Source organism: Pseudoduganella sp. jia 12, assembly GCF_055502675.1.
This window is the reverse complement of record NZ_JBUXKP010000008.1, coordinates 170,600-285,942: the sequence shown is the minus strand read 5'-3', so window position 1 is coordinate 285,942 and position 115,343 is coordinate 170,600. Positions and strand designations below refer to the sequence as shown.

Here is a 115,343-nt window from a genome sequence, read left to right as displayed (position 1 = left end):
CACGCCCGGCACCGACGTCTGGCCCTTGGCATCGATCTCGATCTCGCCATGCTTCGACAGCGCCACGGTGCCCTTCAGCCACTCCGTGTTCGGCACCAGGCCGATCTGCACGAACACGCCTTCCAGGTCCACGCGGTGCAGCTCGTTCGTGTTGCGGTCCTTGTACGACAGGCCGTTCACTTTCTTGCCGTCGCCATGGATCTCGGTCGTCTGCGCCGACAGGATGATCTTCACGTTCGGCAGCGAGCGCAGCTTGCGCTGCAGGACCGCGTCCGCACGCAGTTCATTGCCGAATTCGATCAGCGTGACGTGCTGCACGATGCCGGCCAGGTCGATCGCCGCTTCCACGCCGGAGTTGCCGCCACCGATCACCGACACACGCTTGCCCTTGAACAGCGGGCCATCGCAGTGCGGGCAGTACGCCACGCCGTGGTTCCGGTATTCCTTCTCGCCCGGCACGTTGATCTCGCGCCAGCGGGCACCCGTCGACAGGATCACGGTCTTGGCTTTCAGCACCGCACCGGTCGCGGTATGCACTTCGGTCAGTTTGCCCGGCACCAGTTTCACGGCGCGCTGGGTGTTCATGATGTCGACTTCGTATTCCTTGACGTGCTGCTCCAGCGCCACGGCGAATTTCGGGCCGTCGGTTTCCTTGATCGAGATGAAGTTCTCGATCGACAGCGTATCGAGCACCTGGCCGCCGAAACGCTCGGCCAGCACGCCGGTCTGGATACCCTTGCGGGCCGCATAGATCGCCGAGGCCGCGCCGGCAGGGCCACCGCCGACGACGAGCACGTCGAACACGTCTTTCTTGTTCAGTTCAGCCGCCTGGCGGGCACCGGCATTGGTGTCCAGCTTGGCGAGGATTTCTTCCACGTTCGTGCGGCCCTGGCCGAAGTGCTGGCCGTTCAGGAACATCATCGGTACCGCCATGATCTGGCGCTCTTCGACTTCTTTCTGGAACACGCCGCCATCGATCGTGGTGACCTTGATGCGCGGGTTGATGACCGACATCGCGTTCAGCGCCTGCACCACTTCCGGGCAGTTATGGCACGACAGCGAGATGAAGGTCTCGAATTCGAAATCGCCTTCCAGGTTGCGGATCTGTTCGATCACGGCTTCGTCGAGCTTGATCGTGTGGCCGCCCACCTGCAGCAGGGCCAGCACCAGCGAGGTGAATTCATGGCCCATCGGGATGCCGGCGAAACGCACGCCAATGTCGGTGCCGGCACGGTTGATCGAGAACGACGGCTTGCGCACGTTGGCGGCGTTGTCCTCGACCAGGGTAATCTTGTCGCTCAAGCCATCGATATCGGCGAGCAGTTCCTTCATTTCCCGCGCTTTCGCGGAGTCATCCAGCGATGCGACGATCTCAATCGGCTGCACCACTTTTTCCAGATAGGCTTTCAGTTGGGTTTTGAGATTTGCATCCAGCATGACATTTTCCTTTCGATTTGCTGCCGACACACGCCGGCAGCATTTACCACTTTATTCAACCAGCTTTTCAGGACCTCGCAAAACCGTAGCGAGCGGCGGCAGTTTCGGTTGAGGAACGGAGCTGTACTTAATGTACAGCCGGTCCGCCGCTGCGGAGTACCGGAGACCGAAAATGCAACGCGCAGTAGGTTTGGCGAGGTTCCAGCCAGTTAGATCTTGCCGACCAGGTCCAGGGACGGGGTCAGGGTTGCGGCGCCTTCGGACCACTTGGCCGGGCACACTTCGCCCGGGTGGGAAGCAACGTACTGGGCAGCCTTCACTTTGCGCAGCAGTTCCGATGCGTCGCGGCCGATGCCGTTGTCATGGACTTCCAGCACCTTGATGAAGCCTTCCGGATTGATCACGAAGGTGCCGCGCAGTGCCAGGCCTTCTTCTTCGATCATGACCTGGAAGTTACGGGACAGCAGGCCGGTCGGGTCGCCGATCAGCGGGTAGTTCACTTTCTTGATGGCGTCCGACGTGTCGTGCCATGCCTTGTGCGCGAAGTGGGTGTCGGTGGAGATACCGTACACTTCCACGCCCAGCTTCGAGAATTCTGCGTAGTTGTCGGCCAGGTCTTCCAGTTCGGTCGGGCAGACGAAGGTGAAGTCGGCCGGGTAGAACACGAATACCGACCACTTGCCCTTCAGGGATTCTTCGGTCAGATCAACGAACTTGCCATTGTGGTAAGCAGTTGCCTTGAACGGTTTGACTTGGGTGTTGATCAGAGACATTTGCGTTTTCCTCGTGAGGGTTGTGAATCAATGAGATGCTAGTTTAGCGAGATCTCGTCAATATGAAAAATTGATTGTGCCAATACTTTCGATTGAGTATAGCTATCGGTACGGCTTGACGAGACCCGGTATTATCGTCGTTCCTGTCAAATCGTGAAGGCTGGAGGGGCGCAATGGCGCGGCGCAGGGTCATGCCCCTGCCTGCCAGCGGACCTTCACTGGCTCATGAAGATCCCGTCATGGCGTTTGCGATGCTGCATGGATACCGACGATATCGCGTGGCTGCGCACCTTTGTGGTGGACGCACTGCTCAAGGCCAGCCTTGCCGTGACGCCGCGCTGGAGACGGATCAGCCGGATATCACCGTCGCGGCCTTCTCGATCAGCAGCGCATCGAATTCCTCGGCCGGCAGCGGCTTGTCGAACAGGTAGCCCTGGCCATAGTCGCAGCCGGCAGCGGCCAGCAGGTCGCGCTGCTGCGCCGTTTCCACGCCCTCGGCGATCACGTGCAGGCCCAGCTTGTGGGCCATCACGATGATGGCTTCGGACAGCGCCATGTCGCTCGAATCCGGCGCCAGGTTGCGCACGAAGCTGCGGTCGATCTTCAGGTAATCGATGTCGAACTTGTTCAGGTACGACAGCGACGAATAGCCGGTGCCGAAATCGTCCAGCGCCACCTGGATGCCCGCGTCGCGCAGCTGCAGCAGCTTGTCGGTGACCATCGTGCTGGCATCGAGCAGCAGGCCTTCGGTGATCTCGACCACGATGGCCTGGCCCGGCACGTCCAGCTGGCGCAGCGCGCGCAGCCACACGTCGTAGCTGCCGCCCTCGCGCTGGAATTCGACCGGCGACTGGTTCAGGCTCACCTGGAATTCCGGATGCACGCCGCGGCGCCAGCGCTGTACCCAGCGGATCGATTCGTTGAACACCCACTGGCCGATGTCGATGATCAGGCCCGAGCTTTCCGCCAGCGGAATGAATTCCAGCGGGCTGACGAGGCCGCGCTGCGGGTGCTGCCAGCGCAGCAGCGCCTCGGCCTTGACGATGCGGCCCGTTTTCAGGTGCACGATCGGCTGGAAATACAGTTTCAGCTGGTCGCCCTTGATGGCGCTGCGCAGGTCGTTCGTCAGGCGCATGCGGTTCAGCGCCGCCACCTGCAGCGCCGGCGTGAAGTAGCTGAAGCGGTTGCGGCCGGCATCTTTCGCCGCATACATCGCCTGGTCGGCGTGCTTGAGCAGGTCTTCCACGCTGGCCGCGTCGTCCGGGTACAGCGTGATGCCGATGCTGGCGGAAATGAATGCCTGTTCCTGGCCCAGCGGGAATGGCGCCAGCAGGCAGTCGATGATGTTCTGCGCGATCGCATCGACCCGGTCGGTCAGCTGCAGCTCGGTCAGGATCACCGTGAATTCGTCGCCACCCAGGCGTGCCACCGTGTCGGATTCGCGCACGCAGCCGATGATGCGGCGCGCCGCCTCCACGAGCAGCACGTCGCCCTGGTCGTGGCCCAGCGTGTCGTTGACTTCCTTGAAGTGGTCGAGGTCGATGAACAGGATCGCGATGCGGCTGCCGTCGCGCCGGCTCTTGACCACGTCGTGGCGCAGCCGGTCGAGGAACATGCGGCGGTTCGGCAACTGCGTGAGCGGATCGAAATTGGCCTGCTGCCAGATCAGTGCCTCGCTCTTTTTCTTGTCGGTGACATCCTCGATCATGCACAGCTTGAGCTGCGCGCCGGCCTGCAGCGGCACCACGGCAGCTTCCACCCACACGATCGAGCCGTCCGAACGCACCAGGCGCAGCGTGGTGCTCAGTTCCGGCACTTCACCGGCCGCCAGGCGCGCCATTTGCAGCGACCACCCGGCCACGTCGTCGGGGTGCACGAAATCGAGCCAGCTGTGCGAGGCGAACGCATCTTCCGAGCGGCCGGCGATTTCGCGATAGCGCGGATTGACGTCGGAAAAGGCGCCGCTGACGCCATCGATCAGCGCAATGCCCATCGGCGAGGCTTCGAACATCGTGCGGAAGCGTTCCTCGCCGGCGCGGATCGCATCGGCGGAGCGGCGCCGTTCACGCGCCAGCAGGGCAAAGTGGATCGCGGCCCCCAGCAGCAGCAGCGCCGCCGCCGCACCGCCGATGCGGTACAACCAGGCCAGGTTGGTGCCCGGCTCGTCGTTGTACAGGAAACCATGGAACGTGACGTCCTTCGGCAGCAAGCCGAGATCGGTATAGACATCGGCGATGTGCTCCCAGCGCTCGGGATTCATGTAGCCGATCTCGACCAGCACCGGCTGCACGAGCGGCACCATCTGGCGCGCTTCGTAGAGCAGGTGCTGGCGGTCGTGCCGGCGCGAATACTTTGCCAGGATCAGGTCGGCGATTTCTTCCTGGTGGCTCATCGCATATTGCCAGCCGCGCAGGCTGGCGGCGCGGAACGCTTTTACGCGCTCCGGGTTGCCGTTCAGTTCATGTTCGCTGGTGAACAGGTTGTCGCCATAGAAATCCACGCCGGCGGCGCGCGGGCTGTGGATGTCATACGGGAAGCCGGCGCGGTCGAGGTAATCCGTTTCGTTGGTCGTGTGGATCGACATGGCCTCGACGCGGCCGTTGATCAGGTCACCCGGATCGTAGGTATGCTCCAGGCGCTGCAGCTGGTCCGGCAAGACCCCTTCACGCTTCAGGTAGGCGGACAGTTCATCGGCATGGTTCAGCGGTGCCGACAGCGGCCCCAGCATCACACGCTTGCCGGCCAGGCGGCGGATATCGGGCTTGGTGCCCTGCTGGCGCATCGCCAACGCATACGGCGAATGCTGGAAGATCACGCCGAGCACGACCACGGGTTTGCCGGACAGCCGCGCCAGCAGCAGGGAACTGCTGCCGGTGCCGTACTCGGCGCGCCCGGCCAGCACCTCGCGCAGCGGCGCTTCGCCATCGCTGCCTTCGACGATCTGCACGTCCAGCCCCGCATCGCGGTAATAGCCTTTTTCCACCGCCGCGTAATAGCCGGCGAACTGGAACTGGTGGGTATGCTTCAGCTGGAGCACCACCCGGTCCTCGGCCTGCACGGCGGGCGTGGCGAAACCCAGCGTGACGCCCCCCAGCGCCAGCAGCAGGCTGGCACAGGCGCGACGGGCAGGAAGGAGCAGGATGAGGGCGGAGAACACGGGCGATCGCAGTACAGGCGCACTACATTCAAGGGACGGCCCGTGGCCGCTGGACTGCCCGATTGTAACGCCGTTGACCGCGCCCTCCATGGCTGAGCAAGCGCGCGATGGCACAGGTGTGGCATCCGCGCCGCAATTGGGGCGGCCGGCTGGTCGAGCCGACAACAAGTTGTCGGAACTGCCAGCCGGCCGGGCGGGAGACTACACTCCGACTACTTTACGACGACCCTGGTGGGTGGTTCCCTAGCGGCGGCCCTTGGGTGCCGGCTTCGCGGCGGCCTTCGGCTTGACCTTGATGGTGTCGAGGATCGACGGCCGCGCCTTCGTTTCGACGGTTTCGCGCGCCGTCATCGAACCGGTGAGCGCATTCGGGCGGCCGCCACGCGGTGCGGCGGCGCGGCCGGCGCCCGGCTGGCCCGGCCGGGCGCCACGCTGCGCACCCGGTGCCAGCGTGGGCATGGCGCGCTTGCCTTCCGGTGCCGCCGTCATGTTTTCCTCGCCCGGCGTCCATGCCGGGATCAGGTGCTTCTCGCCATTGCCGATCAGGTCGCCACGGCCCATCGCCTTCAGCGTCTCGCGCAGGATCGGCCAGTTGGCCGGGTCGTAGTAGCGCAGGAATGCCTTGTGCGCCTTGCGCACCTTGGCCGTGCGCGGCGTTTCCACCACTTCCGACGTGTCGGTCACTTTCTTCAGCGGGTTGCGGCGGCTGTGGTACATGGTGGTGGCCATCGCCATCGGCGTGGGCATGAACGTCTGCACCTGGTCGAGGCGGAAGTTGTTTTTCTTCAGCCACAGCGCCAGGTTCAGCATGTCCTCGTCCGACGTGCCGGGGTGGGCGGCGATGAAATACGGGATCAGGTACTGCTTCTTGCCCGCTTCGAGCGAGAACTTCTCGAACATCGCCTTGAATTCGTCGTAGGCGCCGATGCCCGGCTTCATCATCTTCGACAGCACGTTCGTTTCCGTGTGCTCCGGCGCGATCTTCAGCAGCCCGCCCACGTGGTGCGTGACGAGTTCTTTCACGTATTCAGGCGAGCGCACGGCCAGGTCGTAGCGCAGGCCGGACCCGATCAGGATCTTCTTCACGCCGGGAATGGCACGCGCCTTGCGGTACAGCTGGATCAGCTTGCTGTGGTCGGTGCCCAGGTTGGAGCAGATCGACGGATACACGCACGACAGGCGGCGGCACGATTCCTCGATCGTCTTTTCCTTGCAGGCGAGGCGGTACATGTTCGCCGTGGGGCCGCCCAGGTCGGAAATGGTGCCCGTGAAGCCCTTGGTCTTGTCGCGGATGTGCTCGATCTCGCGCAGGATCGACGGTTCCGAGCGGCTCTGGATGATGCGGCCTTCGTGTTCCGTGATCGAGCAGAACGTGCAGCCGCCGAAGCAGCCGCGCATGATGTTCACGGAGAAGCGGATCATTTCCCAGGCGGGGATGCGGGCATTGCCGTAGGCCGGGTGCGGCGCGCGGGCATAGTGCATGTCGTACACGCCGTCCATCTCGTCCATCGCCAGCGGCAGCGGCGGCGGGTTGATCCACACGTCGCGGTCGCCGTGCTGCTGGACCAGCGCGCGGGCGTTGCCGGGATTCGACTCCAGGTGGAACACGCGCGACGCGTGCGCGTACATCACCGGGTCGGTGCTCACGGTGTCGTACGACGGCAGCCGCACCACGGTGCGGTTGTGCTTTTCCTTCGCCATGGCCTGGCGTTCTTCGCGGCTCATGATGCGGATCGGCTTGACGGTGGGTTCGGGAGCGGCATTCTCGGTCGCGCATGCTTCCTTGTCTTCCTTGGCCATCGCATACGGATCGGGATGCGCGTCGATCCTGCCGGGCACGTCCACGCGGGTCGAGTTGTGCACGCCCCACTCTTCGGACGGCAGCCAGCCCTGCGGCACCAGGAATGCGGTACCGCGCAGGTCCTTGATCGACTTGATGTCCTCGCCCTTCGCCATGCGGTGCGTGAGGTCCACCAGCGCACGCTCGGCGTTACCGAAGATCAGCAGGTCGGCTTTCGAATCGATGAGCACCGACTTGCGCACCTTGTCCGACCAGTAGTCGTAGTGGGCGATGCGGCGCAGCGAAGCCTCGATGCTGCCGATGATCACCGGCGTGCCGGGAAACGCTTCGCGGGCGCGGTGCGCATACACGCTCACCGCACGGTCAGGGCGCTTGTTTGGCTCGCCATTCGGCGTGTACGCATCGTCCGAACGGATCTTGCGGTCGGACGTGTAGCGGTTCACCATCGAATCCATGTTGCCGGCCGTGATGCCGAAATACAGGCGCGGCTTGCCCAATGCGCGGAACGCATCGGCCGATTGCCAGTCCGGCTGGCTGATGATGCCCACCCGGAACCCCTGGGCTTCCAGCAGCCGGCCAACCAGGGCCATGCCGAAGCTGGGGTGGTCGATATAGGCGTCGCCCGTGACGAGGATGATGTCGCACTCATCCCAGCCCAGCTTGTCCATTTCGGCGCGGGTCATGGGCAGGAAAGGCGCAACAGGGGCGCGGGCAGACCGCTTGGGCACGGTCGCGAAGAGGTTCATGGGGGCATTCATAAGGCGGGATTGTACCAAAAAGCGTGCCGCAGCGCGCACCACGCCATTATTTCAAGCCGAAAAAGCTTTTATTATTCAATAACTTGTGTTGCAAGAGAGGGAATTACCGGGAAAGTATCCGGGGCGCCATTGCAATGCGCCCATAGCGGCCTATAACGAAAGGAGCAGTGAGGAGGAGGAAAAATATGCGAAGACGTCTCTACTACATGCTGCCCGACATGCCATCCGCACGTGCGATGCTCGATGAACTCCTGCTGGCACGCATCGAGGAGCGGCACATCCGTTTCCTGGCCCGCGAGGGCGCCTTGCCGGACGATATGCCCGGCTGCAATTTCATGTTGAAAACCGATCTGGTCCACGGTGCGCAGGTGGGCACGCTGATCGGCGGCATCGTCGGCCTCGTGGCCGGCATCATCCTCGTGCTGATGCCCCCGGAAGGATTGACGATGCGAACGGCTACGATCCTGCTGATGGCCCTGGGCGGCGCGCTGTTCGGCGCCTGGGCTTCCGGCATGAACGGTTGCGCGATCCCGAACAAGCGCCTGGAACAGTTCACGGACCGCGTGCAGCAGGGGCAGGTGCTGATGATCGTGGACGTGCCCGTGCGGCGCGTGCGCGAAGTCGAAGCGATGATCGCCGAGCGGCACCCCGACTTCAACTTTGGCGGCGAAGAACCGCCCATGGTGGCGTTTCCCTGAAGCTGCCTGCCGGCCCATTGCGCCCCCTGCGCAATGGGCCGGGTTTATTTCGTGAAGCCGTCTATCCCATCCATCCCATCCATCCCGGCAATCCGGGCAATCCCGTCAAATTCCCATATTGCCCAGGATACGGCCGAGCTCGCGCAGCGTGGGCTCGAGCGCCGGATGCCTGGCCGCGAACTTCGCCGAAATTTCCTGGGTGCGCTCGGCCAGGCCGTACGTGATGGTGCCTTCGTCGCTGACGGCGCCGTCCGCCGCGCGCTGTTCCAGCACGCGCTCGATATCGCCGTCGAGCTGGCGCAGCAAATCCTGCAACTCCTCGTCCACCGGTGCCCCGCTCGCCAGGGCCGCATGCACTTCGCGCAGCGATGCCTTCAGGTTGTTGTCCATGCCTATCTCCTCGAATGACGCTGATGCGAACTTATACACTGTTTCGCTCTTCCGCCGCTACACCATCGGCTCAGCCGTACACACCCCCATGCACCATGCATGTCATGAGAGGGTAATGTTGCCAAATTAAGATGCGCCGTCTTTCACTTTCGGCAACGGCCATCCATGACCCAATCGAATGCACGTCGCAAGTTCATCCGCAATTTCTCCATTGCCCTGTCCGCCATCCCGCTGAGTGCCTGCGGCGGCGACGACGATCCGTCCCATGAGGGCATCACCTATGCGCATGGCGTGGCCAGCGGCGATCCGCTGGCCGACCGCGTGATCCTGTGGACGCGGATCTCGGCGGCTTCCGGCGCGGACGATGTGGACGTGGGCTGGACCGTGGCGGAAGACAGCGACTTCGCGAAGGTCGTGGCGTCCGGCACCGCGCGCACCGGCGCGGCCCGTGATTTCACGGTGAAGGTGGATGCGACGGGCCTGTCCGCCAACCGCCGCTATTATTATCGCTTCCGCTGCCAGGGCGTCGATTCGCCGGTGGGCCGCACGAAGACGTTGCCGACCGGATCGGTGACGCAGGCGCGTTTCGCCGTGTTCAGCTGCTCGAACTACCCGGCCGGCTATTTCAATGTGTACGGCGATGCGGCGAAGTTCGACGACATCGACGTGGGGCTGCACCTGGGCGACTACATCTACGAATACGCGGCCGGCGGTTACGCGTCGCAGAACGCCGCCGCGATGGGCCGCGTGTCGCAGCCGGCCACCGAGATCATCACGCTCACCGATTACCGCCGCCGCTACCAGCAATACCGCACCGATCCGGACCTGCAGGCCGTGCACGCGCAGATGCCCTTCATCACCGTGTGGGACGACCATGAGCTGACCAACGACACGTGGCGCGACGGCGCGGAAAACCACGACCCGGCCACCGAGGGCCTGTGGGCCGCGCGGCGCCAGATGGCGATCCAGGCCTACCACGAGTGGATGCCGATCCGCCAGCCGGACGCGGCAAGGCCCGAACGCATCTACCGCTCGTTCGACTTCGGCAACCTGCTGTCGCTGCACATGCTCGATACGCGCGTGATCGGCCGCGACAAGCAGCTGGCCTATGCCGGCTACGTGGGCGCCGACCGCAACTTCGACAGCGCCGCGTTCACGGCGGACGTGACGAATCCGGCGCGCCAGCTGATGGGCACCGAGCAGACCGCGTGGCTGCAGGGCCAGTTGTCGAAATCGACGGCGACCTGGCAAATCCTCGGCCAGCAGGTGCTGATGGCGCGGATGCTGCTGCCGGCACCGATGGTGCTGGGCACCGTGGGCTACGCGGCCTACTTCGCCATCGCCGCCAAGGTGCAGGCCGGCGTGGCGCTCTCCGAAACGGAACGCCAGCAGCTCGCCGCCGCGCCCGTCCCCTACAACCTTGACGCGTGGGACGGCTACGCTGCCGCGCGCGAGACGGTGCTGAACATGGCACGCACGCTGGACAAGAACCTTGTCGTGCTGGCCGGCGACACGCACAACGCCTGGGCCAGCGACCTGGCCGATGCGAACGGCCAGGCGGTCGGCGTGGAATTCGGCGTGCCATCCGTCACCTCGCCGGGCTTCGAGGGCTATTTCCCCACCGCCGCCCCGGCCACGGTGGCCGCCGGCATGGAACAGCTGATCGGCCCGTTGCAATACGCCGAAACAGCCTCGCGCGGCTTCGTGGTGCTGACGGTGACGCCTACCGAAACCCGCGCCGAGTACCGCTATGTCGACACCATCAAGTCGAAGACGTATTCGGCATCGGTCGGCAAGGTGCTGCGCATGCTGCCGGGCGCGACGAACCGGAAGATCGTGGCGGGGTAACGACATCCGAAGCAACACCACCATCATCAAAGTCAACACACGTTGCCATCCTGCTCATCAATTGTAATAATGACCATCCACAAAACTACAAGGGGTTGTCATGCGTATTGGTTCAATGTTGAAAGGGATGGCATGTGCGCTGGCGGCGCTGGTCGCGGTGCCGGGCCACGCCGCGCCGTGGTCTTCCGGCGACCTGTTTTCGTCGTTTAACTCGATGTTCTGGGATAATTCGATCCAGCACTACGATTCGAACGGGAAGTACCTGGACTCCATTTCGCTCCCGTCCGAATACGGCAGTAACGTCAAGGGGCTGGCGTTCGGCAAGGAAGGCTGGCTGTATGCGGTCACGACGACAACTGAAGGCTTCGGCGTGACGGCGCTGGACAGCAACGGCACCGTGCAGGCCACTTACTCGGGTTCGAGCTATGTCGGCGGTAACCTGTCCTACGGCAAGATCGCCTTCGGCAACGACGGCAATTTCTTCGTCGCGGGCAGCAACCAGCTGACCGCGTTCACTGCCGGCAGCAAGACCGGCACGGTCATCTACGAAAACAACCAGGTGTTCGACGTCAAATCGCTGGCGTCGGGCAACCTGCTGGTATTGTCCGCCTACGGCCTCAATGAAATCACGTCGCAAGGCGCGATCGTGCGCAGCGTCGCGCTCGATGGATTCATCGTCGACGCGCGCGGGCTCGAGTACGATGCGGTCAATGACGACATCTATGTGTCGATGCTGGGCTATAGCGACAATTTCTTCCAGCTGATGCGGTTCGACGGTGCGACCGGTGCCCTGGAAGCCAAGGCGGGCTACTGGTACGGGGACGACCTGCTGCTGACTGAAGACGGCCAGTTGATCGTGGGTAGCCGAACGCTGGCCCCCGGCATCTTCGACAAGGATCTGAACCCGCTGGGTACCCTGGGCATCGGCGAGCAGATGTTCGTGGCGCAGTATGTTTCCGCCGTGCCAGAACCGCAAGTGGCCATGCTGCTGTTAGCCGGCCTGGCCGTCGTGGGTATCGCGCGCCGGCGCGGCAAGGTTGCACGCCCGAGCTGACTGCAAGGCACGTCCGTTGCAAAAAAAAACCGCGCAATTGCGCGGTTTTTTCATGCGTCAGTCGTTCAGGCCGCGCCGTTCCAGCAGCGGCTCGACCTTGGCGTCGCGGCCGCGGAACTCGCGGAACATCTGCATCGCATCCATCGTGCCGCCTTTCGACAGCAGCTTCTGGCGGAACCAGTCGCCGTTCTTGCGCGACAGGCCGCCGTTCTCCTTGAACCAGTTCACGGTATCGGCGTCGAGCTTTTCGGCCCACAGGTAGCCGTAGTAGCCGGCCGAATAGCCGCCGGAGAACACGTGCGAGAAGTACGTGGTGCGGTAGCGCGGCGGGACCGGGGCGAAGTCGACGCCGGCATCCTTCAGGCTTTGCGCTTCGAACGCCAGCACGTCGGCGGGCACCTGGCCAGCCGGCAGCTGGTGCCATTTCTGGTCGAGGATCGCGGCGGCGAGGTACTCGGTGGTGCGGTGGCCTTCGTTGAACTTCTGCGCGGCCAGCACCTTGTCGAGCAATTCCTTCGGCATCGGCGCGCCGCTCTGGTAGTGCCGGGCGTAGTTATTCAGGATGTCCGGCCAGGTGGCCCACATCTCGTTGACCTGCGACGGGAACTCCACGAAGTCGCGCGGCACGCGGGTGCCCGAGAAGCGCGGATATTGCACGTTCGAGAACATGCCATGCAGCGCGTGGCCGAATTCATGGAATGCCGTGCGCACTTCGTCGTACGTGAGCAGCGTGGGTTCGCCGTTGGCCGGCTTGGGAATGTTCAGGTGGTTGGCCACCACCGGCTGCGTGCCGAGCAGCTTGTTCTGGCCCACGTAGGCATTCATCCATGCGCCGCCGCGCTTGTTGCCGCGGGCGTAGAAGTCGCCGATGAAGATGGCCAGCTGCTTGCCGTCGGCATCGAACACGTCCCACACACGCACGTCCGCCTGGTACACGGGCAGGTCCTTGCGTTCCTTGAACGTCAGCCCGAACACCTTGTTTGCGGCAAAGAACACGCCGTTTTCCAGCACGCTGTTCAACTCGAAATACGGTTTCAGCTCGTTCTGGTCGAAGGCATAGCGCTCCTTGCTGACCTTGTCCGCGTAGAACTGCCAGTCGTGCGCCGCCACCTGGAACCCGCCTCCGTCCTTATCTTTCTGCTCAGCGTCGATCACCTTCTGGATATCGGCCGCTTCGCGGCGCGCGTTGCGCACCGCCGGCTGGGCGAATTCGGCCAGCAGCGCATTCACGGCCGTGGTGTCCTTGGCCGTCTGGTCTTCCAGGTGGTAGGCGGCATGGCTGGCGTAGCCCAGCAGCGCGGCCCGTTCGGCGCGCAGTTTCGCCAGTTGCAGCACCAGGTCGCGGTTGTCGAAGTCGCCGCCGCGGCTGCCGCGCGCCATCGACGCGGCCAGCAGGCGCTCGCGCGTGGTGCGGTTCTTCAGCACCGACAGCGGCGCCTGGCCGGTGGTGTTCACGACCGGGATCGCGTACTTGCCTTCCAGCCCGCGCGCTTTCGCGTCATTGGCCGCCTTGGCGATGGCCGCATCGGACATGCCGTCCAGCTCTTCCTTCGTGTCGACGACCAGCGCGGAAGCGTTCATTTCCTTCAGCACGTTCTGGGCAAACGCGGTCTGCAGTCCGGCCAGTTTCGCGTTGTACGCCTTGAGCTTTTCCTTGTCCGCCGCCGACAGTTTCGCGCCGGCGCGCACGTAGTCGGTGTGGTAGCGCTCGAGCAGGTACTTCGATTCCGGATCGAGTTTCAGCTTGTCGCGCTTGTCGTACAGCGCCTTGATGCGCGCGTACATTTTCGCGTTCAGCAGCATCGCGTCGCTGTGGGCGGCCAGCTTCGGGGCCAGCGTACGGTCCAGCGCCTGCAGCGTGTCGTTCGTGTTCGCGCCGTTCAGGCTGTAGAACACGGTCGACACGCGATTGAGCAGGCGGCCGGTGCGCTCCATCGCCACGATCGTGTTCTCGAACGTGGGCGCGGCCTTGTTGTTGGCGATTCGTTCGATCTCGGCGGCCTGCTCCTTCATGCCTTCGTCGAACGCCGGCGCGTAATCGGCGTCGCCGATCTTGTCGAACGGCGGGTAATGCAGCGGCAGCGGGCTCGGTGCGGCGAACGGGTTCGCGGCAGGCAGCGCGGCCTGGGCCAGGCCGGCGACCGCGAGGCTCGCGGCCAAAAATGTGGAAGAAGCGATCAATTTCGGATATTTCAACATTATTCCTTCGAAGGCTGGACATTCAGGCCGCGGCGTTCCAGCAGCGGCTCGATGGCGGCATCGCGGCCGCGGAAGTTACGGAACAGTTCCATCGCATCGGCGGTACCGCCGCGCGACAGCAGCGTCTTGCGGAACCAGTCGCCGTTCTTGCGCAGCAGGCCGCCGTTTTCCTTGAACCACAATACGCTTTCGGCATCGAGCTTCTCGGCCCACAGGTAGGCGTAGTAGCCGGCCGAGTAACCGCCGGAGAAGCTGTGCGAGAAATAGGTGGTGCGGTAGCGCGGCGGGACCAGGGCGTAGTCGACGCCGGCGTCCTTCAGCGCGGCCGCTTCGAACGCCAGCACGTCGTCCGGCACCTGGTTGGGCTGCAACTGGTGCCATTTCTGGTCCAGCAGCGAGGCGGCCAGGTATTCGGTGGTGGCGAAGCCCTTGTTGAACTTGCGCGATGCGGTGATCTTGTCGAGCAGTTCCTTCGGCATCGGCGCGCCGGTCTGGTGGTGCTTCGCGTAGTTGGCCAGGATTTCCGGCCACACGGCCCACATCTCGTTGACCTGCGACGGGTATTCGACGAAGTCGCGCGGCACGCTGGTGCCGGAGAAGCGCGGGTACTTCACGTTCGAGAACATGCCGTGCAGCGCATGGCCGAATTCGTGGAACAGGGTCGTCACTTCATCGAACGTCAGCAGCGTGGGTTCGCCGGCCGGCGGCTTGGGAATGCTCTGGTGGTTGCCCACCACCGGCTTTTCGCCCAGCAGCGACGATTGCGACACGTACTCGTTCATCCACGCGCCGCCCTGCTTGTTCGGGCGGGCATACAGGTCGGCCAGGAAGATCGCCAGCGGCTTGCCGTCGGCATCGATCACGTCGAACACGCGCACGTCCGGGTCATACACGGGCAAGTCCTTGCGCTCCTTGAACGTGATGCCGTACAGCTTCGTGGCCGCATGAAACACGCCGTTGACCAGCACGCTGTTCAGCTCGAAATAGGGCTTGAGCTGCTTTTCGTCGAAGGCAAAGCGCTGGGCACGCACTTTATCGGTATAGAAATCCCAGTCCGCGGCGGTGATGGGCGTGCCGGCGATCGCCGCCAGGTCGGCGCCTTCGCGGCGCGCGTTGTCGACGGCCGGTTTCGCCAGCTCGGCCAGCAGCTTGTTCACGTTGGCCGTGTTCTTGGCCGTCTGGTTCGCCAGCGAATAGGCGGCAAAGTTCTCATAGCCCAGCAGGCGGGCCTGTTCGGCGCGCAGGCGGGCCAGTTTCTTGACGACTTCGCGGTTGTCGAACTCGCCGCCGCGGCTGCCGCGCGCCAGCGATGCCGCCATCAGGCGCGCACGCACCTGCGGATTCGTCAGCTCGGCCAGTTGCGCCTGGCCGGTGGTGTTCTGCAGCGCCAGCAGGTATTTACCCTTGTGGCCCTTTTCTTCGGCGGCCTTGGCGGCGGCATTGATCGCCGCCTCCGGCATGCCCGCCAGTTCCTCGCGCGTGTCGACCACGAGTGCGGAAGCGTTGATTTCCTTCAGCACGTTCTGCGTAAACGTCGTCTGCAACGTGGCGATCTCGCCGTTCAGGCGTTTCAGCTTTTCCTTGTCCTGCGCCGACAGCTTCGCGCCGGCCAGCACGAAGTCCTCATGATAGCGCTCGATCAGATATTTCGATTCGGCGTCCAGGCCCAGCTTGCCGCGCTGCGCGTACAGCGTGTCGACGCGCTTGAACAGCTGCGGGTTCAGGTGGATCGCATCGCTGTGCGCGGCCAGTTTCGGCGACATTTCGCGGTCGACGGCATCGAGCGTGTCGTTCGTGTTCGCGCCCACCAGGTTCGAGAACGTGCTGTGCACGCGGTGCAGCAGCTGGCCGCTCTTTTCCATCGCCACGATCGTGTTCTCGAATGTGGGGGCCGCCTTGTTGCCGGCGATGCGGTCGATTTCCTTCAACTGCTCGGCCATGCCCGCCTGGAACGCGGGCAGGAAGTGCTCGTTGCGGATCTGGTCGAACGCCGGATAGTGCAGCGGCAGCGGGCTGGGTTTCAGCAAGGGATTCAGCGAGGTCGCCTGGGCGGAAGCAGTGGGTGCGTCGGGTGCCGCGTGCGCCGCGGAGAGGGAGGCCAGCGCCAGGCTGGCGGCGAGAACGAGCATACGTGGTGGGGTCATATCGTCTTTCGATCAACCATCGGGAGCCGGCGAGATCGTCGCCGGCTCCCTGTCAGGGAACGCCTGCCCGGTGGCAAGCATGAATGCAAGATAATAACAGGGCTATTTCACACAGTCATCGTGGTATACCATGATGCCCATGCCCTCCTTCCATCCCCATTACGACGCGATCGTTGCCGGCAGCGGCCCCGGCGGCGCCAGCGTGGCGCGCACGCTGGCCGCGGCCGGTGCGCGCGTGCTGGTGCTCGAACGCGGCGGCGCCGCGCCGGTGGCCGGCACGCTGGCGCAGATGGCGGCGATGGCGGCCGTTCCCGGCAAGGGCGCGTTCTTCCACCGCGATGCGTCGCTGCTGGTGCGCGGCATCACGGCCGGCGGCAGTTCCACGATCAACTTCGCCACCGCCGCTTCGCCGCCCCGGTCGTTTGCCAACCTTGGCATCGACCTGGCCGGCGACGAACGGGCGCTGCGTGCCGAACTGCCGCTCGGCCCCCTGCCCGACGACCTGGTCGGCCCGATGGCGCAGCGGATCATGGCGGCGGCGCTGGGCGCCGGCCTGGGCTGGCACAAGCTGGACAAGATGATCCGCCCGGCAATCTGCCGCACCGGCTGCTGGCGCTGCGTGTATGGCTGCCCGTTCGGCGCCAAATGGACCGCGCGGGACTTCCTGGACGAAGCCTGCCGGCATGGCGCGCAGCTGGTGGCCGATGCGCGCGTGGAGAAGGTGATCGTGGAGCACGGCCGCGCAACCGGCGTGGAAGTCACGGCCGGCGGCACGGTGCACACGGTGCGCGCGCCCGTCGTCGTGCTGGCGGCCGGCGGCATCGGCAGCCCGCGGCTGCTGCACGCATCGGGCCTGGCGCCGGCCACGGTGCCATTCTTCAGCGACCCGGTGGTGGCGGTGATGGGCAGCGTTGCCGATCTCGACGGCGGCGCGGAAGTGCCGATGGCGGCCGGCCTCGCGCTGCCGGACGAGGGCATATCGTTCGCCGACCTTACACTGCCGCGGCCGATGTACAGCGCCTTTGCCGCGCAGGTGGGCCGCTTCGACCGCCTGGGAGCGCACCGCCGCACGCTGTCGATCATGGTGAAGATCGCCGACGAAGCTGGCGGCGCCACCGGCCCGCGCTGGGTGGACAAGACATTGACGGCGGCCGACAAGGCGAAGTTCCGCCGCGGCGTGGCGGTCGCGCGCGACATTCTCCTTGCCGCCGGCGCACGGCATATCTTCAGCAGCCACCATTTCGCCGCCCACCCGGGTGGCACGGCGCCGATCGGCGCGGTCGTCGATACCGACCTGCAAACGCGCACGCCAGGCTTGTTCGTCTGCGATGCCGCCGTGCTGCCGGCACCCTGGGGGCTGCCGCCCACCCTCACGTTGCTGTGCCTGGGCCGGCGGCTGGGCCGGCAGCTGTCCACGTCGTAGCGGGAGATGAACGGTCACGACATGTAGACGAACACGACATGGCCAGACGCAACCACTGCTGCGTGCCGCATGTGCCGTTCGTCACGGCCGCGGACCATGACTTATGGCACTGGCGCCGGGAGCGGCGCCAGTCAGTAGTGCGGCGGCCGTTCGTTGACCGGCGCCTGCGCCGTGTCGCGTGTGCGCATGTGCTCGATCAGCCGGGCGACCATCGCCTCGAGCTGGTCGATCTGTTTCTGCTGCTCGTAGATGCGCGCGTTCAGCGATTCGACGAGGTCTTCCTGGTGGGCCAGCTTGATTTCGATGTCGATAAAGCGCGCGTCGTTCTGTTCTTCGGTGTTCACGTGATTTCCTTTGTTTTCGGGGTGGCCAGCAATTCCTTCATGCGGGCCAGGCGTTCGCGTGGCGAGATCACTTCGCTTTCCTTCGGCGGCGCATCGCCCACGTCGAGCTGCATCTCGGCGATGAAGCGGGAAACGTCGCAATGCACCTGCTCGCCGGCGCGCTTTCTTTTCTTGCACCACGTAAGCTGCAGCGTGCGCTGCGCGCGCGTGATGCCCACGTACATCAGCCGGCGTTCTTCCTCGATGCGCTGGGCCAGCGTTTCGACCGGCGCATCGGGATCGCCCTTGTGCGGCAGGATGCCCTCTTCCACGCCGACGAGGAACACGTGCGGATATTCCAGCCCCTTCGACGCGTGCAGCGTGGACATGCGGATCGAGTCCAGGTCTTCGTCCTTCCCCTCCAGCATCGACATCAGCGCCACCATCTGCGTCAGCTCCAGCACGTTCTTTTCCTCGCCGTCGCGGTCCTTGCCGCCGCGGCCGCGGTCCTTCAGCCAGCCCATGAAATCGAGTACGTTCTGCCACCGGCTCTGCGCGGCCCGTTCCTCGAGCGTGTCGTACAGGTAGTGCTCGTAGTGGATCGCTTCCATCATGTCATCCAGCACCTGGGCGGCATTGTCGCCGCTGCCGGCCTGGCCCGGGCGGCTGGCGCGCGATTCCAGGTCGTTGATGAAATTGCAGAAGTCGCGCAGCGGCTGCAGCTGGCGGTCCGTCAGCTTCGCTTCGATACCGCCCTTGAACACGGCTTCGAACAGCGAGCATTGCCACTGGCCCGAGAACGCCCCCAGCACTTCGAGCGTGGACTGGCCGATGCCGCGGCGCGGCGTGGTCACGGCGCGGATGAAGGCCGGGTCGTCGTCCTGGTTCGCCAGCAGGCGCAGGTAGGCGATGATGTCCTTGATCTCGGCCTTGTCGAAGAAGCTCTGGCCACCCGAGATCGTGTACGGAATGCGCTGGTTGCGCAGCGCCTGTTCGATGATGCGGGCCTGGTGGTTGCCGCGGTACAGGATCGCGTAGTCGGACCATTTGTTGCGGCGCTCGAAATGGTCGGCCGAGATCATGATCGCCACCTGGTCGGCTTCCTGCTCGTCGTTGGCCATCGCGTGCACCTTGATCGGCTCGCCCAGGCCGTGCTCGGACCACAGGGCCTTCTCGAACAGCTTCGGGTTGTTCGAGATGACGGCGTTGGCCGCCTGCAGGATGCGCGTGGTGGAGCGGTAGTTCTGTTCCAGCTTGATCAGGCGGAGGTCGGGGAAATCGACCTGCAGGTTGGCCAGGTTTTCCACCGATGCGCCGCGCCACGCGTAGATCGCCTGGTCGTCGTCGCCCACCGCGGTGAACATGGGTTTCTTGCCGACCCCGGTGACCATCAGTTTCAGCAGCTCGTACTGGCAGGTGTTGGTGTCCTGGTATTCGTCGACCAGCAGGTAGCGCAGCCGGCGCTGCCACTTGTCGCGCACCGGGTCGTTGTCGCGGAACAGTTCCACCGGCAGGCGGATCAGGTCGTCGAAATCGACCGCCTGGTAGGCCGACAACGTGCTCACGTAGCTGGCGTAGATGCGCGCCGACTGCGCCTCGTCTTCATCCTTGGCGTTGCGGATCGCCAGTTCCGGCGTCACCAGGCCGTTCTTCCACAGCGAGATGTCGTTCTGGATGCGGCGGATCAATCCCTTGTCGGTGGTGAGCGCCATGTCCTGCACCAGCGAGTAGCAATCGTCGCTGTCCATGATGGAAAAGCGGTCCTTCAGGCCCAGGTGGTTCGCTTCCTGGCGCAGGATCTTCACGCCCAGCGAGTGGAACGTGGACACCGTGAGCTGCTTGGCCTGCTTGGGCTGCTTCAGCAGCTTGGCGACGCGCTCCTGCATCTCGAGCGCGGCCTTGTTGGTGAACGTGAGGGCGGCGATGGTGCGGGGATCGTAGCCCCGTTCCTCGATCATGTACGTGATCTTTTGCGTGATCACGCGCGTCTTGCCCGAGCCGGCGCCAGCCAGCACGAGGGCGGGACCGTCGAGATACAGCACGGCTTCGCTTTGCGGCCCGTTCAGGCCGAATCTGGGTGCATTGGACATGGTGGAGAGAGGATTGAAAGCAGGGATGAAAGTGCGGATCACGCAGGCACAGCCGAGCATTGTACCGCCTCGGCATTGATATTTCCCGCTTCGAAGGAATATAGTGGCATCCGGCTCACGACATTCTTGCCATGCTATGAAATTCGAACATTTGATAGAAATTAACGATCCACTGAACCCGCTGATCGACTCCCTCACCCATGAGCAGGTCTGGCGTGGCCTGGTGCTGCGCGCTGAATCGCCGAAGCTGTTCGTGCCGCACCTGGACGAGGTGCGCATCGGGGAACGCAACGACAAGGGCTTCAGGCGCACGCAGCGCTATGGCGACTTGGTGATCGAGGATACGGTGGTGCTGGACTACCCGAACAGCATCCGCTACGAAGTGGCCGCGCAGGGCGAAATCAGCAGGTCGAGCCTGACGATGACGATCGAATCGCATGGACAGGACCACCTGTTCGTGCGGTTCGAATACGAGGATGCGCACAATGCGCGCGAGGACGAGGAGAACGCCATGTTCGACGAGTTCCGCCGCTCGGCCTACCAGGAATCGGATATCGACACGATCCGCGTGCTGCGCGAGCTGGCCGGGGAAGGCCGGCTGGATGCGATGCTGAACTGACGGATCGGGTGTCTAGGGCAGCGCCGCCCTGCCCCACACCTGGTCCATGCGGATCGGGGTGTCGACCTGGTCGGCGCTGAGCACGTCGCGGATGGCCGACAGGTCGGCGCGCGTGTCGCGCTGCAGGAACACGTCGAGCGGGGCGCCACGCGGGCCGATGAACGACTGCACATACGGCGTGGTCGAATTCAGGCCACGGCGCGAGACCACGCCGACTTCGCCGTTCAGCAAGCGCACGAAGGTGCCGACGGGATAAATGCCCAGTTCTCGGATCAGCACGGCGCCCAGCTGGGCATCCAGCGCATGCCGGGCATCGAGCAGGATGTCGCGCAGCGCCGCGTTCGGCAGCATCGGCTTGCGGAACGGCCGGTCCGATACGCGGGCGCAGAACCGGTCGGCCAGCGCGAGGAGCTTGGCGGGAACCGCGATCGCATCGCCCACCAGCGCGCACGGATAACCGCTGCCATTCTCGTTTTCATGGTGCGACAGTACACAGTCGAGCCATAGCGGATCGCCGATGCCGGCCTGGCGCAGCAGCGCCACGCCCTGTTCCGGGTGATTGTGCACGAGCGCCTTTTCCTCGTCGGAGAGAGTGCCCCGCTCGTCCTGCAGGCCCAGCAATGCCACGTTCATCGTCAGCGCGGCCAGCGTCATCGACAGCATTTCGGCAGCCGGCCGCTTGACCGCGCGGGCCACGACCTGCGCCACCACGGCCGTGTCGATGCAATGCCGCACCGCATACGGCGCGGCGCGCTGGTTGTGGAGGATGCAGGCGGCAGCCACTTCGGGACTGATTTCCACGGCCTGCGCGACGAGCAGCGCAACCTGCTCCAGCTCGGCCTGCACGCCGCCGCCGCCGGCCGCGATCCGGTGCAGCAGCGGTTCCAGTTCGGCGACCGCATGGTTCAGCAGGCGCAGCACGGACGGCGGCGGGGTGGCCGCCTCCGTATCGGGCAACGTGGCGTCGTCGATGAAGCCCCGCTCGACGAGGCTGGCCGCCTGCAGTTCCGATGATGGCAGATAGCTCTTGCGCACCAGCAGTGCGCCGTTTTCGCCGAATACATCCCAGGCGAGCGGTTCGCCGGCGCGGATATCGCTCCTGGTTAGTCGCCGAATCGTCATGATGTCCCCCAAGTATTGCCTGCGCGTATGAATTTAGGCTGCATACGCCTGTTTGCTTTTGCTTTATATCAATAGTTATAGCAATAATGTAAGGCAATGGCAATTGCTTTCGGGGAAAATCAAGAAGCGTTGTTTCCAAGTCCAGTCGATTACGTGCCCGGCGTGCAGTCGGGGCATGGCTGTACCGGCTCCGGGGGCGGATGTTTCAATGCCTCGGCCAGGTCGCGCAGTGCGGTGCGCACGCCTTCTTCCACCACGGGGTGATAGAACGGCATGTCGAGCATGGCCGATACCGTCAGGCCGGCTTGCACGGCCCATGCCAGCAGGTGGCCGATGTGCTCGGCGCGCGGCCCGATCATCTCGGCCCCCAGGAAGCGGCCGCTGCCATATTCACCGTAGACGCGCAGCATCCCCTGGTTCTGCAACATGACGCGGCTGCGCCCCTGGTTGCCGAATGAGACTTCACCGACGGCAAAGCGGCCCTCGTGGCTATGGGCCAGCGCGCGCCATCCGGCGCCGGGCGTGGCGATCTGCGGTTCGGTGAAGGCGATCGCCAGCGGCGTGCGGCGCAGGCCGGGCTGCACGTCCGGGTACAGCGCGGCATTGTGGCCGGCGATCCTGCCCTGGTCGGCTGCTTCCGGCAGCAGCGGCAGTTCGTCGTTGGCATCGCCGGCGATGAAGATCGGGCTGGTGCCGCACTGCATCGTGGTGCGGTCGTACAGCGGCACGCCGCGGCGGTCGCGCTCGATGCCGGCCAGGTCCAGCTTCAGCGCCTGCACGTTCGGCGCGCGGCCGATCGCCACGAGCACATAATCGTAATGCTCCTCTTGCTCGTTGCCGGCAGCATCGCGGGTGGTCAGCGCCAGCCGCTCGCCATCCGGCTGCACCGATACAACCTGGGACTGGAAGCGAATGTCGAGTTCCCGCTTCAGCACGCTGCTTGCCTCGGCCAGCACGGCCGGGTCGCTCAGTTGCGCGACGCTGTTGCCGCGCGCGTACAGCCCCACGCGCACGCCAAGCCGGTGCAGCGCCTGGCCCAGTTCCAGGCCGATCACGCCGGTACCGATGACGGCCACCGATGCGGGCAGGTCCGTCCATTCGAACACGGCATCGCTGTGGATCACACGTGGCCCGGCCTGTGCCCATTCCTCGGGCACGATCGGCGTCGACCCGGTGGCGATGACGATCCGTTCGGCATGCACCTCGGTATGGTCGTCCACCAGCAGGCGGTTCGGTGCCGCGAAGCGCGCGTAGCCGCGGATCTTGTCCGCCGCCGGCAAGCCTTCGACATTCTCGACGACGAAGCCGGCAAAGCGGTCGCGCTCGCGGCGCACGCGATCCATCACGGCCGGGCCGTCGATGCGCACGGCGCCGGGGTGCACGCCGAAACCCGGCGCCGCATGCAGCGCATGCGCGGCCTCGGCCGCGGCAATCAGCAGCTTGCTGGGCATGCAGCCCACCCTTGCACAGGTGGTGCCGTAAGGCCCGCCTTCGATCAGCACCGCGTGCTTGCCGGCCGCGCGGGCGGCGCGGTAGGCCGACAGGCCGGCCGTACCCGTGCCGATGACGGCCACGTCGCAACGAATCGTGTTCATGATGGTCTCCAGGAAATCTGACGGCATCGTACACCAGGACAGCGCGGCCGGCGGCAAGCCGTCGCGCTGGAGTTGGTCAGATATCGATCGGATCCACTTCCAGCGACCATTTCACGCGCGACTTCATGTCGCGCAAGCGTGCCATCCACTCCTTCAGGAACGCCTGCAAGGCCGGCCGGGATGCCGACTCCACCAGCAATTGCGCGCGGTCGACGTTGTACACCCGTGTCATGCTCATCGGGATCGGGTCGTTGATCGTGATGCCTTCCGCGATGCCCTCCCCCCGCATGCAGTCGCGCGCCGCCTGCAGGAAGTCGATCGCCTTCGCCAGTTCCGGCGCCTCGGCGCGCAGCATCGCCTGGAACAGGTAGGGCGGCAGGCCGGCCTGCCCGCGCTCGGCCAGCAGTGCGCCGGCAAAGCGGTCGTAGTCGTGGTTGACCAGCGCGCCATACAGCGGGTGCTCCGGGTAGCGCGTTTGCACCAGCACCTCGCTGGCGCTGCCGCCTTCGGCCTGCGCGGTGCGGCCGGCGCGGCCGGCCACCTGCATCAGTTGTGCGAACAGCCGCTCGCTGGCGCGGTAATCCTGCGAAAACAGCGCCGTATCCGGGTTCAGGATGCCGACCAGCGTGAGCTTCTTGAAGTCATGCCCCTTGGCGACCATCTGCGTGCCGATCAGGATGTCCACGTCGCCGCGGTGCACGGTGTCGAACGCTTCCTGGGCGCTGCCCTTGCGGCGCGTGGAGTCGGCATCGATGCGCAGGATGCGCGCCTCGGGGAACCATTCGCGCAGGTTTTCCTCGATGCGCTGGGTGCCACGGCCCAGCGGCTGCAGGTCGATGTTGCCGCACGTGGGGCAATGGCGCGGAATGCGCATCTCCAGGCTGCAGTGGTGGCAGCGCAGCTTGAACTCGCCCTTGTGCAATACCATGAATGCCGTGCAGCGCTGGCAATCGCTGACCCAGCCGCAGGACTCGCAGCAGATCACCGGGGCATAGCCGCGCCGGTTCAGGAACAGCAGCGATTGTTCGCCCCGCTCGAGCCGCTGGCGCAGCGCCGCTTTCAGCTGCATCGTCACCCCGCCATCGGGCTTGTCGTGCTCCATGTTGACCAGTTTGACGGCCGGCAGCACGGCCTGCTTCACGGCCCGTTCGCGCAGTGCCAGCTTGCGGTAGCGGCCCGATTGCGCGTGGTGCCAGCTTTCCAGCGACGGCGTGGCCGATCCCAGCACGACAGGAATCTTCAGTTGCCAGGCGCGCCACACGGCCAGGTCGCGCGCCGAATAGCGCAAGCCTTCCTGCTGCTTGTACGACGGATCGTGTTCCTCGTCGATGACGATCAGCTTCAGGTGCGGCAATGACGCAAGGATCGCCAGGCGGGTGCCGAGCACGATGCGGGCTTGGCCCTGGTGGGCCGCCAGCCAGTGCAGCATGCGTTCGCCTTCGGCAAGGCTGCTGTGCAAGGTGGCCAGCATGACGCCGGGGAACCGGGCACGGATATTTCCTTCCAGCTGGGGCGTCAGGTTGATTTCGGGTACGAGCACGAGGATCTGGCCGTCCGGCTCGCGCGCCAGCACCTGGGCGCAGGCCTGCAGGTAGACCTCCGTCTTGCCGCTGCCCGTCACGCCATACAGCAGCATCGGCGCGAATCCTGCGGCGCCGCCGATCGCATCGGCCGCATCTTGCTGCTCCGGATTCAGCACCGGCATGCCGACGGGGTCCGGGTCGTGCCCGATGGCCGTCTTCGCCAGCTTCTTGATCGCCCGGTCCAGCGCCACGGTGGTCGGCAGGCGCAGGTTCTTCGGCACGCCCGGCAGTGCCACTTCGCCCAACGGGCGCTGGTAATACTCGGCCGCGAAGCCGGCCAGTGCCAGCCATTGTGCCGGCAACGGCGCCAGTTGCGTGCGCACCGCCAGCGCATCCTTGAGTTTTTCCTCGGGCACGTCCGTGTCGTCGCTGACGGCCACGATGATGCCCACCACCTCGCGTTTGCCGAACGGCACCAGTGCCAGGTGGCCCACCTGCGGCCGGTCGCCTTGCGCGCCGGGCCAGCGGTAGTCGAACACCGCATGCAGTGGCGTGTCGAGTGCGATGCGGAGTATGCAATGGGGCATCAGATTACCTGTGAACTATCCACAAATTCTGGGGATAACTTTGTGGACATTGAATCCGTAATTCCCGGAAACGTGCATTCCCAACCCAATGATGAGGCATGGAAACGCCAAATTTCACAATTTTTTCTTTTTAAAATCAAAGACTTAAAAATCGCTCCCGAGAGCGGCCAAAATGAGGGAATTTGGAATCTTGCTGTGCATAAGTCGCCTCCGCTCATGTTCCTGAGCGATCCACGAAAGAGGGATGCAGGCATGCGGAACCGGCTATTTTACCAAGCAGTCTCGACCGTAGCGAAACTATTGCTTGCTTAAAATTCATGCAATGCAGCAGAACAAAAGGTAAGTCGCGGTTTACTAAGCGCTTTTGTATTTTTTCCACAGTTTTTGTGGATAACTTTGTGGAGAATGCTGTCGCAACCTTGGCCAGACCCGGAAATAAGGTTTACTTATCGCAAAGCATCCTAACTTCCAAGATGGATTTTAATCAGTCAAATCAACCACTTGGATTTTTTGCTGCCGTTAAACTTTCCTGATTGCCTTTTACTTTGGCAACCAGAAAAATTGTGCATAAGTCGGGTTTGCCTGTGCAAACCCCGCAGGGTCAGCCGCCGATACGCAGCTTGCGGCTGTGCGAATGCACCGTATCGACCATCACGGCCACCGATTCAGGCGGCGTGAACTGGGAAATGCCGTGGCCCAGGTTGAAGACATGGCCGGTCGTGTGGGGGCCATAGGCATCGAGCACGCGGCGCACTTCGGCCTGGATCTGCTCGGCGCCGGCAAACAGGATGGCTGGGTCGAGATTGCCTTGCAGCGCGACCTTGTCGCCCACCGCGGCACGCACCTTGCCGATATCGGCCGTCCAGTCCAGCCCGATCGCATCGGCACCGATGGCGGCGATTTCTTCCGCCCAGTGCGCGCCGCCTTTCGTGAAGACGATGGCTGGGATGCGCACGCCGTCATGCTCGCGCTTGAGTTGCGCCACCACGCGCTGCATGTACTGCAGCGAAAACTGTTGATAAGCCCCGTCGGCCAGCGCACCGCCCCACGAATCGAAGATCATCACCGCCTGCGCGCCGGCGTCGATCTGCGCATTCAGGTACTCGGCCACCGCGCGCGCGTTCACATCGAGGATGTGGTGCATCAGGTCCGGCCGGCTGTACAGCATTTTCTTGATGGTATGGAACTCGCGCGAGCCCTGCCCTTCCACCATGTAGCACGCCAGCGTCCAGGGGCTGCCGGAAAAGCCGATCAGCGGCACGCGGCCGTTCAGCGTGGTGCGGATCTGTGTCACGGCCTTGAACACATAGTCGAGCGAGCCGGGCTCGGGCAGGCGCAATGCCTGCACGTCCGCCTCGGTGCGCAGCGGGCGTTCGAATTTCGGTCCTTCGCCCTCGACGAAATACAGGCCCAGGCCCATGGCGTCGGGCACCGTCAGGATGTCGGAAAACAGGATCGCCGCATCCAGCGGGTAGCGGTCGATCGGCTGCAGCGTGACTTCCGTGGCGAGATCGGGGTTCGTGGCAAGGCCCATGAAGGAGCCGGCCTTCGCCCGCGTGGCCTTGTATTCCGGCAAGTAACGGCCCGCCTGGCGCATCAGCCACACGGGCGTGTAATCGGTCGGCTGGCGCAGGAGCGCACGCAGGAAGGTGTCGTTCTGGAGCGGGGCGAATTGTGGCATGGCTGGCAATGAAATGCGGGACGAAAGCGGGTATTATCGCATCCCCCCGTTCTTTTCACTCGCCCCCGAAATGGCCGCTCAAACCTCCTTGCAAACCGCTTCCTTCGGTACCTGGCCTTCGCCAGTCAGCGCCTCGATGGTGGCCGCCGGCGCCACCCCGCTTTCATCGCTGGCGATCGCCGGCACCGATGTCCTGTGGCTGGCTGGCCGGGCCAGCGAAGCAGGCCGCACCACGCTGCTGCGCCTGCAAACGGAACGGGTGGATGAACTGACACCCCTGCCGCTGAACGTGCGCACGCGCGTGCATGAATATGGCGGCGGCGCCTATGCCGCGGAGGGCGACACCGTGTTCTTTTCCCATGCGGGCGACAACCGGCTGTACCGGAAGGATGGCGACGCGCCGGCCGTGCCGTTCACGGCCGAGGGCCGGCAGCGGTTTGCCGATTTCATCGTCGACCGCGCCCGCCACCGGCTGGTCGCCGTGCGCGAGCGGCACCCGGACGATCCCGCTTCCCACGCCCAGCCGGAAAACACCTTGTGCGCGATCGGCTTCGATGGCAGGGAAACCGTCCTCGCACAGGGCCACGACTTCTACTCGTCGCCCCGGCTGTCGCCGGATGGCCGGCAACTGGCCTGGCTGACGTGGGACCACCCGCGCATGCCATGGCAGGGCACGGAGCTGTGGCTGGCCGCCATCGGTGAGGATGGCACCCCCGCGGCGCCCACGCTGGTGGCGGGCGGGCCGGACGAATCGATCTGCCAGCCCGAATGGTCGCCGGACGGCCGGCTGTACTTCGTTTCCGACCGCAGCGGCTGGTGGAACCTGTACCGCCACGGCGACGTGATCCAGGCGATCTGCCCGCTGGAAGCGGAATTCGCCGGCCCGCACTGGACCTTCGGCAATTCGCTGTACGGTTTCCTGTCCGCCAACGAAATCGCCTGCACGTATATCGACAAGGGCGTCAGCAAGCTGGCCCGGCTGGTGATCGGCAGCGCCAGGCTCGAGGCGATTCCGAATCCGTATGACGAGATCCGCGAACTGCGCACCGGCGACGGCTTCATCGCGCTGCTGGGCGGCAGCCCGACGATACCGGCCGAGATCGCGCGCATCGATTTGGCGAACGGCGAACTGCAGGTGCTGGCCCGCTCGATCGACACGCTGCCGGACGAAGGCTATCTGTCCATTCCCGAAAGCGTCAGCTATCCGAGTGCCGATGGCCGCACCGCCCATGCGTTCTTCTACCCGCCGCACAACCGCGACATGACCGCGCCGGCCGGTGAAAAACCGCCGGTGATCGTGATCGGCCATGGCGGCCCGACCGGCATGGCCGCCAGCACGCTGAAGCTGGCCACGCAGTTCTGGACCAGCCGCGGTTTCGGCGTGCTGGACGTGAACTACGGCGGCAGCACCGGCTTCGGCCGCGCCTACCGCGATGCGCTGAAGGGGCAATGGGGCGTGGTCGACGTGGAGGATTGCGTGGCCGGCGCGCGCTGGCTCGTCGAACAGGGCCGCGCCGATGGCGAGCGCCTGATCATCCGCGGCAGCAGCGCCGGCGGTTACACCACGCTGTGCGCACTCGCCTTCCACGACGTATTCAAGCTGGGCGCAAGCTATTACGGCGTGTCCGACCTGCAGGGCCTGGACGACGATTCGCACAAGTTCGAATCGCACTACAACGAATACCTGATCGCGCCGCAGCCGCAGGCGCGGCAGGTGTACCTGGAACGCTCGCCCAGCCACCACGTGGACAAGCTGGCCTGCCCGATGATCTTCTTCCAGGGCCTGGACGACAAGGTGGTGCCGCCGCAGCAGTCGCAAACGATGGTGGCGGCGCTGCGCCAGCGCGGCGTGCCGGTCGCCTACGTGGAACTCGAAGGCGAAGGCCATGGCTTCAGGAAAGGCGAATCGACGGTGCGCACACTGGAAGCGGAGCTGTATTTCTACCAGCGCATGTTCGGGCTGCACGATGCTGCCGCTCCGGCACCGGTAGCCATCCATAATCTGGACGGCGCCGCATGAACGACCGGGTTTTGCAGGACCAGTCTTTGCAGGATCAATTCGATACGCTGCACCCGAGCGAAAAGACCGTGCTGGCCCTCCTCGCCCTGGTCGGCGAACCGATGGGCAAGTCGGCGGTACTGGACCATATCGTCAAGATGAGCCTGCGCGATGACGAAGGCCGTGCGTTCAACCAGGCCAAGAGCAACGAGATCCTCGCTCACCTGGAGCGCCTTGCCTTCACCAGTCTGGTTGTCGGCCGCGGCTATCTCTGCAATGCGAAACTGCGCTGGCCGGCCATCCGCGCGGCCATCGGCGCGCACATGCTGGACGATATCTACACGGCTTACGACACGCTCACGCCGATGCGCCGCAGCTGGGATGGCACGCCGGAACCGCGCAGCTACCGGCACGGCGTGGCGCGGCTGCGCATGGCACTGCTGCGCGGCCAGCCGCCGCAGGACGTGGCGCCATTGCTGGCCGCCTGCCTGCGCTCGTATGAAGCGGCGCAGCTGCACCCGATCGTCGACATCTTCGCGCGGCCGTTCGAGGCCGGCATGCTGCTGCTGGTGCACCCGGCGATGCAGGACGACATCCTGATGCTGCTGCTCCAGCATGCCCAGCGCGAACCTGCGCTGGCGCCGCACGTGCGCGGCGCGGCGGAGAGGCACTTCGAACGGCGCCGGCAGGACGTATCGGACGGATTGCGGCTGGTGATGGGCGAGGATGCGATCCTGTGTGGCAACCTGCCGCAGGCCGTCGCCTACCTGGAGGTGGTAAAAAGCCCATGGGCGCTTTTCTACGCCAGCACGCTGATGCTGTTGCGCGGCCATGTCACCGACGCGGTATCCGGCTTCGAAGGGGCATTGAAATCGATCCGCCGCGAGACCGGCAAGCGCAAGCAGGTATTTGCCGGGTTCGGCGGCTACCTGTACGTGCTGGCGCTGCTGCGCGCCGGTGACGCGAAAGCGCTGAAGACGGCCGAGAGCTATCTCGATGTCGCCGTGCATGCGCAGCAGAATCCGGACAGCGGCACCTATACCATGCTGTCGATGCTGCGCCAGGTGCGCGCCGGCACCTTGCAGGCGGAAGTGGTGGTGGCCCGCGCCTGGGACACGCCATTGCAGGCGCAGCTGTTCCAGGCACTCGTGTACTGGTGGCTCGGCCTGCCGCAGCTGGAACAGCGCCGCGCCGAATTGCAGGACCTGGCGCAGAACGCCGGGGCCGCGGGCTACATGCTGATCGCCGCGCAGGCGGAAAGCCTGCTGGGGCACCTGGGCGACGAAGGGGCCGAGGCGCGGGCGAACGACATGCTGGCAACGCTCGGCCTGCCCGACATGGCAACCTGGTTCGAGCGGCAGGAAGGCTGGCAGCGCCAGCTCGATGCGCTGATCAACCTGCACCAGGAAACAGCGCCCTCCGCCGGGGAGACGCGCCTGGTGTGGATGATCACCTGGAGCGACCGGTCCGGCATCAACGAGCTCGAACCGCGCGAACAGAAGCGCAGCGCCAAGGGCCAGTGGAGCAATGGCCGCCCCATCGCCTTGAAGCGGCTCTCCGAGGACGCCGCGGAACTGGATTTCCTGACACCGCAGGACATTCGCCTGAGCACCCACATCGCGCCGTCACGGCAGGCTTATTCGTCCGGCCTGCGCTACGACATCGATCCGACCGACGCCCTGCCGGCGCTCGTCGGCCACCCGCTGGTGTTCTGGATGGATGCGCCGGACACGCGCGTGGAAATCACGGGCGGCGAGCCCGAACTGCTGGTGCAGGAACGCAAGGAAAAGCTGCACCTGTCGCTGCACCCCAATCTTTCGACCGCCGACCGGACGGTCGCGTTGCGCGAGGCACCGAACCGCATCCGCGTGGTGGCCGTCAACGACGAGCACCGGCGCATCGCCGCCATCGTCGGCGATGGCCTGACGGTGCCGCTGCATGCGAAGGAACAGGTGCTGAAAGCGATCGGCACGGTCGCCACCAGCGTCACCGTGCAGTCGGACATCGGCGGCGGCACGGCCGCTGCCGGCGCGGTCGATCCGGATATCCGCCTGCATGTGCACCTGCTGCCCTACCAGCAAGGCTTGCGGATGCAGGTGCAGGTGCGCCCGTTGCCCGACGCGGGGCCCTACTATGCGCCCGGCGCGGGTGCCGAAACCGTCATCACGGATGTCGGCGGCAAGCCGGTGCAGGTGCGCCGCAACCTGGCCGGCGAGCGCGATGCCGAGCGCCAGCTGGTATTGAAATGCACGGCGCTCGAAGGGGCCGAGCAGGAACATGGCGAATGGCTGCTTGGCCAGCCCGCGCTGTGCCTGCAGCTGCTGGCCGAACTGCAGGAACTGGGACCGGATCGCGTGGTGGTCGGCTGGCCGGAGGGCGAAAAGTTCCGGGTCACGCCGCCCATCCACACGAAGCAGCTGAAGCTGTCGATCAAGAGCAAGAAGGACTGGTTCGCCGTCAGCGGCCAGCTGCAGGTGGACGAGGAGCGCGTGATGGACCTGCGCTCGCTGCTCGACCTGATCCGCGCCGGCAAGAGCCGCTTCATCGAACTGAAGGACCGGCAGTTCCTGGCGCTGTCCGAGGAACTGTACCGGCGCCTGTCCGAACTCGATGCGTATGGCGAGGGTGACGATGCCGGCGCGAAGGTCCATCAACTGGCCGCCTTCGTGCTGGAGGAACTGGCCGGCGAAGTGGGCGGGCTGGAAGCGGACAAGCTGTGGCGCGAGCATATCGCCCGCATCGCCGCGCAGGCCGAGTACCAGCCGCAGCTTCCCTCCACCTTGCAGGCCGAGCTGCGCGACTACCAGCGCGAAGGCTTCGAATGGCTGGCGCGGCTCGCGCACTGGGGCGTGGGTGCCTGCTTGGCGGACGACATGGGCCTGGGCAAGACGGTGCAGGCGCTGGCGCTGCTGCTGCTGCGCGCCCCGCAAGGGCCGGCGCTGGTCGTTGCCCCCACTTCCGTATGCCTGAACTGGGCCAGCGAAGCGGCCCGCTTCGCGCCCACGCTGAACGTGAAGCTGTTCGGCGCGGGCGACCGCGCGGAAATGATCGACAGTGCGAGCCCCTTCGACCTGGTGATCGCCAGCTACGGCCTGCTGCAGCTGGAATCGGAACGTTTTACGAAGCAGCGCTGGCATACCATCGTGCTCGACGAAGCACAGGCGATCAAGAACGCGGCCACGAAACGCTCGCAGGCCGTGATGGCCCTGTCGGGCGACTTCCGCATGGCCTGCACGGGCACGCCGCTGGAAAACCACCTGGGCGAACTGTGGAACCTGTTCCGCTTCATCAACCCGGGCCTGCTCGGATCGCTGGACCAGTTCAACCTGCGCTTTGCCGGCCCGATCGAGCGCCAGCAGGACCGCAAGGCCGAAGTGGGCGCGCGCAACCGGCTGCGCCGGCTGATCGGGCCCTTCATCCTGCGCCGCACGAAGGCGCAGGTGCTGACCGAACTGCCGGCGCGCACCGAGATCGTGCTGGAAGTGGACCTGTCGAAGGAAGAGACCGCGCTGTACGAATCGCTGCGCCGCGAGGCGCTGGACAAGCTGGCGTCCATCGATGCGCCGGCGGATAAAAAATCGATCCAGATCCTGGCCGAGATCATGAAGCTGCGGCGTGCCTGCTGCAACCCCAACCTGGTGGCGCCGGAACTGAAACTCGACAGCAGCAAGCTGGCCGCTTTCGCCGAACTGCTGGCCAGCCTGCTGGAAAACCGGCACAAGGTGCTGGTGTTCAGCCAGTTCGTCGACCACCTGGGGCTGATCCGCGACCACCTGGACCGCAACGGCATCGCCTACCAGTACCTGGATGGCGCCACGCCGCCGCCGGCCCGCAAGGCCCGCGTCGATGCCTTCCAGGCCGGCGAAGGGGACGTGTTCCTGATCAGCCTGAAAGCGGGCGGCGTGGGCATCAACCTGACGGCCGCCGATTACGTGATCCACATGGACCCGTGGTGGAACCCGGCGGTGGAAGACCAGGCATCGGACCGCGCGCACCGGATGGGCCAGCAGCGCCCCGTGACCATTTACCGCCTCGTGGCGCGGCACACGATCGAGGAAGGCATCGTCGAACTGCACGGGCACAAGCGCGAACTGGCCGACAGCCTGCTGGACGGCAGCGAGATGGCGGCGCGGATGAATGCCGCGGACATGCTGGCCATGCTGGAGGAAGGGCTGCGCCGATAAAGTTTTCCTGAGGCTAACGGGACGCTGCCGCCGGCGCGCCTTCGCTATGATGGTTGCATTCATCCATAGCCCATCAGGAGCACATCATGGCCGACACCCTCCTCCGCGTATTCGACAGCGTGGAAGTGGCGCAGCAGGCGCGCGAGGCGCTGATCGCGTCCGGCATCGCCGCTTCCGCCATTTCCATGAACGTCCACGAAGACGAAGCGGGCCCCGTCGAGGGCAACTTCGTCGTCGACCTGACCGAAAAACCCACCCCATCGTTCGACAACCCGAACCGCCAGTCCGTCAACGGCGAAGTGCGCACCCCGGTCCAGCGCAGCAACTGCCTGCTGCAGGTGGAAGTGGACAACGACCGCGACGGATCGCGCGCCGCCGGCATCCTCGACCGCTTTGCCGGCCGTGACCATGCCGAGCGGATGGACAGCAGGCAGGGGCCGGTCTAAGCCTGATGCCGTTCAGATAAGCCCGCCTCAACGGCAGACGCCGGGGTCGGACCCGGCGGGTCCGACCCCGGACGTTCGCTTTGGGGGTTTGTGGATGCGATTTCCCATGCCGGCCAAGCGCTAACTTGACGACATCAGGTTTGGGCCCGACCCGGCCCCGTCCCCTTCCCCGCAACAGCCATTCCATGCAATCATCCGGGCATGGAACGACTCAAGGAAAGCGACCTCACCGCCGCCACGCACGGCATCCCCCTGTGCCGCAAGGCCTGGACCGCCTATATCGGCTGCCTGCTGGTGGCCGTGGTGATGACATTCGTGCTGCGGCTTGCCTTCAACCACTCGCAACTGGCCGCCGCCGGGGTGCTGGCCGGCTCCACGCTGCTGATCGGCTACCGCGTGCTGCTGATCCGCAGCGTGCAACTGTATTACGACGATGCCGGCGTGTGGCTGTATTCGGGCGTGCTGCCCTGGCAGCGCGGGATCCGCGGCATCAAGTGGCGCGATCTCGACGAGGCATCCTACGCGCAGTCGTTTCGCAGCTGGCTGCTGCGGTCCTGGTCGATCCGCGTGGCGCACCGGTTCACACCGGCCAGTGAAATCAGGCTGTCCCATATGGCGCGCGGTCGCGAAGCGGTGGCGCTCATCAACGAACGCCACCAGCAGGCACTGCGGGACGACCGCCTGGCTTGAGCAAACAGGTTTGTACCTCGTGTAACATGCCGGGTTCCGGCGAGTTGATTAATGATAATCTCGCCCTCTGTACGACCCCGGTAAGAGAAAGTTACACGATGATCAAGACAAAACTCGCGCTGGCCGCCATGATGCTGGCGCTGGCGTTCAGCCCGGCCGAGGCGGCCAAGAAACCGTCGAAGGCCAAGACAAGCAAGACCGCTCCCGCCAAGAAATCCTCGAAATCGAAGTCCAAGGCCAAGAAAGCCGTTGCAGCAGCTGCCGTCGCCACCAGTGCGGCTGCAGCTTCAGCCGCCTCGGCATCGTCCGAAAGCCGCGCCGACCGCACGTTCAATTCGCAATCGAACCAGTTCCTCAATGCGCTGTGGCGCATGGATCCGGAAACCGCGATCACGGTGGGCAAATACGACACCGCCGCCACGCTCACGGTGCCCGACCTGGCCACGCGCCAGCTGCAGCTCGCCTTCATCGACCAATGGCTGGGCCGCTTCGGCAAGATCGATGGGCGCCAGCTGTCGTCGCGCCAGCGCACCGACATGGCGCTGCTCGTCAACAAGCTCAACTCGGATCGCTGGTACCTGACGACCTTCCGCGAATTCGAATGGAACCCGGCGCTGTACAACATCGCCGGCCCGATCGACTACATCCTGCACACCGAGTACGCCGCCAAGTCGCAGCGGCTGCGCACGCTGCTGCGGCGCATCGCCAACGTGCCGGCCTACTACGAAGCCGCGCGCAACAACATCACGACACCCACGCGCGAGCACACGCAGCTCGCCATCGCCCAGGCGCCCGGCGTGATCGCGCTGCTCGACGAGCTGGACAAGGAAGCGCGGGCGTCGTCGCTGGCCGCCAACGAAAAGGGCCTGTTCGGGCAGCGCATCGCCGCCGCGAAAACGGCCGTGCAAGCTTACGCGGCCTGGCTCGGCGAGACGGACAAGATGCTGGCCGTGCAAGGTGCGCGCTCGTTCCGCATCGGCCGCGACCTGTACGAACAGAAGTTCGGGTTCGACATCCAGTCGGCCAGTTCGGGCGAGCAGACTTACCACAAGGCGCTGGCGGCACGCGACGAACTGCTGGCGAACATGGACCGCATCAGCGACGAGCTGTGGCCGAAGTACCTGGCCGACGTGCAGAAACCAGCCGACCGCTACGCGAAGATCGGCATGATGATCGACAAGCTCTCGGCCAACCACGTGGCACCCGAGCGCTTCGTCGAAGAAATCAAGGCGCAGATCCCGAAGCTGCAGGAGTGGGTCACGAAAAACGACCTGCTCACGCTCGACGCGGACAAGCCGCTGGTCGTGCGCGAAACCCCGGCCTACCAGCGCGGCGTGGCCGGCGCCAGCATCGAGGCGCCCGGCCCCTACCGTCCGCAGGACCGCACCTATTACAACGTGACGCCGCTCACCGGCGCCACGCCGGAACAGGCCGAAAGCAGCCTGCGCGAGTACAACCACTGGATCCTGCAGATCCTGAACATGCACGAGGCGATCCCCGGCCACTACGCGCAGCTGGTGTATGCGAACAAGTCGCCTTCGCTGGTGAAATCGATCTTCGGCAATGGCGCCATGGTCGAAGGCTGGGCCGTGTTCAGCGAGCGCATGATGCTGGAATCGGGCTATGACAACTCGCCCGAGATGTGGCTGATGTATTCGAAGTGGAACCTGCGCAGCGTGACGAACACGATCCTCGACTACAGCGTTCACGTGCTCGACATGCAAAAAGACCAGGCACTGGACCTGCTGACCCGCCAGGCATTCCAGACGCAACAGGAAGCGGCCGAGAAATGGCGCCGCGCCACGCTCACCTCCGTGCAGCTGACGTCCTACTTCAGCGGCTACAGCGAGATCATGGAGCTGCGCGAACAGCGCCGCACTGCACTGGGCAGCAAGTTCTCGCAGAAGGCGTTCAACGAGGAATTCCTCGGCTACGGCAGCGCGCCGGTGAAGGTGATCCGCGAACTGATGCAGTAAACAAAGATTTCCCGAAAAATGGGGTACGTCCCCATTTTTCGGGAAACATTGCGCAGCCCAAACGAAATAAAAAAAGGAGCCGAGGCTCCTTTTTTTATTGCTGCTGTATTTACGTCTGGCGCTTAAGTCTGATTCTCCGGCGCCTGCGTCATCTTGACGAACATCGGCGAAACGAGCAGCCCCAGCTCGAACAGCATCCACATCGGGATGGCCAGGGCGAACTGGCTGACCACGTCCGGCGGCGTGACGATCGCGGCGATGACGAAGGCGCCCACGATCACGTAGGGCCGCCATTCCCTCAGCTTGGCCAGCGTCACGAGGTTCATCCGCACCAGGATCACCACCACGATCGGTACTTCGAACGCGGCGCCGAACGCCAGGCACATCGACATCACGAAATCGAGGTAATTCTCGATGTCGGGCGTGACGGCGATCGACGAGGGCGCGAACGTGGCGATGAAGTGGAAGACCCGTCCGAAGACAAAGAAGTAGCAGAACGCCACGCCGGCAATGAACAGCAGCGACGAGGAGATCACCAGCGGCGCCACGAGCCGCTTTTCGTGCGTGTACAGGCCCGGTGCGACGAATGCCCAGGCCTGGTACAGCACCCACGGCAACGCCAGGATGATGCCCAGCATCAGCGTGACCTTCATCGGCACGAGGAACGGGGCGGTCACGCCGGTGGCGATGATCTTGGCACCGACAGGCAGCGCATCGATCATGGGCTGGGCGAGGAAGTCGTACAGCATGGTGGGCCCCGGCCAGGCCATCAGCAGGGCCGTGACGATCAGGACGCCGATGGAAGCCTTCAGCAGCCGGTCACGCAATTCTACGAGGTGGCTGATGAAGGTTTCTTCGGCCGGTTGTTCAGTGCTCATCAGTAAAAGGAGGCGGGAGGTTTACCGTTGCGCGGACGGAAGCGCGCCACGCGCGCCGCGCCGGACACCACGTGCATGCGGCCGCCGGTGCGCTGCTTGTACCACTGCGGCACGGCCGAGGTGCGCACGAGGCGCTTGCGGCGGAATTCCTTGGCCTTGCGCGACTGGTCTTCCGTCGATGCGGAGTGGAAGTCGGGCGCGGGGCTGGCATAGGTGTCGGCAGTGTCTTCAATTTTGAAGACATCCTCGACCTCGGCCATGTTCTTCTGGATCGAATTCTCGACGTCGGCCTTGATGTTCTGCGCCTGTTCCTGCACGTTCTTTTGCAGGTTGCGCAGTTCTTCCAGCTCGATTTCGCGACTGACTTCGCTCTTCACGTCGTGCAGGTAGCGCTGCGCACGGCCGTACAGCGTGCCCGCCATGCGCGCCACCTTGGGCAGTTTTTCGGGACCGATGACGATCAGCGCCACGACGCCGATGATGGCCAGCTTGGAAAGACCGAGATCGATCATGTATCAGCGTGCGGTCAGTGCTTGTTCTTTTCCTTGGCGTCGACCTCGATCGTGCCCTTGTCGGTCACGTGCGCGGGCGGCGGTGCGGGCTGGTCGGCAGCTTCCTTCTCGTCGGTCTTCACGCCATCCTTGAAACCCTTGACGGCCTTGCCCAGGTCCGAGCCGATATTGCCCAGTTTTTTGGTGCCGAAAACCAGCATGACGACGACCAGGACGATCACCCAATGCCAGATGCTCATGGAACCCATACTATTCTCCTTGCAGGGCGGTAATGCCCGAATTCGGTAAGAACAAACAGTTTACACGACTCTTGTGCTGTCATGTTCCTGTCACAGTAACGGCCGGAAATAACTCTTCCGTCTGCTTGATCGGTATTGCTTGCAGCCGCTCAGTGCATGCCGCGCCATGGCCGCGGGCCGCCGTACAGGTGCATGTGCAGGTGGTAGATCACCTGGCCGCCGTCGGGGCCGCTGTTGATCAGTGTCTTGTAGCCACGGGTAGGGCTGCCATCCTCGCCATAGACCACCGACACGCCATGCTCCTCGGCCAGCTTCGGTGCGAGGGCCAGGATCTTGCCCAGCAAGAGCGTGTCTTCCGGCTGCGCTTCGGTCAGCGTGGAGATATGCTTTTTCGGGATCACCAGCAGGTGCACCGGCGCGGCCGGGTTGATGTCCTTGAATGCCAGCAGTTCGTCGTCTTCGTAGACGATGCTTGCAGGCACTTGTTTGGCAGCGATCTTGCAGAACAGGCAGTTATCCACGGGTCAGTCCTTTTCAATTATTCCGGGCGCGCGGCTTTTTCGGCAATGCCGGACATGCCTTCGCGGCGCGCCAGCTCGTCGAGCACCTGCTGCGGCGACAGGTCGAACTGGGCCAGCAACACGAGCGAATGGAACCACAGATCGGCCACTTCGTACAGCACCTTCGCGCCGTCGCCCGTCACGCGGGCATCCTTGGCGGCCATCACGGTCTCGGTGGCTTCCTCGCCGATCTTTTTCAGGATCGCGTCGTCGCCCTTCGAGAACAGCTTGGCCACGTACGACGTGGCGGGATCGGCGCCCTTGCGCGATTCGATCGTGGCAGCCACGCGGTCCAGGATCGTGCCGGACGCCCCGTTTGCTTCGATGCTCATTTCTTTTTATCCGTATAAATGGTTTCCGGATCCTTCAGCACCGGCTCCACGTCCCGCCAGTCGCCATCCTTCGCGTCGCCGTCGAACTGCTGGAAGAAGCACGAATGGCGCCCCGTGTGGCAGGCGATGCCGCCGGCCTGCTCCACTTTCAGCAGCACCACGTCCTCGTCGCAGTCGAGGCGGATGTCGAGCACTTTCTGTACATGGCCCGATTCCTCGCCCTTGTGCCACAGCTTCTTGCGCGAACGGCTCCAGTACACGGCCTCGCGCAGTTCCACCGTCTTGAACAGCGCATCGCGGTTCATCCAGGCGAACATCAGCACGTCGTTGCTGCCGCTTTCCTGCACGATCACGGGCACCAGGCCATGTTCGTCCCAGTGCACGCGGTTCAGCCATTTTGCCTTGGCTACGCTAGGCGTCGTCGTTGGAATACTCATGCTGTTCCCTCAGGCCTCGCGCATCGGAATGCCCTGCTGCGCCATGAAGCGCTTTGCTTCCTGGACCGTGTGCTGTCCGTAGTGGAAGATGCTGGCGGCAAGCACCGCGTCCGCATGCCCCTTCGTCACGCCATCGGCCAGGTCCTGCAGGCCGCCCACGCCGCCCGAGGCGATCACGGGAATGCCCACGGCATCGGACACCGCGCGCGTCAGCGCGAGGTCGAAGCCGCTCTTGGTACCGTCGCGGTCCATGCTGGTCAGCAGCAGCTCGCCGGCGCCCAGCGACGCCATTTTCTGCGCCCACTCGACGGCATCGAGCCCGGTGGCGTTGCGGCCGCCGTGCGTGAACACCTGCCACTTGCCGGGGGAGACCTGCTTGGCGTCGATCGCCACCACGATGCACTGCGAACCGTGCTTCTGCGCGGCGTCGAAGACCAGCTGCGGGTTGCTGACGGCCGAGGTGTTCAGGCTGATCTTGTCCGCGCCCGCGTTCAGCAGGCGCTGCACGTCTTCCACTTTGCGCACGCCGCCGCCGACCGTCAGCGGAATAAAGACCTGCGATGCGACCCGCTCGATGATGTCGAGGATCAGCCCGCGGTTGTCGGACGAGGCGGTGATGTCGAGGAACGTCAGCTCGTCGGCGCCCTGCTCGTCGTAGCGGCGGGCGATTTCGACCGGATCGCCGGCGTCGCGCAATTCGGTGAAGTTGACACCCTTGACGACGCGGCCGTCGGTCACGTCCAGGCAAGGGATGATGCGTTTGGCCAGCATATTATTTTTCGCCCGTGGTGGACGCTTCGTCCGCAACTTCGTCGAAGACTTCGCCGGTGAGTTCGTCGGCACGCAGCTGCGCCTCGTTCAGGTTGATCGTGCCTTCGTAGATCGAACGGCCGCAGATCACGCCTTCGATGCCTTCGTCCTGCACGGCGCACAGCGCTTCCACGTCGGCCAGGTTGTGCAGGCCGCCCGAGGCGATGATCGGAATGCGCACGGCCTGCGCCAGGCGCACGGTGGCTTCGATGTTCACGCCGCCCATCATGCCGTCGCGGCCGATGTCGGTGTAGACGATCGATTCCACGCCGTACTGCTCGAACTTCTGCGCCAGGTCGATCACTTCGTGGCCGGACATCTTGCTCCAGCCATCGGTGGCCACCTTGCCGTCCTTGGCGTCCAGGCCCACGATGATGTGGCCGGGGAAGGCGCCGCACGCATCGTGCAGGAAGCCGGGGCTCTTCACCGCGGCGGTGCCGATGATGATGTAGCTGATGCCGTCGTCGAGGTAGCGTTCGATCGTGTCCAGGTCGCGGATACCGCCGCCCAGCTGCACGGGGATCTCGTCGATATCGTGCTCCAGCGCGAACTCCTGCACCGTTTTCAGGATCGCCTTCACGGCGCCTTCGTTCTTCGGCTTGCCGGCGAAGGCGCCATTCAGGTCCACCAGGTGCAGGCGGCGCGCGCCCTGCTCCAGCCAGTGGCGCGCCATGGCGCCGGGGTCGTCGGAAAACACGGTGGACTGTTCCATGTCGCCTTGTTTCAGGCGAACGCAGTGACCGTCCTTGAGGTCGATGGCGGGAATGAGCAGCATGGTGTGGTAAGGGTTCGAGTAAGTGGGTGGGTAGGCTCTGTCAGGGGCGACGCGGCGAAGCTCAGGGATTCCAGTGGACGAAATTCTTGTACAGCTGCAGGCCCGTGGCCGCGCTTTTCTCCGGGTGGAACTGGGTGGCGAATATGTTGTCGCGCGCGATCACGCAGCAGAACGGCGCGCCATACACGGTTTCGCCCACGCTGTGCGCCGGGTTTTCCGGCCGCGCGTAGTAGCTGTGCACGAAATAGAAATACGCATCGTCGGGAATACCTTCCCACATCGCATGCGGCGCGGTCTGCCTGACCTTGTTCCAGCCGATCTGCGGCACCTTGAAGCGGGAGCCGTCTTCCTGCAATTGCCCGTCGAGCTGGAAGCGCACCACCGAGCCGGGGAACAGGCCCAGGCCTTCGGCATCGCGCTCCTCGCTGCGCTCGAGCAGCATCTGCTCGCCGACACACACGCCCATCAGCGGCTTCGTGGCGGCGGCGCGCATCAGCGCATCGTGCACGCCCGACTCGCGCAGGTGCGTCATGCAGTCGAGCATCGAGCCCTGGCCGGGCAGGACGATGCGGTCGGCCGCGTCGATCTCGGCCGGAACGCCGGAAATGGACACGTCGGCTTCCGGCGCGACGGCACGCAGGGCCTGCGCAACGGAGCGCACGTTACCCATGCCGTAGTCAACTACTACAATTTTTTTCATGATATGAAAGCCGGCCTTTATTTACAGGCTTCCTTTGGTGGAGGGAATCGTGCCCGCTGCGCGCTCGTCGAATTCGGCGGCCATGCGCAGCGCGCGGCCAAACGCCTTGAATACCGTTTCGCACTGGTGGTGGGCGTTGGTGCCGCGCAGGTTGTCGATGTGCAGCGAGATGCCGGCGTGGTTGACGAAGCCGCGGAAGAATTCCAGGGTCAGGTCGACATCGAACGTGCCGATCATCGCGCGGGTGAACGGAATGTGGTATTCGATGCCCGGACGGCCGGAGAAATCGATGACGACACGCGACAGCGCCTCGTCCAGCGGCACGTAGGCATGGCCGTAGCGGCGGATGCCCTTGCGGTCGCCGATGGCCTTGGCCACCGCCATGCCCAGCGTGATGCCCACGTCCTCGACAGTGTGGTGGTTGTCGATATGCGTGTCGCCGGTGGCCTTGATGTCCAGGTCGATCAGGCCGTGGCGCGCGATCTGGTCCAGCATGTGGTCCAGGAAGGGCACGCCGGTATCGAGCTTTTGCACGCCGGTGCCGTCCAGGTTCAGGGCGACGCGGATCTGCGTCTCGTTGGTGTTGCGGATGACTTCTGCAATACGGGCTGCTGGAAAATTCATGGGAAGCTCTGGGGTTAGGATCAGTCCGCCAACGAGGCGCGCAGCGCATCGAGGAAAGCGGCGTTCTCGTCCGGCGTACTGACGGTCACGCGCAGGCAATTCGTCAGCACACTGTGCATTTTACTCAAATTTTTAATCAGGATTTTACGACTTACCAGTTTGGCATGGACGCTGTCGGCATCCGGCACGCGGATCGTGATGAAATTCGCCGCCGACGGGAATACCTGCACGCCCGGTACCGCGGCCAGCGCGGCAGCCAGTTCGGTGCGCTGCTCGCGCAGCAGCCGGGCCTGCTCGTTGAGGATGTCGACATGGTCGAGCGCGAATTCGGCCGCCGCCTGCGTCATCACATTGATGTTGTAGGGCGGCCGCACTTTCTCGAACTGTTCCAGCAGCGCGGGTGCCGCCGACATGTAGCCGAGGCGGATGCCGGCCAGGCCCAGCTTGGACAGCGTGCGCATCACGATCAGGTTGCCGAATTCCGGCAGGCGCGGCATGAAGCTCTGCTGTGCGAACGGTTCATAGGCTTCGTCGACCACGACCAGGCCCCGGTCGCCCTGCGCGCGCAGGATCGCTTCGATGTCGGCCGTGTCGAACAGGTTGCCGGTCGGATTGTTCGGGTACGCCAGGAAGATCAGCGCGGGCCGGTGCTGTTCGATCGCCGCCAGCATGGCCGGCAGGTCGAGCGTCAGGTCCGCCTTCAGCGGCACGCCGACGAAATCCATGCCGGCCACCTGGGCCGAGCGCTGGAACATCACGAACGCGGGCACCGGCGCCAGCATCACGGCGCGGCGGTCCTGCCATGCGCAGGTGGCGGCCATGATGGCGATCAGCTCGTCGGAGCCGTTGCCCAGCAGGACGTCGTAGCCGGCCGGGATACCGAGCTTTGCGCGGATGCGTTCCTTCAGCGGGCCGTAGGCGGCGGCCGGGTAGCGGTTCAGCGCCACCTCGGCCAGCCGGCTGCCCAGCTCGCGGCGCAGGTCTTCCGGCAACTGGTACGGATTTTCCATTGCGTCCAGCTTCACGAAGCCGCTGGCATCCGGCACGTGGTAGCTCTTGTCGCTGCGCACGTCGGGGCGGATGGTGTTGGCGATCAGGCTGTCGAGGGACATGCTTTCTAGTACTCCAATTCGTTATTCGGGGCTGTCGACGGGTGCGACGGCGGCCGGTTTTCTTGCTATGCGCTTCCTGGCGGGTGGTTTGGGAGCGACCTTCACGGGCGGCGCTGCCAAAAAACCGGGGTCAGACCCCGGAACGGCAGACAGGTTCCTGGCTGCACGCTTCCTGGCCGGTGCCTTGGCTTCCGGCGACGGGGGCGGCAGCGCCGGAAAACCGGGGTCAGACCCCGGATCCTCGGTGCGGACGCCGGCGACGGCGCGGGCCTTGGGGTCAGACCCCTGTGGCATCAGTGCCAGGCGTTCTGCCAGGATCCTGCAATAGTCGGGATTCAGTTCGAAGCCGGTGAAGTGGCGGCCCGTGTTGCGCGCCGCGACGGCCGTGGTGCCGCTGCCCATGAACAGGTCGAGCACCACGCCGCCCGGGGGGCACGATGCCTTCACCATCCGTTCGATGATCTCGAGCGGCTTTTGCGTGGGGTGATCGACCCGCTCCGCATGTTGCCTGTGCAAGCGCGATACGCTCCACAGGTCCTTCGGGTTGTAGCCCTGTTCCAGCCATTTCGCGCCCACGAAGATGGAGCGCGACCGGGCCTTCTTGGTTTCGGCGTCGTACGGGATGCGCACGGCGTCGAGGTTGAAATAATAATCCTTGCGACGCACGAAAAAGCCGATCGTGTCGTGCACCGACGTAAAACTGCGCACGGTGCCGCCCATCGACGGCACCCGGCGGTCCCAGATGATCTCGTTGATCATCGTCATCCGCCGTTTCAGCATCACGAAGATTTCCGGCGCCGAGCGCCACGTCGTGAACACATACAGGCTGCCGTTTTCCTTCAGCTTCGGCAGCGCGGCATCGACCCATTGCTCGGTCCACGCCAGGAAATCGTCCACCGGTTGCTGGTCGGAGGTGTTGCCGTAATCCTTGCCCAGGTTGTACGGCGGGTCCGTCAGGATCAGGTCGACCGAGCCATCCGGGATGCGGTGCAAGCCGACCAAGGCATCCTCGCAGAACACCTGATCGAGCCAGGCACTCATGATTTCAGCCGCAGCTCCGCGCTGCGCGCGTGTGCCTGCAAGCCTTCGCCGTATGCCAGCTCGGCCGCGATTTTACCCAATGTCTGGGCGCCGGCTTCGCTGACCTGGATCACCGACGAACGCTTCTGGAAATCGTACACGCCCAGCGGCGACGAAAAGCGCGCCGTGCGCGACGTGGGCAGCACGTGGTTCGGCCCGCAGCAATAGTCGCCCAGCGACTCGGACGAGAAGCGGCCCAGGAACATTGCGCCGGCATGGCGGATCTTGTCGGCCCACTGCTGCGGCTCCTCGGCGGAAATCTCCAGGTGCTCGGCGGCGATGGCGTTGGCGATCTCGCATGCCTCTTCCATGCTGCGCACCTTCACCAGCGCACCGCGGTCGGTCAGCGACGTGCGGATCGTTTCCTGGCGCGGCATCGTCGGCAGCAGCTTCTGGATGGAAGCTTCGACCTGGGCGATGTAGTCCGCGTCCGGGCACAGCAGGATCGCCTGCGCCAGCTCGTCGTGCTCGGCCTGCGAAAACAGGTCCATCGCCACCCAGTCCGGGTCCGTGGTGCCATCGCATACCACCAGGATTTCCGACGGGCCGGCGATCATGTCGATGCCCACGGCGCCGAACACGCGGCGCTTGGCGGCTGCCACGTAGGCGTTGCCGGGGCCGACGATCTTGTCGACGGGCTGGATCGACTCGGTGCCATAGGCCAGTGCGGCCACGGCCTGCGCACCGCCGATGCCGATCACGCGGTCGACGCCGGCGATCGCGGCGGCGGCCAGTACCATCTGGTTCTTCACGCCATCGGGCGTCGGCACCACCATCACGATCTCGCCGACGCCGGCCACCTTGGCCGGAATCGCGTTCATCAGCACGGACGACGGGTACGCCGCTTTCCCGCCCGGCACGTAGATGCCCACGCGGTCCAGCGCCGTGATGCGCTGGCCGAGGATCGTGCCATCCGCTTCGGTATAGGTGAAGCCCTGCAGCTCCTGCTTCTGGCGCTCGTGGAAGACGCGGATGCGTTCGGCCGCGGTCTGCAGGGCCGCACGCTGCGCGTCCGGCAGCGCCGCCAGCGCGGCATCGAGTTCGGCCTGGCCGATCTCGAACGCCTGCAGGTCGGCGGCACCACCGTTGGGAATGCGGTCGAACTTGTTCGTGTACTCGACCACGGCCTCGTCGCCACGCGCGCGCACCTGCGCGATGATCCCGGTGACGGCCTGTTCGATGGCGAAATCGGTTTCCGCTTCGAACGCGAGCAGCGCGTCGAGCGTTTCCTGGAAATCGATGGCGGTGGAGTCGAGCTTGCGGATCTGGATCATGGTGGCGGCTTTGCTGTTGACTGTTTTTTACTGGTTTACTGGTTTTGTTGCGAGGCTTTCTCGAACGCTTCGAGAATCGGCTTCAGGCGGGCGCGCTTCAGTTTCAGCGCGGCCTGGTTGACGACCAGGCGGGACGAGATCTCGCAGATCTCTTCCACTTCCACCAGGTTGTTGGCGCGCAGCGTGCTGCCGGTGCTGACCAGGTCGACGATCGCATCGGACAGGCCCACCAGCGGCGCCAGCTCCATCGAGCCGTACAGCTTGATCAGGTCGACGTGCACGCCCTTCTTGGCGAAGTGCTGGCGCGCCATTTCCGTGAACTTGGTCGCCACGCGCAGGCGCGCGCCCTGGCGCACCGCGGTCTCGTAGTCGAAGCCGGCCTTCACGGCGACCGACATGCGGCAGCGCGCGATGTTCAGGTCGATCGGCTGGTACAGGCCCTCGCCGCCGTGCTCGAACAGCACATCCTTGCCGGCCACGCCGAAGTCGGCGGCGCCATGCTGCACATACGTGGGCACGTCGGTCGCGCGCACGATCAGCACGCGCACGTTCGGGTCGTTGGTCGGCAGGATCAGCTTGCGCGAGGTTTCCGGGTTTTCCGTGACGGTGATGCCGGCGGCGGCCAGCAGCGGCAGCGTGTCCTCGAAGATGCGGCCCTTCGACAGGGCGAGGATCAGCTGCGAACGGTCGGTGGCCTGGGCAGGAAGTGTGCTCATGATTTACTTGATACGGGTGATGTTGGCGCCGACGGCGGAAAGCTTCACTTCCATGCGGTCGTAGCCACGGTCCAGGTGATAGATGCGGTCGACCAGCGTTTCGCCTTTCGCGGCCAGGCCGGCAATGACGAGCGAGGCCGAAGCACGCAGGTCGGTTGCCATCACCGGCGCGCCGATCAGCTGCGGTACGCCGTCGATCCACGCGGTATTGCCGTCGATGCGGATCTGCGCGCCCAGGCGGTGCATTTCCTGCACGTGCATGAAACGGTTCTCGAAGATCGTTTCCGTTACGCTGCTATGGCCGCTGGCGATGGTGTTGACGGCCATGAACTGCGCCTGCATGTCGGTCGGGAAGCCCGGGTATTCGGTGGTGCGGAACGACACCGGCGCGGGCCGTGCATCCATCTGGGCGCGGATCCACGTATCGCCCACGGTCAGGCGCACGCCCATCTCGCGCAGCTTTTCCAGCGCCACGTCGAAGATGTCGGTGCGCGTGTTGCGGATCGTGATGTCGCCGCCCGCGGCCGCCACGGCGCACAGGAACGTGGCCGCTTCGATGCGGTCCGAGATCACCGCGTGCGACGCGCCATGCAGCGCGGGCACGCCCTGGATCACCAAGCGGTTCGTGCCGATGCCGTCGATCTTCGCGCCCATGGCCACCAGCAGGTTGGCCAGGTCCGTCACTTCCGGCTCGCATGCGGCGTTGTCCAGCACCGTCTCGCCTTCGGCCAGCGTGGCCGCCATCAGCAGGTTTTCCGTGCCGGTCACCGTGATCATGTCGGTGACGACGCGGGTGCCTTGCAGTTTTTTCGCCTTGGCGTAGATGTAGCCGGCATCGATCGAGATCTCCGCGCCCAGTGCCCGCAGGCCCTTGATGTGCTGGTCGACGGGGCGCGAACCGATCGCGCAGCCGCCCGGCAGGGAGACCTTGGCTTCGCCGAAGCGCGCCAGCAGCGGGCCGAGCACGAGGATCGACGCGCGCATCGTCTTCACCAGCTCATACGGCGCTTCGAGCTTGTTGATGCCCGCGCCGTTCAGCGTGACCTTGTCGCCGTCCTGCTCCACCGCCAGGCCGGTCTGGCGCAGCAGCTTGAGCATGGTCGACACGTCGTGCAGGTTCGGCACGTTCGCCAGTTGCAGATCGCCAGCCGTCAGCAGGCCTGCGCACAGGATCGGCAGGGCCGCGTTCTTGGCGCCGGAGATCTGGATGTCGCCGACCAGGCGCTTGCCGCCGGTGATGAGCAGTTTGTCCATGCTTGTCCCTTGTTATCTTGAATTTCCTGTTATGCCTTGGCCGCGAATTCTTCGGGGGTCAGCGTCTTCATCGACAGCGCGTGGATTTCCTCGCGCATGCGGTCGCCCAGCGCCGCGTACACGATCTGGTGGCGCTGGATCGGGCGCTTGCCGGCGAATGCCTGCGAAACGATGATGGCCGTGAAGTGCTGGCCGTCGCCCTCCACTTCGAGGTGGGTGCAGTCGAGGCCGGCGGCAATGTAGCCGTGGATTGCTTCGGGAGTCGTGGTCATGATGGGTATCTCTTCAATGTCTTTGATGTCTGCTCAGTGTCTGAGCCGGTAGCCGCTCTTGAGCAGGCGGATGGCCAGCAGCGCCAGCACCACCAGGAAGGCGGACACGATGGCCAGGCTGGTCCAGGGATTGATGTCGGACTGGCCGAAAAAGCCGTAGCGGAAGCCGTCGATCATGTAGAAGAACGGGTTCAGGTGCGATACGGTCAGCCAGAACGGCGGCAGCGAGTGGATCGAGTAGAACACGCCGGACAGGAAGGTGAGCGGCATGATCAGGAAGTTCTGGAACGCGGCGAGCTGGTCGAATTTTTCGGCCCAGACGCCGGCAATCAGGCCCATCGTGCCGAGGATCGCGGCGCCCAGCAGCGCGAACACGACGATCCACAGCGGCCAGGCAAACGACATGTGCGCGAACCAGGCGGTGGCGATGAACACGCCCAGGCCGACGACCAGGCCGCGCACCATCGCGGCGATCGTGTAGGCCGAGAAGATTTCCCAGTGCGATAAAGGTGTGAGAAGCACGAACACGAGGTTGCCGGTGATCTTCGACTGGATCAGCGACGACGAGGAATTGGCGAACGAGTTCTGCAGCACGCTCATCATGACCAGGCCGGGAACCAGGAACGACGTGTACGACACGCCTTCGTATACCTGCACGCGGCCTTCGAGCACGTGACCGAAGATCAGCAGGTACAGCATGGCGGTGAGGATCGGCGCGGCGATCGTCTGCGTGGCCACCTTGTAGAAGCGCAGCGTTTCCTTGTACACCAGGGTGCGGAAGCCCGTCGACATCATTGCGGGGCTCCCGTGCCGGTAATCTCCAGGAAGATATCCTCGAGGTCGGCCTGCTGCAGCTGCATCTCGTCGATGACGGCGCCGCTCTCGCGCAGCCGCGCCAGGATGGTTTCCACTTCCATGTATTCGTTGACCTTCAGGCTGTATTTGCGGCCAAGGGCGGACAGCTGCGAGCCGGTTTCGGCGTGCAGTACCAGATGATGCAGGTCCGGCGGCAGGTCGCCCTGCTTCAGGTGCACGATCAGCTGGGAACCGGAGATGCGGCGGATCAGCGACGACATCGTATCGAGCGCCACCACCTTGCCCAGCTTCATCATGGCGACGCGCTTGCACATCGCCTGCGCTTCTTCCAGGTAATGGGTCGTCAGCACGATGGTGTGGCCCTCGCGGTTCAGCCGCGAGATGAACTTCCACAGCGTCTGGCGCAGTTCGACGTCGACACCGGCCGTGGGCTCATCGAGCACGATCACGGGCGGCTTGTGCACCAGCGCCTGCGCCACCAGCACGCGGCGCTTCATGCCGCCGGACAGCGCACGCATATTGGTATCGGCCTTGTTGGTCAGGTCGAGGTTTTCCATCACCTCGTCGATCCACTTGTCGTTGTTCGGCAGGCCGAAATAGCCGGACTGCAGCCGCAGCGTTTCGCGCACCGTGAAGAACGGGTCGAACACCAGTTCCTGCGGCACCACGCCGAGCTTCCTGCGGGCTGCGCGGAAATCGGTCACCACGTCGTGGCCGTGGATGGAAACGCTGCCGGCATCGGCGCGGATCAGGCCCGCGATGATGGAGATCAGCGTGGTCTTGCCCGCGCCGTTCGGCCCGAGCAGCCCGAAAAATTCGCCTTCCTCGATCGAGAGCGACACGCCGCCCAGCGCCTGCAGCGACTGGTAGCGCTTCTGGACATTGCTGATGTGGATTGCTGTCATGCCTTGTTTGTATTCTGTGCAACGTCGACCGTTGCGCTGGCGGCCGGCCCCGATGGAATCCGGGCCCGTTGCCGTTCATGCGGGCGCTCGAGCCAATCTGGCAAGAGCAACGGTCAATTATATTGGAATTTCGACCCGATCACGCCCGGGCCGGCGGAAATACAGCGGAGAGGGGGAAAGGCAGGGTCAATGGTGATGCAGTTCGGCGGCCGTGCAGGCCTCCGGCGATACGAGGGAGCAGACACCATACAGCTTGGTCAGGCTTTGCAGCATCGGCGGCAGGTTCACGAGGCGCAGCGTGACGCCGGCCGCGTGCGCGGCGCGCTGCCACGCCAGCATGACGGAAACGGCGGCCGAATCGACGGCCACCACGTTGCGCATGTCGAATTCGCCCTGGCCGGCCTGCAGCGCCGCGAGGCCGTGCTCCAGCGCCGCCGTGGCGTTATCGACGGTCAGCGCAGTCAGGGACAGCATGTTGTTGGAAGAATCCGGCATGATTTTCAAAGAGTGAAGGGCCGGCGTTGCCGCCGGCCCGGAAGGTCTTACTTCTTGGCGGTTGCCAGCGGCTTGCTTGCCAGCTGCTTGTTCTTCGCGGCCAGCGTCTTGATCAGGCCATCGATGCCACCCTTGCTGATCTCGCTGTTGAAGGTGCCCTTGTAGGTTTCCACCAGCCAGGCGCCCAGCACGTTGATGTCGTAGATCTTCCAGCCGGCCGGGGTCTTGGCCACGCGATAGTTCAGCTGTACCGGTTCGCCGCGGGCCACGTTGACCTGCGAGCGCACTTCCACGTCGGTGTCGCTCGCGTCGGCACGCAGCGGCTTGAATTCGATCGTTTCGTTACGCACCTGCGACAGGGCACCGGAATACGTGTAGATCAGCAGCGTGCGGAACTCGGTCGACAGCGCGCGCTTCTGTTCCGGCGTGGCTTCACGCCAGTAACGGGCGGCGGCCAGCGCGGTCATGCGCTCGAAATCCACGTAAGGCAGGATCTTGGTTTCCACCAGGTCGATCACCTTGCGGGTGTTGCCGGCCTGGATTTCCTTGTCGTTCTTGGCGGTGTCCAGCACTTCGGAGCTGATGCGCTTGACCAGCTGGTCGGGGGCTTCGTTCGCGCTCTGGGCCGCGGCGAAGCCGGTGGTGGCGAACGCGATCGTGGCGACGGCGAGCAGTTGCTTGATCAGTTTCATGTGGTTTTACCTATGTGGGTTGTACCGATAGCGGTTGGAGGCAGTCACTAGCCGGTTCATTGCCCGGCCGGTGCGCCATTATAGCGGCCGCCGGCCGGAGCCGTTCGCGGCCGTTACCACCGCTTACTGTCATTTACCGTCCGTTACGTTGCCGGCTGCGCAGTGCCGTCGCCCGTGGGATTCACGGAAGGCTGTTCCGGCACGTTTTCTTCCGCCTTGGTTTCCGGCACGTCGCCGTCGTACACCTGGCTCTGGCGGCGCTGCAGGAAACCGTCGCGGACGAATTCGTAGCGGTCCAGCGCGGCATCTTCGAGCAGGCTCGACGCGTCGAGCAGCGCCGCGCGCTGGTCGACGACGCGGATCACGCCACCGATGGTGCGCACATGCGTGGGATCCTTGTACGACCAGGGGTCGGCAACGATGTCCAGCGGCAGGCCGACCGTGTCGCGCAAGGTGGACGGGCCCAGCAGCGGCAGCATCACGTAGGGACCGGATTGCACGCCCCAGCGGCCCAGCGTCTGGCCGAAATCTTCCTTGTGCTTGCGCAGGCCGGCTTCGGAAGCGATGTCGAACAGGCCCAGCACGCCGAACGTGGAGTTGAGCGCGAACCGGCCAATGTCGGACACGGCGTCGCCGCCCTTGCCTTGCAACAGGTTATTACCGCCGGTCCACAGGTCCTGCAGGTTGCCGAAGAAGTTGTTCACGCCGGTCTGCACGAACGAGGGCGTGACGTTCTTGTAGCCGGTCGCGACCGGCTTCAGCGCATAGGTATCGACTTTATCGTTGAAATTGAAAACCGCGCGGTTCCAGTTTTCCATCGGATCGCGCTTGTCGGGGCCGACGGCGCAGCCCGACAGGGTTGCCGCGGCGGCCAGTGCCAGTAGAACAGGGGTCGTAGTGCGGCGCATCAGTTTCAGTCCTTTCCTTCAGCGGCTTTGCTGTAGATGAATTGGTTGATCAGGTCTTCCAGCACCGCGGCGGACTGCGTACGGGCGATCTTGTCGCCTTCGGCCAGGTTGTTTTCATCGCCACCGGCCTCGATCCCCACATATTGCTCGCCCAGCAGCCCGGCTGTCAGGATCTTGGCCGAGCTGTCTTTCGGGAACTTGTACGTCGAATCCATCTCCAATGTGACGGCCGCCTTGTACGATTTGTCGTCGAACGCGATCCGCGCCACGCGCCCCACCACCACGCCCGAGGCCTTCACGGCCGCTTGCGGGCGCAGGCTGCCGATATTGTCGAACTTGGCGGTGATTTCATAGGTGTTCGCGAGCGAGAACGTGCTGTTGTTGCCGGCCTTCAGGGCCAGGAACATCAGCGCGGCCACGCCGATCACGACGAACAGGCCGACCCACACATCCAGAGATTTGCGTTGCATTTTTACTTATCCTATCTGTTTTTCTGTAACCGCGCCGGGCATTCCCACGAAGCAATTATTTATGCATCACTTGCTGACGATCACTTGCTGAACATCAGCGCCGTCAGCATGAAATCGAGCCACCAGATCATTAGCGACGACACGACCACGGTACGGGTGGTGGCGCCGGCGACGTCTTCCGGCGTTGGCCGCGTCTCGTAACCCTGGTACAGGGCGATGAAAGTGATCGCGATGCCGAACACCACGCTCTTGACGAAGCCGTTGCCCACGTCCTTCCACAGGTCGATACCGCCCTGCATCTGCGACCAGAACGCACCGGCATCGACGCCGATCAGGCCCACGCCGACCAGGTAGCCACCGAGGATGCCGACAGCGGAGAAGATCGACGCCAGCAGCGGCACGGCAATGACGCCGGCCCAGAACCGCGGCGCCAGCACGCGCTGGATCGGGTTCACGGCCATCATTTCCATCGCGGACAGTTGTTCGCCAGCCTTCATCAGGCCGATTTCGGCCGTCAGCGACGTGCCGGCGCGGCCCGCGAACAGCAGTCCGGTGATGACGGGCCCCAGTTCGCGCGTCAGGCCCAGCGCCACGAGCAGGCCCAGCGACTCGGAAGCGCCGTACTTGTTCAGCGTGTAGTACCCCTGCAGGCCCAGCACCATGCCGACGAACAGCCCGGACAGCGTGATGATCAGCAGCGAATAATTACCGATGAAGTGCAGTTGCTCGATGACGAGGTGCGGCCGGCGCATCATGCCCGGCGACAGGCCCAGCATCGTGAAGAACGTGCGCGTGGCATAGCCGACGCTTTCCACGTAATCGCGCACGGTGTTGCCAACGCCGGCAAGAAGGCGGCGGCCGATCATTTGCGCGCTCCCAGGCCCAGGTCGTCGGCCAGCGACTTGCCGGGGTAGTGGAACGGCACCGGGCCATCCGCTTCCGCATGGACGAATTGTTTAACGTACGGGTCGGTCGATACCATCATTTCAGCAGGCGTGCCGTGGGCAACGATCTTGCCCTGCGACAGGAAATAGACATAGTCCGCGATCGTGAATGATTCCTTCACGTCGTGCGACACGAGGATGCTGGTGGAACCCAGCGCATCGTTCAGGTTACGGACCAGGTTCGCGGTGACGCCCATCGAAATCGGGTCGAGTCCGGCGAACGGCTCGTCATACATGATCAGTTGCGGGTCGAGGGCGATCGAACGGGCCAGCGCCACACGGCGCGCCATGCCACCGGAAATCTCGCCCGGTTTCAATGGCGCCGCATTGCGCAGGCCGACCGCGTTCAGCTTCATCAGCACGAGGTCGCGGATCAGTTCTTCCGGCAGGTCGGTATGTTCGCGCAGCGGAAACGCCACGTTTTCAAAGACGGTGAGATCGGTGAACAGCGCGCCGTGCTGGAACAGCATGCCCATCTTGCGACGCAGCAAATACAGCTCTTTTGTCTTCAGCTTGTGGACGACCTGGCCATCCACGCTGACTTGCCCCTTGCTGGGCCGGATCTGGCCACCGATCAGGCGCAGCACCGTGGTCTTGCCGCTGCCGGAGCCGCCCATGACGGCAATGACCTTCCCCTTTGGAAAGTCCATGTTGAGCCCGGCCAGGATGGGGCGCTTCCCATACGAGAAGTGCAGGTCACGGATTTCAACGAGGTTTGCCACGGCGGAGGATCTTTATTTTTAATGCCATATTGTAGTGCAGAAAGCCCATTCTCTGCTGCGGAGGCCTCGGGAATGGCTTATATGGCAAGGATAAGTGATGAATAATACAACACTGCTAACCGCCTGGTTAGTAATTTACACTTGGCAAACGGTGTTAATTTGTGCAGCGCAGCGTCGTGCGGCACATGAGCTGTTGGCTGGCATGGCGCAACGGCCGGGGCCCTGCCAAGTGGGGTCGATTTTTCGGCAGCGGTTCGACTGGTGCGGCACGCTGCCGAGGGGGATTCGACGCCCCTACGCCGGGCTTGGTGCATGAGGATAGCGTCGCATCAGTACTGGCAGGCGCGGAATTGCCGCCGTCATGGTCCAATAAATCGCCCCCTGCTGGAACAGGCCGGCCTGGCGTATCGAAGTTGCGTCGGGCACTCATAAGAACATGCGTGCCTATCTTGCAAAGATTCTTGTATTTTTCGTTTGTAACGCATTTGTTTCACCGGACAACATACGATTCTTCATCGTGTTACCCATGAAAAGCCCCGCCAGGTGGTGGCATCGACGCTAACGCAGCGGCCAGCGGGAAACCCAAACAGAAGGGACAGTGCAGATGACGGTGATGGTTGTGACAGTGGATGAGGTGCAGGTTGCGGCAGCCGACCTGGCCGTATTGGACGTCTTCGCGGTGCACATCAGCGGCGACCTGGCCTGGGCAGAACCGTGGTCGCTGGCGTGCCACGGCGGGAATTACCCCGACGACGCGCCGTCGGCGTTCCGCATCTGGACGCCCGACATGCCGCTTGCCGCCGGCCAGGCCGTCACGGTGCGACTGGCCGAGCGGCCGCCTGCGGCAGGAGTAACACAGGGCCGGACGATCGCGGAACTGTACCCGGATGAGCCCCCGTGCGAGCGCACCGACTTTACGCCGACGGCGGAGGAGGCGCAGGCGGCACGCGACCGACCGCGTCTGCGTCAGGGATTCTCCTGGTCGCTGACGACCCATTCCGGCGAAGAGTTCACTGGGTGCAACGGTCCAGGGGACGACTCGTTCGGGTTCAGCGTGGTCTGGACCCGCGACAGGCCAGCACAGGCTCGCGTGCGAGGCTACAGCTCGAATCTCGAAGGAGTCTTGGCACATGCGCCCGGCACCCGGCTCTACGAAAGCACATTGGCCGTTGGCGAAAGCCTGACATTCAGTTGCGGCGACTGAGCGGAAAAACCAGCGATGACGATCGTCAGCATGGCGGTCGACGCCACCTGGTCGCGGTGACCGGACTGACTTCCCGAAATAGACGCGACGTTGTGGAAATTGCTGTGACTGGAACCACCGAACTGGGGCATCCGATCCCAATCTTGCTGCATTACACGGAGCCATTGCGGCCCGCTGTTTTCGGCCAGGAGCGGCCATTCACGGTGTAGCTCAAGAGGAGTTTAGCGATGGCAGGCTGGTCAATTCCAGAAAATTTCCCGTTGGGCGAGCTGGTAGCCCAAGAGCTGACGAACATTTCGATTGGTCGCCATTATGTACGTCTGCTGTTTGTATGTCTCGGGGCAGGCATCGCTTGCGTACCCAAGTACAAAGATGGAGCGACCATTGAAATTGAGGCAGGATTTCGGCTCGCTACCAACGATGGGCGGACAATCTCAGCAACGAATCTCGATCTTGCGACTGGAGCCGCTGTTCTGGTTGAGCTGTTAGGTCAAACAATTGCGGCGGTTGATCGTCGCCCCAACAATGAATTGTCTCTAACCTTTTCTGGCGGGAGCACACTACTACTTACCGTCGATGAGCAAGGCTTCGAGTCGTACCACTTACACGTTGGGGAAGATTCGGTCGACGTGACCAAAGAGTGGTGAGCGTCCGCTTCGGGGCGGGAGCTGCCTGTCGTGGCAGTCTGTAACTTTCCGGTTCGGCGACCTGGTATGCTGCGACGAACGGCCGAGTTCGGCTAGAAGCAGACATAAATCTTCTCGTTAAGCGGAGTGGAGAGTTCCGGCGCCTGAAGGCAGTCAGCATACTGGCGTACACCCTTGTCCATCGATAGGTGAACACATTACATGTGGCGCATTGAATTTACCTCGTCAGAATTTCTTCCATCCCTCCCTGAGGAATGTCAGGGTAATCCCGGAGTATATGGCTTTGAACTGGCTTTTTGGCTTGCCAAGATGCTTGCTAGTGAAGGCGTAGTCACGGGTTATCCTCTCGGGGAAGACTGGGGCTGGATAATCGAATATTCCAGTCCAGCAGAGGCGGAATTCACTATCGGGTGTTCCAGCATGGCTGAGGAAGGCGAAGGGTATCGCGGTGTGCCAATCCAATGGTCCGTCTTTATTCGGCCGCACATCTCAATCAGACAGCGGTTCAAAGGTGTTTCTCACAACGCTGAGGTGCAACGTCTTGGGCAAGCTATCGTTGCGGTGCTCATCAACGCGGGCATAACTGTCGCGTCAGTTGAGGCGGCAGAGCTAGACTGAGGTCCGTTTAGGGTCAGAAACCGCCTGTCGCGACAGACAGGAATCGGCCCAAACCGGTCGTTTGAAATTGTCGCCAAGGCATCGCGTGCAGCACTTGCTTAGGGAGGTGCTATGGCTGGAAAATTTTCGGGGCGCAGAGCGCTCGTTGATCTAATGCCTTTTAAAGCACGACGCCTGGCCAACCCAACTTCACGCAAATAAGGAAAAAGATGAACCCTAACGCTCGGATACTTCGGGCCTGGCTCGAAACCAAGGCTTGGTACGCCAATCCTGGCAAGAAGGTCGATATTCCTGAAAACGTGCTTTCGGAGTTGAAACCGTTTCTTGTAGCAAACTCCGCGACCAAGGAAGAGCAAGATGTCTACCGGCAAACTCTGTCGACGCTTTTCAACAACTATCGAAAGTCTTCCTACGAAAACAGAGAGCTACTGGGCGAAGCGTTGATAAAGCTTGGCGCCTTCTCCAAGACGGCTTTTTGGCAACCCGCTGTCGACTTCTTAAATATGGCTCCTGGAATAGGTGATACGGCCATCAGCACTTGGGTAACAACTCTTGGTTTAGATGCTGAGGAGACGCAGGCGTTGAAGACAGAGCTGTTCCACGCGTATCGCTAGCCTTTGGCTGCTTGAAGCCGGCCCCGCTGTGCTGGACGGTTGTTGAAAGTGCTTTGGGGTGACCGAAGGGAACGGCTGCTTTGGGGGCGCAAGCAGACGTACTCCAGAGTGTTCCAAGGTCGGACTAGGGAGCTTTGCAAACTCCAGCTACGCGTCGTGTTTGCGAAAGATATCCACTTATTACCCTTCCGGCTGAAGTTGATGGTGGGGCTCATCGTATAGTCCGCCACCACCATCTGGTCCTTGCCGAAGTTGCTGCCGGCACGCATTTCGCCGGAGGCGGCCAGGTCGCGCTCGGCCATCATATTGTTCATCGCGGCGCCCTGCTCGACGACGACGAAGCAGTTCGACTGCTGGATCAGCTTGCGCAGTACCAGCACGGTCGAACCCAGCTTGTATTGCGACAGCTGCATGTACCCAGCGTGAACAGCGCGCCAAGTGCCGCGCTTGGCCGGCGATCTTCGACGTTTTCCGGAAGGAGAATTGGGTTTTCATGGAATTTGGATGCCGGCGCTGGCTTGTAGGGACAATGTCGCTATCTAATACGTGGCCTTTCTGTCAATTCTCACCAATTGCCTCAATACAATTTTCCACAAATTCCGAATGAACAAAGCGCCGACATGAACTGTTGTAAAAAATTCGGGGACAGTCCCTCCAGAGGGGACAGTGCCCGATTTTTTTACAACAAAAAGCCCGCCGCGGCGGAACCGGGCGGGCTTTCGGGGGTGAAGCAGGATCAGCGTGGCAGGACGGAGTGGCCCATCAGGTACTCGTCCACCGCGCGGGCGCACTGGCGGCCTTCGCGGATGGCCCACACGACCAGCGACTGGCCGCGGCGGATGTCGCCGGCGGCGAAGATGCCGGGCTTGCTGGTGACGTAGGCATTGCTGCCTTCGGTGGCGGCACGGGCGTTGCCGCGGCCGTCTTTGTCGATGCCGAAGGCTTCCAGCACCTGTTGCACCGGCGAGACAAAGCCCATGGCCAACAGCACCAGGTCGGCTTTCATCTCGAATTCCGAATCCGCCACTTCGACCATCTTGCCGTCTTTCCACTCCACGCGGCAGGCGACCAGCTTCTCGACTTTACCGTTCTTGCCTTCCAGGCGCTTGGTGGCCACCGCCCAGTCCCGCTCGCAGCCTTCCTCGTGCGACGAGGAGGTGCGCAGCTTCGTTGGCCAGTACGGCCACACCAGCGGCTTGTTTTCCTGCTCCGGCGGCATCGGCATCAGTTCGAACTGCGTGATGGCGGTGGCGCCGTGGCGGTTCGACGTGCCCACGCAGTCGGAACCCGTGTCGCCGCCGCCGATCACGACCACGTGCTTGCCCGTGGCCTTGATCTGGTCCTTGACCTTGTCGCCGGCATTGATCTTGTTCTGCTGCGGCAGGAAGTCCATCGCGAAGTGAACGCCCTTCAGCTCGCGGCCCGGCACCGGCAGGTCGCGCGGCTGTTCCGCGCCACCGGCGATGACAACGGCGTCGAATTCCTTTTCCAGGTCTTCGGGGAAGATGGTTTCCTTGGCCCAGTTGTTCACGTTGGCCGGGAAATCCTTGCCCACCAGCGTGTTCATGCGGAATTTCACGCCTTCCGCTTCCATCTGCTCGACGCGGCGGTCGATATGGAACTTTTCCAGCTTGAAGTCGGGGATGCCGTAGCGCAGCAGGCCGCCGGCACGGTCCGATTTCTCGAACACGGTCACGTCGTGGCCGGCGCGCGCCAGCTGCTGGGCGGCTGCCAGGCCGGCGGGGCCGGAACCGATGATGGCCACTTTCTTGCCCGTCCTGTGGTCGGCCGGCTGCGGCTTGACCCAGCCGTTTTCCCAGCCTTCGTCGATGATCTTGTGCTCGATCGACTTGATGCCCACCGGGTCGTCGTTGATGCCCAGCGTGCAGGCGCTTTCGCACGGTGCCGGGCAGATGCGGCCGGTGAACTCGGGGAAGTTGTTCGTCGAGTGCAGCACGTCCAGCGCCTGGCGGTAGTGGTGGCGGTACACCAGGTCGTTCCAGTCGGGGATGATGTTGTTGACCGGGCAGCCCGTGTTACAGAACGGAATGCCGCAATCCATGCAGCGTGCGCCCTGCACCTTGGCCTGCTCGTCCGTGAGCTTCAACACGAACTCTTTGTAGTTTTTCAGGCGCGATTCCGGGGCCAGGTAGCTTTCGTCCTGGCGCTGGAATTCCATGAAACCGGTGATTTTTCCCATTTTATTTAATTCCTTACCTGACTTAAGCGGCGATGGCCTGGGTTTCAGCTTCGATCGCGGCGTTATCGGCCAGCTCGATCAGAGCGCGCTTGTATTCGTTCGGGAACACCTTCACGAACTTGCCGCGGCTTTCCGCCCAGTTGTCCAGCAACAGGCGGGCGCGGGTGCTGCCCGTGTGCTTGAAGTGACGTTCGATCAGGCGCTTCAGGATCGTTTCGTCCGCTTCCGGCGTGCCGTTGCGGTGCTGTGCGTGCCACGTGGACTTGTCGACGTGCTGCTCCGATGCCGGCAGCACCGTTTCCAGGCTGACCATCGACAGGTTGCAGCGCTTTTCGAAATCGCCGTCCGGGTCGTACACATAGGCGATACCGCCCGACATGCCCGCTGCGAAGTTACGGCCGGTGTTGCCCAGCACGACTACCGTGCCGCCGGTCATGTATTCGCAACCGTGGTCGCCCGTGCCTTCGACAACCGCCGTGGCACCGGAGTTACGCACGGCGAAACGTTCGCCTGCGACACCGTTGAAGAACGCTTCGCCGGCAATCGCCCCGTACAGCACCGTGTTGCCGATGATGATGTTGTTGACGGCCCAGCCGCGGAACTCGGTGTTCGGACGCACGATGATGCGGCCGCCCGACAGGCCCTTGCCCACGTAGTCGTTGCCCTCGCCCACCAGGTCGATCGTGATGCCGTGTGCCAGGAAGGCGCAGGCCGACTGGCCGGCGGTACCTTGCAGCTGGATGTGGATCGTGTCGTCCGGCAGGCCGGCGTGACCGTAGCGCGCCGCCACTTCGCCCGACAGCATCGTGCCCACGGTACGGTTGCGGTTCTTCACCGGCGAGATGAACGAGACGCGCTCGCCCTTCTCCAGCGCGGCCTTCGCTTGCGCGATCAGCTTGTGATCGAGCGCGTTTTCCAGGCCGTGTTCCTGCTCCTCGTTGTGGTACATGCACAGGCCTTCGTTGACGCGCGGCTGGTAGAAGATGGCGGAGAAGTCCAGCCCCGCCGCCTTCCAGTGCGTGATCGCCTTCGACTTGTCGAGCAGGTCGGAACGGCCGATCAGTTCGTCATAGGTACGGATGCCCAGCTGCGCCATCAGTTGACGCGCTTCTTCGGCCACGAAGAAGAAGTAGTTCACCACGTGTTCCGGCTTGCCCTGGAACTTGGCGCGCAGCACCGGGTCCTGGGTGGCCACGCCCACCGGGCAGGTGTTCAGGTGGCACTTGCGCATCATGATGCAGCCTTCCACCACCAGCGGTGCCGTGGCGAAGCCGATTTCGTCGGCGCCCAGCAGCGCGGCGATGACCACGTCGCGGCCGGTGCGCATCTGGCCGTCGGCCTGCACGCGGATCCGGTTGCGCAGGCCGTTCAGCACCAGGGTTTGCTGGGTCTCTGCGAGACCCAGCTCCCACGGCGTGCCGGCGTGCTTCACCGACGACAGCGGGGATGCACCGGTGCCGCCGTCATGGCCGGCCACCACCACGTGGTCGGCCTTGGCTTTCGAGACGCCTGCGGCCACGGTGCCGATACCCACTTCCGACACCAGCTTCACGGAGATCGATGCGCGCGGGTTCACGTTCTTCAGGTCGTGGATCAGCTGCGCCAGGTCTTCGATCGAATAGATGTCATGGTGCGGGGGCGGCGAGATCAGACCCACGCCCGGCACGGCGAAACGCAGCGTGGCGATGTAGCCCGACACCTTGTGGCCCGGCAGCTGGCCGCCTTCGCCCGGCTTGGCGCCCTGCGCCATCTTGATCTGGATCTGGTCCGCGGAATTCAGGTATTCCGCCGTCACGCCGAAGCGGCCGGAAGCCACCTGCTTGATGCGCGAACGCAGCGAGTCGCCATCCTGCAGCGGGATGTCGACGACGACCTGGTCCTTGCCGATGATGTCCGCCATCGTCGAGCCGGACTTGATCGGAATGCCCTTCAGTTCCATGTTGAAGCGCGCCGGATCCTCGCCGCCTTCGCCGGTGTTCGACTTGCCGCCGATGCGGTTCATCGCGATCGCCAGCGTGGCGTGCGCCTCGGTGGAGATCGAGCCCATCGACATGGCGCCGGTGGCGAAACGCTTGACGATTTCCTTGGCCGGTTCCACTTCTTCCAGCGGGATGGCTTTCGACGGATCGATCTTGAACTCGAACAGGCCACGCAGCGTCAGGTGACGGCGGCTCTGGTCGTTGATGATCTGCGCGTATTCTTTATACGTGTTGAAGTTGTTCGCACGGGTCGAGTGCTGCAGCTTGGCGATCGCGTCCGGTGTCCACAGGTGGTCTTCGCCGCGCACGCGGTAGGCGTATTCGCCGCCCGCATCGAGCTGCTCGGCCAGCACCGGGTCGTTGCCGAAGGCCAGGTTATGCAGGCGCAGCGCTTCGTCGGCGATCTCGAACAGGCCGATGCCTTCGACATTCGACGCGGTGCCCTTGAAGTACTTGTTCACCACTGCCTTGTTCAGGCCCACCGCTTCGAAGATCTGCGCGCCGCAGTAGGACATGTAGGTGGAGATGCCCATCTTGGACATCACCTTCATCAGGCCCTTGCCGACGGCCTTCGTGTAGTTGTACAGCGCCTGCTCCGGCGTCAGGTCGCCCGGCATCGCATGGGCCTGCTCGGCCAGCGTTTCCATCGCCAGGTACGGGTGCACGGCTTCGGCGCCATAGCCCGCCAGCAGGGCGAAGTGGTGCGTTTCGCGTGCCGAACCCGTCTCGACGACGAGGCCGGTCGAGGCGCGCAGGCCCTTGCTCACCAGGTGCTGGTGGATCGCGGACGTTGCCAGCAGCGCCGGGATCGCCACGCGGTCGGCGCACACGGCGCGGTCCGAGACGATCAGGATGTTGTGGCCCGACTTGATCGCATCGACGGCTTCCGCGCACAGCGACGCCAGGGAAGCTTCCACGCCTTCCTTGCCCCATGCCAGCGGGTAGCAGATCGACAGCTCGTACGACTTGAACTTGCCGCCGGTATGGCCGCTGATGTGGCGCAGGCGCGCCATGTCGTCGAACGACAGCACCGGCTGCGACACTTCGAGGCGCATCGGCGGGTTGACGTTGTTCGTGTCCAGCAGGTTCGGTTTCGGGCCGATGAACGACACCAGCGACATCACCATCGCTTCGCGGATCGGGTCGATCGGCGGGTTCGTGACCTGGGCGAACAGCTGCTTGAAGTAGTTATACAGCGGCTTGAGCTTGTTGGACATGACGGCCAGCGGCGAGTCGTTGCCCATCGAGCCGGTGGCTTCCTCGCCGGCGACAGCCATCGGCGCCAGCAGGAAGCGCAGGTCTTCCTGGGTGTAGCCGAAGGCCTGCTGGCGGTCCAGCAGCGATGCCGGCAGCTTTTCACCCGCGGCTTGAACTTTTGACCCCGCGTACTTGCCGGCATTCTGGTGCAGCTGGCTCTCGGCCAGTTTCAGGCTGTTCAGCTTGATGCGCACGGCGTTGATCCATGCCTTGTACGGCTTGGCGTTGGCGTACGTGTCCTTCAGTTCCTTGTCGTCGATGATGCGGCCCGCTTCCAGGTCGATCAGGAACATCTTGCCCGGCTGCAGGCGCCATTTCTGGATGATCTTCGATTCCGGAATCGGCAGCACGCCGGATTCGGAGGCCATCACCACCAGGTCGTCGTCCGTGACGATGTAGCGGGCCGGACGCAGGCCATTGCGGTCCAGCGTGCCGCCGATGTAGCGGCCGTCGGTGAAGGCCATGGCGGCCGGGCCGTCCCATGGTTCCATCATCGCCGCGTGGTATTCGTAGAACGCCTTGCGGTTGTCGTCCATCAGCGTGTGGTTTTCCCACGCTTCCGGGATCATCATCATCATGGCCTGCGCCAGCGGGTAGCCCGCCATCAGCAGCAGTTCCAGCGCGTTGTCGAAGCAGGCGGTGTCCGACTGGCCTTCATAGATCAGCGGGAACAGCTTCTGCAGGTCGTCGCCCAGCACGGCGGACTTCATCACGCCTTCGCGGGCGCGCATCCAGTTGAAGTTGCCCTTGACCGTGTTGATCTCGCCGTTGTGGGCGATCAGGCGGTACGGGTGGGCCAGCGGCCATTCCGGGAAGGTGTTCGTGGAGAAGCGCTGGTGCACCAGTGCCAGCGCGGAAATGCAGCGCGGATCCTGCAGGTCGCGGTAGTACACGCCCACCTGGTCGGCCAGCAGCAGGCCTTTGTAGACGACGGTACGGGCCGACATCGACGGCACGAAGAACTCGTTGCCGTGTTGCAGCTTCAGTGCCTGGATCGCGTGGCCGGACGACTTGCGGATCACATAGAGTTTGCGTTCCAGTGCATCGGTGACCATGATGTCGGCGCCGCGGCCGATGAAGATCTGGCGGATCACCGGCTCTTTCGCGCGCACCAGCGGCGACATCGGCATCTCCGTATCGACCGGCACGTTGCGCCAGCCCAGCACGACCTGGCCTTCGATGCGCACGGCGCGCTCGATTTCCTGTTCGCAGGCGATGCGCGACGCGCTTTCCTTCGGCAGGAAGACCATGCCCACGCCGTATTCACCCGGCGGCGGCAGTTCCACGCCCTGCTTGCCCATTTCGTCGCGATAGAACTGGTCCGGAACCTGGATCAGGATACCGGCGCCATCGCCCATCAGCTTGTCGGCCCCCACGGCGCCGCGGTGGTCGATGTTCTTCAGGATCTGCAGACCCTGTTCGATGATCGAATGGCTCTTCTGGCCTTTGATATGGGCGACGAAACCGACACCGCAGGCATCGTGTTCGTTGGCTGGGTCGTACAAACCTTGCGCGTTCATGGGCACTTTCTCCGAAGCAGAGAGCCGTGAACACCTACCGTGGCGGGTACGCATGGCTCCGGTTTTGCAAATTGAAAACCGAGAATAGTGCATCGCACAAGTAAACTCAACCTAATTAATTAGGGTCGGAGTCGAATTAACTGCACCATTTTTGCGCAAAAAATTTAATAGGGACAGAGTAAAGGCGGAAATTCGGCAGATGGTGCATGCAAAAAATATTAATGACCCCAGGAAAAGTTGCCAAAAACCGGGGTCAGACCCCGAATTTTGGCAACATTAATGGAATCAACGTATTAGGTGTCTCGTCGTGTTGTTGCGCTGGTCGTTAAACAACAGCTCAAGTCGGCTGAGCCTGCTTGAAGGGCCGTCCACGTTTAGCGGGCAGTACTTGGCGCTTTGCCTTTTGCTCGAGATCTTTCTTGTATTTGTCGGTGCCCAGCGGCCAGCCTTTCAGCACTGCGGCTTCCACAGTGCCGACCTCGGCAGCGGACAGGTACTGGCCCGACAGCTCGATATATGCCGCCTCCCGCTGGAATGGCGTATTGCCGAGCAACCAGTAAGCCGGGTGGTCGGTAACGATGCTGTCGGGCCGGAGACCCGCATGGTGCGCATAGCTGGACCATGCGTACTGGTCGGCTGCCTGCACCAATCCAGTGCGCACAGGAGCGGCCTCGAGATAACGGCAGCATGTCAGCAGGAAGTTTTCGCCGTCGACGACGGAAGTCTTGTAGCGGCCATGCCACAACGTGCCGGCGCGGCCGTATTTCTGGTTGTAGTACGGCACATAGCAGCGCCCCAGCCATTGCATCATCTGGCCGAGCCCGTCCTCATCGGACGGCGTCACCAGCAAGTGCAGCTGGTCCGGCAGCAGCGCGTAAGCATGGATCGCCACCTTGTAGGTGCGGGCCGCCGTGCGCAGCCAGGCGAGGAAAGTCGTGTAATCGTCCGTGTCCTGGAAGACGGCCTGGCCGTTCAGGCCACGCTGGATCACGTAATGGGGCTGGGAGGGAACGATGAGGCGGGGCAGGCGGGCCATGTGGAACAGGAAATCGGTTGAAACGGCCATGATACCCTTGCCGTCACAACCCTGTCCCTATTTGTTTCAGAGAATGAAAATTTCTCTCTGACCCTGTCCCTGATTAATTACCAGCTACGACAGATTGAAGCTGGTGGACAGGCTGTACCCTTCGCCATAGGCACTGCGCAGCGGCAGGTCCTGGCCCAGCGCGGAGCGCGCCTTCTTGCGCAGCCGGTAGACCAGCATGTCCACGCGGCGTCCGGCATCGGGATCGTCGCCGCCGATGCCCGCCACGATCACCTGCCGCGGCACGGGCCGCGTATTGATCGTCAGCAGGTGCAGGAAATTGCATTCCTTTTCCGTCAGCGTGATGGCCTGGCCTTGCAGTTCGAGCTGGCGGGCAGACAGCCGCAGGGTCCATTTGCTGGGTACCGGCGCCGTTTCCTGCGGGCCGACGCGACGGTCCAGCGCCTCGATATGGGCAGCCAGTTCGGGAAACTTGATGGGCTTTGTCAGGTAATGGTCGGCGCCCAGGCGCAGGCCGAGGATGCGGCTGTCGAAATTGACGCGTCCCGTGAGCACGAGCAGGCCGATCTGGGGATACAATTGACGCATCCTGGGTATCACATTGATACCGTCCTCGTCGGGCAGACCAAGGTCCAGCACGACGACGCCAACATTACCCTGGCTTAACGCGGACCACATCTCGCCCGCGTTGCTGGTAATGCTCACACCGTGTCCCAATTCCCCCAGGTAGTCAGCCATTTCTTCGGCGTACTCCAGGTTGTCTTCCACGATCAATATCTGCGTCATCGATGGCCATTTTGATGTTGTTTCGCTACCCAAAGAATTATCACGGGAGTAACGGGTAGGGCGCAAGGTTTATACGGCGACCGGAAGCCAAATCCGGAACTTCTTGCCGCTTTCAGGCAAGTTTTGCACGCTGAGAGTGCCGCCGTGCACTTCGATCACGGCTTTCGCCATGTACAGGCCGATTCCCGAGCCCGCTGTCCCGGCGGCGGCGCTGCCGCGAAATCCCTTGTCGAACAGGCGCCCCGTTTCGTTTTCCGGGATCGCCGGGCCACTGTCGGCGACGGTGAATTGCACCCCGCCTTCGGCGGCCTTGCCCGCCCACAACACGATCGGCGACTCGGCCGGCGTGTACTTGACGGCATTGTCGAGCAGCACGTCGAGGCACATCCGCATGCCTTCCGGGTCGGCGCGCACCCAGGCGGGCGCATCGCCGGCCTGCACGACAATCGCGGAACGCCGCGCGCGCGCCTGAGCCGCGGCCGCTTCCATCAGCGCGGCCGGTACGATGCCATTCTCGCGCTGGCGCCGCCCGATCGACGCCAGCCGGTCGGGCGACAGGTATTCCTCGACCATGGCCAGCAACCGGTCCACCGCGCCCTGGATCTTGTGGTAGCGCTTCGTGGTGCCTTCGTCGGCACCCTTGTCCGTCATGACGAGGCGCTGGATGGCGCCATCGATCGTGGCCAGCGGCGAACGGAATTCATGCGACAGCATGGAAGCGAATTTTTTCTGCTGCCGCTCGAACTCGCGGCGCGTTGTAATGTCGCGCACCACGCCGACCAGCCGCGTACTGTCGACAAGCGTGGATTCGATCTCCACGGCAATGCCTTCCAGTTCCGCCTCGCGCACCAGCGTGCGGCGGCTGTCGTCCCCTTGGCGGAAACGCTCCAGCCGTTCGGGCAGCTCCTGCAGCAAGGGACCGGCCAGGGCCAGGGCACGGTCCAGTACCTCTTCCGGCGCCCAGTCGAAGCGCCGTTCCGCGGCCGGGCTGACATACAGCAGTTGCCCCGTAGTACAGTCGAGCATCCAGTGGACGTCGGTGCCGTACTCGAGCATCATGCGGTAGCCAGCTTCGTCCATGCGTCGTGTCTCAGTCGATCAGCGGTGCAAAGATCTGTTGCAGGTCTTCCTGCGTCAGTGCCATTTTCTGCGATTCCCCCTCGGCCAGCACGGATTGCGCCAGGTCGGCCTTCTTCTGCTGCAGCACCTGGATTTTTTCTTCCAGCGTGCCCTTGGCGATCAGTTTATAGACAAACACCGGCTTGTCCTGCCCGATGCGCCATGCGCGGTCGGTGGCCTGCTGCTCCGCGGCCGGGTTCCACCATGGGTCGTAGTGGATGACGGTATCGGCCGCGGTCAGGTTCAGGCCCACGCCGCCCGCTTTCAGGCTGATCAGGAAGATCGGCACGGCGCCCTGCTGGAACGCGGCCACCTGGGCGCCGCGGTCGCGGGTTTCGCCGGTCAGCAGCGCATACGGAATGTCGCGCGAGTCGAGCTCTTCCTGGATCAGTTCCAGCATCGACGTGAATTGCGAGAACACGAGGATCTTGCGCTTTTCCTCCAGCAGGTCTTCCAGCATCTGCATCAGGTCGGCCAGCTTGGCCGATCCGGCAGCCTGCTGCTTGCGGGCGGACAGCGATTTCACCAGCCGCGGATCGCAGCAGACCTGGCGCAGCTTCAGCAGCGCCTCCAGGATCACGATCTGGCTGCGCGCCACGCCCTTGCGGTCGATTTCCTCGCGCACCTTCTGGTCCATCGCCAGGCGCACGGTTTCGTACAGGTCGCGCTGCGCACCGGTCAGTTCGACCTTGCGCACCATTTCCGTCTTCGGCGGCAATTCCTTGGCCACGCTGTCTTTCGTGCGGCGCAACAGGAACGGCTTGATCCGGCGGTTCAACAGCATCCTGCGCTGCGGATCGTCCTGCCGCTCGATCGGGTGGCGGAATTGCGAGTTGAACGATTTTTCATCGCCCAGCAAGCCCGGCAGCAGGAAGTGGAATTGCGACCACAGTTCGCCCAGGTGGTTCTCCAGCGGCGTGCCGGACAGGCACAGCCGGTGCTTCGCACGCAGCAGGCCCGCGCTCTGCGCTGCTTTCGACCGGGTGTTCTTGATGTAATGCGATTCGTCCAGGATCACCAGGTGGAAGTCGTGCTCGCGCAGTTTTTCCTCGTCGCGCGGCAGCAGCGCATACGTCGTCAGCACCAGGTCCGCTTCCGGGATCTTGTCGAACAGCTCGGCGCGATCCTTGCCTTGCAACAGCAGGGTTTTCAGGCTCGGGGCGAAGCGGGCCGCTTCATCCTGCCAGTTGCCCATCAGCGACGTCGGCGCGATGACGAGCGTTGGATGCGTCATCCGGCCCGATTCCTTTTCAACGAGGATGTGCGCGAGCGTTTGTACCGTCTTGCCCAGGCCCATATCGTCGGCCAGGATGCCGGCCAGACCGTATTCACGCAGGAATTGCATCCATGCCAGGCCTTCGCTCTGGTAATCGCGCAGCGTGGCCTGCAGACTGGCCGGCGTGGCCACGCGCTTCACGGCCGAGAACTGGTTCAGCCGGCGCCCCATCTCGCGCAGCTCCTCGCCGCCCGTCCACTGGAACTCGCCCGTGCGGGCCAGTTCGTCCAGCCGCGCCGCATCGAGCGTGCTCATGCGCACTGCGTGGCGGATCTTGTCGTTGAAATACAGCTCGCCCAGCGTTCCAAGGATCGGCCTGAGGCGCGCCCAGGGCAGCGCCACGCGGGTACCGCCGGGCAGCGTGGCCAGCATCTGGTCCGTTTCGCCGTGCGCCGACAGCGCCTTGGTACTGAAATCGTTGGGCATGTTGCGGATCATCTGCACCAGCACCGGCAACAGCGGCACGCGTTCCTCGCCCACGGTGATGCCCAGTTCCAGCTCGAACCAGGCATTGCCCGTCTCCGCGCCCTCTTCCTCGATCTCGGCATACCACTCTTCCACCGGCGCCACATCGTAGCGGTATTTCGGCGTCTTTTCGACTTGCCAGCCATCCTCCTGCAGCGCTTCGATGCCGGACTCGGCAAAACGGATCCAGTCGGCCTGGCCAGCCAGCAGCAGGCCGCCGCGCACAGACGACAGCGGCAGCGCCGTCGGCTTGCGGAAGCCCAGCTGCGTCAGCGTTTCCAGCGCTGCCGTTTCCAGCGCCTCGTTGCGCACGATGATCTCGGTGACCTCGCCACGCTGGCGCACCACGCGCTGCGATGGGTCGAACGATACACGCTCGCCATCGTAGTCATACGACAGCACTGCGTAGTCATGCCATTTCTGCACCGAACCATCGGACAGCTGGGCCGCATCGAGCACCAGGATCGGGCGCGGCTTGACGTCTTCGCGCAGGCGCTGCGGCAATGGCTGCGGCAGCGGCATCAGCTGCTGCAGGCCGTGCGCGAGCAGCAACTGCGACACGCGCATCTTATCGTTCGGCATCAGCAATGGTGCTTGGGCAACCAGTGCCTGCAGCTCGGCCAGCGCAATGTCGGCACCGCCCTGGTTCAGGTGCAGCACGCCGCACGACAGGTTGTCGATATACCACGGCGGTTCCGTCGGCAGCATGTAGTCGATCTGGTCGGCGCCGGCATGGCGGGCATTGGCCGGCACATTGGCCGGTTCTTCCACTTTCCAGCCCAGCCGCAAACCCTTGCCCTCTTCGCGCCAGGCCAGGTTGGCGGTGCGCCCCTGGCCGGCTTTCATCGGATAGACGAGGCCGTTGCCCACGTCCGCCCACGAATTTGCCCACAGCAGCTTTTCTTGCTCGGACAGCATTTGCAGCAGTGCCGCGCCGATCTTGCCGCGTGGCTCGGTCGCGCTGCCGGTCGGCGAATTCGGCCCGGTCCGCATGGCCACGAAGAAGCGCACCAGGTCCTCGTCGCCCGGTTCCAGGAACGGCGGCGGTGCCGACAGCAGCGAGAACACTTCGTTGACGGGGCTGGCGGCGGCCACGTCGCCATTCGGGCGCAGCCGCGCCTTGTACAGCGCCAGCGCCACGTGCCGGCCGCCGGACGTGGGCGCCAGCACGTAGATGAGCTTGTAACTGGTTTGCTTCGGATCGGGATCGACCGGAGTCAGTTTTGCCTTCGGGTGCGCAGCGGCATCAACCCGCTGCAACCAGATGGCGACCGCATAGGGCAACTGGGTTGCCGGCGGACTGGCGGGAGCGGGGGCGGGTGCAGCGGGAGTTGCAGGGGCTTCGTCGCGGGTCAAATCCATTGGTCGCATCGGTGTATTCAAGACGGTTCAAAAACAGCAACATGCAATATTATCCGCCAACAGCCTTCCTGTGTTCGTATATGTTCTAACTTATCGGGCTTCTCCACATGGCGCGGTGCCGTCGGGTATGATTAAAAGCTTGTCTGTCGAGAACCGAACTGAACACATGCTGCCTTCCATCGAACAACGCCTGGCCGTCGAGCTGGCCGCCAAGCCGGCCCAGGTGGCCGCCGCGATCGCCCTGCTGGACGAGGGTGCCACCGTCCCCTTCATCGCCCGCTACCGCAAGGAGGCCACCGGCGGCCTCGACGATATCCAGCTGCGCCTGCTGGAAGAGCGCCTGCGCTACCTGCGCGAGCTGGAAGACCGCCGCGCCAGCATCGTGGCGTCGATTACCGAGCAGAACAAGATGACACCGGAGCTGCTCGATGCCGTCCTGCATGCCGAGGACAAGACCCGTCTGGAAGACCTGTACCTGCCCTACAAGCAGAAGCGCCGCACGAAGGCGCAGATCGCTATCGAGGCCGGGCTGACGCCGCTGGCGGAGAACCTGCTTGCCGATCCCGCGCTGAATCCGGAAGCGGAAGCGTCGCAATTCCTGCGTGAAGCATTCACGACGCCCGATGGCAACAATGCCGGCGTGGCCGATACGAAAGCCGCGCTGGACGGCGCCCGTCAGATCCTGATGGAGCGCTTCGCCGAAGACGCGAACCTGGTCCAGTCGTTGCGCGAATACGTGCAAGACCATGGCGTGGTGGAATCAAAAGTTATCGAAGGCAAACAGGAAGCCGGGGAAAAGTTCGCCGATTATTTCGATTACGCCGAGCCGCTGTCCACCGTGCCGTCGCACCGTGCGCTGGCGCTGATGCGCGGCCGGCGTGAAGGCGTGCTGGACGTGACGCTGCGCCTCGATACCGAAGCGGAAAAACCGAAATGGGATGCGCCGCATAACCCTTGCGAAAGCCGCATCGCCGCCCGGTTCGGCATCAGGCAGGCGGGGCGCCCCGCCGACAAGTGGCTGGCCGACACCGTGCGCTGGACCTGGCGCGTGAAAAGCTTCATGTACCTGGAAACGGAACTGATGGGCGCGTTGCGCGAGAAGGCCGAGCTCGATGCCATCGGCGTGTTCGCCACCAACCTGAAGGCCCTGCTGCTGGCGGCCCCTGCCGGCCCGCACGCGACGATGGGCCTGGACCCGGGGCTGCGCACCGGCGTGAAGGTGGCCGTGGTCGATGCCACCGGCAAGGTCGTCGATACCGCCACCGTGTATCCGCACCAGCCGCGCAACGACTGGGAAGGCACCTTGCACGTGCTGGGCCAGCTGGCCGCGAAACACAACGTGTCGCTGATTTCGATCGGCAACGGCACCGCGTCGCGGGAAACGGACAAGCTGGCGCAGGACCTCATCAAGCGCAATCAAGAGCTCAAGCTCCAGAAAATCGTCGTCTCCGAAGCAGGCGCGTCGGTGTATTCGGCCTCCGAATTCGCCTCGCGCGAATTGCCGGACATGGATGTGTCGCTGCGCGGCGCCGTGTCGATCGCGCGCCGGCTGCAGGACCCGCTGGCCGAACTCGTCAAGATCGATCCGAAGTCGATCGGCGTGGGCCAGTACCAGCACGACGTGAGCCAGTCCCAGCTGGCGCGCACGCTCGATGCCGTGGTCGAGGATTGCGTGAACGCCGTGGGCGTGGACGTGAACACCGCATCGGCGCCGCTGCTGGCGCGGGTGTCGGGCCTGTCCGCCAGCGTGGCGCAGAGTATCGTCAGCTTCCGTGACCAGAAGGGCGCCTTCACGTCGCGCGCGGCGCTGAAGAAAGTGCCGCGGCTGGGCGACAAGACGTTCGAACAGGCGGCCGGTTTCCTGCGCGTCATGAATGGCGACAATCCGCTCGATGCCTCGGCGGTGCACCCGGAATCGTATCCGGTCGTCGAAAAGATCCTGGCCGACATCAGCAAGGACATCAAGTCGGTGATCGGCGCGACGTCCGTGCTGAAGACGCTGTCGCCGGCAAAGTATGCCGACGACAAGTTCGGCGTGCCCACGGTGACCGATATCCTGAAGGAACTGGAAAAGCCGGGCCGCGACCCGCGCCCCGAATTCACCACGGCCACCTTCAAGGAAGGCGTGGAGGAGATCGCCGACCTGCGGCCGGACATGATCCTGGAAGGCGTGGTCACCAACGTGGCGGCATTCGGCGCCTTCGTCGACATCGGCGTGCACCAGGATGGCCTGGTGCACATCTCGGCGCTGTCGAATACCTTCGTGAAGGATCCCCACACGGTCGTGAAGGCCGGCCAGGTGGTCAAGGTGAAGGTGCTGGAAGTGGACGTGAAGCGCAAGCGCATCGCCCTCACCATGCGCCTGTCGGACAATGCGCCGGCGGCCGGCTCGCGGCCCGAGCAAAAGGGCGACCGCAACGATCGCCGCGCCATGGGCCAGCAGCAGAAGAACACGGCGCGCGAGCCGGCGATGGGCGGTTCGATGGCGGCCGCGTTCGCCAAGCTGCGCGGCTGACGGCGGCAGGCGCTGCCGGGCGGTCAGGAGTCCTTGACGCTGAGCAGCCGGCCCGTCACGCGGGCCAGCGCATACAGCGCCAGCGACATCACGGCCGAAGACAGGATCAGCACGCTGGCCCAGGCCAGCTCGTCGTGCTGGCGCAGCGCCATCGTGCCGCTGACCAGCGGCGGTACCTGGATGCCGGCGATGATCAGCATCGCCACGGCCTGGCGGCGATAGGTGGAGACGCGCGCGGGCGCATGGGTAAAGATGTCGCGCGCCTCCCCTTTCGGCGCGCGCCACAGCATCCAGCTCATCGAGTGGCCGGCCAGCTTCCAGCCGGCGGCCTTGGGCGCCTCGGCATAGTGGGGGTCTTCGATCTCCTTCGTGGAAGCAAAGTCGATCCGGTAGTCATAAGGCTCGGGCAGGTCGGCCTGGAAGGTATAGATGCCGAAGGGCGCCACCGATTCCAGGTGCAGGCCCTGGGCCGACTGGCGTTCCAGCCAGCGCTCGATGCGCTCGGGATGCCAGGCGGCTCCCAGCCTGATCTTCCTGACCCGCCTGATGCCCCGGTTTCCTTCCATCCCGCGATCCTCCTGTCCTGTTTCAGAGAGCGCTACCAGCGGATTATGGTAGCACGGAGGCAACTATGCGCCGCGGCGCAAAAGCTACAGTGCGGTAGCACCGCCTGCCGCTGACGCAGCGGCTGCCGCAGGGGAGACTTGACGCGGGCCCGTCCTGCAACGGACAAGGGAATCCCTGTAAAATGCCGGTATTCCGAAATTTCCGATATTTTTCTTATTGAGGCAGCTATGAGCGACGTACAACAGTGGATCAAGCAAACCGTGACGGGCACCCCGGTGGTGCTGTTCATGAAAGGCACCGCGCAATTCCCGCAGTGCGGCTTTTCCGGCCGCGCGATCCAGATCCTGAAGGCTTGCGGCGTCGAGAATATCGCCACCGTCAACGTGCTGGAAGACCCCGAAGTGCGCCAGGGCATCAAGGAATATTCGAACTGGCCTACGATTCCCCAGCTGTACGTGCGCGGCGAATTCATCGGCGGTTCGGACATCATGAACGAGATGTATGAGTCGGGCGAGCTGAAGACGCTGCTGGACAACCAGGGCTGAATCTCGCATGACCGGGCGCCCGCGGCGGATCGTCGTTGCCATCACGGGCGCAACCGGCGCCGTGTATGGCGTGCGGCTGCTGCAAATGCTGGGGGCGCTCAATGCGCCCGCGACACCTTCGCTGCCCGGCGTGACGCCTCTCCAGGTCGAGATTCACCTGGTGATTTCCGACGCCGCGGTGCTCACCCTGCATGAGGAAACGGGCCTGGCCCGGCGCGAAGTGGAAGCGCTCGCGCACGTCGTGCACAAGGCCCATAACGTGGGCGCGTCGATCGCCAGCGGATCATTCCTGACCGACGCGATGGTGATCGCTCCCTGCTCGATGAAAACGCTGGCTGCCGTGGCCCATGGCCTGGCCGACAACCTGGTCGCACGCGCCGCCGACGTGATGCTGAAGGAGCGCCGCCGCCTGGTGCTGATGGTGCGCGAAACGCCTTTCAACCTGGCGCACCTGCGCAATATGACGGCCGTCACGGAAATGGGCGGCATCATTTTCCCGCCGTTGCCGGCGTTTTACCACCGGCCGCAAACGATCGCCGACATCGTGGACCACACGGTGGCCAGGGTGCTCGACCTCGTTGGCCTGGAAGCGGCCGGCGGCACGACGCCGCGCTGGAACGGCCTGGCCAGCCAGGGCTAGCCGGCCCGCGCCATTATTTCTGGTAGTTGACCCGCACCAGCATGCGGATGAATTCGCGTGCGATCTGCCGGTGATGTTCATCCAGGCGCTGCAGGTCCGCGATCAGCTTTACATCCGCCGATTCGAACCGCGACAAGCCATTGGCGCCCTCGCCGGCCGGTGCCGCCGTTTCCGCCCCGCCGAATCGCAGCCATTCCGCCGGCACGCCCAGCCATTGCGCAATCATCCGCAATTTTTCCTGCGTGGGGATTGCCTCGCCCACCAGCCATTTTCGTGCCGCGTGCACGGTGATCGGCCGCCCTTCGAACCGGATGTTGAATTCCCGTGCCAGCCTTGTGGGACTGTCAGGGGAATAGTGAGCATTTTTCAAAGCCTGCTGGAGTCGCTGGCTAAAGCTTTCGCGTTCATTCGAAGAATTCATAGTTGCACTATTTCATGTCACGACCTGAATGTCAGTCTCAAGTGTGCTCAGACCAATTGTGACAAATTGGTGGTGGATACAATTAACATTGTAACCTCCAATCAATCACCCATTCCAGCCCTAAAGCAACTTTTTCGCGCAACTTGTTGCGTGATTGCATGCAATTTGCTGGCGCCTTGCTTGTCTCGTCAGACACAATGGTTGTGATTTATGCAACTAAAGGGATGACATGAAGGGAGGAGTGGCCATGCTGGATTTCTCCTCATCGGCGTGTTCAGGCATCCCTGCGTAAGGGTTACAGATACAGGGTTTAGAAGTAGGGCTACTTTATTAGTAGCTAGTACGAAATCGTATGATGCCGCCACTATCCGTTTCACGGCGCACGATACCGTCACGCCATAATTTGTGGAGGTGGGCGAGCGCCTCGCCGAGCGCAAAGCTGAGCATGTGGGCGTCCAATGGACGGCGGAACATCAATGGGACAATGTCCGCGGCCGAGCGCGGTTCTGCGCAGGCGGCGACAACTTCTTCCAGCCGGGCGGCATGGTGGTCGCGCAATTGCGCGATGCGCGTATGCAGGCCACGGAACGGCTTGCCGTGCGCAGGCAGCACCAGCACATCGTCCGGCAGGCCGGCAAAACGTTCCAGCGAATCCAGGTATTGCTGCAGCGGATTGCCTTCCGGCTCGATCGCGAACACGGAGACATTGGTGGAAATGCGCGGCAGCACCATGTCGCCGGCGACCAGCACGTTCAGCGCCTCGCAATACAGCGAAGCATGCTCGGGCGAGTGGCCAAAACCCGTGATCACGCGCCAGGCATGGCCGCCGATGTCCACCTGCTGGCCATGCTCCAGGCGGAAATAGGAAGCCGGCACGGACGGCACGAGCGATGGATAGTAATTCTTCCGGCTCTGCATTTTTTCCAGCATGTCCGCATCGACGAGTCCATGCCGCCGGAAGTGCTCGACGGCGCCCGTGCCATCGACGCCGGGCAGCGCCGCCGCCATCATCCGCGCAAAACCGTATTCGCCGGCCGTCATCGCCAGCGGCGCATCCCAGCGCGTGCACAGCCAGTCCGCCAGCCCCACGTGGTCGGGATGGCAATGCGTGACGAGCACGCGCCCCAGCGGCTTGCCGCCGAAATGGCTGGCCATCACCGCTTCCCATCCGGCGCGGCTGGCATCGGTGGCGGCGCCGCAATCGACGACGGTCAGCGTGCCTTGCGCATCGTCGAGCAGCCACAGGTTGATATGGTCCAGCGCGAACGGCAACGGCAGGCGCAGCCAGCGGATGCCCGGGCCGATATCGATGGCGTCGCCGGGTGCGGGCACCGTGTCGCCGAACGGATAATGCAGCTGGGCTTCGAGCGGATTCATCGATTCTCCTGTGTGGCGGTGCGCTACAATGCTTGGACGCTCCGCATTGACGTAACGTAAACGGAAACACTCATTGTAAGCCATGTCCACCTACACCATTACCGAGCTGGCCCGCGAGTTCGACATCACGCCCCGCGCCATCCGCTTCTATGAAGACCAGGGCATCCTGTCGCCATCGCGCGAAGGTGCCGGCGGCCGCAACCGCGTGTACACGCCACGCGACCGCACCCGCCTGAAACTCACGCTGCGCGGCAAGCGCCTCGGCCTGTCGCTCTCCGAGATCAAGAGCCTGGTCGACATGTATGAAACGCCGAAGGATACGGCGGCGCAGATGCACCGCTTCCTCAACGTGCTGGCACAGCACCGTGAAACGCTGGAGCAGCAGCGCGAGGATATCGAGATGTCGCTGGCCGAGATCGCCGCGCACGAAGAAGAGTGCCGGCGGCTGCTGGCCGCCCAGGAACATGGCGAACGGCTGGGGACCAACGGCTGAGCTCGCGGGGGCCACAAGGCCCTTGCCTGCGCGGGACTTTACGTTTACGTTAACGTAATATCGAATTAATCGCTAATTCCCATCAAGAGAGACGAGGACGACATGCTGCATCTCCCAGGCCTGACCTTTGACCATGGCGAAGACATCGCCGCGCTGCGCGAAGCCGTGCAGCAGTTCGCCGCGGCGGAAATCGCCCCCCGGGCGGCGGAAATCGACCGCACCGACCAGTTCCCGATGGACCTGTGGCGCAAGCTGGGCGAACTGGGCCTGCTCGGCATTACCGTGGGCGAGGAATACGGCGGCTCGGGCATGGGCTACCTGGCCCATATCGTGGCGATGGAAGAGATTTCGCGCGCTTCCGCCTCCGTCGGGCTGTCGTATGGCGCCCACTCGAACCTGTGCGTCAACCAGATCAAGCGCAACGGCAACGAAGAACAGAAGCGCAAGTACCTGCCCAAGCTGATTTCCGGCGAGCACATCGGCGCGCTGGCGATGTCCGAGCCGAACGCGGGATCCGATGTCGTCAGCATGAAGCTGCGCGCCGACCGCAAAGGCGACCATTACGTGCTGAACGGCACAAAGATGTGGATCACCAACGGACCGGACGCGGACACGCTCGTCGTCTACGCGAAAACCGACCTGGCAGCGGGCCCGCGCGGCATGACCGCGTTCCTGATCGAAAAGGGCTTCAAGGGCTTTTCGATCGCGCAAAAGCTCGACAAGCTGGGCATGCGCGGCTCGCACACGGGTGAACTCGTGTTCGAGGATTGCGAGGTGCCCGTCGAGAACGTGCTCGGCGGTGAAGGCAAGGGCGTGAACGTGCTGATGTCCGGCCTCGACTTCGAACGCACCGTGCTGTCCGGCGGCCCGCTGGGCATCATGCAGGCGTGCATGGATGTCGTGGTTCCCTACGTCCACGACCGCAAGCAGTTCGGCCAGGCGATCGGCGAATTCCAGCTGATGCAGGGAAAACTGGCGGACATGTACTCGACCATGATGGCATGCAAGGCCTATGTGTATGCCGTGGGCCAGGCCTGTGACCGCGCCGCGTTACCCGAGCAGGTGCGCGCACTGCGCAAGGATGCTGCCGGCGCGATCCTGTACAGCGCCGAAAAGGCCACGTGGATGGCCGGCGAGGCGATCCAGGCGCTCGGCGGCAACGGCTACATCAACGAGTACCCCGTGGGACGGTTGTGGCGCGACGCGAAGCTCTACGAAATCGGCGCGGGCACCAGCGAAATCCGCCGCATGCTGATCGGCCGCGAACTGTTCGCGGAAACGATGTAATCCGAGCCCTTACGGCTGAGCCCCGTCCGCGAACTGAGCCGTGAAGATGACGATGACCCAGCCCGCCTTTCCCAAGCTGCTGTCCTCGCAGATCGCGTTCGATATCGCGCGCGCGATCCTCGATGGCTTCGACAAGCACTATCGCCTGTTCCGCCAGGCCAGCCGGGAGGCGCGTGGCCATTTCGAGCGGGGGGAATGGGCGGTGGCGCAGGAGGCGGCCCGCGAACGCATCGGGTTCTACGACCGCCGCGTGCAGGAGTGCGTGCACTTGCTGGAAGACGACTACGCACCGGAAGACCTGACCGACGACGTGTGGCGCGAGCTGAAGCTGCATTACATCGGCCTGCTGACGCGTCACAAGCGCCCCGAGCTGGCGGAAACGTTCTTCAATTCCGTGTGCTGCAACATCCTGCACCGCCGCTACTTCAACAACGAGTTCATCTTCGTGCGCCCGGTCGTCTCCACCGAGTACATCGATACGGCAGAACCGGCGCCGACCTACCGCGTGTATTACCCCGGCGCGGACGGCATGCGCGCCACGCTGGGCCGCATCGTCTCCGATGTCCAGTTCGCCACCGCGTTCGCCGACCTGCCGCGCGACATCGCCCGCGTCGAAGAGCGGCTCGCCCCGTTCTTCGAAGACCTGGCGCCGAATGCGCAGTTCCAGGTGCTGTCCAGCCCGTTCTTCCGCAACAAGGGCGCCTACCTCGTCGGCAAGGCCATCAACGGCGACCGCGAGCTGCCGTTCGTCGTGCCGATCCTGCACGACCATGACGGCAAGCTCCTGATCGACACGGTCCTGATGGACCAGCAATACATCGAGGCCCTGTTTTCGTTTACGCGCGCCTACTTCATGGTGGACATGGAAGTGCCGTCCGCCTGCGTGCAATTCCTGCGCACCCTGCTGCCGCGCAAGCCGCGCAGCGAACTCTATACCGTGCTGGGGCTGCAAAAGCAGGGCAAGACGGCGTTCTACCGCGACTTCCTGCAGCACCTGAAGCATTCGTCGGACCTGTTCGAGACCGCGCCCGGCATCCGCGGCCTGGTGATGCTGGTGTTCACGCTGCCATCGTTCCCGTATGTCTTCAAGGTGATCAAGGACTTCTACCCGCCGCCGAAGGACACCACGCGTGCCCAGGTCAAGGAAAAATACCTGCTCGTGAAGAACCACGACCGGGTCGGCCGCATGGCGGACACGCTGGAGTATTCGAACGTGGCCTTCCCGCGCGCCCGCTTCGCCGCAGCGCTGCTCGCGGAACTGCAACACCACGCGCCATCGCTGGTCGAAGAGGAAGGAGACCAGCTGGTGATCCGGCACCTGTACATCGAGCGCCGGATGACGCCCCTGAACATCTGGCTCATGCAGGCCGGGCAAGCCGGCAACGCGGCCGCGCTGGACCATGGGGTCGTCGAATACGGCAACGCGATCCGCGACCTGGTGGCGGCGAACATCTTCCCCGGCGACATGCTGTACAAGAACTTCGGCGTGACCCGGCACCGCCGCGTGGTGTTCTACGATTACGACGAGATCGAATACATCACCGACTGCAATTTCCGCGCAATCCCGGCCGCGCGCAACGAGGAAGAGGAAATGGCCTCCGAACCGTGGTACCCGGTCGCGAAGCACGACGTATTCCCCGAACAGTTCGGCCAGTTCCTGCTGGGTAACCCGAACATCCGCCGCAGCTTCCTGCGGCACCATGCCGAACTGCTGACACCCGAATGGTGGCAGGCGTGCAAGCAACGCATCCTCGACGGCATCGTCGACGACGTGTTCCCCTACCCGCAAGCCATCCGATTTTGCACTATCACGGCATCGACCGCGATGCCTCCAATGGAGACCATGAAATGAATGATCCTGTCGTTATCGTCGGCGCCGCTCGCACCCCGATGGGCGCCTTCCAGGGCGATTTTTCCAGCCTGTCCGCCAACGACCTCGGCGCCGTCGCGATCAAGGCCGCCGTCGAACGGGCCGGCATTGCGCCCGAGCTCGTCGAGCACGTCTATTTCGGCAACTGCCTGATGGCGGGCCAGGGCCAGGCACCGGCGCGCCAGGCGCTGCTGAAGGCCGGCCTGCCCACGTCCACCGGCGCCGTCACGCTGTCGAAGATGTGCGGCTCGGCCATGCAGGCGGCGATCTTCGCGCACGACCAGCTGGTGGCGGGCAGCGCGGAAGTCGTCATTGCCGGCGGCATGGAATCGATGACCAATGCGCCCTACCTGGTGCCGAAAGGCCGCGGCGGCTACCGCATCGGCCACGGCATGCTGTTCGACCACATGATGCTGGACGGCCTGGAAGACGCGTACAGCAAGGATGAAAAAACCGGCGGCGGCCGCTCGATGGGCACGTTTGCCGAGGAATGCGCGACGAAGTTCAGCTTTACGCGCGAGCAGCAGGATGCGTTCGCGATCGAATCCGTGAAGCGCGCACAGGCGGCGTCGACCGGTGGCAAGTTCGCCTGGGAAATCGCCCCGGTGACCGTTTCGGGCCGCGGCGGCGACACCGTCATCGACAAGGATGAAGGCCCGGCGAAGGCCAGGCTGGAAAAGATCCCTACCCTGAAACCGGCATTCAAGAAGGACGGCACGATCACGGCCGCTTCCTCGTCGTCGATCAACGACGGCGCCGCCGCGCTGGTGCTGATGCGCGAATCCACCGCGCAGAAGCTCGGTGCGCCCGTCATTGCCAGACTGGTCGGCCATGCCACGAATGCGCTGGCGCCGAACGAATTCACCACGGCCCCCGTGGGCGCCATCAAAAAGCTGCTCGACAAGAACGGCTGGAAGGTGTCGGACGTGGACCTTTTTGAAATCAACGAGGCGTTCGCGGCGGTGCCGATGGCGGCCATGCACGAGCTCGACATTCCGCATGCAAAGGTCAACGTGCATGGCGGCGCCTGTGCGCTGGGCCACCCGATCGGCGCTTCCGGCGCACGCATCATCGTCACCCTGCTGGGCGCGTTGAAGGACCGCGGCGGCAAGCGCGGCGTCGCGGCGCTGTGCATCGGCGGCGGTGAAGCCACGGCTGTCGGCGTGGAGCTCGTCTGATGCCGGTGGCCCTGATCATCGGCGCCTCGCGCGGCATCGGCCATGAACTGGCGCGCCAGTACCTGAAGGACGGCTGGCGCGTGATCGCCACGGCCCGCAAGGCGGACGATGGCGCGGAACTGGCCGCGCTGGGTGCGGAAACGCACGTGCTGGACGTGAACAACGTCGAGGCCGTTGCCGGCCTGGGCTGGAAGCTCGACGGCGAGCACGTCGACGTGGCGGTCCTGAACGCCGGCGTGTACGGCCCGCGGCACGATGGTTTCCCCGTCCAGGCGGACTTCGACAACGTGATGCACACCAACGTGCTGGCCGCGATGCGGCTGCTGCCGATCGTTGCCCCGATGGTGGCCGCGGCAGGCGGCAAGCTGGCCGTCATGTCGTCGAGGATGGGCTCGATCAGCGAGCGGCACAGTGCGACCGGCTCGTTGTACCGCGCCAGCAAGGCGGCGCTGAACTCGGTGCTGGTCGACACGGCGCTGACGTTCGGCGAACAGGGCGCCACGTGCGTGGCGCTGCACCCCGGCTGGGTGCGCACCGACATGGGCGGCACTGGCGCCGACCTCGATCCGGCGGACAGCGCCAGCGGCATCCGTGCCACGCTCGCTGCCCTGCCCGCCTCCCCGAAACCGGTCTTCGTCACCTACGACGGGCAGCCGATCGGCTGGTGATCGAACACGACAAAGAAAAGAGAATGGACGAGACATGGTACTGAGCGAAGAACACCGGATGATCCGCGATGCGCTGCGCGACTATGCGCGCGAGCGCCTGGCGCCGCAGGCGGCACGCTGGGACAAGGAACATCATTTCCCGCAGGCGGAACTGAAGGAACTGGCGGCGCTGGGCGCGTTCGGGGTGGCGGTGCCGGAAGAGCTCGGCGGCGCCGGCCTCGACTACGTGTCGCTGGCGCTGGTGCTGGAAGAAATCGCGGCCGGCGATGGCGGCACGTCGACGATCATTTCCGTCAACAATTGCCCCGTGTGCAGCATTGCGATGATGTATGCCAACGCGGCGCAGAAAGAGCAATGGCTGCGCCCGCTTGCCACCGGCGCGATGCTGGGCGCGTTCTGCCTGACGGAGCCGCACACCGGCAGCGACGCGGCCGCGCTGCGCACCACGGCCACGCGCGACGGCAACGATTACGTGATCAACGGCACCAAGCAATTCATCACGTCCGGCAAGTACGCGGACGTGGCGATCGTGCTGGCCGTGACCGACAAGGCCGCCGGCAAGAAGGGCATCAGCGCGTTCTGGGTGCCAACCTCGGCCCCCGGCTACATCGTTGCCGGGCTCGAGCAGAAGATGGGCCAGCATTCGTCCGACACCGCGCAGATCGTGTTCGACAACTGCCGCATCCCGGCGGCAAACCTGATCGGCGAGGAAGGCATGGGCTACAAGATCGCCCTGTCCGGCCTGGAAGGCGGCCGCATCGGCATTGCGTCGCAGGCGGTGGGCATGGCGCGCGCCGCCTTCGAAGCCGCGCTTGCCTACGCGAAGGAACGTGAGACATTTGGGCAACCAATCTTCCAGCACCAGTCGGTACAATTCAAACTCTCCGAGATGGCAACGCAGATCGAGGCCGCGCGCCAGCTGATCCTGCACGCGGCGTCGATGAAGGATGCCGGACTGCCCTGCCTGAAGGAAGCGGCGATGGCCAAGCTGTTCGCGTCCGAAATGGCGGAACGGGTGTGCTCGGATGCGATCCAGGTGCACGGCGGTTATGGTTATGTGTCCGACTTCCCCGTGGAACGGATCTACCGCGACGTGCGCGTCTGCCAGATCTACGAGGGCACTTCCGACATCCAGAAACTGCTGATCGCCCGGGCGCTGTAAGTTGTCACGAAACTGTATGGTTTTGTACCTCCGGCGTACCAGTTGATCTTTTTTTGCCATTGCTCTTATAAAATGGACAAATAGGAGATTTGCTATGTATCGAGTGATGCTGGTGGAAGACGACACCCGCCTGGCCGATCTGGTCACGGAATATCTTGCGGGCTATGAATTCAAGGTGGAGGTGGTGGGCCGCGGCGACGAGGCGCTGGCGCGCTTCAAGGCCAGCCCGCCCGACATCGTGGTGCTGGACCTGATGCTGCCCGGGCTCGACGGCATGCTCGTCTGCCGCCAGCTGCGCGACATCACGAAGGTGCCGATCCTCATCATGACGGCCCGCGAGGATTCCTACGACGAGGTATCGCTGCTGGAACAGGGCGCGGACGACTTCATCAACAAGCCCGTCCAGCCGCGCGTGTTGCTGGCCCGCCTGCGCGCGCTGCTGCGCCGCGCCCAGGGCAAGAGCGCCGGCGATGCGCTCACGTTCGGTGCGCTGTCGATCGCCACCAGCGACCGCACGGTTACCTGGCGCGGCGAACCCTGCGTGCTGAGCAATACCGAATACAAGCTGCTGCTCGTGCTGGCCGAATCGGCCGGCACCGTGCTGTCGCGCGACGCCTTGCTGAAGAAAATGCGCGGCATCGAATTCGACGGCCTCGACCGCAGCATCGACAACAGCATCTCGAAACTGCGCCGCAAGTTCGACGATGCCGACTCGGAAAAGATCAAGACCGTGTGGGGCGAAGGCTATTTGTTCTCCCCTTCCGCGTGGTCGCAGTAAGCATCCACGGAACTTCAGTTTCAGCGGAAAATTCTCCGCCCGAGGCTAATGCCGCTTAGATAAGCCAAACCCAGAGGCAGATTCCGGGGTCAGGGAGAAGCGCTGGCCTGCAGGCCAGCACCGCGCTGCCGGCGAGGAGCGGTGCTCCTTGAAATCCCGGCATAGCCCCGACGGGGTGCCACAGGGGGTGACGCAGGGGTTTCGTGGAGCATGCTCCGCGCCTGCGGAACGATGCGGCCCTGCATGGCCGCAGCTTCGCGGAGCATGCTCCGTGCCTGTGGCACGGTGTGAGCCTGCAGGCTCACACTCTCCCTGACCCCAGCCCTTCGCTTTCGGGGTGTCTGCATGTCGGCCAAGCACCAACTGAATGCATCAGACGCCCCAACCACGGCATGTGCAGCGGCGCACGCCACGATTGGCCGCCTGCCGCGCCAGGGCTGGCGATTGAACCGTCTCCGGCGCAACTGTACCGGATCAGGTACAGTCCCCGTCCAGCCAGGCATGGCATGCAATTAGCTTCAGGATAAGACTCAGCGATATTGCCACCCGCGAGTCCTATCTTGAAAAGTTCGAAAGCCGGCCGGCCAGCCCGGCAAACTGCCTGTTCGCCGCTACGTTCGCCGTTACGTTTGCGGTTCCGTTTGCGATTCCGTTTACTGCTATGCACACCGCTTGCCGCCGGCGCGGTGCTGCTTGCTCCCGCCGCCTACTCCGGCACGCCGGACTTCCCCCTTGGTCCGCTGCCGATCGTGGAAATCGTCGGCATCGCGCCGCAATCGGCCGCCGCCATCGAGCGCGACCGCCTGCCGTATGCCGTGCAGCGCGCCACCGACCGGGAGGTCACGCAGGCGCGCGCCGACACCCTGGCCGACTACCTGTCGCGTCATGCGGCGGGTATCCATGTCAACGATATTTCCGGCAGCCCGTTCCAGACCGACGTCACGTTCCGCGGCTACCGGGCGTCGCCCGTGCTGGGCTCGGGCCAGGGCCTGTCCGTGTACCTCGACGGCGTGCGCGTGAACGAGCCGTTCGGCGACGTGATCAACTGGGACATGGTGCCGGAAGCAGCGCTGGGCGCGATCCTGCTGGTGCCTGGCTCGAACCCGCTGTATGGCCTGAATACGCTGGGCGGCGCGCTGGCACTGACGACCAAGTCGGGCCGCAGCCATCCCGGCCTGATGGCGGAAGCCACGCTGGGCAGCGGCGCGCGCCGCCGGCTCGACATGTCCTACGGCACCGCATCGGCCGGATGGCACACGCTGCTGGCGGCAACGGCCTTCGATGAAGACGGCTGGCGCGACCATTCGGCGGGCCGGCTCGGTAACGTGTTCCTGAAAGTGGGCCGCAGCGCTGGCGGGTCGGACTGGAGCGTGTCGCTGCTGGGCGGGCGCAGCAGGCTGCTCGGCAACGGGCTGCTGCCGGGAGGCACGGCGGACGCGCCCGGCCTGTACGACCTGGACCGCCGCGCCGTCTATACCCACCCCGACCGCACGCGCAACCGGCTCGGCCAGCTGGCCTTCCACCTGGAGCAGCAGCTCGGCAGCGGGGCCGCACTGACGGCATCCGCCTACGTCCGCCACAGTCGGCGCGACACCGTCAACGGCGATGTGAACGACGACGACGGCGAAGAAGCCGATACCGCCGCCTGCGCCGAAGAGCCGGACGAACCGGGCTGCGACGCAGACGTCCAGCCCCCAGCCCATCCCGCGGTACTGAACACCACGGCTTCACGGCAGCGTGGCGAAGGCGCCAGCGTCCAGCTGGCCGTCACGCGCGGCGATCACCAGCTGAGCGCGGGTCTGTCGTTCGACCGCAACCGCGTCCGCTTTGCCCAGTTCGAGCAGGAAGGCTTTTTCAGCGCCACGCGCGAGGTGCTGGCCGATCCGGAAGAGGAACGTGAACCGTCCTCGTCGGTCACCGGCCGTGCCCGCATGGCGGGCCTCTACGCGAGCGATACGTGGCGGCTGGCGCCCGGCACCTATGCCACGCTGTCGGCGCGGTTCAACCATGCCCGGGTGGCGAATACGCTGACGAACGACGATGGCGTGCAGCCGCGCGAGGTTTTCACTTACCGCAAGCTCAACCCGTCGCTCGGCATTGCCCGGCAGGTCGATGCCGCGCTGACGCTGTTTGCCAACGTGGCCCAAAGCAACCGTGTGCCAACCGTGATCGAGCTGGGTTGTGCCGATCCGGAACAGCCTTGCCGCCTGCCGGTAGGGCTGCAGGCGGACCCCTACCTGAGCCAGGTGGTGTCGCGCACCGTTGAAATGGGCGCGCGCTGGCGCACGGCCAACGTGGACGCGACGCTGTCGCTGTACCGCACCGTGAACCGCGACGACATCCTGTTCCACAGTGCCGGCACCAGCCAGCAGGGCTATTTCGCCAATTTCCCGCGCACGCGCCACGCGGGTGTCGATGCCGGCGGCACGGCGCGGCTGGGCGACGTCACATTGCGGGCCAGCTACAGTTACCTGGCCGCCGTCTATGCCGCCGACGGCGTGCTGTTCACAGGCGCACGCAATGTGCAAGCAACCTCGGGAACGCGGCTGGCGGGCCTGCCGCGGCATACGCTGAAGCTGGGCGCCGACTGGGCTCCCGCACCTGGCTGGACCATGGGCGTGGACGTGCTGGCGGTCTCGAACCTGCTCACGCAGGGCAACGAGGACGGCCTGACGGAGGATGCCGAGGACGGCGAGCCACCACAGCGGGCCGACTGGCGCATTCGCGGCCATGCCCTGCTGCACCTGCGCGCCGGCTGGCAGCCGGCACCCGGCTGGGAAGTGTTCGTGCGGGTCAACAATGTGTTCGACCGGCGCTTTGAAACCTACGGCACCGTGGCGGAAGATGTGTTCCCGGGCGGGAGGCCGCTGGCGCCCGGCGCCGAGGCGGCACCGGCCCGCTTCGTCGCGCCCGGTGCACCGCGCACGGTGCTGGCCGGCCTGCGCTACCGTTTCTGACACGCCCCGGAAACGGAACAGCCGCGGCGCCGGGTGATCCGATCCTGCACACCCGCTCCGCACGATGCCGCGTTCAAGGCACGCTCCCCGCACGATCCTCCGTATTTGTCCTGCCAGGATCATTGGCACGCAATTTGCCATTACCTCCTTGCGGCCGCCGTGCGCCGCGCCATGGCACCGGAACGGTCCGGCGCCCCAGGAGAGACGATGAAGACAAAAGCTGCCATTGCCTGGCAGGCAGGCGCCCCGCTGACGATCGAGACCGTGGACCTTGCACCGCCGCAGGCCGGCGAGGTACTGGTGGAAATCAAGGCCACCGGCATCTGCCATACCGACTACTACACGCTGTCGGGCGCCGATCCCGAAGGCCTGTTCCCGGCGATCCTCGGCCATGAAGGCGCCGGCGTCGTGCTGGAAACGGGGCCGGGCGTGACGTCGGTGCGGGCCGGCGACCATGTGATCCCGCTGTACACGCCGGAGTGCCGGCAATGCAAGTTCTGCCTGTCCCGCAAGACCAACCTGTGCCAGTCGATCCGCGCGACGCAGGGGCGTGGCCTGATGCCGGACGGCACGAGCCGCTTCACCCTCGACGGCAAGCCCATCCTGCACTACATGGGCACGTCGACCTTCTCGAACTACATCGTGGTGCCCGAGATCGCGCTGGCGAAGATCCGCGCGGATGCGCCGTTCGACAAGGCGTGCTACATCGGCTGCGGCGTGACCACGGGCGTCGGCGCCGTCGTGTTCTCGGCGAAAGTGGAAGCGGGCGCCAACGTGGCCGTGTTCGGGCTGGGCGGGATCGGGCTGAACGTCATCCAGGGCGCGAAGATGGTCGGCGCGGACCGGATCATCGGCATCGACATCAATCCCGGCCGGGTCGACATCGCGCGCCGCTTCGGCATGACGGATTTCGTCAATCCGCGCGAGGTGGAAAACGTCGTCGACCACATCGTGCAGTTGACCGGGGGCGGCGCCGATTACTCGTTCGAGTGCGTCGGCAATACGGCGCTGATGCGGCAGGCGCTCGAATGCACGCACAAGGGCTGGGGCCAGTCGTTCATCATCGGCGTGGCGGCCGCCGGCGAGGAAATCGCCACGCGGCCGTTCCAGCTCGTCACGGGCCGCCAATGGAAAGGCTCCGCCTTCGGCGGCGCGCGCGGCCGCACCGACGTGCCGAAGATCGTCGACTGGTACATGGACGGCAAGCTCAATATCGACGACCTGATCACCCACACCCTGCCGCTCGAGCGCATCAACGAAGGCTTCGAGCTGATGAAACGGGGCGAATCGATCCGTTCCGTCGTCCTGTACTGACCCGTCACGCATCACGCATCACGCATCACGAATCACGAATCACAACGAGGAGACACAGCATGGCCATCCACATCCATCCCGCCATCGATGCGGGCATCGCCCCGGAAACGCCGGGCTTCCAGGGCGGCACGCTGACGTGCCGCTGCGCCACCGATCCCGTCACCGTGCGCATCGGCAGCCAGGTGGCGCACAACCACGCCTGCGGCTGCACCAAATGCTGGAAGCCGGAGGGCGCGCTGTTTTCGCAAGTCGCCGTGGTCGGCCGCGACAACGTCGAAGTCACCGCCAACGGCCACAAGCTGCACGTGGTGGACCCGGCCGCCACCATCCAGCGCCATGCCTGCACCGGCTGCGGCGTGCACCTGTATGGGCGCATCGACAACGACCAGCACGCGTTCTACGGCCTGGACTTCGTGCACACGGAACTGTCCCGCGAAGCCGGCTGGGCGCCGCCCACGTTCGCGGCGTTCGTCTCGTCCGTCATCGAGTCGGGCGCCGATCCGGAACAGATGGGAGCGATCCGCGCGCGCCTGGATGAACTCGGGCTGCCTGCCTACGATTGCCTGTCTCCACCGCTGATGGATGCGCTGGCCACCAACGCCGCCAAACGGGCGGGCACGCTGCACCAGGCAGGCTGAGGAGGCGCGCATGAAGCCGATTCTTGCCGCGGCACTGCTGCTCCCGCCCCTTGCGGGAGGGGCGCCCGCCGCGCCCGCGAATGACTTTCCCACCGTGGCACGGGTCGAGTACGTGCTCGAGTGCATGAACAACCATGGCGGCAAGCAGGAAACCCTGTACCAGTGCGCCTGCGTGATCGACCGGGTCGGCGCGCAACTGTCGTACGACGACTATGTGACGATGTCCGCCGCGCTGCGCTACCAGACGCTGGAAGGGCCGCGCGGCGCCGAATTCCGCGACCCGCAGAGCGTCAAGACGATGGCCGCGAAGTACAAGACGATCCAGGCCGATGCGGCCAAGGCCTGCATGCTGCGCCAGCGCGGTTAATTTTGACAGGAAGCCGATGTGAGCAAACTCTCATTTCCCCTTTGTGTACCTTATGTACGTTGGGTCCGTTGCGCGGTGCACGGCATGGCGCTGGCCATGTGCGTGGCCGCGCCGGCGGCGCTGGCCGATGCCACGCCCTACCAGGTCGTGGACGGCAACAAGGTCGATGCACGAACGATGAGCGGCTGGCGCACCTGGCGCGCGCTAGCCTGCGAGCGGTGCCACGGCGCGCAGCAGGAAGGCGCCGTCGGCCCCGCGCTGACCACGAGCCTGAAGGGGCTTTCAAAGGAAGACTTCAAGAAGACCGTGCTGCAAGGCCGGATCGACAAGGGCATGCCCAACTTCGACGGCAGCCAGCAGGTGGTCGACAATATCGACAACCTGTACGCCTACCTGAAGGGCCGCTCGGATGGCGCCATCGCACCCGGCAAGCTGCAGGAGGCCGGCAAATGACGCCCCGGATCGCGGCGCTGCTCGGCACTGCCGTGCTGTGCCTGGCCGTGCCGGTGCCGGCGGCATCGCAGCCTGCCGGGCAGGCCTTGTCCAAAGTGCAGGCCAAGGTGGAGGCCAAGGTAGAGGCTAATGAGCGCCCCGTGCTGCGGGTCTGCCAGGACCCGAACAACCTGCCGTTCTCGCGGCGCGACCTGGCCGGCTTCGAGAACCGCATCGCCGCGCTGTTCGCGCAGGAGCTCGGCTGGGACATCGCCTACACGTGGTTCCCGCAACGCATGGGCTTCATCCGCAACACGCTGCGCGCGAAGGAGCCGGGCACGGACCGCTTCAAGTGCGACCTGGTCACCGGCGTGGCGACCGGGTTCGACCTGGGCGCCGTGACGCGGCCCTATTACCGCTCCACGTATGCGATGGCCTATGTGGGCGGCAATGGGCTCGATGGCGTGCGCACGCTGGACGACCTGCTCGCGCTGCCGCCGGAACGGCGCGCGCGGCTCAAGCTGGGCGTCTTCGGCGGCTCGCCGGTGGCGGACTGGCTGCTGGCGCACGGCATGATGGGGCAGGTCGTGTCGTACCAGCCGCAATCCGGCGATGCCGAACAATACCCCGGCCAGATCGTCGAGCACGACCTGGAAGAGGGCAAGGTCGATATCGCCTTCGTTTGGGGACCGATCGCCGGCTATTTCGCCGGACGGTCGCCGCAGCACCGCATCGTGGCCGTGCCGCTCGCATCGCCACCGGGCAGCCGCTTCGACTTCGAGATCGCCATGGCGGTGCGCTTCGGCGACAAGGAACTGCAACAGCGCATCGACGGCCTGATCGACAGTAACCGGGAACGCATCGGCGCCATCCTGGCCGAGTACGGCGTGCCGTTGCTGGATGAACAGGGGCGACTGATCGAAACGGACCCGGCGCGCTGACCCATAGGGCCGGCACGTGCCATTGCGGAGGCCGCAGGTGGCAACCTTGAAAGTCTTCGCATTCGATCATGCCTGCGCCGGCGCGGCAGGCGCTACGAGGCCTTCGGCGGCGCAGCGCTTCGACGGCGCGCTGATGCTGCACGCGCTGTGCGCCGACTTGCGGCGCCTGCCCGGTGTCGAACTGCTGACGCTCGACGACGTGGCCGGGCACCCTGTCAGCGGCGCCTTCGACCAGTGCTTCACCGACTGCGTGCTGGCGGCCGATGCCGTCTGGCCGCTGGCGCCCGTGGCCAGCGGCGTGCTGGAACGGTTATCGCGGGACGTGCTGCGGCACGGGCGTATCCTGCTCGGCAGCACGCCGGCCGCGGTGCGGCTCGCCGGCAGCAAGCGGGCGGCCTGCCATGCGCTGCTGGGCGCGGGAATCCCCACCGTGGCCACGTTCGGCCCGGACGACACGCTGCCGGCGGCACCCGGCGCCTGGGTCGTGAAGCCCGACGACGGCGCCGGCTGCCTCGATACCCGGCTGTTCCACGACCGCGGCGCGGCGCAGGTGGCGGCCGCCGCGCACGTCGGGCGGGAACTCGTGCTGCAGCCATTCGTCGCCGGCCGCGTGGGCAGCCTCTCGCTGCTGTGCCGCGACGGCATGGCCAGCGTGCTGGGCTGCAACGAGCAGCGCATGGCCGTGCACGACAACCACTTCCGCTTCCTCGGCGTCACCGTCAACGGCCTGGCCGGCATGGCGCCCCAGCTCGAAGCGCTCGGGCTGGCCGTCGCCGCCGCGCTGCCGGGCCTGTGGGGCTATGCGGGTGTCGACTTCATCCTGGCCGATAGCGGGCTGCTGGTACTGGACGTGAACCCGCGGCTGACGATTTCCTATGCCGGCCTGCATGCCTCGACCGGTATCAACCCGGCCGGGGCGGTGCTGGCGCTGCTGCAGACGGGGATGCCTTTGGCGCTGCCCGGCCGCATGCCGGCCTGCATTGTGGACGTGCCGGCGTTTGCGCCGGATTAGGCGGAGCCATTGCCGGTGCCGTGCTTGGGTAAGCACTGCCGGTGTGGCTATATGGATCGTAGACTTGGCTTCTTGGAGGTCTGCAATTCAGCTGGAAGTGGACATTTGAACCGAAGAAAAAGCGCGATAAAAATTATGTTTTACAAGTTGACCTACAGTCTTTTATACATCATCATGTAATTACCATCCCTAGGGGAGGAACGGAGTCACTCTCATACACGGTTACGTGCCGTGGCATTGGGGATGCAGAGTCAACTCTGCGTCAACCTGAAAACTTACTTTTACTAGGTTGATTCCGTGGAAAGCCCAAGGCCCAGCCTTGGGCTTTTTGTCATTTTGGAGACATAATGAATCTAGAAAAACAGGTCGAGAAATATATTCGCGAAGAAGCGGAAAAGTTAATCGAGCGACACCACACTTACCACAATAGTCTTCACCGCGAACATGACCGTTTGCAAAAGAGGCTAGTAGATCCTCCAAAAAAAATAGTCATGGCCCCAGAGTATTGGGATCTGGACCCGAAATTCAATCCATTTTACGTCCGCCGAAAAGCAAAAAGCATTGCTAGATCCATAAGTAAAAAAATAAAAGATCAGTCATATGTTCCGAATGATCCTCATTTAAAAGAGATCAACAAGGCTGGTGGTGGGAAACGCACTTTAACGGTTTATCAAATACCTGATGCGGCAGTATCACAGCTTTTCTACACGCGATTATTGGCAAAAAATAAACATCGATTTAGCTCGTTTTCGTATGCTTATCGAAACGATAGAAACGTCCACTTCGCCATACAAGACATATCGGTTGACATAACGCAAGATGCTCGTACTTTTATAGCAGAGTTCGATTTCACTGACTTTTTTGGATCAATAGAGCACGAATCACTTTTTGAGCAATTCTCACGAAACGGGTTTTTTATAAGTGAAGAAGAAATTTCGGTAATTAAAGCTTTTCTATCAAAGCGGCCTCGCGGAATTCCGCAAGGCACTTCAATTTCACTATTTCTAGCGAACTTAGTGTGCTGGAGTTTAGATAATAAGCTTGAGAAAGCCGGGTTAAAGTTCGCGCGCTATGCCGATGATACGGTGATTTGGAGCCCGGATTATGCGTCGATTTGCCAAGCCCTAGAGATAATAAACACATTTTCTGTGCAAGCTGGCATTGAAATAAATTCCAGAAAGTCTGATGGCATTAGCCTCTTGGCGAAGGATGGAAATCGCGCAGAAATGGCATCTAAGTCAAATTTTAATTTCCTTGGCTACTCGATTAGTCCAGACAAAGTTTCTATAAAAAAGAAGTCGGTCCAGCGTATAAAGAAGCAGATTTCCTATTTACTATACAAAAACTTAATTAAGCCCTTGGAATCGTCGCCTTTAAAAGCTTTAATTATCCCAAACAATAATCGTGATCCTGCATTGTTGAGCGCAATGTTACAGATAAGGCGATATCTTTACGGGGGATTGCTCCATAAGGAAATTATCGAATATCTTCAAGGTCGGAAACAGGTAATATTATTTAAAGGAGCAATGAGCTTTTATCCATTATTAAACGACGAGAAGCAATTACGAGAACTAGACGGCTGGTTGCTTTCGGTTGTTCATAGAGCACTCAAAAAGCGGAGTGAGTTACTCTTATCTCACAAATTTGATGTGCGCGAAAACTTTCCATTCTCCGTTCCACGCGAAAGACTTGTAGTAGCCTGTCGAAAAAAGCTGGTAGATGGAAAACCGCTTATGGAGATACCGAGCTTTACACTTATTTTCAAGGCATTGAAAAAAGGGTTAAATGATTATGGTATTGAACGCGTAATGAATCCGAAATCGTTGTACTATGATTACTGAAAAACAATAGCTATTATCTATTTAAGACTCAGCATTAGATTGCAGGCTATTGCATAGGTCTAGTGCAAGTTCCGCATAGTAGGAAGTTTTTGTAGAACAAGCAACAATTGGCATACATCACTTCAAAAACTTGCAAAAAATTTCGCACTTCGACGTGACATAAGATGATCGATTCTAAATATAAAATCTGTGCCATAGCAGTATTTCTCAGTGCTTTATCGGTAAATGCAAAAGCGAAGTGCGACCCCGAAAGCATAACAGATGCGCGTTTATTCCAATTTTCAAGGGACTTATCTAGTTCAGCTACAGCAATGATTCAGGCCTCGCTGACTAGCCCAGTAGACGTTGATACCGTTTCCGAATTGGGAAGAATTTCAAAAATGCTACGCCGTGAGATTTCTGCTTCTCAACATGTTTGGCGTCTGCATCAGCGCATGGTGAATCCGACAGATCGCGACTTGCTAAGAGAATCTTTCACTTACCATATAGGCAACCTTAAAATAGAAGTGGATGATTCATTGAGTACGATTAACACTTCCATAGGTGCGATACGTTCTGCTGGGATAGCAGCACTAGCTGTAAGGATGTCTGACCAAGTAAAAGAGTTAAAAAATTATGTCAATGAATGCGGGCCACGAGGTTAACTCATGAATCTATATTTCCGCTTTGGGGCAAATCTACCGGTTGTGACATCCCGCTCCTAGCCGAACAACGACGAAAACCTGCTAGATCATCTGAGTCGGAACTGATAACCATCAATATCGATTTACATGACGCGGCGCTGCTCGCCGTGCACATCAGCTAGGAAACGGAACACGCACGGTTGAGTTACGGTATGAAACCTTGGGGTCCCTGCGTGTTGAAGTTCTCGACGGTTTCGCACCGGGCTCTGCCACGCAAGCAGGCTTGGGGCCTTCGACGTCGATCGATTCGTTTCCCTGAGCGGCAGCAGGCAGTACCGAATCTAACTGCAGTCTGGCGAGCTCATCGAGCTTAAGGCCCGGGAGGTCGTCCTTACCCGGTCGCATCACAGATAGCTGAGCGTTTACTGACGGGCGATAGCAGCCAAGCGCGTCGGTCTGCACAGACTCACAGACTCTCCAATTCACGTGAAGCTAGGCCCCGCCGTCCTCACCGCACCACCACCCCCCACGGCAGCTTGCCCACCGCAATATCACGCAGCTTCTCATTACGCGCCGTATCGATCACCGACACGCTCCCCGAGCGCCCATTCGCCACGTAGAGCTTGGCGCCATCGGGCGTCAGCGCCATGTTCCACGGCCGTTGGCCGACGCCGACGGTGGCCACCACCCGGTTGGTCTTCGTGTCGATGACGGACACGCTGGCGGCACCGCCGTTGGACACGTAGACCCGGCTGCCGTCCGGGTGCACGGCCACCCCGTTGGCGCGCAGGCCCGCCGGGATGCGGGCGACGATGGCATGGGTGACGGCGTCGATCACGTACACCTCGCTGGCGTTCTCCGCGGCCACATAGGCGCGGCTGCCGTCCGGCAGGAAGCCGATGCCGCGCGGCCGGGCACCCACGGCGACCTGGGCCACCTGCTTGCGCGCCGCCATGTCGATGATGTCGACCGCGTCGCCGTTCTCGGCACTGACGAACAGCTGTTTGCCGTCCGGGCTGAACACGGCGTGTTCGGGATTGCGGCCCTGTACGGGAATGACGAACGCGCGCTTGTTCGTGCGGGTGTCGGTGACGACGATCTCGTGCTTTTCCTCGACGGCGGCCACGACCCAGCGGCCATCCGGCGACAGTGCCACGCCCTCGGGCGATTCGCCCAGGTCCACGGTGCCTTCCGGCGCGCGGCGCTCCAGGCTGACGATCTGCAGCCGGTTTTTCGGCTGGTCGCTGACGTAGAGCCAGCGGGCATCGCGGCTTACCGCAAGACCCCGCGGCTTGCTGCCGCCGGGTATTTCCGCCACGACCTCGTCGGTGGCCGTATCGATCACGGAGATCGTGCCGGAACCTTCATTCGGCACATAGGCGAATGGCGCGGCGAACAGGGCGGGGACACAGGCTAGCAGGGCGGCGGGAACCAGGAGGCGGCGAAGCGGCGGCATGGGCGTTCCTTTCAAGGCAAATGGCGAATGTGGCGGTGCCGATAGCGCCCGGCACCGCGGTCGTCCGGTCAGCACGGCACGGCCTTGCCGGGATGATGGATATGCAGCCGCTGCACCTTGCGATACAGCGTGTTGCGGCTGATGTGCAGCTGTCGCGCCACCGTGGAGATGTTCCAGCCGTGCCGCTGCAGCTCGCGCAGCAAGGCATCGCGTTCGGCATGCTCCAGCGGATTCAAGGCGTGCAGAATCAAGGCATCCGGCTCGGGAGCAAGCGAATCAGGGGCATGTGCTTCGGCGGCAAGCGAATCCTCCAGCGGCAGGCTGGCGGCCAGCGGACCAGCGCCATGCAGGCCGGGATCGGACGTGTCCGGCGCGGTCTCTTCGCTGTCTCGCAGGGGGATTATCGGCGCGACAATACCCATGCGGTACTCCGGCGGCAGGTCGTGCACCGTCAGGTGATCCGATTCGCGCAGCGCGATCATCGCCCGCAGCAGGTGCCGCAACTGGCGCAGGTTGCCCGGCCAGCGCTGCCGTTCCAGCGCGGCCAGCAGCGTTTCGTCGAGCGACAGCGGCGCGCCGTCATCGCTTTCCTCGGTAACGATCAGGCTGATTAGGGCGCGCACGTCGGTGCGTTCGCGCAGCGGCGGCAGCCGCAGCGTGATCCCCTGCAGGCGGTAGAACAGGTCTTCGCGGAACCTGCCGTCGGCAATCATCTGCTGCAGGTCGCAGTGCGTGGCGCTGGTGACCTGGATATCCAGGGGCAACGGGGCACCGCCGCCCAGCGGCACGATGGTGCGCTCTTCGAGCACCCGCAGCAGGCGGGCCTGCAAGGGATAGGGCATGTCGCCGATCTCGTCGAGGAACAGCGTGCCGCCATTGGCCTGGTACAGCTTGCCCTGCTGGCCTTCCTTGCTGGCACCCGTGAAGGCGCCGGCCCGGTACCCGAACAGTTCGCTCTCGATCAGTGTTTCCGGAATGGCCGCGCAGTTGATCGCCACGAACGGCTTGGCGGCGCGCGGGCCGGACCGGTGCAGCGCCTGGGCGAAGACTTCCTTGCCCGTGCCGGTTTCACCGACCAGCATGATCGCCACGTTGCGCTCGCACACGCGGGTGGCGATGCGCACGTTGGCGGCCATGGCCGCGTCGCCGAAATGCACGCGCTCCAGCGGCGAAGGCACTTGCGTCGCCGGCACGGCCGCTTGCCGTCCGGCGGGCGATGTTACGCGCACCGGCGGCAGCATCACGCTGTAGAACCGGGCGCCATTGCGCAGGCCGAAGATCGGCACCGCGTGGAAGGCCTTGCGCACCGTGCTGTCCACCAGGCCGGGGAAGGAGCTGTTGAACAGTTCCGTGATGTCGCGGCCGACGATGTCCGCCGGCGCCGTAAAGCCCAGCTGGAACAGCGCGCAGCGGGTAGCGGCCAGCACCTTGCCCGCGGGGTCCAGCGCGATCGCTCCCTCGCTCAGCGTGCCGATGAATTCGGGCCGGTTATGGAAGCGCAGGATGTAGTCGTGCCGGAAGCGGTCGAGGAAGACGCGGTTCTCGATCATCTGCACGGACATCGTGACGAGCGCCAGCGTGTGCTGCTGCGCCAGCCGCGACTCGCCGGACGCATCGAGCGCCGCGACGATTTCGCCTTCATGGTCGAAGATGGGAGCGCCGGCACAGCTGAGGCCAATGTGGCGGACCAGGTAATGCTCGTCCTGGTGCACGGTGACGGGGCGGCGCTCGACCAGGCAGGTGCCCATGCCGTTGGTGCCCTGCGCCCGTTCGCTCCACACCGCGCCGGGCATCAGGCCCGACCGGGATGCCGCGTGGGTAAAGCCGGGGTCGCCGAAATAATTGAGCAGCACGCCAGCGGCGTCGGTCAGCACGATCGCGTAGCCCGAGCCTGCCAGCTGCTGGTACAGGTTGGCCATCTCGACCTTGGCGACGGCCTGCACGCCCGCCAGCCGCTCACGCCGCTCTTCGAGTTCGGCCGCGTCCACCACCTCCGGCTCTTCGCGCCGGCCGGGGTCGAGCTGGTAATCGTGCAGGCAACGGATCCACGAACGCGTAATCGCATTGCACGGGCCGGTCGAATCCGAGCCGTCGCGGCCCTGGACGATCGAACGCACCCGCCGGACATGGGCCAGGGCACCATCGGACATGCTGTCTCCTTCGCCGCTGGCGGTGCCGGCATCGGCATCCTGCCGCGGCTGTTCTCAACGTGTTGCGCTGTTGTTCAGGATAGTACGCTGCCGTACCAGAATAAATATGGAAATTACAAAAAAGTGGACAGCCATGCGACACCTGCACCGCATCGTTGCCACGGATGCGGCACAGTGGCGCACCCCGGCTGGTCTGATTTTGAACATTTCGTGCGGTCCGCGCCCTGCCTGCCGCTGGCACGTTCCATGCGCGTATCCCTAGGCTAGTGCTCGTCCACCACCGTGCCGGGCCATAAAACCAAGGAGACCCCCATGTTCCTGCTGAACCGTGTCACCCGTGCCACGCGGCCCGGCCGCTGGTGGCCATGCCTCGCGCTGGCCATCCTGCCCGCCTTCGCCATGGCCGACTCGGATGTCGAGAAACTGACGAAGGACCCGAAGAACTGGGCGATGCAGGCCGGCGACATGGCCAACCAGCGCTACAGCGAGCTGAAACAGATCAACGCCGGCAACGCCGGCCAGCTGACCGTGGCATGGACCTTTTCCACCGGCGTGCTGCGCGGACACGAGGGCGGACCGCTGGTCATCGGCGACATGATGTACGTGCACAGCCCGTTCCCGAACAAGGTCTTCGCGATCGCGCTGGAAGACCAGAGCATCAAGTGGAAATACGAGCCGAAGCAGGACCCGGCCGTGATTCCCGTGATGTGCTGCGACGTCGTCAACCGCGGTGTCGCGTATGCGAACGGCAAGATCTTCCTGCAGCAGGCCGACACGACCCTGGTCGCGCTCGATGCGAAGACGGGCCAGGAAATCTGGAAGGTCAAGACAGGCGACCCGAAAAAGGGTGAAACGACGACCAACACGCCGCACATCTTCAAGGACAAGGTGCTGACCGGCGTGAGCGGCGGCGAATTCGGCGTGCGCGGCCGCCTCACCGCCTACGACATGAATACGGGCAAGCTGGTGTGGCAGGCCCACAGCACCGGGCCGGACAAGGACATGCTGATCGACCCGGCGAAGACGATGACCTGGACCAACGGCAAGATGGCGCCCGTCGGCAAGGATTCGTCGTTGAAGAGCTGGAAGGGCGACCAGTGGAAGCTGGGCGGCGGCACCACGTGGGGCTGGTACAGCTACGATCCGGAACTGAACACGGTGTACTACGGCACCGGCAACCCCAGCACGTGGAATCCGCGCCAGCGCCCGGGCGACAACAAATGGTCGATGACGATTTTCGCGCGCGACCTCGATACGGGCATGGCGAAATGGGCATTCCAGATGACGCCGCACGACGAATGGGATTACGACGGTGTCAATGAAATGATCCTGGCCGACCTGAAGGTGAAGGGCAAGATGCGCAAGGCGCTCGTGCACCTGGACCGCAATGGCTTCGGCTACACGATGGACCGCGTCAGCGGCGAGCTGCTGATTGCCGAGAAATTCGACCCGACCGTCAACTGGGCCACGCACATCGACATGAAGACGGGCCGGCCGCAGGTGGTGGCCAAGTACAGCACCGACCAGAACGGCGAGGAAGTCAATTCGAAGGGCGTGTGCCCCGCGGCGCTGGGCTCGAAGGACCAGCAGCCCGCCACCTATTCGCGCAAGACCGGGCTGTTCTACGTGCCGACCAACCACGTGTGCATGGATTACGAGCCGTTCAAGGTGGAGTACGTGGCGGGCCAGCCATACGTGGGCGCGACACTGGAAATGTACCCGGCGCCGAACAGCCATGGCGGCCTGGGCAACTTCATCGCCTGGGATGCCGGTACCGGCAAGATCGTCTGGTCGAAGCCGGAGAAATTCTCCGTCTGGAGCGGCGCGCTGTCCACCGCCGGCGACGTGGTGTTCTACGGCACGCTGGAAGGCTACCTGAAGGCCGTCGACCACAACGGCAAGGAGCTCTGGAAATTCAAGACGCCGTCCGGCATCATCGGCAACATCAACACGTGGGAATACAAGGGCAAGCAGTACGTGGGCGTCCTGTCCGGCATCGGCGGCTGGGCCGGCATCGGGCTTGCAGCCGGCCTGACGAAGAGCACGGATGGACTCGGCGCCGCCGGCGGCTACAAGGACCTGGCGAAATACACCGAGCTCGGTGGCGTGCTGACCGTGTTCGCGCTGCCGGACGCCGTGGTGCCCGCCGGCGAGAGGACAGTGGCGCAGGACCGGTAATCGCCCCTGGCCTGGTAGCCGCCGCACCTCCCGTCACGGGTGCGCGAGGTGCGGCGCCATGCGGTGCTTCGGCAGCGCATGGCGCCGCAAGGACGCCATGGGCTTTCGAAGCCGCCCTGCCCGCCTCACTCGATCACCGGTGCGATCGCCACCGGTGCATTCTGGCTGATTACCTGCACCTTCTCCGGCCACTCGGCAAACCGGTACACCATGACCCTGAAGTTCGTGTTCGCATCGCCATCGAACGCGGCGCCCTGCCCGACCGGCAACGTGGATTCGCGCAGCGGATCGCGCACACGCACGGCCGCATCGCTCTTCGGCAGGAACGCAAAGCGTATGCCGGCGCAGTGGCGGTTGGCGTAGCTGGCATCGGCATGGCGCATGTATTGCAGCGCCTGGTCACAGGCGGCGCGCAGGTCGGCACTTTCATACACGCCATTCACCCGCGCGATGATCGAGATGCGCGGCCCGAACGTGTACTGGCTGATCTTGCGGTTCAGCACCAGCATCGCGTTTTCGTCGTAGGCCGCCTTCAATAGCGGGAATGTGGTGCGGCCGGTGGCATCCAGGGGCAGGTTCAGCTGCGTGGTGCGGCCGGACAGCGTCAGGCGCAGGCCATCCACGGGCTGGCTGCCATCCTTCGGCGCCACCTGGTAATGGTTCTGCAGGAAGTTCTTGGCCTTGCCATATTTTGCGAACGTCACCATCGCCCGGTAGGCATCGCGGTAGCTGACCCAGCCCGCTTCCTTGTCCTGTGCTTTGTCCTGTGCTTTTTCCTGTGCCTGCTCCTGGACCTGCGCCGCGCAGGCGCCCGCGCCGAGGCACAGGGCGGCCAGCAACGGGGCACGCGCGGCAAGGAATCGGGTCAGGTTCATCATCAGAACCGGTAGACCAGCGCCGTCGATACCGAGACATTGGTCGGCCGCACGACAAGCGGGCTCTTCCTGGCGTCGCCCACCAGGCGGCTGGCCTGCAGGCCCGTCGTCGCCATCCAGGTGGGCGACAGTGCCCAGTTCCAGCGCGCCCCGAGCCGCGCATCCTCGATGCCGCCATCCGGGTGGTATTCGGGATTGATGCCGTAACGATCGGCTTCTTCCTGCGTGACGCCGAAATACGCCATGTTGTAGGCGCGGTTGACGAACGTGACGCCGGCAGACAGCGCCAGTGTGTGGTGCGGCGCGATATCCTGCTGCAGGTGCTGCAAGGCCACGTGCATGCGCAAGCCGTTGCGGTCGTTGCCGGCACCATACAGCGCATTGGTCGTCAGCCGCAGTCGCGGCGTCAGGTAAAAATTAGCAAAACCGCCGTACAGCACGCGGCGTTTCAGCGTATGCACCCCGTCCAGCAGGTTGACGGTGTTGTCGGCCGTGATGCCGTCGCCGCCCTCGTCCGCCGCCGCCATGTCTTCCTTCACGCCTTCCTCCGTGCTGGACGGCGGCGGCAGCCAGGTGGAAGGGCCGCCCGGATTGCCGGCATTGTCGCCGACACCGCCCAGCCGGAACATCCTTGTGCCGGATGCATCGCGCCCCGGCGCCAGCGCGGCCAGCGGGCCGTACTCGACGGCAGGCGAATCCGACAGATGCATGCCCATGCTCATCCCCGATATGAACACTCCGTTGCTCCACTGCGTCTGCAGCATCGGCATGGCGGTCGTACGGCGGTCTCTCGCTCCCTCGTAGCGCGGGGCGTATTGGGCGCCGAGGCCCACGTACATGTCGCGGCTACCGTCAGGCATGGGGTTGAGGGCAGGTGTCTGCGCATGGGCCGCACCGCAGACACCTGCGAGAGCAAGTACGAAAAACTTGACCATGTGTGCATTCTGAAAGAGCAATGCCTCCCATTTTATATGTGTTGCGACGCAACGTTGAACACCGTCAAGTAACAGTGTGTGGTGACATTACCTCGACAAAACATGGTGCTTGGCGGAAGCAGCGTGGACTGTCATTGGATCTGGGCGCATCGCTAGCTCCTGGAAAACAAGTCTTGTCATCCTATCCAGCGCGGCACGGTGTGTCCGCATGCACATGTCGGCTTTTTGTCATAAATTTGTCGGCTCGGGTTTTCAATGCATTGATTCTTATACAATTGCAACATGAACCGCCTGTTCTTACGCTTCTTCATCCTGGTGATGCTGTCGATCAGCGTAGCGGCGTTCATCGTGTATTTCACCATCGACCGGCTGTTCGGCGACCCGCTGGAAAACATCGCCCGCAACCAGGCGGCGGCGCAGATTTTCCTCCTCGAGCAATACGTGGACCAGGCCCCGGCCGATGGCTGGCTCGACCGCCTGAACAAGGTACGCGAAGTGTCCGAAGTGCGCTTCGACCTGGTGCCGCTCGCTGCGGTGCGCGAGCACCTCTCCACCGCCGATCGCGCGGCATTCGACCGGGGCGAAGTGGTGATCGACCTGGCCGACCGGTCGCTGTACCGCCGTGTCGACCTCGCCGGCGACCGGTACATCGGCAGCGACGAGGAAGCGATCCACGCGCAAAACCTGCCCATCGACATCAAGGTCGCGCTGCAGATGGAAGCGGTGCGCTACCTGATCGTGGCGCTGGCGCTGCTGGTGCCGATCGGGTTCTGGTCGCGGTCGCACTGGCGCGGCTTGCAGCAGCTGATGAACGTGGCGGACGAGTTCGGCGCCGGCCACCTGAAGGCGCGCGCGGAAATGAAACCGGGCGACAGCACCTACCCGCTGGCGGAACGGATCAACCACATGGCGGGCCGCATCGAAACGCTGCTGGACTCGCAGCGCGGCCTGCTGCATTCGGTATCGCACGAGATCCGCACGCCGATCGCGCGGCTGGAATTCGCATTCGAACTGCTGCACGACACGGCCGAGGACGTGCTGCTGCAAAAGCGCATCGGCAGCATGCAGGGCGACCTGACGGAATTGAAATCGCTCGTCAACGAACTGCTGGGCATGGCCCGGCTCGACAGCGACCAGCCGCTGCGCTACGAAACCTTCGACCTGACCGAAGCGCTGCGCAGCTGCGCGAACTCGCTGCCGCCCGCCATCGTCTCGCTCGATGTGTCCGTACCCGACGGCATGGGCACTTACTACGGCGACTGTCGCCTGCTGATGCGGGCCACCGGCAACCTGCTGCGCAATGCCCAGAAATACGCGAACGGCAAGGTGGCACTCTCCGCGCTGCGCAAGCTGGGCGCCGTAACGATCACCGTCGACGACGACGGCCCCGGCATTCCGGAAGAAGAACGGGAAAAGGTGTTCGAACCGTTCTACCGGCTCGACCGTTCGCGCGACCGCAACACGGGCGGGTTCGGGCTGGGCCTGTCCATCGCCGGCAAGGCCGTGTCGCTGCATGGCGGGTCGCTGAGGATCGAAACGTCGCCGCTGGGCGGGGCGCGGTTTACGATCAATTTGCCGCCGGCTTAGGCGGGCTGGTTGGAGTCTCGTATGCCAGGATTGACAGCATCAGTATAGGGGCCATTTCCGATCGTTCGGCTTCGGGCCAGAAGCAGACCTCCGCTGACGAATGTCCCAATCACGGCAGGACCACAATGAAAGCACATAGACGATGAGCTTGTCATTTCACATTGACTACAACGGCGAATGCGAAGAGGCATTCAACTTCTATGCAGCGTGCCTCGGAGGGCGGATTGGTACGATGCTCAGGATCGCAGATTCACCGATCCCGGCATCGACGACACTTCGGGGACGTCACATTGTTCATGCAAATATCTGTATCGATGGGGTCGAGCTGGCCGGTGCCGATGTCGAAGCACATAACTACAAAAGGCCAACGGGCTTCTATGTTTTGCTCGGTGTCGATTCGGAAGAAAAGGTCGATTCTTATTTCAGTGCGCTACAGACCAATGGGCAGGTGATCCTGGCGCCGCAGCAGACTTTCTGGTCTTCCCGCTATGCCATTGTGATCGACAGGTTTGGCGTACCCTGGAAGATTAATCGCGGGACGTGACAAGGCCTGATTTGGGTCGATATCGGCCAGTCGTGACAGTCCGTGATTTTTTTCTTCAGCAGCTGCTATGCCGGGTGAATGGCCGAAATTCACCACAAGCGATCCTTCAAGGTTCAACGGAGACCTTTTACCGTTGGCCAGTCCTATAGTTAACTTCAATCATAAGCATGGGTTACACAATTTCATTAGACCAAATTGTCGACTACAGTCCGGAAAAGATGAGGAGCTTCTTTGCCTACGGGTACGAGTACATCGACAATCGTCAGTTTGCACTTTCACCGGTTACGGTCTTGGGCACGGAAGAAGCGGCAGCACCGTACGTTGCTGAGGCCAAGCGGCTGTTCCTTGATCAGGGCTGGCACGGTGATGGGGTTGTGGAACTGCTTTGGATCCCTCCATTTGCGTTTCCGCTATCACTTGGCATAGCCCCGGTCGGCGTGGCGATTTGGCACGTTAAACAGGAGGAGGACGGTATTTCGTACCTGCTTTCCCCAATTGCCTTGCCATTTGAAGAGTTTGCCTATTCGTCCACCAGCCAAGCGAGCTTGTGCAAATAGGCCATGCTTCTAAAAGATGCTTCCCAAGTCGAGAAAGAGTTTCGATCTTTTCTCCGCGCCAAGTCGCTCAAGCTTTCGTCCCTGAATTTGCCGATTGCGTTCGACATCATGGCAGAGTTCTGGACCACCAGCAGGTTCTCCAATGTACTTGCTGAGGATGGAGACGGGATCGCGTGCTACGAGGACATAACGGACCACGGGCGTGGAACTCGTCTGGAGATTGGCCTGGTCAGACTTCTCCGGCTTCCATCCGACGCCATGATGGGGCCTTCGCCAGTTCATAGACTTCGGCTGCGCATTTGCTATAAATGGGACATGGACGTCGTCAAACACGTACTTCCTGCTGGAACCTGGTCATTTGCTTGTTGGGACGTCACACAGCTCGGCGCCTTCAAACAGGCGATTTTCGATACTGCGGGATATTCCACGATGCGCGAAAAAAAGCCAGCGGAAGTAAACGCTTTGTTCGAGACAGTAAAATCAGTGCCGAACCAGCTCGAACCAGAGCCTGGAACCGGGCAAATGTGGTGGGGCGTCATGTAACTTCGCTATCCGAACGGTGCAATGGCTGCAGTGACCTCGCGCCCACGCTCAGCTTGCTTCTTGAGTAGGCGCCGTCAACTGCGTCACCACATCCGGCGCGCCGTGCACCACCTTCTCGTACTCGGCAATCACCTGCGCGCCAAACAGCAGCAAAGTGGCGCCGATCTCCAGGCTGAACATCACCACGATCGCCGTCGTCATCGAGCCGTACACCACGTTCACCTGCGACAGCGTGGAGAAATACCACACCAGCACATGCCGCGCGATTTCCCACAGCACGGTGGCCGTCACGCCGCCGATCAGCGCATGCTGCCAGCTCATGCGGCCCACCGGCATCACCATGTAGATCGATGACAGCAGCAGCACTTCGCCGGCCAGCCCCAGCAGGTACAGCAGCGCGCCGGACAGGCCCTGCAGCGACCAATCGACGCCGAACAGCCGCACGTTTTCGGCGCCGATCACCTGCAGGCTGCCTGCCACCAGGGTGACGACCAGCGCGCCGACGCCCAGGCACAGGATGTAGCAATACGGCAGGATGGCGGACGTGAGGTAATGCCGCCGCCGCGATGCCACGCGGTGGATGAAAATCACCTTCATCGCGTTTTCCAGCACGGTGAAGGCGAGCGAGCTGAAAAAGAGCATGGTCAGCAGGAGGAGCCAGCCGACCAGGTCGCGGTGTTCGAGGAAATGCGCCACTTCGGCCACGATCGCGCCGGACTGGCCCGGCACGAGCCATTCCAGGTAGTGCCCGATCGTTTCCAGCAGGTCGGCGGGGTCGATCACGTGGGACAGCGCCACCACCACCAGCATCAGCAACGGCACGATCGACAGCAGCGAATAGTAGGCCACCGCACCGGCAAGCAACAGGCCCTGGTTCGTGCGAAAACCCTTCAGGCAGCGCAACGTGAATCGCAGGGGATGGCCGAGCACGATGGCGACGGCCTGGCGGTTGAGGATAGGCATGATGCCGATTCTAACGAGGCTGTTGCCGATACGCCGCCCCGCTGAGTGGTCTGCGCCAATTACCTGCCAGCGTGTACGTTAATTCCCACGAGCAGGCGGGTTGCGTGCCGGTATCCAAGCGCACATCGAGACGCTAGTATCGTGTCAAATCCCTGTGCGCGGTCGCGCCCCTACCATGAATATTCCTACCCGAAGAGCCATCGATTCGATCGGTGACGATACCGAGCAGTCAAGGGCGAACCGGCTTTGTGCCGAGCAGGTCGAGGTCGCCCTGGTCATGCAGGAAATGCTGGGTACAGTCGCCGCGGCACACTACCTGCACGAGAAAAGCATAGCGGTCGAGATCGCAGTGCGCGTGCTGACGCGGGACTGGCAGCGCAGATGGCGTTCACCCGTCAACGTGGCCGCCTTTGAAGCCGCGCCCGCGATGGTCTAGTCGCCGGCTTACCGCACCGCCGGCTCCAGCAATGTCAGCGTCTGCCGTTCCGTATCGAGCCGTGCCCGGATCCCCATCGGCAACGTGAACTGGTGGCGGATGTGCCCGAACGACCACCCCGTCACGGCCGGGATCGTCAATGGCCGCAGGTGCTGGTCGGTGGTTTCATCGAGTGTCAGCGACGGCCCGTCATCGGCCGGTCCGCAGCCTTCGAAAATGCCCAGCATGATGCCCGCGGCGGTGCGCAAGGGCTGGTTCAGGTTCAGCTGCATCATCATCCGGTCCACGCGGTACGGTTCCTCGTTGACCTCCTCGAGGAACAGCAGCGCGTCGCGAATGTCGGCCGCATACGGCGTGCCGGCAAGCGCGCTGACGAGCGCCAGGTTACCGCCCATCAGCCGCCCCGTGCCGGTGCCGGGAACGACGGTGCGCAGCGCATAGTGCGCGTTGTCCGGCGCCTCGTAAGCCTTGCGGCTATTTTCCAGCGCCATGGGGATCACATAGTCGTCTTCCGGCCGCATCAGCACGTTCAGCAGGTGCTCCGTCGAATAATCGGACAAGGTCGACATGCCGACCGGCCCGTGGAACGTGACGAGCCCCGCTTGGCGGTGGATAGCCAGGTGCAGCGCCGTGATGTCGGAGTACCCGACGAGGATCTTCGGATGCCGCCGCATCAGGCCGTAATCCAGGTGCGGCAGCAGTTGCATGGCGCCGGAGCCACCCCGGATCGCCCAGATCGCCTTTACGTCGGGATCGCCGAACATGGCGTGCAGGTCCTCCACGCGGTGTTGCCACGGGCCGGCATAGTTGCCGTTGACTTCGTCCAGGTAGCGGCCCAGCTTTACCTTGAAGCCGAGCGCTTCCGTGTTGGCGATGGCCTTGTCGATCGCCGCGCGCGACACTTGCCCCGCGGGCGTGACCAGGCCGATGGTATCGCCGGGCAGCAGCCGCGGTGGCTTGATGAGTTGCATGATTCTCTTTGGCGAAGACGAACGCGTGGCCGCCGCCACGGGGAAAGCGGCGGCCACCGAGGCAGTCAGCATCATGCGGCCGAAGCCGCGCCGGTCGACCACCCGGTCAGAAGAACTTGTACTTCAGGTTGAACGACAGCGCGCGGCCGCGCGGATCGGCCACGCGCGGATCCCAGCCGGCGCCCACCACTTCATCCACGTTGTGCGCGGTGAACGGCGGCTCTTCGTCGAACAGGTTCTGGATACCCACCGTGAGCGTCGTGTTCTTGAACCCGGTGTACGTGGCCGACACGTCGTATTTCGTGTAGTGGTGCACGCGCGGATCGAAGCCGGCCGGGAAGCCGCTCTTGCCACCGTTCGGTACCTGGTCGTTGTAGCCGCTGGCATAGCGTTGCAGCAGCAGCGCGCTCCAGTTGCCTTTCGAGACGGTCACGCTGGCGCTGTGCTTCCAGCGCAGGTACACGTCGCGCGTGTTGAACTGGCTGACCTGCTCCTTGTACTCCTGGCCCTCGAATTCGGCGAACTTGAAGCTGTCCATGTAGGTGCCGTCCAGCACCGCCGCGTACTTGTAGCCGCCGAAGTTGGCCCCGGTATTGCCATCGTAGCGAAGCCCCACGTCCACGCCGCGCGTCTTCAGCCCGGCGGCGTTGATCCAGCCCGCCTCCACGTGGTCGATCGTGCCCGTGGCCTGGTCGCGCACGATGTACTGCTGCAGGTACTGCCAGTTCTGCAGCACGACCTGCGGTGTGCGGTTCAGGATGCGGTCCTTGATGTTGATCGCCCACCAGTCCAGCGACATCGAGAAATTCCTGAACGGTTCCGCCACGATGCCCAGCGTGCCCTGCTTGGACGTTTCCGGCCGCAGACCCGGATTGCCGCCCGTGTTGTAGTCGAGGCGGGGAATCGCGCAGAAGTCGGGGTTGCCCGGATTGCGCGCGCAGCCTTCCTGGTCGATCACGCCGTTCGGCAGCTCCTGCGACAGCCGGCCGGCATAAAGCTGCGTGAAGCTCGGTGCCAGGAAGCCCTTGCTGGCCGAACCGCGGAACAGCAGCCGCTCGGTCGGCTGGTAGCGGAACGCCACTTTCGGGTTCGTGGTGGCGCCGATCAGGCTGTAGTTGTCCTTGCGAATCGCCAGCTGCACTTCCAGGTCTTTTATCACCGGCACGAGCGCCTCGGCATACACGGCGCGGATGTAGCGCGTGGCCTGGTCCAGGTTCGCGTTGCCCGGTGCCAGCAGGATCTTCGTGGCATCCACGACCTGGGCGAACGAATAGGTTTCCTTGCGCAGATCGAAGCCGGCCGCCATCGACACGGCGCCCGCCGGCAGGTCGAACACTTCGCCGGAAATGGCGCCATCGAGCTGCGTCATCGTGGTGCGGCCATGCTGCAGGCGGCCACGGAACTTGGTCGATTCGATCAGGTCCATCGCCTGCTGCGTCTGCGACTGGCCGGCGCCCACCCAGGGGTTGATGATGCCGGTGCCCAGCGCGGCATACAGCTTGTCCGTCCACGCATAGCCGTCGACGAGGTCGACCTGCGCCTTGCTGCCAGACTTCGACAGGCCCAGCTTGTAGTCGTACTTGCCGCCCAGCGTGCCTTCCAGCGCCACCAGTGCGCGGTAGTTATCCAGCGTCACATCCTGCGTGCGGTTGCCGACCGGCGTGGCGCGCCACTTGTAGAGAATCGGTTTCGTCGCATCGAAGCTCGGGATATACGACGACAGGTTCTGGTAATGCGGACCGCCCACGGGGTAAGCATTGCCGGCGGCCAGCGTGGTGGAGATCTGCAGCGGCGTCAGTTGCGCCGTGGTTTCCGTGCGCGAGCCGAGCAGCTCCACGAACACGCGGTGATCCGCGTTGAGCTTGAACGTGCCGCGCGACACGCCGGTCGTGCGCTCGACCGGGAAGGTCATCACGTAGTCGCCGCCGTAGTCATAGGCGCAGGAAAACTTCGTGCGCGTGATGGGCGTGACGTTGGTCCACAGCTCGCTCGCATATTGCGACATGCCGGGCACGGAGTCGCAATTGCCCTGCAGGCTCAGGAGGTTGGCTTGCAGGTAGGTGGTGGCGTCGCCCGGCATACGGAAGCCGGTGCCCAGCGCGCTGCCCGCACCGGTCAGCAGGTTGGCGTACGGCGTGCCGGTGGTATCCGGCGACAGGCCGCGCCATGGCTGGTAGCCGTTGGCGAAGTCGCGCTGGCTTGACGACAGCTGGTCGTTCACGTCGCGCGTCACGCTGGCCATCACGTTCCAGCCATCCGATTCCAGGTCGCCCACGCCACCCAGCAGGGAGTAGCGGCGTTCCATGCCGCCGCCCGCCTCGGTGCCGTTCAGCGTGGTGGACGCTTCCAGGCCGCGGTAATCCGTTTTCAGGATGAAGTTGACCACGCCGCCGATCGCATCGGTGCCGTAGATCGCCGAGGCGCCATCCTTGAGGATTTCCACGCGCGCGATCGCCGCCAGCGGAATCGAGTTCAGGTCGACGGCCTTGCCGCTGCCGCCGTTGTTGCCCATGCGGCGGCCATTGAGCAGCACCAGCGTGGCGTTCGGTCCCAGGCCGCGCAGCGAGGCGAACGAGGCGCCGCCGGACGTACGGTCGGCGTCCGCCCCGAACACGTTGTTCCCCGAAGTCATGTTGTCGGCACCCGTGCCGTTCGCCGACACGAGCCGCAGCAATTGTTCGGCGTTCGTCACGCCGGCCTTTTCGATCGTGTCCAGCGTGATCGTCTGCACCGGCAGCGCGCCTTCCTTCGCCACGCGCTTGATGCTCGAACCGGTGATTTCCACGCGCTGCATCGGCTGCGCCACCTGCTGCGCGATGGCCGGACCCACGACACCCATCAGCGCAATCATGTGCGCCAGTTTTTTAACCTTCACGACCTTCTCCCGATGTTCAATGGTGTTCGCCGGCTGGCCTGGCGGGCGGCGTTGTCGTGGCAACGTCCTGTCCCGCGGGTCGAGGTTAGCGCGTTGAAAAACACGCCAGCCAATGAATATTGCTGACCCGGCCATAACTTTTTGGAATGCATGATGAAAAGCTATTCCTTCGGGGACATTCTAGCGGCGCCATCGGTGCGGGACGAACGTTGCCGTGGCTCCAGGTCCAGATATCGCCAGTTCGTGAATTCCACCGGGTGACGCTTGTAGTTTTTTAACCACGGTTGCCGGATGTCGGCCGAAATCGGATGCGTCAGCAGCACCCACGGGTTGTAGGCGTGCAGCAGGTCGGCCATCTCGTTGTACAGCCTCGTGCGCGCCGGGCTGTCGGCCATTTTCCGGGCCTGCTCGTAGCGCACGTTGTAGGCCGGCAGGTCGAAGCGGGCATAGTTGGCGCGGCCGACATTGCCGCCATACAGCAGCTGCCAGAAATTGTCGCCGTCGGGGAAATCGGCCACCCAGTTCGTCTCGAACATCATCACCTTGCCCAGCCGCGATGCCTTGATGATCTCCGTTTTCTTGTCGGTCACGAACGTCACGCGCAGCTGGACCGATTCGAACGTCTTGCGCCACAACTCGTCGCGCAGGCGGCCGACGGTCGTCGGCTCGCTGTGCATCGTCAGCACCAGCGGCCGCCCATCGGGCAACGTACGGTAGCCATCGCCGCCCTGCCGGTAGCCGTGGCGGTCCAGCAGCGCCCGCGCCAGCGGCAGGTTGTGCACGATGGGGCTGCGATACGCCGGGTCGTAACCGAGCACGTTCGGCGGCAGGGGCGACTGCGCCGGGATCGCCAGGCCCTTCTTCAGCAGCGCCACATCCTGCGCGCCGTCGTAGGCCAGCGCGATCGCGCGGCGCAGCGCCACCTTGTCCGCCGTGTAGCCGCCGATGACGGGGTGCGCCATGTTCATCCACATGTAGTACGTCTGCAGCACGGGGAAAGGTTCGAGCACCATGCCGCGGCGTGCCAGTGCCGGCTTCAGCACCGGCGTTTGCGAAGCCGGGTCGAGCACCAGGTCGCGCATCGATTCGGGCACCTGCTCGATGTAGTCGAATTCGCCGTTCAGGTAGCCGAGAACGCGCGACTGGTATTCCTCCATGATCTTCACGTCCACGCGGTCCACCAGCGGCAGCTTTTTTCCTTGCCAGCGCCCGTGGTAAGCGGGGTTGGCCAGCAGCGTGATCCGGTCGCTGCGCTTCCATGTGCCGATGCGGAACGGACCGCTGCCGACCGGGTGGTTGCCCAGCTGGCTGCCGTAGTGTTCCGCCACCTCGCGTGCCACGGCGCCGGTGGCCGGCAGCGCGAGATAGAACGGCAGCCCCGGGTCGGGTTCGCGCAGGCGCAGTTGCAGCGTGTAGCGGTCGAGGGCCTCCAGGCCGGCGATGTCGATGGCATGGCTGAAATCCGCCTTCAAGGCTTCGTCGCCCAGCAGCTTGCCTTCGAACAGGAACAGCCACGGCGACCTGACCGCCGGGTCGTACAGGCGCCGGATCGTGTACACATAGTCGGCCGCCGTCACTTCGCGCGGCTTGCCGCCGAAGACGGGATCGGGCGTGAAATGCATGCCGGGCTTGAGCCGGAAGGTCCATGTGGTGCCGGCCGCATCGACCGCGGGCATCGCCACCAGCGTGTTCGGCACCAGCTTCACGGGGCGCGCCAGGTAGTCGTAGCGCAGCATCGGGTCGAACAGGTTTTCCAGCAGCGACAGGCTGGCCAGGTCGGACGCGACGGCCGGGTCCAGCCCCGTCTCGCCGGTGGAGAGCAGCGTGCGCAGCACTTTCGGTTCCGGGCTGGCGGCGGAGGCGGATATCGCCGCGGAGGCGGTCGCCAGCAGGGCGATGGCGGCGAGTTGTCGAAAGCGAATCATGAGTCGCAGCATAGAGCAGCGCCCCCGCGCGCACCAGCCCGACACATCACGCCAACAGCGCTCCTTGTAACTTTTTCGCCTGCCCGACCCGCATTCTTTCATCGCGCACTCTATACTTTGCCTGCAGAATCGCGTTTCAACCATTTTCATTGCCTATGACTCTCAACTATATCTGGGCCGGTTTCTTCCTCGTCGGCTTCGCGGCCGCGCTGGCCCAGTGGATCTTCCTCGGCGACACGGAGATCTTCAAGAAAATCATCGACGGTACGTTCGACTCGGCGCGCAGCGCCGTGATGGATATCGCGCTGCCGCTGGCCGGCGTGATGACGCTGTGGCTCGGCATCATGAACATCGGCGAAAAGGCCGGCGCCATCGCCTGGTTCGCGAAAGTGATCTCGCCGTTCTTCTCGCGCATCTTCCCCGAGGTGCCGAAGGACCACCCGGCCACCGGCCACATGGTGATGAATTTCTCGGCCAACCTGCTGGGCCTGGACAATGCGGCCACGCCGTTCGGCCTGAAGGCGATGGAAAGCCTGCAATCGCTGAATCCGGACAAGGATACGGCCAGCAACGCCCAGATTATGTTCCTGGTGCTGCACACGTCCGGCCTCACGCTGATCCCGCTGGCGATCATGGCGCAACGCGCGATCCTCGGCGCGGCCGACCCGTCGGACATCTTCATCCCCTGCATGATCGCCACCTACGTGGCCACCGTGGCCGGCATCATCGCCGTGTCGATCCGCCAGAAGATCAACCTGTTCGATTCCGTGCTGCTGTCGTGGATGGGCGGCATCACGGTGGCGATCCTGGCGATGATCTGGTACTTCACGAATTTCCTCACCAAGACGGAAATCGAGGTGGTGTCGAAGGTGGTCAGCAACCTGATCCTGATGGGCGTGATCACCACGTTCCTCGTCGGCGCCATGCGCAAGAAGGTCAATGTCTACGAGGCGTTCATCGAAGGCGCGAAGGGCGGCATCCAGACGTCGATCACCGTGATCCCCTACCTGGTGGGCATGCTGGTGGCGATCGGCGTGTTCCGCAACGCGGGCGTGTTCGGCTTCATCGTCGCCGGCTTCGAATGGCTGTTCTCCGGGCTGGGCATGAATACCGACTTCGTGCCGGCGCTGCCGACCGCGCTGATGAAGCCCCTGTCCGGCAGCGGCTCGAAGGCGATGATGATCGACGCGATGCAGACCTACGGGCCCGATTCGTTCGTCGGCCGCCTGGCGTGCATCTTCCAGGGCTCGGCCGATACCACGTTCTACATCGTGGCGCTGTACTTCGGCTCGGTGGGCATCCGCAAGACGCGCTATGCGATCTCCTGCGGCCTGATCGCCGACCTGGCCGGCGTGATCACCGCGATCTGCGTGGCCTATGTGTTCTTCGGCTAAGGGAGTAACGATGGGAGCGACGATGGGAGTGACGATGCGGCTGCGTTATCTTGCCCTGGCCGGCCTGTTCATGTTCGGCGCCGCGCGCGCGGAGCTGCCGGAACCCGTGGCCCGCCTCGCCTACGCGGCCGGCATTCCCGAGGAAGCGATCGGTGCGATCGTGCTGCGCGGGGACACCATCCTTGTTTCCAACGAGGCCGACCAGCCGATGCTGCCGGCATCGACGATGAAGGTGGTCACCGGGATCGTCGCGCTGGACCACCTGGGCCCGGCCTTCCGCGGCCGCACCGAGTTGCGCAGCAAGGGCGACATCGTCGACGGCGTGCTGAAAGGCGACCTGCTCGTGCGCGGCGGCGCTGACCTCGACCTGGACGGGGACGCGCTGCGGTACTTGCTGGAACGCCTGCGTGCGCAGGGCGTGCGCAGGATCGCCGGCGACCTCGTGCTGGACCGCCAGCTGTTCCAGCCGCCCCGGGCGGACGTGGGCAAGCCGCGCTTCGACGAAGCGCCGGAAGCGTATTACAACGTGATCCCCGATGCGCTGCTGATCAACATGAACCTGCTGCACGTGGACATGGACTCCACCGGCAAGACCGCCCGCGTGAAGGCAGCGGCGCTGCCGGAGCTGGACCGCGTGACGGTGCGTTCCGAGCAGGCACTGGTCGATGGCGACTGCGCGAACTGGGAAGACGGCTGGAAGCCGCCCACCGTGGCCCGTGAAGGCGAGCAGCTGACCGTCGTCCTGCATGGCACGTTCCCGCGCAATTGCCGGCAGTCCTACCGCATCAACGTGCTCGATCGCGACGATTACGCGGACCGGCTGGTGCGCGCCACGTGGAAGCGCCTGGGCGGCACCATCTCCGGCAAGACCCGCACGGTGGACCTGGCCACGCACACGTCGACGCTGGCCGCCACCGCCGCGGCGCAGGGGGCGATCGGCAGCACCGACGACACTGGCGCCCCGGCCGTGGCCCCGGCGGCGCATGGGGTGGACGTGGATGGCACGCGCCTGCTCGCGTCGCACGTCTCCCGCGCGCTGCCGGAGCTGGTACGCGACATGATGAAGGTGTCCGATAACGCGTGGGCCCGCACGCTGTTCCTGTCGATCGGCAGCCTGCAAGGCGATGAAAATCTGGGCAGCCGCCCGCTGCCGGCCGGCCAGCGGCTGGCGATGCTGATGGCGGCGAACACGGGCGACACGTCGATGCCGGCCACCACGCAGGCCAGGGCCGAAGCAGTAGTTCGCGGCTGGTTCAAGCGTCACGGCATCGACGACAGCGGCATGGTGCTGGAAAACGGCTCGGGCCTGTCGCGCATCGAGCGCCTGCGGCCGGTGCAGCTAGCCGCCGTGCTGGCCGCCGCCGAGGAATCGCAGTGGGCCCCGGAATTCCAGGCCAGCCTGCCGATCGTGGCCGTGGACGGCACGATGAAGCGGCGGCTGAAAACCAGCCCCGCCGCCTCGCGCGCCCGCATCAAGACCGGCACCCTGAACCACGGCGTGGCGGTGGCCGGCTACGTGCCGGATGCGAACGGCGAGCAGTGCATCGTCGTCGCCATCATCAACCACGACAACGTGGACCACGCCGCCGGCCGCGGCATCGTCGACGCGCTGATCGACTGGACCGCCAACAGCAGCGCCGCCTCCCCGATGTAATGCGGAAAAACTGGGGACGGACCCCTGTTTCCAGGCAATTTTATTGGAACAGGTGCGCGGTCTCACACGTGCCAAGTTTTAATTTCCTCAAAACCAGGATACGTCCCCAGTTTTGTCGCCTGGAAAAACTGGGGACGGACCCCTGTTTTCAGGCAAGTAAATCGGGATGCCTAAACGCCAGGCAGCTTTCACGCAGAAAATTTCCTCTAAACAGGGGTACGTCCCCAGTTTTGGCTTTTTACAAGACGCGGGTATAGCTGGCGCGCACGGCGTCGCGGTCGCCGCAGTCGAAGTGCCACCATTCGGTATTGATGCCGACGAATCCGGCGCCGAACATCGCGTCCCGCAGCAGTTGCCGGTTGGCGGCCTGCTGCGCGGTGAGCCGGCCGGTGGCCAGCATCTCGGGTTCCAGCGCCGGATGCGACAGTGCCGTCATGTCGTCGAAGCCGGTGCCCATGTCGAGTTCCCGGCCGTGTTCGTCGACGATCGTCGCATCCACCGCCATGCCGAAGGAATGGATCGAGCCGCGCGCCGGGTC

96 protein-coding genes and 1 pseudogene (2 of these 97 running past the window's edge) are annotated in these 115,343 nt (G+C 63.8%); 41 read left to right on the top strand and 56 right to left on the bottom strand.

Going from position 1 to position 115,343, the window contains the following annotated elements:
- The 4 genes from ahpF to ACY65G_RS19435 form a co-directional block, all read right to left on the bottom strand.
- Window positions 1-1,437: the 5' portion of an alkyl hydroperoxide reductase subunit F gene (ahpF, locus tag ACY65G_RS19450; protein WP_464998944.1), read on the bottom strand. Its footprint begins 156 nt before the window's first position; 1,437 of the gene's 1,593 nt are visible here — the first part of the coding sequence; the start codon lies at window positions 1,435-1,437; the stop codon falls past the left edge of the window.
- 209 nt (window positions 1,438-1,646) lie between these two features.
- Window positions 1,647-2,210 (bottom strand): alkyl hydroperoxide reductase subunit C, encoded by a 564-nt coding sequence (gene ahpC, locus ACY65G_RS19445; RefSeq protein WP_130187113.1) that lies wholly within the window; start codon window positions 2,208-2,210, stop codon window positions 1,647-1,649.
- A gap of 349 nt (window positions 2,211-2,559) precedes the next feature.
- Window positions 2,560-5,367 carry an EAL domain-containing protein gene (locus ACY65G_RS19440; RefSeq protein ID WP_464998943.1) on the bottom strand — a complete coding sequence of 936 codons (2,808 nt, stop codon included), beginning with the start codon at window positions 5,365-5,367 and terminating at the stop codon, window positions 2,560-2,562.
- A gap of 243 nt (window positions 5,368-5,610) precedes the next feature.
- Window positions 5,611-7,926, bottom strand: coding sequence for a YgiQ family radical SAM protein (locus ACY65G_RS19435; protein ID WP_464998942.1), 2,316 nt, complete (start codon window positions 7,924-7,926; stop codon window positions 5,611-5,613).
- Between the two features lie 185 nt (window positions 7,927-8,111).
- On the opposite strand from ACY65G_RS19435, the gene ACY65G_RS19430 reads away from it, so the two are divergent.
- Window positions 8,112-8,624, top strand: a complete 513-nt coding sequence (locus ACY65G_RS19430; protein ID WP_464998941.1) for a DUF1269 domain-containing protein — start codon at window positions 8,112-8,114, stop codon at window positions 8,622-8,624.
- A 105-nt stretch (window positions 8,625-8,729) separates the two neighbouring features.
- Here ACY65G_RS19430 and ACY65G_RS19425 read toward each other — a convergent pair whose 3' ends face one another.
- Window positions 8,730-9,014 (bottom strand): DUF4404 family protein, encoded by a 285-nt coding sequence (locus tag ACY65G_RS19425; RefSeq protein WP_464998940.1) that lies wholly within the window; start codon window positions 9,012-9,014, stop codon window positions 8,730-8,732.
- Window positions 9,015-9,179: 165 nt separating this feature from the next.
- Here ACY65G_RS19425 and ACY65G_RS19420 point away from each other — a divergent pair, with 165 nt between their 5' ends.
- Window positions 9,180-10,862: an alkaline phosphatase D family protein gene (locus ACY65G_RS19420; protein ID WP_464998939.1), complete on the top strand. Its 1,683-nt coding sequence runs from the start codon at window positions 9,180-9,182 to the stop codon at window positions 10,860-10,862.
- A gap of 100 nt (window positions 10,863-10,962) precedes the next feature.
- A complete protein-coding gene (locus ACY65G_RS19415) occupies window positions 10,963-11,916 on the top strand; it encodes a PEP-CTERM sorting domain-containing protein (RefSeq protein ID WP_464998938.1) in 954 nt (317 codons plus the stop codon).
- A 57-nt stretch (window positions 11,917-11,973) separates the two neighbouring features.
- On the opposite strand, the gene ACY65G_RS19410 is transcribed toward ACY65G_RS19415, so the two are convergent.
- Both ACY65G_RS19410 and ACY65G_RS19405 read right to left on the bottom strand, forming a co-directional pair.
- Window positions 11,974-14,115 carry a M3 family metallopeptidase gene (locus tag ACY65G_RS19410; protein WP_464998937.1) on the bottom strand — a complete coding sequence of 714 codons (2,142 nt, stop codon included), beginning with the start codon at window positions 14,113-14,115 and terminating at the stop codon, window positions 11,974-11,976.
- Window positions 14,115-16,259 carry a M3 family metallopeptidase gene (locus ACY65G_RS19405; RefSeq protein ID WP_464998936.1) on the bottom strand — a complete coding sequence of 715 codons (2,145 nt, stop codon included), beginning with the start codon at window positions 16,257-16,259 and terminating at the stop codon, window positions 14,115-14,117. The genes ACY65G_RS19410 and ACY65G_RS19405 overlap by 1 nt, the downstream gene beginning before the upstream one ends.
- Before the next feature lie 130 nt (window positions 16,260-16,389).
- Between ACY65G_RS19405 and ACY65G_RS19400 the strand changes: the two genes are divergently transcribed.
- A complete protein-coding gene (locus tag ACY65G_RS19400) occupies window positions 16,390-17,682 on the top strand; it encodes a GMC family oxidoreductase N-terminal domain-containing protein (protein ID WP_464998935.1) in 1,293 nt (430 codons plus the stop codon).
- 131 nt (window positions 17,683-17,813) lie between these two features.
- Here ACY65G_RS19400 and ACY65G_RS19395 read toward each other — a convergent pair whose 3' ends face one another.
- On the bottom strand, window positions 17,814-18,026 hold the full coding sequence (locus ACY65G_RS19395; RefSeq protein WP_464998934.1) for a SlyX family protein: 213 nt from the start codon (window positions 18,024-18,026) through the stop codon (window positions 17,814-17,816).
- Window positions 18,023-20,095 carry a UvrD-helicase domain-containing protein gene (locus tag ACY65G_RS19390; protein WP_464998933.1) on the bottom strand — a complete coding sequence of 691 codons (2,073 nt, stop codon included), beginning with the start codon at window positions 20,093-20,095 and terminating at the stop codon, window positions 18,023-18,025. Before ACY65G_RS19390 ends, ACY65G_RS19395 begins: the two co-directional genes overlap by 4 nt.
- Before the next feature lie 136 nt (window positions 20,096-20,231).
- Between ACY65G_RS19390 and ACY65G_RS19385 the strand changes: the two genes are divergently transcribed.
- On the top strand, window positions 20,232-20,714 hold the full coding sequence (locus ACY65G_RS19385; RefSeq protein WP_464998932.1) for an SRPBCC family protein: 483 nt from the start codon (window positions 20,232-20,234) through the stop codon (window positions 20,712-20,714).
- A gap of 12 nt (window positions 20,715-20,726) precedes the next feature.
- Here the strand turns inward: ACY65G_RS19385 and ACY65G_RS19380 are convergent, their stop codons facing one another.
- The 4 genes from ACY65G_RS19380 to hemE form a co-directional block, all read right to left on the bottom strand.
- A complete protein-coding gene (locus ACY65G_RS19380) occupies window positions 20,727-21,836 on the bottom strand; it encodes an HD-GYP domain-containing protein (RefSeq protein ID WP_464998931.1) in 1,110 nt (369 codons plus the stop codon).
- A gap of 149 nt (window positions 21,837-21,985) precedes the next feature.
- Entirely contained in the window at window positions 21,986-23,431 is a 1,446-nt protein-coding gene (locus ACY65G_RS19375; RefSeq protein ID WP_464998930.1) for a dihydrolipoyl dehydrogenase, read from the bottom strand.
- Between the two features lie 76 nt (window positions 23,432-23,507).
- Window positions 23,508-25,541, bottom strand: coding sequence for a primosomal protein N' (locus tag ACY65G_RS19370; RefSeq protein ID WP_464998929.1), 2,034 nt, complete (start codon window positions 25,539-25,541; stop codon window positions 23,508-23,510).
- Window positions 25,542-26,142: 601 nt separating this feature from the next.
- Complete coding sequence (gene hemE, locus ACY65G_RS19365) at window positions 26,143-27,222, bottom strand: uroporphyrinogen decarboxylase (protein ID WP_464998928.1); 1,080 nt, start codon at window positions 27,220-27,222, stop codon at window positions 26,143-26,145.
- A gap of 70 nt (window positions 27,223-27,292) precedes the next feature.
- Here hemE and ACY65G_RS19360 point away from each other — a divergent pair, with 70 nt between their 5' ends.
- The 5 genes from ACY65G_RS19360 (at window position 27,293) to ACY65G_RS19340 (ending at window position 36,517) form a co-directional block, all read left to right on the top strand.
- The gene (locus ACY65G_RS19360) at window positions 27,293-29,242 is read left to right on the top strand and encodes a S9 family peptidase (RefSeq protein WP_464998927.1); all 1,950 of its coding nucleotides are present in this window, start codon (window positions 27,293-27,295) and stop codon (window positions 29,240-29,242) included.
- Window positions 29,239-33,405: a DEAD/DEAH box helicase gene (locus ACY65G_RS19355; RefSeq protein WP_464998926.1), complete on the top strand. Its 4,167-nt coding sequence runs from the start codon at window positions 29,239-29,241 to the stop codon at window positions 33,403-33,405. Before ACY65G_RS19360 ends, ACY65G_RS19355 begins: the two co-directional genes overlap by 4 nt.
- Before the next feature lie 86 nt (window positions 33,406-33,491).
- Window positions 33,492-33,851, top strand: a complete 360-nt coding sequence (locus tag ACY65G_RS19350) for a hypothetical protein (RefSeq protein WP_464998925.1) — start codon at window positions 33,492-33,494, stop codon at window positions 33,849-33,851.
- A gap of 201 nt (window positions 33,852-34,052) precedes the next feature.
- On the top strand, window positions 34,053-34,541 hold the full coding sequence (locus ACY65G_RS19345) for a hypothetical protein (protein ID WP_464998924.1): 489 nt from the start codon (window positions 34,053-34,055) through the stop codon (window positions 34,539-34,541).
- Window positions 34,542-34,639: 98 nt separating this feature from the next.
- Window positions 34,640-36,517 (top strand): DUF885 domain-containing protein, encoded by a 1,878-nt coding sequence (locus ACY65G_RS19340; protein ID WP_464998923.1) that lies wholly within the window; start codon window positions 34,640-34,642, stop codon window positions 36,515-36,517.
- Window positions 36,518-36,639: 122 nt separating this feature from the next.
- Here the strand turns inward: ACY65G_RS19340 and tatC are convergent, their stop codons facing one another.
- From tatC to ACY65G_RS19220, 24 genes and pseudogenes are all read right to left on the bottom strand, one after another.
- On the bottom strand, window positions 36,640-37,395 hold the full coding sequence (gene tatC / locus ACY65G_RS19335; protein ID WP_464998922.1) for a twin-arginine translocase subunit TatC: 756 nt from the start codon (window positions 37,393-37,395) through the stop codon (window positions 36,640-36,642).
- Window positions 37,395-37,907, bottom strand: a complete 513-nt coding sequence (gene tatB, locus ACY65G_RS19330) for a Sec-independent protein translocase protein TatB (protein ID WP_464998921.1) — start codon at window positions 37,905-37,907, stop codon at window positions 37,395-37,397. The genes tatC and tatB overlap by 1 nt, the downstream gene beginning before the upstream one ends.
- 14 nt (window positions 37,908-37,921) lie before the next feature.
- A complete protein-coding gene (gene tatA / locus ACY65G_RS19325; RefSeq protein ID WP_131148629.1) occupies window positions 37,922-38,155 on the bottom strand; it encodes a Sec-independent protein translocase subunit TatA in 234 nt (77 codons plus the stop codon).
- A gap of 140 nt (window positions 38,156-38,295) precedes the next feature.
- Window positions 38,296-38,667, bottom strand: coding sequence for a histidine triad nucleotide-binding protein (locus tag ACY65G_RS19320; RefSeq protein ID WP_464998920.1), 372 nt, complete (start codon window positions 38,665-38,667; stop codon window positions 38,296-38,298).
- 17 nt (window positions 38,668-38,684) lie between these two features.
- Window positions 38,685-39,038 (bottom strand): phosphoribosyl-ATP diphosphatase, encoded by a 354-nt coding sequence (locus tag ACY65G_RS19315; RefSeq protein WP_464998919.1) that lies wholly within the window; start codon window positions 39,036-39,038, stop codon window positions 38,685-38,687.
- Entirely contained in the window at window positions 39,035-39,475 is a 441-nt protein-coding gene (hisI, locus tag ACY65G_RS19310) for a phosphoribosyl-AMP cyclohydrolase (protein WP_464998918.1), read from the bottom strand. The genes ACY65G_RS19315 and hisI overlap by 4 nt, the downstream gene beginning before the upstream one ends.
- A gap of 9 nt (window positions 39,476-39,484) precedes the next feature.
- Window positions 39,485-40,246 carry an imidazole glycerol phosphate synthase subunit HisF gene (hisF, locus tag ACY65G_RS19305; protein WP_464998917.1) on the bottom strand — a complete coding sequence of 254 codons (762 nt, stop codon included), beginning with the start codon at window positions 40,244-40,246 and terminating at the stop codon, window positions 39,485-39,487.
- A 1-nt stretch (window position 40,247) separates the two neighbouring features.
- The gene (hisA, locus tag ACY65G_RS19300; RefSeq protein ID WP_464998916.1) at window positions 40,248-41,060 is read right to left on the bottom strand and encodes a 1-(5-phosphoribosyl)-5-[(5-phosphoribosylamino)methylideneamino]imidazole-4-carboxamide isomerase; all 813 of its coding nucleotides are present in this window, start codon (window positions 41,058-41,060) and stop codon (window positions 40,248-40,250) included.
- A 61-nt stretch (window positions 41,061-41,121) separates the two neighbouring features.
- Window positions 41,122-41,760: an imidazole glycerol phosphate synthase subunit HisH gene (gene hisH / locus ACY65G_RS19295; RefSeq protein ID WP_464998915.1), complete on the bottom strand. Its 639-nt coding sequence runs from the start codon at window positions 41,758-41,760 to the stop codon at window positions 41,122-41,124.
- Window positions 41,761-41,781: 21 nt separating this feature from the next.
- Entirely contained in the window at window positions 41,782-42,384 is a 603-nt protein-coding gene (gene hisB, locus ACY65G_RS19290; RefSeq protein ID WP_464998914.1) for an imidazoleglycerol-phosphate dehydratase HisB, read from the bottom strand.
- A gap of 20 nt (window positions 42,385-42,404) precedes the next feature.
- Window positions 42,405-43,496, bottom strand: a complete 1,092-nt coding sequence (gene hisC / locus ACY65G_RS19285) for a histidinol-phosphate transaminase (RefSeq protein ID WP_464998913.1) — start codon at window positions 43,494-43,496, stop codon at window positions 42,405-42,407.
- A 297-nt stretch (window positions 43,497-43,793) separates the two neighbouring features.
- Window positions 43,794-44,537 (bottom strand): annotated as a pseudogene (locus tag ACY65G_RS19280) (DNA-methyltransferase); the annotation flags it as partial.
- Entirely contained in the window at window positions 44,534-45,850 is a 1,317-nt protein-coding gene (hisD, locus tag ACY65G_RS19275) for a histidinol dehydrogenase (protein ID WP_464998912.1), read from the bottom strand. The gene hisD and the pseudogene ACY65G_RS19280, both read right to left, overlap by 4 nt.
- Before the next feature lie 35 nt (window positions 45,851-45,885).
- Window positions 45,886-46,566 (bottom strand): ATP phosphoribosyltransferase, encoded by a 681-nt coding sequence (hisG, locus tag ACY65G_RS19270; RefSeq protein ID WP_464998911.1) that lies wholly within the window; start codon window positions 46,564-46,566, stop codon window positions 45,886-45,888.
- A gap of 3 nt (window positions 46,567-46,569) precedes the next feature.
- Complete coding sequence (murA, locus tag ACY65G_RS19265; protein ID WP_464998910.1) at window positions 46,570-47,820, bottom strand: UDP-N-acetylglucosamine 1-carboxyvinyltransferase; 1,251 nt, start codon at window positions 47,818-47,820, stop codon at window positions 46,570-46,572.
- A gap of 29 nt (window positions 47,821-47,849) precedes the next feature.
- On the bottom strand, window positions 47,850-48,092 hold the full coding sequence (locus ACY65G_RS19260; RefSeq protein WP_464998909.1) for a BolA family protein: 243 nt from the start codon (window positions 48,090-48,092) through the stop codon (window positions 47,850-47,852).
- Window positions 48,093-48,125: 33 nt separating this feature from the next.
- On the bottom strand, window positions 48,126-48,887 hold the full coding sequence (locus tag ACY65G_RS19255) for an ABC transporter permease (RefSeq protein ID WP_130187076.1): 762 nt from the start codon (window positions 48,885-48,887) through the stop codon (window positions 48,126-48,128).
- Window positions 48,884-49,813, bottom strand: a complete 930-nt coding sequence (locus tag ACY65G_RS19250) for an ABC transporter ATP-binding protein (protein ID WP_464998908.1) — start codon at window positions 49,811-49,813, stop codon at window positions 48,884-48,886. The genes ACY65G_RS19255 and ACY65G_RS19250 overlap by 4 nt, the downstream gene beginning before the upstream one ends.
- 186 nt (window positions 49,814-49,999) lie before the next feature.
- Window positions 50,000-50,308 (bottom strand): STAS domain-containing protein, encoded by a 309-nt coding sequence (locus ACY65G_RS19245; RefSeq protein ID WP_130187074.1) that lies wholly within the window; start codon window positions 50,306-50,308, stop codon window positions 50,000-50,002.
- Window positions 50,309-50,355: 47 nt separating this feature from the next.
- Window positions 50,356-51,000 carry an MlaC/ttg2D family ABC transporter substrate-binding protein gene (locus ACY65G_RS19240; protein WP_464998907.1) on the bottom strand — a complete coding sequence of 215 codons (645 nt, stop codon included), beginning with the start codon at window positions 50,998-51,000 and terminating at the stop codon, window positions 50,356-50,358.
- 143 nt (window positions 51,001-51,143) lie between these two features.
- A complete protein-coding gene (locus ACY65G_RS19235) occupies window positions 51,144-51,908 on the bottom strand; it encodes an MlaA family lipoprotein (protein WP_464998906.1) in 765 nt (254 codons plus the stop codon).
- Between the two features lie 5 nt (window positions 51,909-51,913).
- Complete coding sequence (gene mlaD, locus ACY65G_RS19230; RefSeq protein ID WP_130187071.1) at window positions 51,914-52,378, bottom strand: outer membrane lipid asymmetry maintenance protein MlaD; 465 nt, start codon at window positions 52,376-52,378, stop codon at window positions 51,914-51,916.
- Window positions 52,379-52,458: 80 nt separating this feature from the next.
- Window positions 52,459-53,244, bottom strand: a complete 786-nt coding sequence (mlaE, locus tag ACY65G_RS19225; RefSeq protein WP_464998905.1) for a lipid asymmetry maintenance ABC transporter permease subunit MlaE — start codon at window positions 53,242-53,244, stop codon at window positions 52,459-52,461.
- Complete coding sequence (locus ACY65G_RS19220) at window positions 53,241-54,044, bottom strand: ABC transporter ATP-binding protein (RefSeq protein WP_464998904.1); 804 nt, start codon at window positions 54,042-54,044, stop codon at window positions 53,241-53,243. The genes mlaE and ACY65G_RS19220 overlap by 4 nt, the downstream gene beginning before the upstream one ends.
- Before the next feature lie 604 nt (window positions 54,045-54,648).
- Here ACY65G_RS19220 and ACY65G_RS19215 point away from each other — a divergent pair.
- From ACY65G_RS19215 to ACY65G_RS19200, 4 genes are all read left to right on the top strand, one after another.
- The gene (locus tag ACY65G_RS19215) at window positions 54,649-55,248 is read left to right on the top strand and encodes a hypothetical protein (protein WP_464998903.1); all 600 of its coding nucleotides are present in this window, start codon (window positions 54,649-54,651) and stop codon (window positions 55,246-55,248) included.
- Window positions 55,249-55,475: 227 nt separating this feature from the next.
- Window positions 55,476-55,895, top strand: a complete 420-nt coding sequence (locus tag ACY65G_RS19210; protein ID WP_464998902.1) for a hypothetical protein — start codon at window positions 55,476-55,478, stop codon at window positions 55,893-55,895.
- Window positions 55,896-56,096: 201 nt separating this feature from the next.
- Window positions 56,097-56,513: a hypothetical protein gene (locus ACY65G_RS19205; protein ID WP_464998901.1), complete on the top strand. Its 417-nt coding sequence runs from the start codon at window positions 56,097-56,099 to the stop codon at window positions 56,511-56,513.
- 209 nt (window positions 56,514-56,722) lie between these two features.
- Complete coding sequence (locus ACY65G_RS19200) at window positions 56,723-57,127, top strand: hypothetical protein (RefSeq protein WP_464998900.1); 405 nt, start codon at window positions 56,723-56,725, stop codon at window positions 57,125-57,127.
- Here the strand turns inward: ACY65G_RS19200 and ACY65G_RS19195 are convergent.
- The 7 genes from ACY65G_RS19195 to ACY65G_RS19165 form a co-directional block, all read right to left on the bottom strand.
- Entirely contained in the window at window positions 57,124-57,540 is a 417-nt protein-coding gene (locus ACY65G_RS19195; RefSeq protein ID WP_464998899.1) for a hypothetical protein, read from the bottom strand. The two genes, ACY65G_RS19200 and ACY65G_RS19195, sit on opposite strands and share 4 nt — an antisense overlap.
- A 323-nt stretch (window positions 57,541-57,863) precedes the next feature.
- Window positions 57,864-59,327 carry a glutamate synthase subunit beta gene (locus ACY65G_RS19190; protein WP_464998898.1) on the bottom strand — a complete coding sequence of 488 codons (1,464 nt, stop codon included), beginning with the start codon at window positions 59,325-59,327 and terminating at the stop codon, window positions 57,864-57,866.
- 22 nt (window positions 59,328-59,349) lie between these two features.
- Window positions 59,350-64,083 (bottom strand): glutamate synthase-related protein, encoded by a 4,734-nt coding sequence (locus ACY65G_RS19185; protein ID WP_464998897.1) that lies wholly within the window; start codon window positions 64,081-64,083, stop codon window positions 59,350-59,352.
- 337 nt (window positions 64,084-64,420) lie between these two features.
- Window positions 64,421-65,119: a transposase gene (locus ACY65G_RS19180; protein WP_464998999.1), complete on the bottom strand. Its 699-nt coding sequence runs from the start codon at window positions 65,117-65,119 to the stop codon at window positions 64,421-64,423.
- Window positions 65,120-65,233: 114 nt separating this feature from the next.
- A complete protein-coding gene (locus tag ACY65G_RS19175) occupies window positions 65,234-65,914 on the bottom strand; it encodes a response regulator transcription factor (RefSeq protein WP_464998896.1) in 681 nt (226 codons plus the stop codon).
- Between the two features lie 69 nt (window positions 65,915-65,983).
- On the bottom strand, window positions 65,984-66,994 hold the full coding sequence (locus ACY65G_RS19170) for a PAS domain-containing sensor histidine kinase (RefSeq protein ID WP_464998895.1): 1,011 nt from the start codon (window positions 66,992-66,994) through the stop codon (window positions 65,984-65,986).
- 10 nt (window positions 66,995-67,004) lie between these two features.
- Window positions 67,005-70,136 carry a DEAD/DEAH box helicase gene (locus ACY65G_RS19165; RefSeq protein WP_464998998.1) on the bottom strand — a complete coding sequence of 1,044 codons (3,132 nt, stop codon included), beginning with the start codon at window positions 70,134-70,136 and terminating at the stop codon, window positions 67,005-67,007.
- Window positions 70,137-70,302: 166 nt separating this feature from the next.
- Here ACY65G_RS19165 and ACY65G_RS19160 point away from each other — a divergent pair, with 166 nt between their 5' ends.
- The gene (locus ACY65G_RS19160; RefSeq protein WP_464998894.1) at window positions 70,303-72,651 is read left to right on the top strand and encodes a Tex family protein; all 2,349 of its coding nucleotides are present in this window, start codon (window positions 70,303-70,305) and stop codon (window positions 72,649-72,651) included.
- Between the two features lie 23 nt (window positions 72,652-72,674).
- On the opposite strand, the gene ACY65G_RS19155 is transcribed toward ACY65G_RS19160, so the two are convergent.
- On the bottom strand, window positions 72,675-73,217 hold the full coding sequence (locus tag ACY65G_RS19155) for a DUF2812 domain-containing protein (RefSeq protein WP_464998893.1): 543 nt from the start codon (window positions 73,215-73,217) through the stop codon (window positions 72,675-72,677).
- 228 nt (window positions 73,218-73,445) lie between these two features.
- Between ACY65G_RS19155 and grxD the strand changes: the two genes are divergently transcribed.
- Both grxD and ACY65G_RS19145 read left to right on the top strand, forming a co-directional pair.
- Window positions 73,446-73,763 carry a Grx4 family monothiol glutaredoxin gene (gene grxD, locus ACY65G_RS19150; RefSeq protein ID WP_464998892.1) on the top strand — a complete coding sequence of 106 codons (318 nt, stop codon included), beginning with the start codon at window positions 73,446-73,448 and terminating at the stop codon, window positions 73,761-73,763.
- A 7-nt stretch (window positions 73,764-73,770) separates the two neighbouring features.
- A complete protein-coding gene (locus ACY65G_RS19145; protein ID WP_464998891.1) occupies window positions 73,771-74,403 on the top strand; it encodes a UbiX family flavin prenyltransferase in 633 nt (210 codons plus the stop codon).
- A 13-nt stretch (window positions 74,404-74,416) separates the two neighbouring features.
- Here ACY65G_RS19145 and ACY65G_RS19140 read toward each other — a convergent pair whose 3' ends face one another.
- Both ACY65G_RS19140 and ACY65G_RS19135 read right to left on the bottom strand, forming a co-directional pair.
- Complete coding sequence (locus ACY65G_RS19140; RefSeq protein ID WP_464998890.1) at window positions 74,417-74,824, bottom strand: hypothetical protein; 408 nt, start codon at window positions 74,822-74,824, stop codon at window positions 74,417-74,419.
- Between the two features lie 330 nt (window positions 74,825-75,154).
- Window positions 75,155-76,201, bottom strand: coding sequence for an MBL fold metallo-hydrolase (locus tag ACY65G_RS19135; RefSeq protein ID WP_464998889.1), 1,047 nt, complete (start codon window positions 76,199-76,201; stop codon window positions 75,155-75,157).
- A gap of 82 nt (window positions 76,202-76,283) precedes the next feature.
- On the opposite strand from ACY65G_RS19135, the gene ACY65G_RS19130 reads away from it, so the two are divergent.
- The 16 genes from ACY65G_RS19130 (at window position 76,284) to ACY65G_RS19055 (ending at window position 93,783) form a co-directional block, all read left to right on the top strand.
- On the top strand, window positions 76,284-76,694 hold the full coding sequence (locus tag ACY65G_RS19130; protein ID WP_464998888.1) for a MerR family transcriptional regulator: 411 nt from the start codon (window positions 76,284-76,286) through the stop codon (window positions 76,692-76,694).
- A gap of 102 nt (window positions 76,695-76,796) precedes the next feature.
- The gene (locus tag ACY65G_RS19125; protein ID WP_464998887.1) at window positions 76,797-77,981 is read left to right on the top strand and encodes an isovaleryl-CoA dehydrogenase; all 1,185 of its coding nucleotides are present in this window, start codon (window positions 76,797-76,799) and stop codon (window positions 77,979-77,981) included.
- 52 nt (window positions 77,982-78,033) lie between these two features.
- Window positions 78,034-79,833 carry a bifunctional isocitrate dehydrogenase kinase/phosphatase gene (gene aceK, locus ACY65G_RS19120; protein ID WP_464998886.1) on the top strand — a complete coding sequence of 600 codons (1,800 nt, stop codon included), beginning with the start codon at window positions 78,034-78,036 and terminating at the stop codon, window positions 79,831-79,833.
- On the top strand, window positions 79,830-81,029 hold the full coding sequence (locus tag ACY65G_RS19115) for an acetyl-CoA C-acyltransferase (RefSeq protein WP_464998885.1): 1,200 nt from the start codon (window positions 79,830-79,832) through the stop codon (window positions 81,027-81,029). The genes aceK and ACY65G_RS19115 overlap by 4 nt, the downstream gene beginning before the upstream one ends.
- Window positions 81,029-81,697 (top strand): SDR family oxidoreductase, encoded by a 669-nt coding sequence (locus ACY65G_RS19110; RefSeq protein WP_464998884.1) that lies wholly within the window; start codon window positions 81,029-81,031, stop codon window positions 81,695-81,697. The genes ACY65G_RS19115 and ACY65G_RS19110 overlap by 1 nt, the downstream gene beginning before the upstream one ends.
- A 34-nt stretch (window positions 81,698-81,731) precedes the next feature.
- Complete coding sequence (locus ACY65G_RS19105) at window positions 81,732-82,859, top strand: acyl-CoA dehydrogenase family protein (RefSeq protein WP_464998883.1); 1,128 nt, start codon at window positions 81,732-81,734, stop codon at window positions 82,857-82,859.
- Window positions 82,860-82,953: 94 nt separating this feature from the next.
- The gene (locus tag ACY65G_RS19100) at window positions 82,954-83,637 is read left to right on the top strand and encodes a response regulator (protein ID WP_464998882.1); all 684 of its coding nucleotides are present in this window, start codon (window positions 82,954-82,956) and stop codon (window positions 83,635-83,637) included.
- Between the two features lie 641 nt (window positions 83,638-84,278).
- Window positions 84,279-86,594 carry a TonB-dependent receptor gene (locus ACY65G_RS19095; RefSeq protein ID WP_464998881.1) on the top strand — a complete coding sequence of 772 codons (2,316 nt, stop codon included), beginning with the start codon at window positions 84,279-84,281 and terminating at the stop codon, window positions 86,592-86,594.
- A gap of 207 nt (window positions 86,595-86,801) precedes the next feature.
- Entirely contained in the window at window positions 86,802-87,908 is a 1,107-nt protein-coding gene (locus ACY65G_RS19090) for an S-(hydroxymethyl)glutathione dehydrogenase/class III alcohol dehydrogenase (RefSeq protein ID WP_464998880.1), read from the top strand.
- A gap of 59 nt (window positions 87,909-87,967) precedes the next feature.
- Complete coding sequence (gfa, locus tag ACY65G_RS19085; RefSeq protein WP_464998879.1) at window positions 87,968-88,546, top strand: S-(hydroxymethyl)glutathione synthase; 579 nt, start codon at window positions 87,968-87,970, stop codon at window positions 88,544-88,546.
- Window positions 88,547-88,556: 10 nt separating this feature from the next.
- On the top strand, window positions 88,557-88,913 hold the full coding sequence (locus ACY65G_RS19080; protein WP_464998878.1) for a hypothetical protein: 357 nt from the start codon (window positions 88,557-88,559) through the stop codon (window positions 88,911-88,913).
- An 84-nt stretch (window positions 88,914-88,997) separates the two neighbouring features.
- Window positions 88,998-89,366 (top strand): c-type cytochrome, encoded by a 369-nt coding sequence (locus ACY65G_RS19075; protein WP_464998877.1) that lies wholly within the window; start codon window positions 88,998-89,000, stop codon window positions 89,364-89,366.
- Window positions 89,363-90,286: a quinoprotein dehydrogenase-associated putative ABC transporter substrate-binding protein gene (locus tag ACY65G_RS19070; RefSeq protein ID WP_464998876.1), complete on the top strand. Its 924-nt coding sequence runs from the start codon at window positions 89,363-89,365 to the stop codon at window positions 90,284-90,286. The genes ACY65G_RS19075 and ACY65G_RS19070 overlap by 4 nt, the downstream gene beginning before the upstream one ends.
- 46 nt (window positions 90,287-90,332) lie before the next feature.
- Window positions 90,333-91,298 (top strand): ATP-grasp domain-containing protein, encoded by a 966-nt coding sequence (locus ACY65G_RS19065; RefSeq protein ID WP_464998875.1) that lies wholly within the window; start codon window positions 90,333-90,335, stop codon window positions 91,296-91,298.
- 347 nt (window positions 91,299-91,645) lie between these two features.
- Window positions 91,646-93,139 (top strand): reverse transcriptase domain-containing protein, encoded by a 1,494-nt coding sequence (locus tag ACY65G_RS19060; RefSeq protein ID WP_464998874.1) that lies wholly within the window; start codon window positions 91,646-91,648, stop codon window positions 93,137-93,139.
- Window positions 93,140-93,303: 164 nt separating this feature from the next.
- Window positions 93,304-93,783, top strand: a complete 480-nt coding sequence (locus ACY65G_RS19055; protein WP_464998873.1) for a hypothetical protein — start codon at window positions 93,304-93,306, stop codon at window positions 93,781-93,783.
- A 487-nt stretch (window positions 93,784-94,270) separates the two neighbouring features.
- On the opposite strand, the gene ACY65G_RS19050 is transcribed toward ACY65G_RS19055, so the two are convergent.
- A complete protein-coding gene (locus ACY65G_RS19050) occupies window positions 94,271-95,218 on the bottom strand; it encodes a beta-propeller fold lactonase family protein (RefSeq protein WP_464998872.1) in 948 nt (315 codons plus the stop codon).
- Between the two features lie 68 nt (window positions 95,219-95,286).
- Window positions 95,287-97,368 (bottom strand): sigma-54-dependent Fis family transcriptional regulator, encoded by a 2,082-nt coding sequence (locus ACY65G_RS19045; protein ID WP_464998871.1) that lies wholly within the window; start codon window positions 97,366-97,368, stop codon window positions 95,287-95,289.
- 312 nt (window positions 97,369-97,680) lie between these two features.
- On the opposite strand from ACY65G_RS19045, the gene ACY65G_RS19040 reads away from it, so the two are divergent.
- The gene (locus ACY65G_RS19040) at window positions 97,681-99,546 is read left to right on the top strand and encodes a methanol/ethanol family PQQ-dependent dehydrogenase (RefSeq protein ID WP_464998870.1); all 1,866 of its coding nucleotides are present in this window, start codon (window positions 97,681-97,683) and stop codon (window positions 99,544-99,546) included.
- Window positions 99,547-99,671: 125 nt separating this feature from the next.
- Here the strand turns inward: ACY65G_RS19040 and ACY65G_RS19035 are convergent, their stop codons facing one another.
- Entirely contained in the window at window positions 99,672-100,424 is a 753-nt protein-coding gene (locus ACY65G_RS19035) for a hypothetical protein (RefSeq protein WP_464998869.1), read from the bottom strand.
- Window positions 100,424-101,281, bottom strand: coding sequence for a MipA/OmpV family protein (locus ACY65G_RS19030; protein WP_464998868.1), 858 nt, complete (start codon window positions 101,279-101,281; stop codon window positions 100,424-100,426). Before ACY65G_RS19030 ends, ACY65G_RS19035 begins: the two co-directional genes overlap by 1 nt.
- A 357-nt stretch (window positions 101,282-101,638) precedes the next feature.
- Here ACY65G_RS19030 and ACY65G_RS19025 point away from each other — a divergent pair, with 357 nt between their 5' ends.
- The 4 genes from ACY65G_RS19025 to ACY65G_RS19010 all read left to right on the top strand — a co-directional run bounded on the left by ACY65G_RS19025 (window position 101,639) and on the right by ACY65G_RS19010 (window position 104,587).
- Window positions 101,639-102,943: an ATP-binding protein gene (locus ACY65G_RS19025; RefSeq protein WP_464998867.1), complete on the top strand. Its 1,305-nt coding sequence runs from the start codon at window positions 101,639-101,641 to the stop codon at window positions 102,941-102,943.
- Window positions 102,944-103,085: 142 nt separating this feature from the next.
- Window positions 103,086-103,487, top strand: a complete 402-nt coding sequence (locus tag ACY65G_RS19020) for a VOC family protein (protein WP_464998866.1) — start codon at window positions 103,086-103,088, stop codon at window positions 103,485-103,487.
- Window positions 103,488-103,654: 167 nt separating this feature from the next.
- Window positions 103,655-104,044 carry a hypothetical protein gene (locus ACY65G_RS19015; RefSeq protein WP_464998865.1) on the top strand — a complete coding sequence of 130 codons (390 nt, stop codon included), beginning with the start codon at window positions 103,655-103,657 and terminating at the stop codon, window positions 104,042-104,044.
- 3 nt (window positions 104,045-104,047) lie between these two features.
- Window positions 104,048-104,587: a hypothetical protein gene (locus tag ACY65G_RS19010; RefSeq protein WP_464998864.1), complete on the top strand. Its 540-nt coding sequence runs from the start codon at window positions 104,048-104,050 to the stop codon at window positions 104,585-104,587.
- Between the two features lie 48 nt (window positions 104,588-104,635).
- Here the strand turns inward: ACY65G_RS19010 and ACY65G_RS19005 are convergent, their stop codons facing one another.
- Window positions 104,636-105,550, bottom strand: coding sequence for a YihY/virulence factor BrkB family protein (locus ACY65G_RS19005; RefSeq protein WP_464998863.1), 915 nt, complete (start codon window positions 105,548-105,550; stop codon window positions 104,636-104,638).
- Between the two features lie 175 nt (window positions 105,551-105,725).
- Here ACY65G_RS19005 and ACY65G_RS19000 point away from each other — a divergent pair, with 175 nt between their 5' ends.
- Window positions 105,726-105,986, top strand: coding sequence for a hypothetical protein (locus ACY65G_RS19000; RefSeq protein WP_464998862.1), 261 nt, complete (start codon window positions 105,726-105,728; stop codon window positions 105,984-105,986).
- A gap of 8 nt (window positions 105,987-105,994) precedes the next feature.
- Here ACY65G_RS19000 and ACY65G_RS18995 read toward each other — a convergent pair whose 3' ends face one another.
- The 3 genes from ACY65G_RS18995 to ACY65G_RS18985 form a co-directional block, all read right to left on the bottom strand.
- Window positions 105,995-106,957 carry a S66 peptidase family protein gene (locus ACY65G_RS18995; protein ID WP_464998861.1) on the bottom strand — a complete coding sequence of 321 codons (963 nt, stop codon included), beginning with the start codon at window positions 106,955-106,957 and terminating at the stop codon, window positions 105,995-105,997.
- A 106-nt stretch (window positions 106,958-107,063) separates the two neighbouring features.
- Window positions 107,064-109,832, bottom strand: coding sequence for a TonB-dependent receptor (locus ACY65G_RS18990; RefSeq protein WP_464998860.1), 2,769 nt, complete (start codon window positions 109,830-109,832; stop codon window positions 107,064-107,066).
- A 161-nt stretch (window positions 109,833-109,993) separates the two neighbouring features.
- Entirely contained in the window at window positions 109,994-111,757 is a 1,764-nt protein-coding gene (locus ACY65G_RS18985; RefSeq protein WP_464998859.1) for an ABC transporter substrate-binding protein, read from the bottom strand.
- A 155-nt stretch (window positions 111,758-111,912) separates the two neighbouring features.
- Between ACY65G_RS18985 and ACY65G_RS18980 the strand changes: the two genes are divergently transcribed.
- A complete protein-coding gene (locus ACY65G_RS18980; protein ID WP_464998858.1) occupies window positions 111,913-113,151 on the top strand; it encodes a nucleoside recognition domain-containing protein in 1,239 nt (412 codons plus the stop codon).
- A gap of 22 nt (window positions 113,152-113,173) precedes the next feature.
- Window positions 113,174-114,805 (top strand): D-alanyl-D-alanine carboxypeptidase/D-alanyl-D-alanine endopeptidase, encoded by a 1,632-nt coding sequence (gene dacB / locus ACY65G_RS18975; RefSeq protein ID WP_464998857.1) that lies wholly within the window; start codon window positions 113,174-113,176, stop codon window positions 114,803-114,805.
- A 238-nt stretch (window positions 114,806-115,043) separates the two neighbouring features.
- On the opposite strand, the gene ACY65G_RS18970 is transcribed toward dacB, so the two are convergent.
- On the bottom strand, window positions 115,044-115,343 hold the 3' end of the coding sequence (locus ACY65G_RS18970) for a M15 family metallopeptidase (RefSeq protein WP_464998856.1). 321 nt of this gene lie beyond the right edge of the window; 300 of the gene's 621 nt are visible here — the last part of the coding sequence; its start codon lies off the right edge, out of view — the gene reads right to left on this strand; the stop codon is at window positions 115,044-115,046.

What these genes read in the sequence shown, in the direction of transcription:
- ahpC (WP_130187113.1), bottom strand. Translation starts at nt 2,210, where the DNA reads ATGTCTCTGATCAACACCCAAGTCAAACCGTTCAAGGCAACTGCTTAC.
- ACY65G_RS19435 (WP_464998942.1), bottom strand. Translation starts at nt 7,926, where the DNA reads ATGAATGCCCCCATGAACCTCTTCGCGACCGTGCCCAAGCGGTCTGCC.
- ACY65G_RS19430 (WP_464998941.1), top strand. Translation starts at nt 8,112, where the DNA reads ATGCGAAGACGTCTCTACTACATGCTGCCCGACATGCCATCCGCACGT.
- ACY65G_RS19425 (WP_464998940.1), bottom strand. Translation starts at nt 9,014, where the DNA reads ATGGACAACAACCTGAAGGCATCGCTGCGCGAAGTGCATGCGGCCCTG.
- ACY65G_RS19420 (WP_464998939.1), top strand. Translation starts at nt 9,180, where the DNA reads ATGACCCAATCGAATGCACGTCGCAAGTTCATCCGCAATTTCTCCATT.
- ACY65G_RS19415 (WP_464998938.1), top strand. Translation starts at nt 10,963, where the DNA reads ATGCGTATTGGTTCAATGTTGAAAGGGATGGCATGTGCGCTGGCGGCG.
- ACY65G_RS19410 (WP_464998937.1), bottom strand. Translation starts at nt 14,115, where the DNA reads ATGTTGAAATATCCGAAATTGATCGCTTCTTCCACATTTTTGGCCGCG.
- ACY65G_RS19405 (WP_464998936.1), bottom strand. Translation starts at nt 16,259, where the DNA reads ATGACCCCACCACGTATGCTCGTTCTCGCCGCCAGCCTGGCGCTGGCC.
- ACY65G_RS19400 (WP_464998935.1), top strand. Translation starts at nt 16,390, where the DNA reads ATGATGCCCATGCCCTCCTTCCATCCCCATTACGACGCGATCGTTGCC.
- ACY65G_RS19390 (WP_464998933.1), bottom strand. Translation starts at nt 20,095, where the DNA reads ATGTCCAATGCACCCAGATTCGGCCTGAACGGGCCGCAAAGCGAAGCC.
- ACY65G_RS19385 (WP_464998932.1), top strand. Translation starts at nt 20,232, where the DNA reads ATGAAATTCGAACATTTGATAGAAATTAACGATCCACTGAACCCGCTG.
- ACY65G_RS19380 (WP_464998931.1), bottom strand. Translation starts at nt 21,836, where the DNA reads ATGACGATTCGGCGACTAACCAGGAGCGATATCCGCGCCGGCGAACCG.
- ACY65G_RS19375 (WP_464998930.1), bottom strand. Translation starts at nt 23,431, where the DNA reads ATGAACACGATTCGTTGCGACGTGGCCGTCATCGGCACGGGTACGGCC.
- ACY65G_RS19370 (WP_464998929.1), bottom strand. Translation starts at nt 25,541, where the DNA reads ATGCCCCATTGCATACTCCGCATCGCACTCGACACGCCACTGCATGCG.
- hemE (WP_464998928.1), bottom strand. Translation starts at nt 27,222, where the DNA reads ATGCCACAATTCGCCCCGCTCCAGAACGACACCTTCCTGCGTGCGCTC.
- ACY65G_RS19360 (WP_464998927.1), top strand. Translation starts at nt 27,293, where the DNA reads ATGGCCGCTCAAACCTCCTTGCAAACCGCTTCCTTCGGTACCTGGCCT.
- ACY65G_RS19355 (WP_464998926.1), top strand. Translation starts at nt 29,239, where the DNA reads ATGAACGACCGGGTTTTGCAGGACCAGTCTTTGCAGGATCAATTCGAT.
- ACY65G_RS19350 (WP_464998925.1), top strand. Translation starts at nt 33,492, where the DNA reads ATGGCCGACACCCTCCTCCGCGTATTCGACAGCGTGGAAGTGGCGCAG.
- ACY65G_RS19345 (WP_464998924.1), top strand. Translation starts at nt 34,053, where the DNA reads ATGGAACGACTCAAGGAAAGCGACCTCACCGCCGCCACGCACGGCATC.
- ACY65G_RS19340 (WP_464998923.1), top strand. Translation starts at nt 34,640, where the DNA reads ATGATCAAGACAAAACTCGCGCTGGCCGCCATGATGCTGGCGCTGGCG.
- tatC (WP_464998922.1), bottom strand. Translation starts at nt 37,395, where the DNA reads ATGAGCACTGAACAACCGGCCGAAGAAACCTTCATCAGCCACCTCGTA.
- tatB (WP_464998921.1), bottom strand. Translation starts at nt 37,907, where the DNA reads ATGATCGATCTCGGTCTTTCCAAGCTGGCCATCATCGGCGTCGTGGCG.
- tatA (WP_131148629.1), bottom strand. Translation starts at nt 38,155, where the DNA reads ATGGGTTCCATGAGCATCTGGCATTGGGTGATCGTCCTGGTCGTCGTC.
- ACY65G_RS19315 (WP_464998919.1), bottom strand. Translation starts at nt 39,038, where the DNA reads ATGAGCATCGAAGCAAACGGGGCGTCCGGCACGATCCTGGACCGCGTG.
- hisI (WP_464998918.1), bottom strand. Translation starts at nt 39,475, where the DNA reads ATGAGTATTCCAACGACGACGCCTAGCGTAGCCAAGGCAAAATGGCTG.
- hisF (WP_464998917.1), bottom strand. Translation starts at nt 40,246, where the DNA reads ATGCTGGCCAAACGCATCATCCCTTGCCTGGACGTGACCGACGGCCGC.
- hisA (WP_464998916.1), bottom strand. Translation starts at nt 41,060, where the DNA reads ATGCTGCTCATTCCCGCCATCGACCTCAAGGACGGTCACTGCGTTCGC.
- hisH (WP_464998915.1), bottom strand. Translation starts at nt 41,760, where the DNA reads ATGAAAAAAATTGTAGTAGTTGACTACGGCATGGGTAACGTGCGCTCC.
- hisB (WP_464998914.1), bottom strand. Translation starts at nt 42,384, where the DNA reads ATGAATTTTCCAGCAGCCCGTATTGCAGAAGTCATCCGCAACACCAAC.
- hisC (WP_464998913.1), bottom strand. Translation starts at nt 43,496, where the DNA reads ATGTCCCTCGACAGCCTGATCGCCAACACCATCCGCCCCGACGTGCGC.
- hisD (WP_464998912.1), bottom strand. Translation starts at nt 45,850, where the DNA reads ATGATCCAGATCCGCAAGCTCGACTCCACCGCCATCGATTTCCAGGAA.
- hisG (WP_464998911.1), bottom strand. Translation starts at nt 46,566, where the DNA reads ATGAGCACACTTCCTGCCCAGGCCACCGACCGTTCGCAGCTGATCCTC.
- murA (WP_464998910.1), bottom strand. Translation starts at nt 47,820, where the DNA reads ATGGACAAACTGCTCATCACCGGCGGCAAGCGCCTGGTCGGCGACATC.
- ACY65G_RS19260 (WP_464998909.1), bottom strand. Translation starts at nt 48,092, where the DNA reads ATGACCACGACTCCCGAAGCAATCCACGGCTACATTGCCGCCGGCCTC.
- ACY65G_RS19255 (WP_130187076.1), bottom strand. Translation starts at nt 48,887, where the DNA reads ATGATGTCGACGGGCTTCCGCACCCTGGTGTACAAGGAAACGCTGCGC.
- ACY65G_RS19250 (WP_464998908.1), bottom strand. Translation starts at nt 49,813, where the DNA reads ATGACAGCAATCCACATCAGCAATGTCCAGAAGCGCTACCAGTCGCTG.
- ACY65G_RS19245 (WP_130187074.1), bottom strand. Translation starts at nt 50,308, where the DNA reads ATGCCGGATTCTTCCAACAACATGCTGTCCCTGACTGCGCTGACCGTC.
- ACY65G_RS19240 (WP_464998907.1), bottom strand. Translation starts at nt 51,000, where the DNA reads ATGAAACTGATCAAGCAACTGCTCGCCGTCGCCACGATCGCGTTCGCC.
- ACY65G_RS19235 (WP_464998906.1), bottom strand. Translation starts at nt 51,908, where the DNA reads ATGCGCCGCACTACGACCCCTGTTCTACTGGCACTGGCCGCCGCGGCA.
- mlaD (WP_130187071.1), bottom strand. Translation starts at nt 52,378, where the DNA reads ATGCAACGCAAATCTCTGGATGTGTGGGTCGGCCTGTTCGTCGTGATC.
- mlaE (WP_464998905.1), bottom strand. Translation starts at nt 53,244, where the DNA reads ATGATCGGCCGCCGCCTTCTTGCCGGCGTTGGCAACACCGTGCGCGAT.
- ACY65G_RS19215 (WP_464998903.1), top strand. Translation starts at nt 54,649, where the DNA reads ATGACGGTGATGGTTGTGACAGTGGATGAGGTGCAGGTTGCGGCAGCC.
- ACY65G_RS19210 (WP_464998902.1), top strand. Translation starts at nt 55,476, where the DNA reads ATGGCAGGCTGGTCAATTCCAGAAAATTTCCCGTTGGGCGAGCTGGTA.
- ACY65G_RS19205 (WP_464998901.1), top strand. Translation starts at nt 56,097, where the DNA reads ATGTGGCGCATTGAATTTACCTCGTCAGAATTTCTTCCATCCCTCCCT.
- ACY65G_RS19200 (WP_464998900.1), top strand. Translation starts at nt 56,723, where the DNA reads ATGAACCCTAACGCTCGGATACTTCGGGCCTGGCTCGAAACCAAGGCT.
- ACY65G_RS19195 (WP_464998899.1), bottom strand. Translation starts at nt 57,540, where the DNA reads ATGCAGCTGTCGCAATACAAGCTGGGTTCGACCGTGCTGGTACTGCGC.
- ACY65G_RS19190 (WP_464998898.1), bottom strand. Translation starts at nt 59,327, where the DNA reads ATGGGAAAAATCACCGGTTTCATGGAATTCCAGCGCCAGGACGAAAGC.
- ACY65G_RS19185 (WP_464998897.1), bottom strand. Translation starts at nt 64,083, where the DNA reads ATGAACGCGCAAGGTTTGTACGACCCAGCCAACGAACACGATGCCTGC.
- ACY65G_RS19180 (WP_464998999.1), bottom strand. Translation starts at nt 65,119, where the DNA reads ATGGCCCGCCTGCCCCGCCTCATCGTTCCCTCCCAGCCCCATTACGTG.
- ACY65G_RS19175 (WP_464998896.1), bottom strand. Translation starts at nt 65,914, where the DNA reads ATGACGCAGATATTGATCGTGGAAGACAACCTGGAGTACGCCGAAGAA.
- ACY65G_RS19170 (WP_464998895.1), bottom strand. Translation starts at nt 66,994, where the DNA reads ATGGACGAAGCTGGCTACCGCATGATGCTCGAGTACGGCACCGACGTC.
- ACY65G_RS19165 (WP_464998998.1), bottom strand. Translation starts at nt 70,136, where the DNA reads ATGGATTTGACCCGCGACGAAGCCCCTGCAACTCCCGCTGCACCCGCC.
- ACY65G_RS19160 (WP_464998894.1), top strand. Translation starts at nt 70,303, where the DNA reads ATGCTGCCTTCCATCGAACAACGCCTGGCCGTCGAGCTGGCCGCCAAG.
- ACY65G_RS19155 (WP_464998893.1), bottom strand. Translation starts at nt 73,217, where the DNA reads ATGGAAGGAAACCGGGGCATCAGGCGGGTCAGGAAGATCAGGCTGGGA.
- grxD (WP_464998892.1), top strand. Translation starts at nt 73,446, where the DNA reads ATGAGCGACGTACAACAGTGGATCAAGCAAACCGTGACGGGCACCCCG.
- ACY65G_RS19145 (WP_464998891.1), top strand. Translation starts at nt 73,771, where the DNA reads ATGACCGGGCGCCCGCGGCGGATCGTCGTTGCCATCACGGGCGCAACC.
- ACY65G_RS19140 (WP_464998890.1), bottom strand. Translation starts at nt 74,824, where the DNA reads ATGAATTCTTCGAATGAACGCGAAAGCTTTAGCCAGCGACTCCAGCAG.
- ACY65G_RS19135 (WP_464998889.1), bottom strand. Translation starts at nt 76,201, where the DNA reads ATGAATCCGCTCGAAGCCCAGCTGCATTATCCGTTCGGCGACACGGTG.
- ACY65G_RS19130 (WP_464998888.1), top strand. Translation starts at nt 76,284, where the DNA reads ATGTCCACCTACACCATTACCGAGCTGGCCCGCGAGTTCGACATCACG.
- ACY65G_RS19125 (WP_464998887.1), top strand. Translation starts at nt 76,797, where the DNA reads ATGCTGCATCTCCCAGGCCTGACCTTTGACCATGGCGAAGACATCGCC.
- aceK (WP_464998886.1), top strand. Translation starts at nt 78,034, where the DNA reads ATGACCCAGCCCGCCTTTCCCAAGCTGCTGTCCTCGCAGATCGCGTTC.
- ACY65G_RS19115 (WP_464998885.1), top strand. Translation starts at nt 79,830, where the DNA reads ATGAATGATCCTGTCGTTATCGTCGGCGCCGCTCGCACCCCGATGGGC.
- ACY65G_RS19110 (WP_464998884.1), top strand. Translation starts at nt 81,029, where the DNA reads ATGCCGGTGGCCCTGATCATCGGCGCCTCGCGCGGCATCGGCCATGAA.
- ACY65G_RS19105 (WP_464998883.1), top strand. Translation starts at nt 81,732, where the DNA reads ATGGTACTGAGCGAAGAACACCGGATGATCCGCGATGCGCTGCGCGAC.
- ACY65G_RS19100 (WP_464998882.1), top strand. Translation starts at nt 82,954, where the DNA reads ATGTATCGAGTGATGCTGGTGGAAGACGACACCCGCCTGGCCGATCTG.
- ACY65G_RS19090 (WP_464998880.1), top strand. Translation starts at nt 86,802, where the DNA reads ATGAAGACAAAAGCTGCCATTGCCTGGCAGGCAGGCGCCCCGCTGACG.
- gfa (WP_464998879.1), top strand. Translation starts at nt 87,968, where the DNA reads ATGGCCATCCACATCCATCCCGCCATCGATGCGGGCATCGCCCCGGAA.
- ACY65G_RS19080 (WP_464998878.1), top strand. Translation starts at nt 88,557, where the DNA reads ATGAAGCCGATTCTTGCCGCGGCACTGCTGCTCCCGCCCCTTGCGGGA.
- ACY65G_RS19075 (WP_464998877.1), top strand. Translation starts at nt 88,998, where the DNA reads ATGGCGCTGGCCATGTGCGTGGCCGCGCCGGCGGCGCTGGCCGATGCC.
- ACY65G_RS19070 (WP_464998876.1), top strand. Translation starts at nt 89,363, where the DNA reads ATGACGCCCCGGATCGCGGCGCTGCTCGGCACTGCCGTGCTGTGCCTG.
- ACY65G_RS19060 (WP_464998874.1), top strand. Translation starts at nt 91,646, where the DNA reads ATGAATCTAGAAAAACAGGTCGAGAAATATATTCGCGAAGAAGCGGAA.
- ACY65G_RS19055 (WP_464998873.1), top strand. Translation starts at nt 93,304, where the DNA reads ATGATCGATTCTAAATATAAAATCTGTGCCATAGCAGTATTTCTCAGT.
- ACY65G_RS19050 (WP_464998872.1), bottom strand. Translation starts at nt 95,218, where the DNA reads ATGCCGCCGCTTCGCCGCCTCCTGGTTCCCGCCGCCCTGCTAGCCTGT.
- ACY65G_RS19045 (WP_464998871.1), bottom strand. Translation starts at nt 97,368, where the DNA reads ATGTCCGATGGTGCCCTGGCCCATGTCCGGCGGGTGCGTTCGATCGTC.
- ACY65G_RS19040 (WP_464998870.1), top strand. Translation starts at nt 97,681, where the DNA reads ATGTTCCTGCTGAACCGTGTCACCCGTGCCACGCGGCCCGGCCGCTGG.
- ACY65G_RS19035 (WP_464998869.1), bottom strand. Translation starts at nt 100,424, where the DNA reads ATGATGAACCTGACCCGATTCCTTGCCGCGCGTGCCCCGTTGCTGGCC.
- ACY65G_RS19030 (WP_464998868.1), bottom strand. Translation starts at nt 101,281, where the DNA reads ATGCCTGACGGTAGCCGCGACATGTACGTGGGCCTCGGCGCCCAATAC.
- ACY65G_RS19025 (WP_464998867.1), top strand. Translation starts at nt 101,639, where the DNA reads ATGAACCGCCTGTTCTTACGCTTCTTCATCCTGGTGATGCTGTCGATC.
- ACY65G_RS19020 (WP_464998866.1), top strand. Translation starts at nt 103,086, where the DNA reads ATGAGCTTGTCATTTCACATTGACTACAACGGCGAATGCGAAGAGGCA.
- ACY65G_RS19015 (WP_464998865.1), top strand. Translation starts at nt 103,655, where the DNA reads ATGGGTTACACAATTTCATTAGACCAAATTGTCGACTACAGTCCGGAA.
- ACY65G_RS19010 (WP_464998864.1), top strand. Translation starts at nt 104,048, where the DNA reads ATGCTTCTAAAAGATGCTTCCCAAGTCGAGAAAGAGTTTCGATCTTTT.
- ACY65G_RS19005 (WP_464998863.1), bottom strand. Translation starts at nt 105,550, where the DNA reads ATGCCTATCCTCAACCGCCAGGCCGTCGCCATCGTGCTCGGCCATCCC.
- ACY65G_RS19000 (WP_464998862.1), top strand. Translation starts at nt 105,726, where the DNA reads ATGAATATTCCTACCCGAAGAGCCATCGATTCGATCGGTGACGATACC.
- ACY65G_RS18995 (WP_464998861.1), bottom strand. Translation starts at nt 106,957, where the DNA reads ATGCAACTCATCAAGCCACCGCGGCTGCTGCCCGGCGATACCATCGGC.
- ACY65G_RS18985 (WP_464998859.1), bottom strand. Translation starts at nt 111,757, where the DNA reads ATGATTCGCTTTCGACAACTCGCCGCCATCGCCCTGCTGGCGACCGCC.
- ACY65G_RS18980 (WP_464998858.1), top strand. Translation starts at nt 111,913, where the DNA reads ATGACTCTCAACTATATCTGGGCCGGTTTCTTCCTCGTCGGCTTCGCG.
- dacB (WP_464998857.1), top strand. Translation starts at nt 113,174, where the DNA reads ATGGGAGTGACGATGCGGCTGCGTTATCTTGCCCTGGCCGGCCTGTTC.